The 111,716-nt window shown below is 72.5% G+C and carries 113 protein-coding genes and 5 pseudogenes; 54 read left to right on the forward strand and 64 right to left on the reverse strand.

What is annotated here, in order from left to right:
- Window positions 1-200 (forward strand): hypothetical protein (locus AB0367_RS15055; RefSeq protein ID WP_366226862.1); only part of this gene is annotated, 200 nt, incomplete at its 5' end.
- Here AB0367_RS15055 and AB0367_RS15060 read toward each other — a convergent pair.
- Window positions 197-871 (reverse strand): hypothetical protein, encoded by a 675-nt coding sequence (locus AB0367_RS15060; RefSeq protein WP_366226863.1) that lies wholly within the window; start codon window positions 869-871, stop codon window positions 197-199. The genes AB0367_RS15055 and AB0367_RS15060 overlap by 4 nt on opposite strands.
- Before the next feature lie 121 nt (window positions 872-992).
- Here AB0367_RS15060 and AB0367_RS15065 point away from each other — a divergent pair, with 121 nt between their 5' ends.
- Entirely contained in the window at window positions 993-2,276 is a 1,284-nt protein-coding gene (locus tag AB0367_RS15065) for an MFS transporter (protein WP_366226864.1), read from the forward strand.
- Here AB0367_RS15065 and AB0367_RS15070 read toward each other — a convergent pair.
- Window positions 2,262-4,319: a prolyl oligopeptidase family serine peptidase gene (locus AB0367_RS15070; RefSeq protein WP_366226865.1), complete on the reverse strand. Its 2,058-nt coding sequence runs from the start codon at window positions 4,317-4,319 to the stop codon at window positions 2,262-2,264. The two genes, AB0367_RS15065 and AB0367_RS15070, sit on opposite strands and share 15 nt — an antisense overlap.
- A 110-nt stretch (window positions 4,320-4,429) precedes the next feature.
- Between AB0367_RS15070 and AB0367_RS15075 the strand changes: the two genes are divergently transcribed.
- Window positions 4,430-5,020, forward strand: coding sequence for a TetR family transcriptional regulator (locus AB0367_RS15075; RefSeq protein WP_366226866.1), 591 nt, complete (start codon window positions 4,430-4,432; stop codon window positions 5,018-5,020).
- 45 nt (window positions 5,021-5,065) lie between these two features.
- Window positions 5,066-5,236 carry a hypothetical protein gene (locus tag AB0367_RS15080; RefSeq protein WP_366226867.1) on the forward strand — a complete coding sequence of 57 codons (171 nt, stop codon included), beginning with the start codon at window positions 5,066-5,068 and terminating at the stop codon, window positions 5,234-5,236.
- 63 nt (window positions 5,237-5,299) lie between these two features.
- On the opposite strand, the gene AB0367_RS15085 is transcribed toward AB0367_RS15080, so the two are convergent.
- Complete coding sequence (locus AB0367_RS15085) at window positions 5,300-5,599, reverse strand: winged helix-turn-helix domain-containing protein (protein WP_366226868.1); 300 nt, start codon at window positions 5,597-5,599, stop codon at window positions 5,300-5,302.
- On the opposite strand from AB0367_RS15085, the gene AB0367_RS15090 reads away from it, so the two are divergent.
- Together AB0367_RS15090 and AB0367_RS15095 are read left to right on the forward strand one after the other, a co-directional pair.
- Complete coding sequence (locus AB0367_RS15090) at window positions 5,598-6,518, forward strand: aldo/keto reductase (RefSeq protein WP_366226869.1); 921 nt, start codon at window positions 5,598-5,600, stop codon at window positions 6,516-6,518. The genes AB0367_RS15085 and AB0367_RS15090 overlap by 2 nt on opposite strands.
- A gap of 1,436 nt (window positions 6,519-7,954) precedes the next feature.
- Window positions 7,955-9,202 carry an MFS transporter gene (locus AB0367_RS15095; protein WP_366226870.1) on the forward strand — a complete coding sequence of 416 codons (1,248 nt, stop codon included), beginning with the start codon at window positions 7,955-7,957 and terminating at the stop codon, window positions 9,200-9,202.
- A gap of 173 nt (window positions 9,203-9,375) precedes the next feature.
- Here AB0367_RS15095 and AB0367_RS15100 read toward each other — a convergent pair whose 3' ends face one another.
- From AB0367_RS15100 to AB0367_RS15170, 15 genes are all read right to left on the reverse strand, one after another.
- The gene (locus tag AB0367_RS15100) at window positions 9,376-10,071 is read right to left on the reverse strand and encodes a hypothetical protein (protein ID WP_366226871.1); all 696 of its coding nucleotides are present in this window, start codon (window positions 10,069-10,071) and stop codon (window positions 9,376-9,378) included.
- Window positions 10,065-11,648 (reverse strand): hypothetical protein, encoded by a 1,584-nt coding sequence (locus tag AB0367_RS15105; RefSeq protein WP_366226872.1) that lies wholly within the window; start codon window positions 11,646-11,648, stop codon window positions 10,065-10,067. Before AB0367_RS15105 ends, AB0367_RS15100 begins: the two co-directional genes overlap by 7 nt.
- On the reverse strand, window positions 11,645-12,511 hold the full coding sequence (locus tag AB0367_RS15110) for an ABC transporter ATP-binding protein (protein WP_366226873.1): 867 nt from the start codon (window positions 12,509-12,511) through the stop codon (window positions 11,645-11,647). The genes AB0367_RS15105 and AB0367_RS15110 overlap by 4 nt, the downstream gene beginning before the upstream one ends.
- Before the next feature lie 38 nt (window positions 12,512-12,549).
- Window positions 12,550-13,416: a hypothetical protein gene (locus AB0367_RS15115; RefSeq protein WP_366226874.1), complete on the reverse strand. Its 867-nt coding sequence runs from the start codon at window positions 13,414-13,416 to the stop codon at window positions 12,550-12,552.
- A gap of 25 nt (window positions 13,417-13,441) precedes the next feature.
- The gene (locus AB0367_RS15120) at window positions 13,442-13,990 is read right to left on the reverse strand and encodes an RNA polymerase sigma factor (RefSeq protein ID WP_366226875.1); all 549 of its coding nucleotides are present in this window, start codon (window positions 13,988-13,990) and stop codon (window positions 13,442-13,444) included.
- Window positions 13,991-14,397: 407 nt separating this feature from the next.
- Window positions 14,398-15,222: a serine hydrolase domain-containing protein gene (locus AB0367_RS15125; protein ID WP_366226876.1), complete on the reverse strand. Its 825-nt coding sequence runs from the start codon at window positions 15,220-15,222 to the stop codon at window positions 14,398-14,400.
- Window positions 15,223-15,232: 10 nt separating this feature from the next.
- Window positions 15,233-16,843, reverse strand: a complete 1,611-nt coding sequence (locus AB0367_RS15130) for a glycosyl hydrolase family 18 protein (protein WP_366226877.1) — start codon at window positions 16,841-16,843, stop codon at window positions 15,233-15,235.
- A gap of 217 nt (window positions 16,844-17,060) precedes the next feature.
- Window positions 17,061-19,238: an MMPL family transporter gene (locus tag AB0367_RS15135; RefSeq protein ID WP_366226878.1), complete on the reverse strand. Its 2,178-nt coding sequence runs from the start codon at window positions 19,236-19,238 to the stop codon at window positions 17,061-17,063.
- Window positions 19,239-19,259: 21 nt separating this feature from the next.
- Window positions 19,260-19,808, reverse strand: a complete 549-nt coding sequence (locus AB0367_RS15140; protein ID WP_366226879.1) for a TetR/AcrR family transcriptional regulator — start codon at window positions 19,806-19,808, stop codon at window positions 19,260-19,262.
- 278 nt (window positions 19,809-20,086) lie between these two features.
- Window positions 20,087-21,067 (reverse strand): BadF/BadG/BcrA/BcrD ATPase family protein, encoded by a 981-nt coding sequence (locus tag AB0367_RS15145; RefSeq protein ID WP_366226880.1) that lies wholly within the window; start codon window positions 21,065-21,067, stop codon window positions 20,087-20,089.
- Window positions 21,064-22,305 (reverse strand): 6-phospho-beta-glucosidase, encoded by a 1,242-nt coding sequence (locus tag AB0367_RS15150; RefSeq protein WP_366226881.1) that lies wholly within the window; start codon window positions 22,303-22,305, stop codon window positions 21,064-21,066. Before AB0367_RS15150 ends, AB0367_RS15145 begins: the two co-directional genes overlap by 4 nt.
- Window positions 22,302-23,123 (reverse strand): carbohydrate ABC transporter permease, encoded by an 822-nt coding sequence (locus tag AB0367_RS15155; protein ID WP_366226882.1) that lies wholly within the window; start codon window positions 23,121-23,123, stop codon window positions 22,302-22,304. Before AB0367_RS15155 ends, AB0367_RS15150 begins: the two co-directional genes overlap by 4 nt.
- On the reverse strand, window positions 23,120-24,040 hold the full coding sequence (locus AB0367_RS15160; protein ID WP_366226884.1) for a sugar ABC transporter permease: 921 nt from the start codon (window positions 24,038-24,040) through the stop codon (window positions 23,120-23,122). Before AB0367_RS15160 ends, AB0367_RS15155 begins: the two co-directional genes overlap by 4 nt.
- Window positions 24,041-24,042: 2 nt before the next feature.
- Window positions 24,043-25,344 (reverse strand): ABC transporter substrate-binding protein, encoded by a 1,302-nt coding sequence (locus AB0367_RS15165; RefSeq protein WP_366226886.1) that lies wholly within the window; start codon window positions 25,342-25,344, stop codon window positions 24,043-24,045.
- 11 nt (window positions 25,345-25,355) lie between these two features.
- Complete coding sequence (locus AB0367_RS15170; protein WP_366226887.1) at window positions 25,356-26,492, reverse strand: ROK family transcriptional regulator; 1,137 nt, start codon at window positions 26,490-26,492, stop codon at window positions 25,356-25,358.
- 287 nt (window positions 26,493-26,779) lie between these two features.
- Here AB0367_RS15170 and AB0367_RS15175 point away from each other — a divergent pair, with 287 nt between their 5' ends.
- Entirely contained in the window at window positions 26,780-27,373 is a 594-nt protein-coding gene (locus AB0367_RS15175) for a DedA family protein (protein ID WP_366226888.1), read from the forward strand.
- A gap of 46 nt (window positions 27,374-27,419) precedes the next feature.
- Here the strand turns inward: AB0367_RS15175 and AB0367_RS15180 are convergent, their stop codons facing one another.
- The 3 genes from AB0367_RS15180 to AB0367_RS15190 all read right to left on the reverse strand — a co-directional run bounded on the left by AB0367_RS15180 (window position 27,420) and on the right by AB0367_RS15190 (window position 30,114).
- On the reverse strand, window positions 27,420-28,253 hold the full coding sequence (locus AB0367_RS15180; RefSeq protein WP_366226889.1) for a PhzF family phenazine biosynthesis isomerase: 834 nt from the start codon (window positions 28,251-28,253) through the stop codon (window positions 27,420-27,422).
- 229 nt (window positions 28,254-28,482) lie between these two features.
- Complete coding sequence (locus AB0367_RS15185) at window positions 28,483-28,917, reverse strand: hypothetical protein (RefSeq protein ID WP_366226890.1); 435 nt, start codon at window positions 28,915-28,917, stop codon at window positions 28,483-28,485.
- Window positions 28,918-29,244: 327 nt separating this feature from the next.
- Window positions 29,245-30,114, reverse strand: a complete 870-nt coding sequence (locus AB0367_RS15190; RefSeq protein ID WP_366226892.1) for a LysR family transcriptional regulator — start codon at window positions 30,112-30,114, stop codon at window positions 29,245-29,247.
- Between the two features lie 70 nt (window positions 30,115-30,184).
- On the opposite strand from AB0367_RS15190, the gene AB0367_RS15195 reads away from it, so the two are divergent.
- Window positions 30,185-31,036 (forward strand): dihydrodipicolinate synthase family protein, encoded by an 852-nt coding sequence (locus AB0367_RS15195; RefSeq protein WP_366226893.1) that lies wholly within the window; start codon window positions 30,185-30,187, stop codon window positions 31,034-31,036.
- Window positions 31,037-31,115: 79 nt separating this feature from the next.
- On the opposite strand, the gene AB0367_RS15200 is transcribed toward AB0367_RS15195, so the two are convergent.
- The 3 genes from AB0367_RS15200 to AB0367_RS15210 all read right to left on the reverse strand — a co-directional run bounded on the left by AB0367_RS15200 (window position 31,116) and on the right by AB0367_RS15210 (window position 32,552).
- Complete coding sequence (locus tag AB0367_RS15200) at window positions 31,116-31,541, reverse strand: hypothetical protein (RefSeq protein WP_366226895.1); 426 nt, start codon at window positions 31,539-31,541, stop codon at window positions 31,116-31,118.
- A 109-nt stretch (window positions 31,542-31,650) separates the two neighbouring features.
- Window positions 31,651-32,052: a PLD nuclease N-terminal domain-containing protein gene (locus tag AB0367_RS15205; protein WP_366227118.1), complete on the reverse strand. Its 402-nt coding sequence runs from the start codon at window positions 32,050-32,052 to the stop codon at window positions 31,651-31,653.
- Window positions 32,053-32,129: 77 nt separating this feature from the next.
- Window positions 32,130-32,552: a hypothetical protein gene (locus tag AB0367_RS15210; RefSeq protein ID WP_366226897.1), complete on the reverse strand. Its 423-nt coding sequence runs from the start codon at window positions 32,550-32,552 to the stop codon at window positions 32,130-32,132.
- A gap of 90 nt (window positions 32,553-32,642) precedes the next feature.
- Here AB0367_RS15210 and AB0367_RS15215 point away from each other — a divergent pair, with 90 nt between their 5' ends.
- The gene (locus AB0367_RS15215; RefSeq protein WP_366226898.1) at window positions 32,643-33,248 is read left to right on the forward strand and encodes an MBL fold metallo-hydrolase; all 606 of its coding nucleotides are present in this window, start codon (window positions 32,643-32,645) and stop codon (window positions 33,246-33,248) included.
- Between the two features lie 75 nt (window positions 33,249-33,323).
- Here AB0367_RS15215 and AB0367_RS15220 read toward each other — a convergent pair whose 3' ends face one another.
- The 3 genes from AB0367_RS15220 to AB0367_RS15230 form a co-directional block, all read right to left on the reverse strand.
- The gene (locus tag AB0367_RS15220) at window positions 33,324-34,550 is read right to left on the reverse strand and encodes a DUF6596 domain-containing protein (protein ID WP_366227119.1); all 1,227 of its coding nucleotides are present in this window, start codon (window positions 34,548-34,550) and stop codon (window positions 33,324-33,326) included.
- Between the two features lie 83 nt (window positions 34,551-34,633).
- Window positions 34,634-34,969, reverse strand: coding sequence for a YciI family protein (locus AB0367_RS15225; protein ID WP_366226899.1), 336 nt, complete (start codon window positions 34,967-34,969; stop codon window positions 34,634-34,636).
- A 148-nt stretch (window positions 34,970-35,117) separates the two neighbouring features.
- The gene (locus AB0367_RS15230) at window positions 35,118-36,296 is read right to left on the reverse strand and encodes a HEAT repeat domain-containing protein (protein ID WP_366226900.1); all 1,179 of its coding nucleotides are present in this window, start codon (window positions 36,294-36,296) and stop codon (window positions 35,118-35,120) included.
- Between the two features lie 376 nt (window positions 36,297-36,672).
- Between AB0367_RS15230 and AB0367_RS15235 the strand changes: the two genes are divergently transcribed.
- The 3 genes from AB0367_RS15235 to AB0367_RS15245 are packed head-to-tail and all read left to right on the forward strand — an operon-like array spanning window position 36,673 to window position 38,768.
- Window positions 36,673-37,053, forward strand: a complete 381-nt coding sequence (locus AB0367_RS15235; RefSeq protein WP_366226901.1) for a DUF4247 domain-containing protein — start codon at window positions 36,673-36,675, stop codon at window positions 37,051-37,053.
- Entirely contained in the window at window positions 37,053-37,898 is an 846-nt protein-coding gene (locus AB0367_RS15240) for a hypothetical protein (protein WP_366226902.1), read from the forward strand. The genes AB0367_RS15235 and AB0367_RS15240 overlap by 1 nt, the downstream gene beginning before the upstream one ends.
- Window positions 37,899-37,916: 18 nt before the next feature.
- On the forward strand, window positions 37,917-38,768 hold the full coding sequence (locus AB0367_RS15245) for a hypothetical protein (RefSeq protein WP_366226903.1): 852 nt from the start codon (window positions 37,917-37,919) through the stop codon (window positions 38,766-38,768).
- Here AB0367_RS15245 and AB0367_RS15250 read toward each other — a convergent pair.
- Window positions 38,765-39,130, reverse strand: coding sequence for a nuclear transport factor 2 family protein (locus AB0367_RS15250; protein WP_366226904.1), 366 nt, complete (start codon window positions 39,128-39,130; stop codon window positions 38,765-38,767). The two genes, AB0367_RS15245 and AB0367_RS15250, sit on opposite strands and share 4 nt — an antisense overlap.
- Before the next feature lie 28 nt (window positions 39,131-39,158).
- Between AB0367_RS15250 and AB0367_RS15255 the strand changes: the two genes are divergently transcribed.
- Complete coding sequence (locus AB0367_RS15255; protein ID WP_366226905.1) at window positions 39,159-39,776, forward strand: L-threonylcarbamoyladenylate synthase; 618 nt, start codon at window positions 39,159-39,161, stop codon at window positions 39,774-39,776.
- A gap of 23 nt (window positions 39,777-39,799) precedes the next feature.
- Here AB0367_RS15255 and AB0367_RS15260 read toward each other — a convergent pair whose 3' ends face one another.
- From AB0367_RS15260 to AB0367_RS15275, 4 genes are all read right to left on the reverse strand, one after another.
- A complete protein-coding gene (locus AB0367_RS15260; RefSeq protein ID WP_366226906.1) occupies window positions 39,800-41,683 on the reverse strand; it encodes a glycoside hydrolase family 2 protein in 1,884 nt (627 codons plus the stop codon).
- A complete protein-coding gene (locus AB0367_RS15265) occupies window positions 41,680-42,222 on the reverse strand; it encodes a hypothetical protein (protein WP_366226907.1) in 543 nt (180 codons plus the stop codon). The genes AB0367_RS15260 and AB0367_RS15265 overlap by 4 nt, the downstream gene beginning before the upstream one ends.
- Window positions 42,223-42,285: 63 nt before the next feature.
- The gene (locus tag AB0367_RS15270) at window positions 42,286-43,113 is read right to left on the reverse strand and encodes an ATP-grasp domain-containing protein (protein WP_366226908.1); all 828 of its coding nucleotides are present in this window, start codon (window positions 43,111-43,113) and stop codon (window positions 42,286-42,288) included.
- Window positions 43,114-43,356: 243 nt separating this feature from the next.
- Window positions 43,357-45,798: an FAD-dependent oxidoreductase gene (locus tag AB0367_RS15275; RefSeq protein WP_366226909.1), complete on the reverse strand. Its 2,442-nt coding sequence runs from the start codon at window positions 45,796-45,798 to the stop codon at window positions 43,357-43,359.
- A 344-nt stretch (window positions 45,799-46,142) separates the two neighbouring features.
- Between AB0367_RS15275 and AB0367_RS15280 the strand changes: the two genes are divergently transcribed.
- Complete coding sequence (locus AB0367_RS15280; RefSeq protein ID WP_366227120.1) at window positions 46,143-46,436, forward strand: DUF4193 domain-containing protein; 294 nt, start codon at window positions 46,143-46,145, stop codon at window positions 46,434-46,436.
- Here AB0367_RS15280 and AB0367_RS15285 read toward each other — a convergent pair.
- From AB0367_RS15285 to AB0367_RS15295, 3 genes are all read right to left on the reverse strand, one after another.
- Window positions 46,433-47,329, reverse strand: coding sequence for a ribonuclease Z (locus AB0367_RS15285; RefSeq protein WP_366226910.1), 897 nt, complete (start codon window positions 47,327-47,329; stop codon window positions 46,433-46,435). The two genes, AB0367_RS15280 and AB0367_RS15285, sit on opposite strands and share 4 nt — an antisense overlap.
- A 335-nt stretch (window positions 47,330-47,664) precedes the next feature.
- Complete coding sequence (gene serA / locus AB0367_RS15290; RefSeq protein WP_366226911.1) at window positions 47,665-48,891, reverse strand: phosphoglycerate dehydrogenase; 1,227 nt, start codon at window positions 48,889-48,891, stop codon at window positions 47,665-47,667.
- A 4-nt stretch (window positions 48,892-48,895) separates the two neighbouring features.
- Complete coding sequence (locus tag AB0367_RS15295; RefSeq protein ID WP_366226912.1) at window positions 48,896-49,102, reverse strand: hypothetical protein; 207 nt, start codon at window positions 49,100-49,102, stop codon at window positions 48,896-48,898.
- Between the two features lie 20 nt (window positions 49,103-49,122).
- On the opposite strand from AB0367_RS15295, the gene AB0367_RS15300 reads away from it, so the two are divergent.
- The 3 genes from AB0367_RS15300 to AB0367_RS15310 all read left to right on the forward strand — a co-directional run bounded on the left by AB0367_RS15300 (window position 49,123) and on the right by AB0367_RS15310 (window position 51,109).
- Window positions 49,123-49,761 carry a hypothetical protein gene (locus tag AB0367_RS15300; protein WP_366226913.1) on the forward strand — a complete coding sequence of 213 codons (639 nt, stop codon included), beginning with the start codon at window positions 49,123-49,125 and terminating at the stop codon, window positions 49,759-49,761.
- A gap of 133 nt (window positions 49,762-49,894) precedes the next feature.
- Entirely contained in the window at window positions 49,895-50,425 is a 531-nt protein-coding gene (locus AB0367_RS15305) for a hypothetical protein (RefSeq protein WP_366226914.1), read from the forward strand.
- Between the two features lie 9 nt (window positions 50,426-50,434).
- Window positions 50,435-51,109: a GNAT family N-acetyltransferase gene (locus tag AB0367_RS15310; RefSeq protein ID WP_366226915.1), complete on the forward strand. Its 675-nt coding sequence runs from the start codon at window positions 50,435-50,437 to the stop codon at window positions 51,107-51,109.
- A 54-nt stretch (window positions 51,110-51,163) separates the two neighbouring features.
- On the opposite strand, the gene AB0367_RS15315 is transcribed toward AB0367_RS15310, so the two are convergent.
- The 3 genes and pseudogenes from AB0367_RS15315 to AB0367_RS15325 form a co-directional block, all read right to left on the reverse strand.
- Entirely contained in the window at window positions 51,164-51,367 is a 204-nt protein-coding gene (locus tag AB0367_RS15315) for a hypothetical protein (RefSeq protein WP_366227131.1), read from the reverse strand.
- 7 nt (window positions 51,368-51,374) lie between these two features.
- A complete protein-coding gene (locus AB0367_RS15320) occupies window positions 51,375-51,806 on the reverse strand; it encodes a hypothetical protein (protein ID WP_366227132.1) in 432 nt (143 codons plus the stop codon).
- A 73-nt stretch (window positions 51,807-51,879) separates the two neighbouring features.
- A pseudogene (locus AB0367_RS15325) lies at window positions 51,880-52,356 on the reverse strand (MFS transporter); the annotation flags it as partial.
- A gap of 86 nt (window positions 52,357-52,442) precedes the next feature.
- Between AB0367_RS15325 and AB0367_RS15330 the strand changes: the two are divergent.
- Entirely contained in the window at window positions 52,443-53,384 is a 942-nt protein-coding gene (locus tag AB0367_RS15330; RefSeq protein ID WP_366226916.1) for a phosphatase PAP2 family protein, read from the forward strand.
- Window positions 53,385-53,402: 18 nt separating this feature from the next.
- On the opposite strand, the gene AB0367_RS15335 is transcribed toward AB0367_RS15330, so the two are convergent.
- A complete protein-coding gene (locus AB0367_RS15335) occupies window positions 53,403-54,011 on the reverse strand; it encodes a helix-turn-helix domain-containing protein (protein WP_366226917.1) in 609 nt (202 codons plus the stop codon).
- 65 nt (window positions 54,012-54,076) lie between these two features.
- On the opposite strand from AB0367_RS15335, the gene AB0367_RS15340 reads away from it, so the two are divergent.
- The gene (locus AB0367_RS15340) at window positions 54,077-55,030 is read left to right on the forward strand and encodes an NADP-dependent oxidoreductase (protein WP_366226918.1); all 954 of its coding nucleotides are present in this window, start codon (window positions 54,077-54,079) and stop codon (window positions 55,028-55,030) included.
- Between the two features lie 48 nt (window positions 55,031-55,078).
- On the opposite strand, the gene AB0367_RS15345 is transcribed toward AB0367_RS15340, so the two are convergent.
- Both AB0367_RS15345 and AB0367_RS15350 read right to left on the reverse strand, forming a co-directional pair.
- On the reverse strand, window positions 55,079-56,128 hold the full coding sequence (locus AB0367_RS15345) for a hypothetical protein (RefSeq protein ID WP_366226919.1): 1,050 nt from the start codon (window positions 56,126-56,128) through the stop codon (window positions 55,079-55,081).
- 123 nt (window positions 56,129-56,251) lie between these two features.
- Window positions 56,252-57,163: a septum formation family protein gene (locus AB0367_RS15350; RefSeq protein WP_366226920.1), complete on the reverse strand. Its 912-nt coding sequence runs from the start codon at window positions 57,161-57,163 to the stop codon at window positions 56,252-56,254.
- A 56-nt stretch (window positions 57,164-57,219) separates the two neighbouring features.
- On the opposite strand from AB0367_RS15350, the gene AB0367_RS15355 reads away from it, so the two are divergent.
- The 4 genes from AB0367_RS15355 to AB0367_RS15370 all read left to right on the forward strand — a co-directional run bounded on the left by AB0367_RS15355 (window position 57,220) and on the right by AB0367_RS15370 (window position 58,549).
- Window positions 57,220-57,387 carry a hypothetical protein gene (locus tag AB0367_RS15355; protein WP_366226921.1) on the forward strand — a complete coding sequence of 56 codons (168 nt, stop codon included), beginning with the start codon at window positions 57,220-57,222 and terminating at the stop codon, window positions 57,385-57,387.
- Complete coding sequence (locus AB0367_RS15360; RefSeq protein ID WP_366226922.1) at window positions 57,387-58,088, forward strand: HAD family hydrolase; 702 nt, start codon at window positions 57,387-57,389, stop codon at window positions 58,086-58,088. The genes AB0367_RS15355 and AB0367_RS15360 overlap by 1 nt, the downstream gene beginning before the upstream one ends.
- A gap of 36 nt (window positions 58,089-58,124) precedes the next feature.
- Window positions 58,125-58,301, forward strand: a complete 177-nt coding sequence (locus tag AB0367_RS15365; RefSeq protein ID WP_366226923.1) for a hypothetical protein — start codon at window positions 58,125-58,127, stop codon at window positions 58,299-58,301.
- Between the two features lie 86 nt (window positions 58,302-58,387).
- Window positions 58,388-58,549 carry a hypothetical protein gene (locus AB0367_RS15370; protein ID WP_366226924.1) on the forward strand — a complete coding sequence of 54 codons (162 nt, stop codon included), beginning with the start codon at window positions 58,388-58,390 and terminating at the stop codon, window positions 58,547-58,549.
- Between the two features lie 223 nt (window positions 58,550-58,772).
- On the opposite strand, the gene AB0367_RS15375 is transcribed toward AB0367_RS15370, so the two are convergent.
- Genes AB0367_RS15375 through AB0367_RS15385 form a run of 3 tightly spaced genes read right to left on the reverse strand, consistent with a single transcriptional unit; the run spans window position 58,773 to window position 62,385 of the window.
- Window positions 58,773-61,190: an ABC transporter permease gene (locus tag AB0367_RS15375; RefSeq protein ID WP_366226925.1), complete on the reverse strand. Its 2,418-nt coding sequence runs from the start codon at window positions 61,188-61,190 to the stop codon at window positions 58,773-58,775.
- On the reverse strand, window positions 61,187-61,864 hold the full coding sequence (locus tag AB0367_RS15380) for an ABC transporter ATP-binding protein (RefSeq protein WP_366226926.1): 678 nt from the start codon (window positions 61,862-61,864) through the stop codon (window positions 61,187-61,189). The genes AB0367_RS15375 and AB0367_RS15380 overlap by 4 nt, the downstream gene beginning before the upstream one ends.
- Entirely contained in the window at window positions 61,861-62,385 is a 525-nt protein-coding gene (locus AB0367_RS15385) for a PadR family transcriptional regulator (protein WP_366226927.1), read from the reverse strand. Before AB0367_RS15385 ends, AB0367_RS15380 begins: the two co-directional genes overlap by 4 nt.
- 343 nt (window positions 62,386-62,728) lie before the next feature.
- On the opposite strand from AB0367_RS15385, the gene AB0367_RS15390 reads away from it, so the two are divergent.
- A complete protein-coding gene (locus AB0367_RS15390; RefSeq protein ID WP_366226928.1) occupies window positions 62,729-64,576 on the forward strand; it encodes a glycoside hydrolase family 9 protein in 1,848 nt (615 codons plus the stop codon).
- Here the strand turns inward: AB0367_RS15390 and AB0367_RS15395 are convergent.
- The 3 genes and pseudogenes from AB0367_RS15395 to AB0367_RS15405 form a co-directional block, all read right to left on the reverse strand.
- Window positions 64,567-65,544, reverse strand: a complete 978-nt coding sequence (locus AB0367_RS15395) for a small ribosomal subunit Rsm22 family protein (protein WP_366226929.1) — start codon at window positions 65,542-65,544, stop codon at window positions 64,567-64,569. The two genes, AB0367_RS15390 and AB0367_RS15395, sit on opposite strands and share 10 nt — an antisense overlap.
- 50 nt (window positions 65,545-65,594) lie before the next feature.
- Entirely contained in the window at window positions 65,595-66,266 is a 672-nt protein-coding gene (locus AB0367_RS15400; protein WP_366226930.1) for a hypothetical protein, read from the reverse strand.
- A 227-nt stretch (window positions 66,267-66,493) separates the two neighbouring features.
- Window positions 66,494-67,126, reverse strand: a pseudogene (locus AB0367_RS15405) (GTP-binding protein); the annotation flags it as partial.
- A 181-nt stretch (window positions 67,127-67,307) separates the two neighbouring features.
- Between AB0367_RS15405 and AB0367_RS15410 the strand changes: the two are divergent.
- From AB0367_RS15410 to AB0367_RS15420, 3 genes are all read left to right on the forward strand, one after another.
- The gene (locus tag AB0367_RS15410) at window positions 67,308-68,729 is read left to right on the forward strand and encodes a WGR domain-containing protein (RefSeq protein WP_366226931.1); all 1,422 of its coding nucleotides are present in this window, start codon (window positions 67,308-67,310) and stop codon (window positions 68,727-68,729) included.
- Between the two features lie 71 nt (window positions 68,730-68,800).
- Complete coding sequence (locus AB0367_RS15415) at window positions 68,801-69,571, forward strand: NAD-dependent deacylase (protein WP_366226932.1); 771 nt, start codon at window positions 68,801-68,803, stop codon at window positions 69,569-69,571.
- 42 nt (window positions 69,572-69,613) lie between these two features.
- A complete protein-coding gene (locus tag AB0367_RS15420; RefSeq protein ID WP_366226933.1) occupies window positions 69,614-69,808 on the forward strand; it encodes a hypothetical protein in 195 nt (64 codons plus the stop codon).
- An 18-nt stretch (window positions 69,809-69,826) separates the two neighbouring features.
- On the opposite strand, the gene AB0367_RS15425 is transcribed toward AB0367_RS15420, so the two are convergent.
- Entirely contained in the window at window positions 69,827-71,014 is a 1,188-nt protein-coding gene (locus AB0367_RS15425; protein ID WP_366226934.1) for an aromatic ring-hydroxylating dioxygenase subunit alpha, read from the reverse strand.
- A 142-nt stretch (window positions 71,015-71,156) separates the two neighbouring features.
- Window positions 71,157-71,522, reverse strand: coding sequence for a DUF2203 domain-containing protein (locus AB0367_RS15430; protein ID WP_366226935.1), 366 nt, complete (start codon window positions 71,520-71,522; stop codon window positions 71,157-71,159).
- Window positions 71,523-71,591: 69 nt separating this feature from the next.
- On the opposite strand from AB0367_RS15430, the gene AB0367_RS15435 reads away from it, so the two are divergent.
- The 4 genes from AB0367_RS15435 to AB0367_RS15450 all read left to right on the forward strand — a co-directional run bounded on the left by AB0367_RS15435 (window position 71,592) and on the right by AB0367_RS15450 (window position 73,743).
- Window positions 71,592-71,807: a hypothetical protein gene (locus AB0367_RS15435; RefSeq protein WP_366226936.1), complete on the forward strand. Its 216-nt coding sequence runs from the start codon at window positions 71,592-71,594 to the stop codon at window positions 71,805-71,807.
- Complete coding sequence (locus tag AB0367_RS15440; RefSeq protein ID WP_366226937.1) at window positions 71,804-72,025, forward strand: STAS domain-containing protein; 222 nt, start codon at window positions 71,804-71,806, stop codon at window positions 72,023-72,025. The genes AB0367_RS15435 and AB0367_RS15440 overlap by 4 nt, the downstream gene beginning before the upstream one ends.
- Window positions 72,018-72,410, forward strand: coding sequence for an ATP-binding protein (locus AB0367_RS15445; protein ID WP_366226938.1), 393 nt, complete (start codon window positions 72,018-72,020; stop codon window positions 72,408-72,410). The genes AB0367_RS15440 and AB0367_RS15445 overlap by 8 nt, the downstream gene beginning before the upstream one ends.
- Before the next feature lie 286 nt (window positions 72,411-72,696).
- Window positions 72,697-73,743 carry a LacI family DNA-binding transcriptional regulator gene (locus AB0367_RS15450; RefSeq protein WP_366226939.1) on the forward strand — a complete coding sequence of 349 codons (1,047 nt, stop codon included), beginning with the start codon at window positions 72,697-72,699 and terminating at the stop codon, window positions 73,741-73,743.
- Window positions 73,744-73,906: 163 nt separating this feature from the next.
- Here the strand turns inward: AB0367_RS15450 and AB0367_RS15455 are convergent, their stop codons facing one another.
- Window positions 73,907-75,010, reverse strand: coding sequence for a YbdK family carboxylate-amine ligase (locus AB0367_RS15455; RefSeq protein ID WP_366226940.1), 1,104 nt, complete (start codon window positions 75,008-75,010; stop codon window positions 73,907-73,909).
- 348 nt (window positions 75,011-75,358) lie between these two features.
- On the opposite strand from AB0367_RS15455, the gene AB0367_RS15460 reads away from it, so the two are divergent.
- Window positions 75,359-76,195 (forward strand): class II glutamine amidotransferase, encoded by an 837-nt coding sequence (locus AB0367_RS15460; protein ID WP_366226941.1) that lies wholly within the window; start codon window positions 75,359-75,361, stop codon window positions 76,193-76,195.
- 84 nt (window positions 76,196-76,279) lie between these two features.
- Here AB0367_RS15460 and AB0367_RS15465 read toward each other — a convergent pair.
- Window positions 76,280-76,581, reverse strand: a pseudogene (locus AB0367_RS15465) (transposase); the annotation flags it as partial.
- Window positions 76,582-76,643: 62 nt separating this feature from the next.
- Here AB0367_RS15465 and AB0367_RS15470 point away from each other — a divergent pair.
- Window positions 76,644-76,856, forward strand: a complete 213-nt coding sequence (locus tag AB0367_RS15470) for a hypothetical protein (RefSeq protein WP_366226942.1) — start codon at window positions 76,644-76,646, stop codon at window positions 76,854-76,856.
- Here AB0367_RS15470 and AB0367_RS15475 read toward each other — a convergent pair.
- Entirely contained in the window at window positions 76,847-77,182 is a 336-nt protein-coding gene (locus tag AB0367_RS15475) for a hypothetical protein (RefSeq protein WP_366227121.1), read from the reverse strand. The genes AB0367_RS15470 and AB0367_RS15475 overlap by 10 nt on opposite strands.
- Window positions 77,183-77,270: 88 nt before the next feature.
- Between AB0367_RS15475 and AB0367_RS15480 the strand changes: the two genes are divergently transcribed.
- From AB0367_RS15480 to AB0367_RS15490, 3 genes are read left to right on the forward strand one after another with little or no spacing between them, the layout of a single operon-like run.
- On the forward strand, window positions 77,271-77,678 hold the full coding sequence (locus tag AB0367_RS15480; RefSeq protein ID WP_366226943.1) for a GntR family transcriptional regulator: 408 nt from the start codon (window positions 77,271-77,273) through the stop codon (window positions 77,676-77,678).
- A gap of 11 nt (window positions 77,679-77,689) precedes the next feature.
- Window positions 77,690-78,580, forward strand: coding sequence for an ABC transporter ATP-binding protein (locus AB0367_RS15485; protein WP_366227122.1), 891 nt, complete (start codon window positions 77,690-77,692; stop codon window positions 78,578-78,580).
- Window positions 78,577-79,518, forward strand: a complete 942-nt coding sequence (locus AB0367_RS15490) for a transporter (RefSeq protein ID WP_366226944.1) — start codon at window positions 78,577-78,579, stop codon at window positions 79,516-79,518. The genes AB0367_RS15485 and AB0367_RS15490 overlap by 4 nt, the downstream gene beginning before the upstream one ends.
- A 40-nt stretch (window positions 79,519-79,558) precedes the next feature.
- On the opposite strand, the pseudogene AB0367_RS15495 reads toward AB0367_RS15490, so the two are convergent.
- Window positions 79,559-79,869 (reverse strand): annotated as a pseudogene (locus AB0367_RS15495) (SAM-dependent methyltransferase); the annotation flags it as partial.
- A gap of 802 nt (window positions 79,870-80,671) precedes the next feature.
- Between AB0367_RS15495 and AB0367_RS15500 the strand changes: the two are divergent.
- Both AB0367_RS15500 and ligA read left to right on the forward strand, forming a co-directional pair.
- A pseudogene (locus AB0367_RS15500) lies at window positions 80,672-80,893 on the forward strand (group II intron maturase-specific domain-containing protein); the annotation flags it as partial.
- 364 nt (window positions 80,894-81,257) lie between these two features.
- On the forward strand, window positions 81,258-83,324 hold the full coding sequence (gene ligA, locus AB0367_RS15505; protein ID WP_366226945.1) for an NAD-dependent DNA ligase LigA: 2,067 nt from the start codon (window positions 81,258-81,260) through the stop codon (window positions 83,322-83,324).
- A gap of 229 nt (window positions 83,325-83,553) precedes the next feature.
- Here the strand turns inward: ligA and AB0367_RS15510 are convergent, their stop codons facing one another.
- A complete protein-coding gene (locus AB0367_RS15510) occupies window positions 83,554-85,482 on the reverse strand; it encodes a hypothetical protein (protein WP_366226946.1) in 1,929 nt (642 codons plus the stop codon).
- Between the two features lie 176 nt (window positions 85,483-85,658).
- Here AB0367_RS15510 and AB0367_RS15515 point away from each other — a divergent pair, with 176 nt between their 5' ends.
- Entirely contained in the window at window positions 85,659-86,318 is a 660-nt protein-coding gene (locus tag AB0367_RS15515) for a methyltransferase (RefSeq protein ID WP_366226947.1), read from the forward strand.
- Between the two features lie 199 nt (window positions 86,319-86,517).
- Window positions 86,518-88,287 (forward strand): hypothetical protein, encoded by a 1,770-nt coding sequence (locus AB0367_RS15520; RefSeq protein WP_366226948.1) that lies wholly within the window; start codon window positions 86,518-86,520, stop codon window positions 88,285-88,287.
- A gap of 54 nt (window positions 88,288-88,341) precedes the next feature.
- On the opposite strand, the gene AB0367_RS15525 is transcribed toward AB0367_RS15520, so the two are convergent.
- The gene (locus AB0367_RS15525; RefSeq protein WP_366226949.1) at window positions 88,342-89,571 is read right to left on the reverse strand and encodes an MFS transporter; all 1,230 of its coding nucleotides are present in this window, start codon (window positions 89,569-89,571) and stop codon (window positions 88,342-88,344) included.
- 189 nt (window positions 89,572-89,760) lie between these two features.
- Between AB0367_RS15525 and AB0367_RS15530 the strand changes: the two genes are divergently transcribed.
- Both AB0367_RS15530 and AB0367_RS15535 read left to right on the forward strand, forming a co-directional pair.
- Window positions 89,761-90,423 (forward strand): zinc ribbon domain-containing protein, encoded by a 663-nt coding sequence (locus AB0367_RS15530; RefSeq protein WP_366226950.1) that lies wholly within the window; start codon window positions 89,761-89,763, stop codon window positions 90,421-90,423.
- 1 nt (window position 90,424) lies between these two features.
- On the forward strand, window positions 90,425-91,861 hold the full coding sequence (locus AB0367_RS15535; RefSeq protein WP_366226951.1) for a hypothetical protein: 1,437 nt from the start codon (window positions 90,425-90,427) through the stop codon (window positions 91,859-91,861).
- A gap of 37 nt (window positions 91,862-91,898) precedes the next feature.
- Here the strand turns inward: AB0367_RS15535 and AB0367_RS15540 are convergent, their stop codons facing one another.
- Window positions 91,899-92,348 (reverse strand): hypothetical protein, encoded by a 450-nt coding sequence (locus AB0367_RS15540; RefSeq protein ID WP_366226952.1) that lies wholly within the window; start codon window positions 92,346-92,348, stop codon window positions 91,899-91,901.
- Window positions 92,349-92,418: 70 nt separating this feature from the next.
- On the opposite strand from AB0367_RS15540, the gene AB0367_RS15545 reads away from it, so the two are divergent.
- The 3 genes from AB0367_RS15545 to AB0367_RS15555 all read left to right on the forward strand — a co-directional run bounded on the left by AB0367_RS15545 (window position 92,419) and on the right by AB0367_RS15555 (window position 95,584).
- Window positions 92,419-92,646 carry a hypothetical protein gene (locus tag AB0367_RS15545; RefSeq protein ID WP_366226953.1) on the forward strand — a complete coding sequence of 76 codons (228 nt, stop codon included), beginning with the start codon at window positions 92,419-92,421 and terminating at the stop codon, window positions 92,644-92,646.
- Window positions 92,647-92,951: 305 nt separating this feature from the next.
- Window positions 92,952-94,388 (forward strand): hypothetical protein, encoded by a 1,437-nt coding sequence (locus AB0367_RS15550; RefSeq protein WP_366226954.1) that lies wholly within the window; start codon window positions 92,952-92,954, stop codon window positions 94,386-94,388.
- Window positions 94,385-95,584 carry a hypothetical protein gene (locus AB0367_RS15555; protein ID WP_366226955.1) on the forward strand — a complete coding sequence of 400 codons (1,200 nt, stop codon included), beginning with the start codon at window positions 94,385-94,387 and terminating at the stop codon, window positions 95,582-95,584. Before AB0367_RS15550 ends, AB0367_RS15555 begins: the two co-directional genes overlap by 4 nt.
- Window positions 95,585-95,630: 46 nt before the next feature.
- On the opposite strand, the gene AB0367_RS15560 is transcribed toward AB0367_RS15555, so the two are convergent.
- The 6 genes from AB0367_RS15560 to AB0367_RS15585 all read right to left on the reverse strand — a co-directional run bounded on the left by AB0367_RS15560 (window position 95,631) and on the right by AB0367_RS15585 (window position 99,686).
- Window positions 95,631-96,434: a hypothetical protein gene (locus AB0367_RS15560; RefSeq protein WP_366227123.1), complete on the reverse strand. Its 804-nt coding sequence runs from the start codon at window positions 96,432-96,434 to the stop codon at window positions 95,631-95,633.
- Between the two features lie 7 nt (window positions 96,435-96,441).
- Window positions 96,442-97,122 carry a DNA polymerase ligase N-terminal domain-containing protein gene (locus tag AB0367_RS15565; RefSeq protein ID WP_366226956.1) on the reverse strand — a complete coding sequence of 227 codons (681 nt, stop codon included), beginning with the start codon at window positions 97,120-97,122 and terminating at the stop codon, window positions 96,442-96,444.
- A gap of 456 nt (window positions 97,123-97,578) precedes the next feature.
- Window positions 97,579-98,391 (reverse strand): NUDIX domain-containing protein, encoded by an 813-nt coding sequence (locus AB0367_RS15570; RefSeq protein WP_366226957.1) that lies wholly within the window; start codon window positions 98,389-98,391, stop codon window positions 97,579-97,581.
- Between the two features lie 36 nt (window positions 98,392-98,427).
- Complete coding sequence (locus AB0367_RS15575) at window positions 98,428-98,730, reverse strand: hypothetical protein (protein ID WP_366226958.1); 303 nt, start codon at window positions 98,728-98,730, stop codon at window positions 98,428-98,430.
- 14 nt (window positions 98,731-98,744) lie between these two features.
- Window positions 98,745-98,957 carry a PspC domain-containing protein gene (locus AB0367_RS15580; RefSeq protein ID WP_366226959.1) on the reverse strand — a complete coding sequence of 71 codons (213 nt, stop codon included), beginning with the start codon at window positions 98,955-98,957 and terminating at the stop codon, window positions 98,745-98,747.
- A gap of 66 nt (window positions 98,958-99,023) precedes the next feature.
- The gene (locus AB0367_RS15585; RefSeq protein WP_366226960.1) at window positions 99,024-99,686 is read right to left on the reverse strand and encodes a methyltransferase domain-containing protein; all 663 of its coding nucleotides are present in this window, start codon (window positions 99,684-99,686) and stop codon (window positions 99,024-99,026) included.
- A gap of 200 nt (window positions 99,687-99,886) precedes the next feature.
- On the opposite strand from AB0367_RS15585, the gene AB0367_RS15590 reads away from it, so the two are divergent.
- The gene (locus tag AB0367_RS15590; RefSeq protein ID WP_366226961.1) at window positions 99,887-101,230 is read left to right on the forward strand and encodes a glutamate-cysteine ligase family protein; all 1,344 of its coding nucleotides are present in this window, start codon (window positions 99,887-99,889) and stop codon (window positions 101,228-101,230) included.
- A gap of 14 nt (window positions 101,231-101,244) precedes the next feature.
- Here the strand turns inward: AB0367_RS15590 and AB0367_RS15595 are convergent, their stop codons facing one another.
- Window positions 101,245-101,883 carry a hypothetical protein gene (locus tag AB0367_RS15595; RefSeq protein ID WP_366226962.1) on the reverse strand — a complete coding sequence of 213 codons (639 nt, stop codon included), beginning with the start codon at window positions 101,881-101,883 and terminating at the stop codon, window positions 101,245-101,247.
- A 67-nt stretch (window positions 101,884-101,950) separates the two neighbouring features.
- Here AB0367_RS15595 and AB0367_RS15600 point away from each other — a divergent pair, with 67 nt between their 5' ends.
- The 6 genes from AB0367_RS15600 (at window position 101,951) to AB0367_RS15625 (ending at window position 108,278) form a co-directional block, all read left to right on the forward strand.
- Entirely contained in the window at window positions 101,951-103,828 is a 1,878-nt protein-coding gene (locus AB0367_RS15600) for a SpoIIE family protein phosphatase (protein ID WP_366226963.1), read from the forward strand.
- Entirely contained in the window at window positions 103,825-104,733 is a 909-nt protein-coding gene (locus AB0367_RS15605; RefSeq protein WP_366226964.1) for an aminoglycoside phosphotransferase family protein, read from the forward strand. Before AB0367_RS15600 ends, AB0367_RS15605 begins: the two co-directional genes overlap by 4 nt.
- 98 nt (window positions 104,734-104,831) lie before the next feature.
- A complete protein-coding gene (locus AB0367_RS15610; protein ID WP_366226965.1) occupies window positions 104,832-105,185 on the forward strand; it encodes a helix-turn-helix domain-containing protein in 354 nt (117 codons plus the stop codon).
- On the forward strand, window positions 105,182-105,451 hold the full coding sequence (locus AB0367_RS15615) for a hypothetical protein (protein WP_366226966.1): 270 nt from the start codon (window positions 105,182-105,184) through the stop codon (window positions 105,449-105,451). The genes AB0367_RS15610 and AB0367_RS15615 overlap by 4 nt, the downstream gene beginning before the upstream one ends.
- 213 nt (window positions 105,452-105,664) lie before the next feature.
- Entirely contained in the window at window positions 105,665-107,887 is a 2,223-nt protein-coding gene (locus AB0367_RS15620) for an MMPL family transporter (protein ID WP_366226967.1), read from the forward strand.
- A gap of 220 nt (window positions 107,888-108,107) precedes the next feature.
- Window positions 108,108-108,278 carry a hypothetical protein gene (locus AB0367_RS15625; protein ID WP_366226968.1) on the forward strand — a complete coding sequence of 57 codons (171 nt, stop codon included), beginning with the start codon at window positions 108,108-108,110 and terminating at the stop codon, window positions 108,276-108,278.
- A gap of 99 nt (window positions 108,279-108,377) precedes the next feature.
- On the opposite strand, the gene AB0367_RS15630 is transcribed toward AB0367_RS15625, so the two are convergent.
- Window positions 108,378-109,217, reverse strand: coding sequence for an NADP-dependent oxidoreductase (locus AB0367_RS15630; RefSeq protein ID WP_366226969.1), 840 nt, complete (start codon window positions 109,215-109,217; stop codon window positions 108,378-108,380).
- 166 nt (window positions 109,218-109,383) lie between these two features.
- On the opposite strand from AB0367_RS15630, the gene AB0367_RS15635 reads away from it, so the two are divergent.
- Both AB0367_RS15635 and AB0367_RS15640 read left to right on the forward strand, forming a co-directional pair.
- Window positions 109,384-110,355: an AraC family transcriptional regulator gene (locus AB0367_RS15635; RefSeq protein ID WP_366226970.1), complete on the forward strand. Its 972-nt coding sequence runs from the start codon at window positions 109,384-109,386 to the stop codon at window positions 110,353-110,355.
- Window positions 110,356-110,401: 46 nt separating this feature from the next.
- Complete coding sequence (locus tag AB0367_RS15640; protein WP_366226972.1) at window positions 110,402-111,508, forward strand: DNA polymerase III subunit beta; 1,107 nt, start codon at window positions 110,402-110,404, stop codon at window positions 111,506-111,508.
- Window positions 111,509-111,716: the final 208 nt, after the last annotated feature.

Consider the following 111,716-nt stretch of genomic DNA (forward strand, 5'->3'; position numbering starts at 1 on the left):
ACCGCGCGTTGACCGCGCCGCACCGCGCGTTGACCGCGCCGCACCGCGCGTTGACCGCGCCGCACCGCGCGTTGACCGCGCCGCACCGCGCGTTGACCGCGCCGCACCGCGCGTTGATCTTGCACTTGTGGTGCCGACAAATACGGATATTTGCGGAGTGTCGCGGCACCACAACTGCAAGATCAGCGAAGGCCGGCTAGTCGCGGCGCAGCGACACCTGGAAGGCGCGCCGGGACGGCTCCGGCGCCTCAACTGCCGCCGGCGCCCAGAACGACGCGAACAGCGTGCACGACAACGGCGCGTCCGGCACGCTCACCCGGTGCGCGGTCACGTGCGGGGAGTCCCAGTGCACCCGCGGCAGGTCCTGGCTCGGCCCGAAACACGCGTCGAGCTCGGCCCGGGTCAGCGACGGCTCGGCGAAGCGGATCTCCACCGACGCGAGCCCGGCCCGCTCGTTCATGACCAGCCGCAGCCACGCCGTGCCGGGCGGGCTGGGCCGCACGAAGAGCCGGCCGCGGTCGTCCTGCGTCGGCGCGGGCAGGCCCAGCAGGGCCGCGACCTCGGCCGCGTGCTCCGTGGTCACGCCGCAGACGCGCCGCGCCCACGTCCGCAGCAGGTCGGTGGTCACCGGCCGTGCCACCAGGTCCAGCAGATGACTCGGTACCGGCGGGCGGCGCCACGACGCCGGCCAGTCGTCGAGGCCGGCGAGCTCCGCGCCATCGACGATGAGCGTGTACAGCGGCTCGGCCGGGAAGTCGCCGACCCGCACGGTGAGCGTCCGGCCGCCGACCTCGGCGTGGTAGGGGAACTCGCCGTCGCCGGAGTGCTCCCACGCGATCGGCGTGGCGGTCAGAGCGGTCAGCTCGGTCATGACGGTCCTCAAAAACGGCAAAGCAGACGTCGACAGCGTAGGAGGTGTCTGCAAACGCACAGTTGAGGGCCGTCACACTCGCCCCATCGCCAGGCTCCGGGCCGATAGCGTCAGTGTCGCTATGCGCCGCTACCTCATGTGGAGCGTCGGGCTCCTCGCGTACATCGTCGCCGTCTTCCACCGATCCTCCCTCGGCGTGGCCGGGGTCGCCGCCGCCGAACGCCTGGGCGCGGGCACCACGCTGCTGTCGATGCTCTCCGTGGCGCAGCTGGCCGTGTATGCCGGCATGCAGATCCCGGTGGGCGTCCTGCTCGACCGCTTCGGCTCGCGCCGGATGCTCGCGGCCGGCGGCGTGCTGATGCTCGCGGGCCAGCTGGTCTTCGCGTTCGCGGGCGACGTCGGCACGGCGATCGCCGCGCGCGTGCTCATCGGCGTCGGCGACGCGATGACGTTCATCAGCGTGCTGCGCATCGTGGCGCTGTGGTTCCCGCCGCGGCGCAACCCGCTGATGGTGCAGCTGACCGGCATGGCCGGGCAGCTGGGCGCGCTCTCCTCGGCGGTGCCGCTCGTGCTCCTGCTGCGCCACGCCGGCTGGACGGCCACGTTCCTGGCCGCGGCGGTCCTGGGCGCCGCTGCGGTGGTCCTGGTGGTGACGGCCCTGCGCGACCGCCCGGCCACCACCGCGGCGGGCACGCGGGCCGAGGCCGACGACGAGCGGGCCGATGGCGGGCGAGTCAAGCGCGACCTCGGGCTGCGCACCTCGTGGGCGCACCCCGGCACGCGGCTGGGGCTGTGGACGCACTTCGTGACCCAGTTCTCCGGCACGGTGTTCGCGCTGCTGTGGGGCTATCCGTTCCTGACCCAGGGCGAGGGCCTCGCCCCGGACACCGCGGCGCTGATGCTGTCACTGCTCACCGTCGGCGGCCTGCTGATGGGGCCGCTGATCGGACACTTCTGCGGACGCCTGCCCTATCACCGCTCCAACCTCGTCCTCGGCATCGTCGGCGCGTCGGCGCTGGCCTGGACCGCGGTGCTGCTGTGGCCCGGCCGCGCCCCGCTGTGGCTGCTCGTCGTGCTCGTGCTGGTGCTGACGTTCAACGGCCCCGGCTCGATGATCGGCTTCGACTACGCGCGGTCGTACAACCCGGCCGACCGCATCGGCGGCGCGACCGGGATCGTGAACGTGGGCGGGTTCGTGGCGTCGATCCTGGTCATCGTCGCCGTCGGGGTGCTGCTCGACCGGCAGACCGCGCCGGGCGCCGACCACCCGTCGCTCACCGCCTTCCGGTGGGCCTTCGCGGTGCAGTACCTGCTGTGGGGCTTCGGCGCGGTCCAGGTCTACCGCTACCGCCGCACCACCCGCCGCCGCGTCGCCGCCGAGGACCTCGCGTTAGCGGTCGCCTGACGCGGCGCCCAGTGTCCGCCACAGGAACTCGAACGCCAGCGCCCACTTGTAGGCCAGCTGGGCGTTGTCCGCGGCGCCGCCGTGGCCGCCCTCGATGTTCTCGTAGTAGGTGACATCCTTGCCGTGCTCGCGCAGCAGCGCGACCATCTTGCGGGCGTGGCCGGGGTGCACCCGGTCGTCGCGGGTCGAGGTGGTGACGAGCGTCGGCGGATACGGCACGCCGTCGCGCACGTTCTGATACGGCGAGAACAGCGACAAGTATGCCCAGTCGTCCGGGTTGTCGGGGTCGCCGTACTCGGCCATCCACGACGCGCCGGCCAGCAGCAGGTGGTAGCGCTTCATGTCCAGCAGCGGCACCGCGCAGACGATCGCGCCGAAGAGCTGCGGGTAACGGGTGAGCATGACGCCCATGAGCAGGCCGCCGTTGGAGCCGCCCTCGATGCCCAGCCGCTCGCGGGTGGTGATGCCGCGCTCGACGAGGTCCGCGGCGACGGCGGCGAAGTCCTCGTAGGCGCGCGGCCGGTTCTCCCGCAGCGCCGAGCGGTGCCACGCCGGGCCGTACTCACCGCCGCCGCGGATGTTGGCCACCACGTAGGTCCCGCCGCGGGCGAGCCAGCCGAGGCCGATGATCGAGTTGTACGCCGGGACGCGCGAGACCTCGAAGCCGCCATACCCGGACAGCAGCGTCGGGCCGGGGCCCGCGTCGGGGCGGCCCACGACGAAGTACGGCACCTGGGTGCCGTCCGCGGACGTGGCGAAGAACTGCCGGGTCTGGATGCCCTCGGCGGGGAAGTACGCGGGGCCCTGCTTGAGGATTGTCGGCGCGTCCGCGCCGAGCACGCCGTGGCGCAGCGTCGGCGGGAGCGTGAAGCCGCTGGACAGCAGCAGGTACTGATCGTCGGCGTCGGCGTTGGTGTCCCACACGTCGGTCTGGCCGAGTTCGCTACCCAGGACGGTCCTGTGCCACTCGCCGCCGGAGTACGACAGCAGTTCCAGGCGGGAGCGCACGTCGCACAGCAGCACCAGGATCAGGCCGGTGCGGGTCCAGTCGGCGTAGCTCAGCGACGTGTGCGGGTCGGGCGTGAACAGCACGGTGAGCTCGCGCGAGCCGGCCAGGTAGTCCGCCAGCCGGGCGATGAGCAGCGTGCCGGCCGGGTGGGTCGCGTCGCCGACGTGCCAGTCGGTGCGGACCCGGACGAGCAGCCACTCGCGGTGCACGTCCACGCCGGCGTCGTGCGGCACGTCGAGCTCGGTGAGCTCGCTCAGCGCCTCGCCGGTGAGCAGATACCGGCGGGCGTGGAAGAAGTCGGTCGACTGCCGCAGGACCGCGCGGCGGCCGTCGGCGGACGGGTCGGTCGAGGCCCGCACCGCCACGTCGTCGGCACTGCCTTCGAACACGACCGGCGCGTCGGCGAGCGCGGTCCCGCGCCGCCAGACCCGCACCTGCCTCGGGTAGCCCGACGAGGTCATCGATCCGGGACCGGTGTCGGTGCCGACGAAGATGCGATCGGCGTCGATCCAGCTCACGTCGCTCTTCGCCTCGGGCAGCCGGAAGCCGTCCGCGACGAACTCCAGCGCGTCGAGGTCGAACTCGCGCACCACGGCCGCGTCGGCGCCGCCGCGCGACAGCGACAGCAGGCAGCGGTGCTCGCCGCCGAGCGGGCCGGTGCGCAGGAAGGTCGCACCCTGCCACACCCAGTTCTCGTCCTCGGCGGCGGCCAGCGCGTCGAGATCGAGCACGGTCTGCCAGTCTGGCTCGTCGCGGCGGTAGTCCTCGAGGGTGGTGCGCCGCCACAGCCCGCGCGGGTGGCCGGCGTCCTTCCACAGGTTGTACACACGCTCGCCGTGCCACGCGACCATCGGGATGCGGTCGTCGGCGTCGAGGACGGCCCGGATGCCCTCATACATCCCGGTGAAGCGATCATTGCCGGTCAGCGCCGTGACCGACTCCGCGTTGCGCTCGCGGACCCAGGACAGCGCCCGCTCGCCCTCGACGTCTTCCAGCCACAGGTACGCATCGTCATGAATGATCGTTTCTGCCATCCGAACAGTCTGACCGAACGGCGGCCGGTTCGCCCACACTGCTTTTTTGCACGATTTTCTTGCGCGATCCGAAAGCTTACGGATTGCGCATGTTTTGCTACGCTGGGGGCATGGAAACGGGCCTGCGCGAGCGCAAGAAGCAGGCGACCCGGCGGGCGCTGGCCCTCGCGGCGCTGCGGCTGACGGTGGAGCGCGGCTTCGACGGCGTGCTCGTCGAGGACATCGCGGCCGAGGTGGGCGTGTCGCCGCGGACGTTCAACAATTACTTCTCGAGCAAGGCGGAGGCGATCTGCGCCCTGTCCGTCGATCGCGCCCAGCGGGCCGGCGCGGCGCTGCGGGCCCGGCCGCCGGGCGAGCCGCTGCGCGAGGCCATCACGGCCACGATGCTGGCGGAGATCTCCGGCGGCGTGGCGCCCGAGCACGTGCCGGACCGGGTGTGGTTCGACGGGCTGCGGATGGTCCTCGCGACGCCGGCGATGCAGGGGGAGTATCTGCGGGTCCGCGCGGCGATGCAGGACGCGCTGTCGGCGGCCATCGCCGATCGGCTCGGCGCCGGCCCGGACGACCTGCTGCCAGACGTGATCGGCGGCGCGGTGGCTGCGGCCTGTGACGTGGCGACACACCGCTGGCTGCGCGCGGACCCGCCGGTGCCGCTGGGCCCGCTGGTCGAGGAGGCCCTGCGCCGCCTGGCCGACTACTGACCAGCGCTCGCACGCTCCCGGTCCGGCCAGCGACATGTCCCCCGCGTGCTCGACGATCGCCGCGGTGAGCTGCTCGCGGGTCGCCCTCGGCGATCACGACGGACACGTCACGCCGAGTTCGCCGAGTTCGCCGACCGCCTGCGGGATGCGCTCATGGCCCCCACCGTCGGCATCTCCGCGTTCGCCGACACCACTGGCGCTGACCTCCTGACCTAGCCTCCTAGGAAGCATAAGACGCCGCAACGCGCGCCACGCCGCATGCCGTCGCGCTGGCCGGTTTCAGCCGAGGTCGGTCAGGCGGTCGCCCAGTTCGGTGCGGCGATAGTTGAGGCGACGGCCCGACCGCGCGGCGACGATCAGGCCGGCGTCGCGCAGCGCCGTGAGGTGGTGTGACGCCGTCGCCGGGGCCAGGCCCAGGCACTCGGCCACGTCGCCGGTGCTCAACGGCGTGGCCAGCAGGGTCAGGACGGCGGCCCGCGTCGCGCCCAGCAGGGCCGCCAGGGGCTCGGGCGGGGGCGGGGCCGCGGCGAACAGGGCGCGCGGCGGGTACCACAGCCCCCGGCCCGCCGGGCAATCCATGAACTTCGGATGGCAGCTCGGCGAGGCCGACAGCCACGCGATCCTCGACCGGGGGCTCGCCGAGGGCATCAATTTCGTCGACACCGCCGACATGTACGGGGCACGCGACTACGAGGGCACCAGCGAGACGTACATCGGCACGTGGTGCGCCCGGACCGGGCGGCGCGACGACGTGGTGCTCGCGACGAAGGTGTACCAGCCGATGGGCGACGGGCCGAACGAGCGGGGATTGTCGGCGCGGCACATCGTCGCGGCGTGCGAGGCGTCGCTGCGCCGGCTCGGCACCGACCGCATCGACCTATACCAGATGCACCACGTCGACCGGGCCACGCCGTGGGAGGAGATCTGGCAGGCGATGGACCTGCTCGTGGCGCAGGGCAAGGTGTTGTACGTCGGGAGCTCCAACTTCGCCGGCTGGCACCTGGTGGCCGCGAACGCCGCGGCCAGGCGCCGCCGTTCGCTCGGGCTGGTCTCGGAGCAGCTCAAGTACAGCCTGCTCACCCGGCACGTGGAGCTCGAGGTGGTGCCGGCGGCGCGGGCGCTCGGGATCGGGCTGCTGCCCTGGTCGCCGCTGGCGCAGGGAGTGCTCTCCGGGGCGCTGCGCAAGCACCGGGAGGGCGCCGCCGGGCGGACCACGTCCCACGCCGCCGAGAGGGTGGAGCGGCATCGGGAGGTCCTGGAGGTGTACGAGGGATTCTGCGCCGACCTGGGCCGGCACCCGGCCGCGGTGGCCCTCGCCTGGCTGCTGTCGCGGCCCGGGGCGACCGCGCCGATCGTCGGGCCGCGCACTCCGGGGCAGCTTGACCTGGCCCTCGAGGCACTGGAGGTGCCGCTCGACGACGCGGCCTCGGCCCGGCTGGACGAGATCTTCCTGCCGGTCGGCAACGGCGGGCCCGGGCCGGAGGCCTGGGCCTGGTGAGCGCGCCGGCCGCACGACAACGGCGGAGAAGTCCCGTCGGGCGTGTTCGTGCTTGGAGAGAAAGCATGCACAGCGGCGCCGCGCGGGCGTGCTCGGAAGATGGACGTAGGTGTCGCCGAGGGCTCCACGCCCGGTCCATCATTGTCCAGTGTGGATGCTCCGGGCGTGTCATCCCAATTTCGAAGCCATCCTCGTTGAGATCACCTCATGATGGACTGCCGTTCGGGGCGGTGGTTCCGGCCGCGTTCTGGGACAAATACATGTATGGGGCAGTTGCAATTGTTTTCAAGGGCGGAATTGGCTGCCATGCGTGACCGGACCAGGTCACGTCGTTATTCCCCGGCGAAGGAGCAGTTCCGCCGGGAGCATGCTCGGCATCGGGAATGGGGCCTGGCCAGACGTCACGCCGAGAAGCTCCGCCGCGCGCGGTGACACCCCGCCAGCGGTCAGCGACCAGCGCGGCGGATCGGTGGATGGGCCGGTGCCGCTCTCGCCGCCTCCGCCGGTCACGCCTCCCGAACAGGAACAACGTTCCGTGAGCAGCGCCGTGGCAAGCGACTGTGATCCCGCGCCGCGCCTGGTTGACGGCGGCGGGCGGCCCGGTGCTGTCCCGAAGCGTCGTCGCGCATCCACGCCACGGCTGCGCCGGCCCGCCGGTCGGGCAACGCATCGAATGATCGGCGGTAATGTACGGCCACCGGTGTATCGCGGCCGGCTTTCGGCAATGCCGCGTACGGCCGGGCGGCATGTCCGCCGTATGTTCCGCACGGCGGGAACAAGCAACCGCTGTCCCCATGGACCGCCGGTGCGGGTTCCCGAATGACGTGATCACAGCGAGCATGCCGTCGGGATGTGACCGCCACGGGCGTACCGTCCACGTCGGACAGTGCTGGAAGCTGGGCGAAGCCCTCGACAGATGAGGACTCCGTCCGTGGTCGCCTATCGAGCCGTCCTCTGCCGTGCCGAGAAACTGGTCCGCTACGTGTCGCCTGCTGGCCACCGAACGCCGCACCCGCCGCGGAACCCGGGCGCTGACCTGCTGCCACCAAGCGCTGCTGGTGCTGGCGTGGTTCCGCACAACGAGGACACGTCCCTGCCCGGGAGCCGGGCGGCTCCCGGGCCACCGCGTACCGGGCTGTCGCCGAGGGGATCGAAGCGCTGGCCGCGACACCCGACCGGCCCCGCACAACCGGGCCCGCGACGCGCTGCCGCACGCCGAACGCGCACCCGGCGAACGCGGCTTCGCGCTGCTCACCGGCCGTTGGCGCACCTACGCCACACCACCGCCAACCCGCGCACCATCGGCGACACCGTCCGCGCTGGCCTCTTCCTCACCCATTTCGAATACCGGAACCTACCGAATCCTTGCATTTGACGTACATCGATCATCGTGCTACAAGGATGAAGCCGCATCGAAACGGGGATTGAGGTATCACGTGTTCGACCGGGCTGTTCTCAGCAAGAAGGGCACAGTTCCACTCGTCGTCGCTCTCGCCGTGGACATGATCGGCAGCGGTCTCTTCATGCCCGTCTCCCTGTTGTATTTCACCGCCGTCAGCCGGATCCCGCTGACGAGCGTCGGCCTGCTGATGAGCGCCGCGACGATCGCGACTCTTCCCGTGCCGGTGCTGATCGGTTACCTCGCCGACCGGTGGAACCCCCGCGACCTCGTCCTGGTCGCGCAGGTGCTGCAGGCGGCTGGTTTCGCCGCGTACCGATGGGCGGACGGTCCGGTCCCGATCCTCGTCGTCGTGGTGGTCGTCGCGGTCGGGCAGCGGGTGTTCTGGTCGTCCTTCTTCACGCTGGTGGCCGGCCTGGCGCCGCCCGGGGAGGAGCGCCGGCTCAACGACCAGCGGTTCGCCCTGGTGGGCACGGTGCAGGCGGCCGCGACCGGACTGGGGGCGCTGGTGGGTGGCCTGGTGCTGGTGGATGCGTCCGTGTCCGCGTACCGGCTGGTCGCAAGCGCCAACGCGGTTTCGTTCGCCGTCTCCGCAGTGCTGCTCACGCTGGTGCCGCGGGGTGCGGGGCAGCAGCCGGAGGCCGCCCGGGCAGCGGCCACGGGCAGCTACCGAGTGCTGCTGCGCGACCGCCCGTATCTGCTGTTGATCGTCGCCAACACCGTATTCGCCCTGTGCAGCGTCATGGTCGGCATCGCGGTGCCGGTGTCCATCGTCGAGGGTGCGCCGTCGCTGAAGTGGCTGATCGGTCCGCTGCTCGCCGTCAACGCGCTGTTGCTGGCCACCGGGCAGGGTTTTGTCGTCCGGTGGGCGCGACCGCTGTCGCGGGTCCGGGCCATGGCGGTGGCGGGCGGTCTGTGGGTGCTCTGGTCGGTGGCGTTCGCCGCGGCGTTGCGGGTGCCGCCGGTCGTCCTGTTGCCGTATCTGCTCATCAGCATGCTCTTCTACGCGGGCGCGGACCTGCTGCACGCGCCCATTTCCAACGCGCTGGCCGCCGCCGCGGCCCCGGAACACGTGCGCGGGCGGTATCTCGCGGTATTCCAGTACTGTTTCACCATTGCGAATATCGCCGCACCGACGTTCTTCACCGCGCTGTACGCCCGCGGCGCGGCATTGCCGTGGATCGTGCTGGGCATACTCACCGCCGCGGCCACCGCCGCGATGTACCTGTTGGAAAAGCGGTTGCCTGCGGAAGAGGAAGAGCCGGTCAAGGCGATGTCCGTCTGACAGCCGCGCGAGAAGCTTAGCTGCCGGCGAACATCGCCCAGGAAAGCGCTGTGACAACCAGGGGCACGCCGAATGCGAGCGCCGTGTCGATCAGGGCGGCCATGGCCCGCCGTCCCCACGGCGCGGGTGGACCGGGCGGTGCGCCTCGGCGGAAACCGTCGACGAGGCGGGAGTCAATTCGTGATCCTCTCCTTCTCGGAAGATACGGACGGTGCCAGGGGGCGGGCGCGGGGCGTCGGTTCATGGCTCGTCCAGACGATCCCGGCCAGGCCGACGGCCAGCAGTACTCCCCACGCCTGGCGCGAGTCGCCCCAGCGCTCGGTGCCCGGTGGCGGGAAGACGGCCGTGGAATCGGGCAGGAGCGCCGCGGCGATCAAGAGGAGCACCACGGCCGGGGCGGCGAGCACCCCTCCCGGTGCGACGTCGTTCCCCCAGCGTGTCCCGGCCAGCCAGAAGGTCACGGCGAGCAGCGCGAAACCTTCCAGCAGCACGCCGCCCAACGGCAGCAGCGATCGCACCTCTGGGTCGAGGGCGAGTCGACAGCCCCACCAGGCGACCGACCAGACCGCCGTTGCCAGCACCGTGGCCGGCGCTAGCCGCAACACCACGAGGACGTACCGGGGAGTCGGCAACGTCGCGATGGTCGAGGCGGCCGGGTCGTCCAGGACGAACGCCAGGCCGATAACCATCCCGAACAGTGCGAAACGCAGCATCGTGGTCGCGTCGGCCAGTTCCAGCGCTATGCCAGCGGCGAACGGGATCCAGCCGAAGGCGAGCGCCACAACGACGCCGGTGGCGAGGGCCACCCGGTTGGTGGCTCGCAGCAGGTGCGGGGCCAGACTCAGGGCCAGCCGGGGTCCGATCAGCACCGCAGCCCGCTCGGTTCGCTCACTCCGGCTCCCACGCCGAGCAGCCGCGCCCCCTCGACGAGTCCGGTGGCGGGGTCGGCCAGCTGCTGCCAATGCTGTCGCACCTGCGTGCCGACCTCGTCCACCGGACGCCCCAGCAGGGCCTTGACGAGGTCCGCGGTCTCCCGCGGAAACGAGGGACCGGAACCCGACGTGAGTACGGGCATGACGATGCTTCCCCCGTACGAGTTCGCGATGCTCCGTCGGTATGCCTGCTCGGTCTCCGGGGTGGCCTGTGCACCCAGCCAGAGGATCAGCAGCCCGCGGGCACCGCAGATCGGGGCGTTGTCGTAGATCGCGGCGGTGGAGCCGGTGGCCGTACGGTTCGCGAATGCCGCGGAGAACTGGATCATCTGCACCTGGCTGTAGCCCTCGCGGTCGCCCCAGGTGGTGCTCACCGGCACGGATTCGGGCGTGCCGGCCGCGGCGTCGTCCGCCCGCCAGTCCGCGACCGGAACTGGGTCGCTCATCTCGCCAGGAGAGTCGAAGAAGATCCGCTGACGGACTGCGTACCGTGCGTTGGCGACCGGCTCGGGCGCCCACCGCAGAACGCCCCGGGTGACCGCCGCCCATTGTTCCGAACGCGCCTCGTACGGCGCGAAGGCACAGAACGTGACGCGGTCGACGTCCCGGCACACCTGCGCGCGCGCCGGGCGGGTGGCCGCCTCCGACCGTGCGGTGACGATGTCGTGCGGCACTGCGGCTGTCTGTGCCGCTCCGGCGACGGCCACGGCGACCGCCGCGACGACCGCTCCGGGCGCGGTCAACGACCAGCGTGCACCGCTGAGCGCAACGGTGACCAGGGCGAGTACCACAAGCAGCGCCGCCAGGTAGACCAGATGCCAGACAACTGGGCGGTACATCAGGTCCGGTGGGAGCGAGGCGACCGTCTCGTCCTCGAACGCGATGAGTCCGACCCAGCGGATCCACCGCGAGCCGACGGCGCCGGCCAGAGTCAGCATCGCGAGCCCGACGATGACCAGCGGCGCGGCCACCAGAGCGGTGGTGAGCCGCGCCAGGAACAATCCGAGCACGCCGGCCAGCAGGATGACGAGCGGGGCGGTGATCGCTTCCAGGATGCGGACACTCCCGATCGCGCCGGGCGCGGTGGCCAGCCAGACCAACCGGAGCGTCACGACGCCGCCTGCCAGACTCCCGAGACTCAGCAACGACAGCAGGTGCGCGACGGTACGCTGCGCGGTGGTCGTCAGCTGGACCGAGTAGAAGGCCACCATGTTGTGGCGTTGAACCCGCAGCGCGGCGAGGTTGGCGGCGAGCAACGCCCCGGCCGCGAACAGCAGCATCGGCACCTGTACGAAGCGGTCCTCGTCGTGCATCACCGGATATCGGCTGGCCAGCCCGCCGCTCAGCCATTCATAAACCCACGGCGCCACGGTGAGCAGCAGCGCCACCAGGATCACCGGGTGCTCGAGCAGCCGCCAGGACTCGGCGCGGGCCAACGTGAGGACGGCGGCCGTGGCGCTGCTTCGGATAGTCGGACCGCCGGTGGTGGGCGGTGGGGACACGGTCGTGGTCATGCCGTCTCCGCCAACGCCGGGTCGCCGTCGAGCAACAACAGGTAGCCGTCCTCCAGAGAGGGTTCCAGCAGGGCGGCCCCCGGCGGTGGGCTGCCGATGTTGTGGACCGTGCCCTGCCCGGTGCGCCAACCCGCTACGGCGCCTGGATCCTTCTGCGCGCTGTGCCAGACGCGCCCGGCCGCGAAGGCGCTCAGAGCAGCCGGCGTGCCGTCGAACCGGACGGTGCCGCCGGCCAGCACCACGACATGCTGGCAGAGCGCGCCGACGTCTTCGGTCTGGTGGGTGGACAGCAGCACGGCACGGCCCTCGCCGAGTTCCGCGATCAGCTCGCGGAAGCGCAGCCGCTGCTTCGGGTCGAGGCCGACAGTCGGCTCGTCCAGGATGAGCAACCGCGGGTCACCGACGATCGCCGCGGCGAGCGCGACCCGCTGGCGCATGCCTCCCGAAAGCGTCTTGATCTTCTTGCCGCGCACGTCCGACAGGCCGACCGCGTCCAGCACACGACGCGCCTCGTCGTGCCGCTGCGCCCGATCAGTGATCCGGCGGAGGATGCCGACGTAGTCGATGAACTCGAAGGCGGTGAAGCCCGGGTGGAAACCGGGATGTTGCGGGAGGTAACCGAGAACGCGCCGGGCCTCCAGCTTGCCTTTAGCGGTCAGCGGGTCGATCCCGAGCATGTCGATGGCACCCTGGTCCGGCGACAACGCGGTGGCCAGGATACGCAGCAGGGTGGTCTTGCCGGCGCCGTTGGGACCGAGCAGGCCGGTGACCCCCGTCGACAGGCTGAGCGAGACCCCGCCCAACGCGGTGTGCCGTCCGTAGCGCCGGACCAGGCCGGTGACGGAGACGGTGTTTGCGGGCATCCAGGAACTCCTTGACTCGTCAGGCTGGTGGGCGCTCCTCACGGTGCGGTCCGGGCCAGCGAGGGGAAATCGATGGGAGTGACCAGGTCGAAATATCGCCGCAGGCGGACCACGGCGACGCCGGCCACCACGACCAGGCCTGCCACAGTCAGCTGCCCCTTGACGGTGAGGAGCAGCGACGTGCCGTCCGAGTCGTTGGTGGCGATGACGCAGACAGCCCAGAGCGCGCCCGTGCAGGCCGCTGCGAGCCGGGGTGCCAACTTGACTGACAGCGCGATGGTGACGAGCGTCAGTGCGACGGAAGGCGCTAGCCAGGCGACTGCCGCGATGCCCTGCTGCGGCACGGCGAGGCTGCCAAGACCGGCAATGCCGATCAATGCGATCAACACCGAGAGGGTCCGGAGCAGGATGATCGGGAATCGGCCGAGTGGCGAGACGAGCGTCAGCTCGTACGTCGGGTCGAGGCTCGGCCCGAACGACAGGGCCGCGCCCAGGACCGGCAGCAACGGGAACGTCACCAGGAACGTCAGGCCGGCCACGTCCACCGGGAGGTAGCGCGTCATCAGCAGGGCGCCGACTACGATGAACGCGGCAGTGCCGAGCCAGGATGCGTGCAGCGTAGGCGAGGTCGCGGTGATCCTGGCCAGGTCGTCGCGGAGCCCGAGCAGCCGCAGCAGGCGCTCAAACCAACCCGGCCGCGGTTCGTCGAGCTCGCGGTCGAGACGAGCCCAGCCGAGGGCCTGATCGGTGGGGTCGGCCAGTTCGGCCAACGTGGCGATGCACTCGCGACATTCCGCGACGTGGCGGTCAACAGCCTCGAGTCGCGCACCCGTCAGCTCCGCCCAGGCGTACGCCCGAAGCCTCTCTCGGGAGGGATGGTCCACGGTCACCTGCGGTGTCGTCATTCCGTCCCCTTCTCGTCATGTCCGGTCAAGAGAGCTCGTCGCGCAGTAGCCGCCGGGCGCGCATGACGCGCGTCTTCACCGTCCCTATGGGGATGCCCAGACGGACCGAGATCTGCTCCATGGTCATGCCCCGCACCACGCTCGCGTCGATGACCTGGCGATGCTCCGGCGAGAGCCGGTCGAGCGCTGCGGCGAGGTCGGCGGAGGGTACGCCGGCCAGCGCGACATCCTCCGCCGACTGCTCGCAGCGGAACCGCACCAACTGCAGCACCCGCTGCAGCCGCTGCTGCGCCCGTTGCTTGCGCTGCAGGTCGACGAGCCGTCGCTGCCCGATCCGCCAGAGCCAACCCGGCACGTCCCGGATCTCCTCGCCGCGGGCCGCTCCGGTCCACACCGCGATGAACACGTCCTGCACTACGTCGTCGAGGAGTACGCCGTCGGCACATCGTTGCCGCAGCCGGGCCCGGAGCCAGGGAGAGTACCGGCGGTAAAGCTCCTCGCACGCCCGCCGGTCGCCATCCCGGACGGCGCGCACGAGGGCAGCGTCCGCCTCGATCCCCGGGTTATCGGCCATCACATCCCCTCGTCGGCCAGGGGCGGATCGATGGTTCCATGCCGGAGTGTGATGCGCATCACGATAGCAAGCCGGGGTCAACCTCTGCTGAACCGGGGCGCTGTCAGGCGTCGGCTGACGAGCGGACGCCCCCAGCCTCGGCATTGCCCGCGTCAGGGGCGAAAGAAAGATCGTGACAGGCGGCGCGTGTCGACATCGTCTCCGCGCTGAACGTCCGGCGGACCGTCGGACGGTAGGAAACCGGCGTGCGGCTCCCATCATTTTCCCGTGCCGATTCACGGGATTTCGTCCCGGCCGGTGGATCAGGGTCCCGCGGTTCGTTCTGTCAGATTCAGCCCAGATCAGAGGGCACTTTTCGCGTTCCCAGCCGCCACCGTCCGGTCGCCTTGGCGAAAGCGCGAGGTTCGTCAGCCCGCGTGCTCGGCCAGCACCGCGTCGGACAGGGCCGGCCACACCTCGGCCGCCCACTCGCCGAAGTCGCGGTCGGTCAGGCAGGCCAGTGCCAGGCCCGCGTCCGGGTCGACCCACAGGAACGTGCCGGTCTTGCCGAAGTGGCCGAACGTGCGGGGGCTGTTGCGGGAGCCGGTCCAGTGCGGGTGCTTGCCGTCGCGCAACTCGAAGCCCAGGCCCCAGTCGTTCGGGTCCTGACGGCCGAAGCCGGGCAGGACGCCGGAGACGCCCGGATACTGCACCGTGGTCGCGGCCGGCATGAGGTCGGGCGCCAGCGACGGGTCGAGCAGTTCCTGGCCCAGCAGCGCCAGGTCGGAGACGGGGCCGACGGCGCCGGCGGCGGGGGAGCCCTCCAGGCGGGTGCCGCCCATGCCGAGCGGGCGCAGCACCGATTCGGTCATCAGCTCGGCGAACGTGCCGCCGGTGCGGGTCAGGACGAAGTCGGCGAGCAGCTCGAAGCCGCGGTTGGAGTAGATGCGCTTGCGGCCGGGGGCGGCCAGGACGGAGTCCTCGTCGAACGCGACGCCGGAGGTGTGGGCCAGCAGGTGGCGCACCGTGGCGCCGGCCAAGCCCGCCGAGCCCTCTGCGTCCGCCGGTTCGTCCAGCAGTACGTCACCCCGGTCCACCGCGACGAGGACCGTCAGGGCCGTGAGCAGCTTCGTGACCGACGCCCACGGCAGGGCGGTGTCCGGGCCGTGGCGGTCGCGGACACCCTTGGCGTCCACGACCGCCACTGCTGCGGTCTGCACGGGCCAGCTACTCACCAAGTCAAGTGCGCTCACCCGTTGAAAGCTACGGCAACGCGTTGAGGAACGGCCGGTTGGCGTTCATGAATTCCCAGTTGTAGTACCGGTCCCAGTTGATCGACCAGGTCATGAGGCCGCGGAAGGCCGGCGAGGTGCCGCCGCGCAGCGTGTATCCGCCGCACCCGGAGCCGGAAGCCAGGCAGTTCACCGCGCTCTGGACGACCGCCGGGGCCACGTAGCCGTTGCCGGCGCTCACCGCGGCCGGCACGCCGATCGCGATCTGGTCGGGGCGCAGGCCCGGGAAGGTCTGGCCGGTGTTGGCGACCGGGAACCCGGCCTTGAGCATGTCGGTCATGGCGATGTGGAAGTCCGCGCCGCCCATGTTGTGGTACTGGTTGTCCAGGCCCCAGATCGGGCCCGAGTTGTAGTCCTGCACGTGCAGGATCGTCAGCGAGTCGCGCAGCGCGTGGATGACCGGCAGGTAGGAGCCGGCCCGGTTGTCGCCGGCGCTCGTGCCGCCGTAGAACTGGTAGCCCAGCTGCACGAAGAACGTCTCGGGCGCCATGGTGAGCACGAACTTGCTGCCGTACTTCGCCTTCAGCGACTTCAGCGCGGCGATGAGATTCACCACGACCGGAGTGGTGGGATTGCGGAAATCACTGTCGCCGGCGTTGAGGTACAGCGAGTGGCCCTCGAAGTCGATGTCGAGGCCGTCGAGGCCCCATCGGTCGATGATCGCGCTGACGGAGGAGACGAACTTGTCGCGGGCGGCGGTCGTGGTCAGCTGGACCTGCCCGTTCTGGCCGCCGATCGAGATCAGCACCTTCTTGCCCTGGGCCTGCTTGGCCTTGATCGCGGCGAGGAAGTCCGCGTCGGACTCGACGTTCGGGCACTCCGCCACCGAGCAGCGGTTGAACCGGATGTCGCCGGAGGTGACGCTGGTCGGCTCGCCGAACGCGAGGTCGATGACGTCCCAGGCGGCCGGCACGTCGGCCATGCGCACGTATCCGGATCCGTTGGCGAAGCTCGCGTGCAGGTACCCGATCAGGGCGTGCTTGGGCAGGCCCGTCACCGGCGGCTGGCTCGTGCTCGTGCTGGGGCTCGGCGACGTCGACGCGGACTTCGACGGGGAGGGTGACGTGTTCGGGGTGCTGCTCGCCGAGGTCGGCGGGGTGCTGCTCGGCGGCGTGCCCGGGCCGTCGAGGGCGATGTCGTCGGCGTTGTAGGCACCCTGTCCGTACCAGCCGTGCAGGAAGACCTGGACCGACGTCTGGCCGGCGGTGGTGGTGAACGGCACGGTCAGCTTCGTGTAGGTGCTCGCGGACGTCCAGGTGGACGCGCCGCCGGTGATCCCGAGGTAGACGTAGTTGCCCCGGACCCACCCGGAGAGGGTGTACGCGGTGTTCGGCTGGACGGTGACCGTCTGCGTACACTGCGCGGTGTCGGAGGCGGTGGCGTTGCCGTTGAGGGCGTAGGACCCGGAGTGCACGGGCGACGTGACCGCCCCCGAGCCGCTGCCGGTGCAGGACCAGCCCGACAGCGAGCCGCTTTCAAAGCCGGGATTGGACAGCAGGTTGGCCGCATACGCGTTGCTGGCCACGAACAAGCTCGTGACCAGCAAGGTAGCGGCGCCGAGGATGAGCGCGACGCGCTTCATGGGGCGACCTCCATCGACGGTGGTCGCCATTATTAGGTTTGTTAACTGTTCCTGTCCAGACCCGTTAAGTCTCCGATAAGCCCGGCCCCCGCGCGCCGGGCTCATCGTTCAACGTTCGCCGGTTTGCTGCGTATCGATCTTGCACTTGTGGTGCCCGGCAAACCCGGCATTCACGGAGTGTCTCGGCACCAGAACTGCAAGATCGGCAAGGGTGACCCTAGACGCGTGCGGGCTCGGCTGCCGGCTCCTGCGCCAGGTGCTCGCGCAGCCGTTCGCCCTCGATGTCGACGTTGGGCAGCAGCCGGTCGAGCCAGCGCGGCAGCCACCACGCGGCGCGGCCGAGCAGTGAGACCACCGCCGGCACGATCGTCATGCGCACGATGAAGGCGTCGATCGCCACGCCGATGGCCAGGGCGAAGCCCATCGACTTGATGATCGGGTCCTCGACCAGGATGAAGCCGGCGAACACCGCGGTCATGATGAACGCGGCCGCGGTCACCACCCGGGCCCCGTGGCCCATGCCGTTGATGGTGGCCTGCCGTGGCGTGTCGCCGTGCACGAAGTCCTCGCGCATCCGTGACACCAGGAACACCTCGTAGTCCATGGCCAGGCCGAACAGGATGCCGATGAGCAGGATCGGCAGGAAGCTCACCAGCGGGCCGGACTGATCGAGGCCGACCAGCGACTTGAGGTGCCCGTCCTGGAACACCAGCACCGTGAGGCCGAACGTCGCGCCGACCGTCAGCAGGAAGCCGGCGGCGGCCTTCAGCGGCACCAGGATCGAGCGGAAGACGAGCATCAGCAGCAGTACCGAAAGGCCGACGACCAGCAGCAGGTACTGCGGCATGGCATCGGACAGCTTCGCCGACACGTCGATGCCGACGGCGGTCTGGCCGGTCACGGCGAAGTCGGCCCCGCCGATCGTCGCCAGCTTGGCGCGGATCGCGTGGACCAGGTCCTCGGTGGCCGCGTCCGTCGGGCCGGTCTTCGGGATCAGCGGGACCAGCGCGGTCTTGCCGTCCCGGCTGAAGTTCGGCGGGGCGGCGGCCAGCAGGTTCTCGGTACCCTGCAACTGCTGTACGGCCTCGCCGGCCTTCGCGGTGGTCACGTCGGGCGAGTCGCTGGACACCACGAGCGCCAGCCGGCCGTTGAAGCCCGGGCCGAAGCCCTGGTCGATGAGGTCCGCGGCCTTGCGGGCCGGGGTGTCCGCCGGGCCGGCGCTGGCGCCCGGCAGCGCGATGCGCATGTGCGCGGCGGGGATCGCCAGCGCGGCCAGGCCGAGCACGCCGAGCAGGATCACCGGCACCCGCAGGCGGATCATCCACCGCGCCCAGCGGAACCCGAAGTTCTCCGCGTGGTCCGCCGTGCCGTCGCCGATCGCCCGGCGCTGCTTGCGTGACAGGATCCGCTGCCCGGCGAAGGCCAGCAGTGCCGGCTGCAGGGTGATCGCGACCAGTACCGCGACGGCGACCGTGCCGGCCGCGGCCAGGCCCATCACGGTCAGGAACGGGATGTTCACCACGGCGAGGCCGGCCAGCGCGATGACAACGGTGGCGCCGGCGAACACGACCGCCGACCCGGCCGTGCCGACGGCGCGGCCCGCGGCCTCCTCCGGTTCGAGGCCCTCCACCAGGTTCTGCCGGTGCCGGGACGAGATGAACAGCGAGTAGTCGATGCCGACGGCGAGGCCGAGCATCAGCGCCAGCACCGGCGCGGTGCTGGTCAGGTGGACGACGCCGGACAGCGCGAACAGGCCGGCCATCCCGGCGCCGACGCCCAGCAGCGCGTTGAGCATCGTCATGCCGGCCGCGACCAGCGAGCCGAACGTCACCAGCAGCACGACCAGCGCGATGGCCACGCCGACGCCCTCCTTGCCGCCGATCTCGGGCTCCTGGTTCATCACCTCGCCGCCGTGCTCGACCCGCAGCCCGGCCTGCTCGGCCGCGGCCCCCGTGCCCTCGTACGCGGTCCGCTGGTTCTTGGTGACCTTGTCCGCGCGGTCGGTGAACTGCACGTTGATCAGCGCGTATCGCATGTCCGGCGACAGCGCCCGCGTGGTGTAGGGGTCCAGCGCCCCGACGACGCCGGGCAGCTTGTTGGCCTCCCCGACCAGGCCCATCACCGCCGCCTTGTTCGCGTCGGAGGTCAGGTTGCCACCCTCCGGCGCGGCGATCACGATCGTGCCGGTGGCCCCGCTCGCCTCCGGGAACTGCCGCTTGAGCGCGTCGATCGCGCGCTGCGACTCCGTACCCGGCATGGTGAAGTCGCTGGATGTCGGGCCCTTGAACGCGGCGGCCGCGCCGCCGAGCGCGCCGAGCGCCACGATCCACAGGACCAGCACCAACCAGCGGTGCCGGAACGAGGCCCGGCCGAGCCGGTAGAGCACAGTAGCCATGACGTTTGTGTCCTAACGAGTTCAGGTGGGCGGTGCCAGTGCGCGCGTCGCCGCCTCGATCAGTGCGGCGCGCAGTTCTTCGTCGGAGTAGCAGTGCATGCCCTGGTCCACGGCGAACGCGATCGCCGGGATGCCGGCCAGCACGAGCTTGGCCGCGACGGCCGAAACCGGGGTGCCGGACGGCCCGGCGAGGATCTCGCAGAGGCGTTGGGTCAGCAGGTGTACCCGCGCGAAGGACGGCTGCTGCAGCAGTCCCGGCAGGTCGCCGTAGATGACCTGGATCTCCTTGCGATACCGCATCGACAGGTCGACGAACCCCTCGATCGCCGCGGTTCGCGCCGGCGCGGACTCCAGGCCTTCGAGCCGGTCGTGGAGCTGCTCGAGCTCGGCGATCGCCGGCGCGCACAGCTGCGTCAGGATCGCCTCTTTGCTGTCGAAGTGGTACAGCAGGGCCGCCTTCGAGCACCCGACGTCGACCGCGATGTCGTGCAGCGAGGTCCCCTTGTAGCCGGAGGCCGCGAACAGACGCGTCGCCGAGGTCAGAATCTCCTCGCGGGTGTTGCTGCGCACCACGATGCACCTCCGCCCGGTCGAGTCCGCCCGCCGACTGCCCTGTCCGATCGGTCAGGCCGGATGACAGCATGACTGACCGACCGGTCAGTTACTGACCGATCGGCCAGCTTTGAGACTCACCTCACAGCGCTCGCCGGCGTCGTTCGCCTCGTCGGCCGCGAGGCAGCGTCCTGACCAGCACCGACGCCGGGGGCTCGGGCACAGCGGCGCAGCCGAGCAGCGGCGGACTCGGCATCGGGCGCCCCGGCAATGACCGCCGAGGCGTCCGCGAGCGGTTACCAGGCGGCGCGGACGGCGGCCTCCACGTTCGGCGGGCAGGTGCCGCCGTGCAGGGTGTCGAGGGCGAGCAGCGCCGCGCCCGCCACCGGGGGCGTGGACAGCACCGTGACCGTCGCCCGGGGCGACAGGGCCGCGATGCGGCACAGGAGGCCCTCGTGCAGCTGGGGGTGCCGTGCGGTCAGGACGCCGCCGCCGAGGACCACCGTGTACGGGGCCGCCAGCAGGTCCAGCCTCGACGCCGACACGCGGATGAGGGCCTCGATCTCGTCGGTCAGGCGGCGAACGACGCGGCCTGCCACGGCGTCACCCGCGGCGGCCACCTCGAACAGCACCTCGCACAGCTCGTCCAGCCGGGACTGCGGCAGGTCGCCCAGGTGCAGGGCGATGCTCACGGCCTCGACGGTGGGCAGGGCGAAATGCTCGCGCACCGCCTCGGCGAGGGCGGTGGCCGGGCCGCGGCCGTCCTCGGCGCGGCAGGCGTGGTACAGGGCCAGGGCGGCCAGGAGGTGGCCGCCGCCCCAGTCGCCGGACAGCTGGCCAAGGGCCGGGAAGCGGGACGTGGCCCCGTCGCGGCGGCGGCCCACCGCGTTGATGCCGGCGCCGCACACCACGCCGACGGCGTCCGGGGCCGAGGTGCCGGCGCGCAGGAGGGCGAACAGGTCGTTGTCGACGGTGCAGGCGGTGGCGAGGGCGAGGTCGGCCACGGCGGCGTTGAGGCGTTCGACCTCGATCGGCAGGTCGGCGCCGGCCACGTAGACGGACAGCTGCGACAGTTCGATGGCCGGCGGTACGGCGGCCACGTCCCGGGCCTGGGCGATGAGGGTGGCCAGCTGAGCGACGGCGCCGGGCAGGCCGAGCACGTGCGGGGACGTCGTCGGGCCGGCGACCCGGGCCAGGATGCGGCCGTCGGAGTCGCCGAGCACGACGTCGGTCTTCGAGTTGCCACCATCCGCCGCGGCGTAGAGCCGTGCGGTCACGACAGCCAGGCCAGGTGGTCGCGGTTGGCCGCCAGCAGGTCGTCGGTCAGCCTGGTGGCCTTGTCGTGCTGGGCCACGAGGGGGTGGGCCAGCAGGGCGCGGTACACGCGGTCGCGGCCGCCGTGCAGGGCGGCGTCCACGGCGAGTTCCTCGTAGGCCGACACGCCGGCGACCAGGCCCGCGAACTCGGGGCGCAGCGCGGGCGCGGGCAGCGGGTGGGCGCCGTCGGCGCCGACGCGGCACGTGGCCTCGATGACGGCGTCGTCGGAGAGGAACGGCAGGAAGCCGCGGTTGCGCACGTTGACCGCGTGGATGCCGCCGTCGTCGTGGTGCAGCGAGGCGATCAGGCCGACCGCGGCCTCGGAGTAGAAGGCCCCGCCGCGCTCGCCGAGGAGCGCGGGCTTCTCGGTGAGCGCGGGGTCGGCGTACATGCGCAGGAGCTGCTCCTCGAGTTCGGCGACCCGCTCGCCGCGGGTGGGCCGGCCGCGCTCCTCGGCGACGACCTCGTCGTGGCAGTAGAAGTAGCGAAGGTAGTAGGAGGGCACGCAGGCGAGGGCGGTGATCACCTCGGCGGGGATCTGCACGCCGGCGGCGAGGTCGGCCAGGCCCTGCTCAAGCAGGTGCGGCAGGCGGTCGACGCCGTCGACGTAGGCCGCCCGCTCCCAGGTGAGGTGGTTGAGTCCGACGTGGTCGAGGGTGACGGCGGACGGCTCGACGCCCAGGGCCGCGGCCCACCGGCGCTGGAACCCGATCGCCACGTTGCACAGCCCGGCGGCGCGGTGGCCGTCGTCGAGCAGCGCACGGGTGACGATGCCGACCGGGTTGGTGAAGTTGACGATCCACGCGCCCGGGTCGGCGCGGCGGGCGATGTCGAGCACGACGGGAACGGTGCGCAGCGCCTTGGCGAAGCCGCCCGCGCCGGTCGTCTCCTGGCCGACGCAGCCGCAGGCCAGCGGGAACGTCTCGTCGCTGATCCGGGCCCGCTGCCCGCCGACGCGCAGCTGGATGACCACCGTGGACGCCCCGGCGAGCGCGTCGTCGACGTCGGACGTCCAGCGCAGCTTGGCCGGCGAGCCGTGGTGGGCCAGGATCCGCTGCGCGAACGAGCCCACCAGGGACAGCCGCTCGGCTGCGGGGTCCAGCAGCACGATCTCAGTCGCGAACGGCGCGAGCCGGGCGAACCCGTCGATGAGCTCCGGGGTGTAGGTGGACCCGCCCCCGACGACCGCGATTTTCAACCCTTGACTCCTGTCAGTGTCACGCCCTGCACGAAGGCGCGTTGTGCGAAGAAGAACAGTGCCACGACCGGCACCATCGTCAGCATGGTCGCCGCGCTCACCAGATTCCACTGCACGTGGTGCAGCGTGCGGAACGAGGCCAGGCCCAGCGAGAGCGTCCAGTTGTGCTCGTTCTCGCTGGTGTACAGCAGCGGCCCGTAGTAGTCGTTCCAGGCGTAGAAGAACTGGAACAGCGCCGCCGCGGCGATGCCGGGCCGGGCCATCGGCAGCACCACGCGCAGCAGTGTGCGCCACTCGCCGCAGCCGTCGACGCGGGCCGCGTCCAGGTACTCGCCCGGGATCGTGACGAGGAACTGGCGCAGCAGGAAGATGGAGAACGCGTCGCCGAACAGCATCGGCAGCATCAGCGGCCACAGGGTGCCGGTGAGGCCGTAGTTCGCCCACATGAGGTACAGCGGCACGGTCGTCACCTGCGGCGGGATCATCATCATGCAGACGACGACCACGAGGACGGCGCCGCGGCCGCGCCAGCGCAGCTTCGCGAGCGCGTAGGCGGCCGGCACGCTGGACAGCAGCATGAACACCGTGGCCAGCGCCGAGTAGACGACCGTGTTGAGCAGATATCGTGGCATCGGCGTGCGGGCGAACACGTGCGCGTAGTTCTCCGGGTGCCACGACGACGGCCAGTACGACGCGGTCAGCGCCTGCGAGTCGCTCATGAACGACGTCAGCAGCAGGAAACCGACCGGGGCCACGAACATGACGCACAGCGCGATCGCGAGGCTGTGCCGGGCCACCCAGACGAGTTTGGTGTTCACGAGGCGGTCTCCGGGTTGACGCTGCGCCGCAGCAGCAGCAACGACACCGCGAACGCGACCACGAACAGCAGCACGGCCAGGGCGTTGGCGTAGCCGAGCGCCCCGTAGCGGAACCCGACCACGTACAGCCACAGCGGGTACGTGAACGTCGAGCCCTCCGGGTAGCCGAACGTCGAGGAGATCCCGGCGCCGGTGGTGGCCTGGCCGCTGGCCGCCGACGCGGCGACGGCGGCCTGGGTGAAGTACTGCAGCGTCGTGATGACCCCGATGACGGCGGTGAACACCACGACCGGCCGGATGTGCGGCAGCGTGACGTGCCGGAAGCGCTGCCACGCGTTGGCGCCGTCCAGCGCCGCCGCCTCGTGCTGCGCGACGGGCGCGTCCAGCAGCGCGGCGAGGTAGAGCACCATCACGTCCCCGACGCCCCACAGCCCCAGCAGTACCAGGGAGGGCTTCGACCAGTCGGGGGAGTTGAACCACAGCGGCGCGTGCACGCCGATGGAGTCCAGGAACGTGTTGACCGGGCCGACGCCGGGCTTGAGCAGGTACACGAAGGCCAGCGTCGCGGCGACCGGCGGGGCGAGCGCGGGCAGGTAGAAGATCGTGCGGTACACGCTGCTGCCGCGCCGCAGCTTCGTCAGCAGCAGGGCGCTGCCGAGCCCGCCGAGCATCCGCGCGGGCACCATGACGACCACGAACCACAGGGTGTTCTTCACCGCCTTGGCCAGGAACGCGTCGTCGAACATGTGCCGGTAGTTGCGCAGGCCCACCCACTCCGGGACGCTGAGCAGGTCGAACCTCATGAACGAGAAGTAGGCCGCGGACAGCAGCGGATACAGGAAGAACACCACGATGCCGACCGCCGCCGGCGCCATGAACGAGGCGACGGTCAGCCCGTGGCGGAGCTTGTGGTGCACCCCTAGCCGCCCAGCTGCAGCAGCGAATTGATCTGCTTGTCGACCCCGGTCAGGCCGCCGGTCAGGTCGCCGGCCTTGCCGCTCTGCCAGCTGTCGCAGAAGGTCTGGAACGTCTCCTGGTATGCCGGGCCGGCCGAGGACGGCGGCGTGGTCGAGGTCTTCGGGTTGTTGAAGATGTCGACGAACGTCTTGAACTCGGCGTCGAGCTTCAGGTCCGGTGAGGCCAGGGCGTCCTTCGTGGACGGGATGTTCTTCAGGCTGTTGGCCAGCTTGACGATCGCCTTCGTGTCCGTGGTCAGATACCTGATCAGCTCCCACGCCGCCTCCGGGTTTTTGGCGGTCCTGGAGATGCCGATGACGTTGCCGGTCACGTAGCCGGCGCCGTAGCGCTCCGATGCGGATGTCGGCATCGGCGCCACCCCGAAGTCGAGGTCCGGTGCCTGGTCCTTGGCGAAGGCGATCCGGTACTCCCCGTCGATCGCCATCGCGATCTGGCCCTTCTGGAAGGCGTTGGCGTCGGAGTACTCGTCGCCGAGCCCCGAGCGGAACGCCTCGAGCTTGTCGTAGCCGAACCAGTCGACGAGGTCCTTCTGCCACTTGAGCAGCCGCGGCCAGCCCGGATCGCCGCCGATCGCCGATGAGCCGTCGGACTTGAGCCACTGCGCGCCGACCATCGGCCCGAAGTGCGAGGGGGCGTTCTCGTAGAAGCCGAACAGCGGCAGGAACCCGGCCGTGGTGATCGTGCCGTCCGCCGAGCGCTTCGTGAGCTTCTTCGCGTCCTCGGCGAACTCCTCCAGCGTCTTGGGCGGGCCGGCGATGCCCGCCTCGGCGAACATCTTCTTGTTGTAGTACAGGCCGTAGGCGTCGGCGAGCACGGGCATCGCGCAGCGCTTGCCCTTGAACTCGGTGTACTGCTTGACGGTCTGCGGGAAGGCGTCCATCGACACCTTGTCCCGGGCGATGTACGGCGCCAGGTCGAGCCACGCGCCGGAGGCGCAGAACTGCCCGACGATGTCGGTGGAGTAGGACAGGCCGACGTCCGGGCCCTGCCCGCCGCCGATCGCCTGGGTCATCTTCGAGTCGTCCTGGCCGGACTTGACCACGACCTTGATCTTCGGGTGGCTGGCCTGGAAGTCGTTGACGACCGCGTCGATCGCCTCCGCTTCGCGGTCGGTGAAGAAGTGCCAGAACTCCACGGTGCCGGACACGTCCGCGCCGGGGTCGGCGATCGGCTTGTCCTTCGGCGCCGGAGTGCACGCGGCCGTCAGCGCGACGGTCGCGGCGAGCACGACGAGACGACGCAAGGGGAACTCCTTCAGGGGGTGGGTTGGCGCAGCGCGGCGAGCAGGGTCTCGCGCACCGCGGTCACCGCCGCGTCGCCCGCGCCCAGCAGGGGCGCGTCGCCGTCGACGGTGCTGACCGCGATCGCCGTCTCCAGCGGCGCGGCGTGGGACATGGCCTTGACGACGGCGTCGCCGAGCGGCTCGCCGTAGGCCCGGGCGACCTCGCCGCCGATGACGACCAGCGGCGGGTCGAGGACCGCGACCACGGCCGCGAGGCCGAGCACGATCCGGCCGGCGAGCTCCTTGAGCAGTTCGTCCCGGGTGTCGTACCGCGCGGCGAGCGCCCGGACCGCGTCGGGACCGACGAGGTCGTGGAAGTCGCCGTCGCCGACGGGGATGTAGCCGATCTCGCCGGCGCCACCGCGGGCGCCACGCAGCAGCGACGCCGCCGCTCTGGCTTGACGGGGCTGCGCGCCGAACGAGCCGCCGAGGTCGATCGCGAGGCCGAGGCCGCTGTCGCCGATCCACAGCAGCGCGAACGCGTCGGCCTCCTGTGCCGCCCCGTGCGCCCGCTCGGCGAGCGCGGCCAGGTTGACGTCGTTGTCGACGCCGACCGTCACGCCCAGCCGCGCGCCGAGCTCGTCGACCAGCCCCGGGCGGCTCCAGCCGGGCACGTCGACGTGGTGGATCACCCGGTCCCGCGGGTCGAACGCGCCGGCCACGGCGAGCTGGACGTGCGCGACCGGCTCGCGGCTCACCCCGGCCGCCTCGCACAGCGCGGCCACCGTCTCGTCGACCGCGCTCACCGGGTCGGTCCGCGTGAAGTCCACGGGCACCTCGAGGTGGGCCCGTTGTGCGCCGCGCAGGTCGTGCAGGGCGGCGGTCAGCGCCGGCGCGTGGTCGCGCACCGACATCGCCACCGCGTACGCGGCGTCGGCACGCACCGCGTACACCTCGGCGTTCGGCCCCGGCCGCCCCGTCTCGTGGCCGACCCCGGCGACGAGCCCGACCTCGGTGAGCCGCCGGATGGCCTCCGAGACGGTGGGCTTGGACAGCCCGGTCAGGTCGCGCAGCTCGGCCCGGGTGAGCTCGCCGTGGTCGAGGAGGTGCCCGAGCGCGGCGGCCTCGTTGAGGGCTTTGAGCAGCTTGGAGGACCCACCGAGGACCACGGTTGCCTCCAACTAATAGGCAGACTGACTAACAGTTTGAGGAAAGGTAAGCGCCCCCACATCCCGCTGTCAATGCCCCCGGCATCAGTGCTCGCGCCGGGACTCGTGCCGGACGGTGCTACCGGGCACGGCGCCAGGCGGCGACGATCTCCTCGGGGTCCAGTGGTCGCAGGATCGTCGGCGGGCCCTCGATCAGGCCGCGCTTCGCCCGCTCGATGCGCGAGCCTCCCGAATCTGCCGGTCAACGTGCGATTCATACCAGCTGGCCATTGTTTTCCATGCTACCCGTGGCAGGATCCTGGCCGATGGAGCACTTCGAGCAGTACGGCTACCCGGCGCTGGCACTACTCGTGCTGCTGGAGGGCGTGGGCATCCCGACCCCCGCGGTCAGCGTGGTCGTCGCGGCCTCGGCGCTCGCCGCGCACGGCCGGCTCTGGCTGCCCGCGGTCGTCGCGATCACGTTCCTGGCCGCCGTCGCCGGGGACAATCTCGGGTATCTGCTCGGGCGGCGTGCGGGCCGCCCCGTCATCCTGCGCTACGGGCGGCGGGTCGGCCTCACCGAGCCGCGCCTCGCACGCGCCGAGCGCTTCGTCGCCACCCGCGGGATCAACATCATCGTGGTCGCCCGGTTCATCGACGGGCTGCGCCAGACCAACGGCCTGATCGCGGGCGCGACCGCGCTGCCGTGGCCGCGGTACGCGATCCGCGACGGCATCGGCGCCGTGCTCTGGACCACGCTGTGGGTCACGGTGGGCGCCGTCGCGGGAAACCACCTGGACGTCCTGCGGCGCTTCCGGTTCCCCGTGGCCGCCGCGGCGCTCGCCATCGCGCTGTTCTTCCTGATCCGGTACCTCCTGAGGCGCCGCGCCCGCAAATCGTGACGGCGTCTCACGCTCCTCGCTCTTGCGGCCCCGTCCGCCGCGTGTCCTATGCGGACTGCCCGATCTGGACGGCCCGGCCGGTGACGGTCACGCCGGCGGCCGGGTCGGCGTCCAGGCCGACCCGCAGCAGACTCGGGCGGCCCATGTCGTGTCCCTGGTGGACGGTCAGCGTGACCGGCGCGGCGACGAGCCCGAGCTCGCGCAGGTATCCGCCGAACGCCGCGGCGGCCGCGCCCGTGGCGGGGTCCTCGTACACGCCGCCCGGCGGGAACGGGTTGCGCGCGTGGAAGACGGTTTCGCGCTCACGCCAGACCAGGTTCACGGTGGTCCAGCCCTGCTCGGCCATCAACTCGCGCAGCGCTGTCTTGTCGTAGTCGAGCTCGGCCAGCCGCGCCCGGCTCGCGGCGGCGACGACGGGGTGCCACGCGCCCGCGTACGCCACCCGCAGCGGCAACGCCGGGTCGAGATCCTCCGGCTCGTACCGCAACGCGGCCAGCAGCCGCACCGCGACGTCCCCGCCGAGCGTCTTCGAGGCGGGCGCGACGCTGCGCAGCGTCGCGCTCCCACCGGCGCTCTCCACGGCGATGTCCCCGACCGGCGCCGCGAGGCTGATCGGCCCGTCGCCGAAACGCTCGGCGTACGCGACCGCGCTGGCGATCGTGGCGTGTCCGCAGAACGGTACCTCGGCCAGTGAGCTGAAGTAGCGCACCGTAGCGGCCCGCCCGCCCCGCGGCGTCAGGAACGCGGTCTCGGAGTAGCCGACGTCGGCGGCGATGCGCTGCATGTCCGACTCGGCGAGCCCGGTCGCGTCAAGCACGACACCGGCCGGGTTGCCGCCGGCGGGATCATCGGTGAACGCGCTGTAGCGCAGGATCTCCATGCCCGTCGACGGTAGGCTCACGGCGGCCCGGCGGCACAGTCCAATCGGCCAGCGGTGGCACGTGGCGCACCGCCGGCACGATCGTTCGCCGCGCTCGTGTTGGTCGCGTTGTCCTGGCGGCGCGCATGTCCGCCTCGGATGCTCGTCTCGGCCGGACGAGGTGTCCTCCTGGACGCGTCCTTGGACGCCGTGTCCTGCTCGGATGCCTGGCCTCAGCCAGTGGTGGATCTCAGTTGGAGGCGATGCCGAGCCCGCTGGCGCCGCCGGTGCCGCCGTGGAACTTCGTGCCCTCGGCGAAGGCGGAGTCGAAGCGCTGTTGCAGGGCGTTGAGCTCGGAGAAGTTCGCCTGGTGCGAGTTCTCGCTGCCCTCGGCGGCGAAGACGTGGTCGTCGACCTCGGCGTTGTGGCTGTAGTTGGTGAAGTCGGTCGACTCGTAGTGCACCCCGCCGGGCTGGTCGAACTGGACGTGGTGACCCGTCGAGAAGTTGGTCGACTCCGCCGCGTGGTGGTCCTGCTCGTAGACGCCGAACTGGCTGTTGTAGTCCGCCTCCGAGCCCTGGGCCTGGTGCAGCTGGTCCAGCGCGCCGTGCTCCTGACCGGCCTCGTAGTGGCCGTAGTCGACCTCGTGGCCGCCGTCGTAGCCGCCGGTGTCGATGTCGCTCATGAAGTATTCCCCTCGGTTCACTCACGGAGTGCTATGTAATCGACGTTACGGTCTGTGCGACTTCACGGAATCCTCCGAACGTGCTGTTACGAGCTCCGCCCGCCGACGCCGCGCCGGTTTCCGCAGGACCGGGCCGGTGTGATGATGCCGTGGCCGCGCGTGCGGCTCGGCGTGCGCTGACCACGTCGAGCGGGCAGGAGCCGGACGCGCTCGGGAACACGTCGGCGGTCGAGCCCATGCCGCGGCGACGACGGCCCGGTGGCCGGTGGCCGAGGCGCGTCGCCGGCCGCGGGCGGAGCGGTCACCCTGAGTGCTCGTCAGTGTTCGTCAGTGCTCGTCTAAGTCGATGCCGAGCGTGCGGGCGAAGGCCGCGACCGCGGGGTGGCGCGCCGCGCCCGCGCGGAACGCCAGCCGGGTGCGGCGGCGGGTCGGCAGCGGCGTGAGGACCACGCCGCCGGGCACGTCGGTCGCGGCGAGTTCCGGGACCAGCGCGACGCCCTGGCCGGCGGCGACGAACGTGAGGACGGTGACGAAGTCGTCGGCGTGGTGACGGACACGCGGAGAGAAGCCGGCGGCCTCGCACGCCCGGATCGTCATCGTGTGGCACAGCGTGCCCTGGCTGGCGAGGATCCACGGCTCGTCGCGGCACTGCGCCAGCCGCCGCGGGCCGGTCGCGGCGATGAAGATCGTCTCGTCGAGCAGGGGTGCGGTCCGCAGCGCCGGATCGGGCTCGATGGGCACCAGGTCGTAGTCGTGCACCAGGGCCACGTCCAGGGTGCCGTCGCGCAGCAGCCGCGGTACGACCGCCGGGTCCAGCTCCTGCACGGTCAGCTCGAGGGCCGGGTGCGCGTCGCCGAGCGCCACCAGGGCCGGCGGCAGCAGGGTGCGCATCGCGGTCGGGAACGCGCCGATGCGCAGCGGCCCGGACAGCCCGGCGCGACTGGCGGCGAGCGCGGCGCCGGCCCGTTCGAGCGCGGTGAGCACCTCCTCGGCGTGCGCCACGAGCGTGCGGCCGGCCGGGGTGAGCGCGACCCGCCGCCCGGTCCGTTCCAGCAGGGCCACGCCGGCCTCCCGCTCCAGCGCCGCGAGCTGCTGCGACACCGCCGAGGGCGTGTAGGTGTGCGCGGCCGCGACTGCGGCGATCGTGCCGTGCTGGGCGAGGTCGCGCAGCAGGCGTAGCCTCCGGACGTCGAGCATCAGCTAAGCTTACGCTCGACGGTGTGATTGTGAACTGGACCTGGTGCTCGGATGGACCCACGCTGGGGACGTGGACCTTTCCGGAGTTTTCGTACCGCTCGTGACCCCCTTCGACCCCTCCGGCGCCGTGGACACGGCGGCGCTCCGCGCGTTGGGGGAGTCCGTGCTGGCCGCGGGCGCGGCCGGTCTCGTGGCGCTCGGCACGACCGGCGAGCCCGCGACGCTGAGCGCGACCGAGCGCGCCGAGGTCGTGGCGGCGTGCCGGTCGCTGGGTGCGCCGCTGCTCGTCGGCGTGGGCGGCAGCTCGACCGCGGCGTGCGCCGCCGAGGTCGCCGCGCTGCCGCCGGGCGTCGCGGCGATGGTGGTGGTGCCGCCGTATACCCGCCCCGGCGAGGCCGGCGTGGTCGCCCACTTCCTGGCGGTCGCGGCGGCGTCACCGGTGCCGGTGGTGATCTATCACATCCCGTACCGCACGGGTCAGCTCCTCTCGCCGCCCGCCCTCCTGCGGATCGCGTCCATCCCCAACGTGGTGGGCATGAAGCTCGCCGACGGCCCGATCTCCGGCGACACGCTCGCGTTCCTGGCCGCGGCGCCGACGGGCTTCGCGGTGCTCGGCGGCGACGACGCGGTGATCTCCCCGCTGCTGGCCCTCGGCGCGAGCGGCGGCATCCTGGCCTCGGCGCACCTGGCGACGGCGTCGTACGTGTCGCTGTACGAGGCGTGGCGGGCCGGTGACGTGGCCGCGGCCCGCAAGCTCGGACCCGGCCTGGCCGCGCTGTCGGCGGCCCTGTTCGCCGAGCCCAACCCGGCGGTGGTGAAGGCGGTGCTGCACGCGCAGGGCCGCATCACCACGCCGTCGGTGCGGCTCCCGCTGCTCCCGGCGAGCGACGCGGCCCGTGACGCCGCGCTGGCGCTGCTGTAGCGCGGGGCGGGCATGGCGAAGGCCGGCCACCGCGCGGTGACCGGCCTTGTACCAGGGGCTGTGACTACGCCACGCCGTGTTAGTTGGAGGCGATGCCGAGTCCGCCGGTGCCGCCGTGGAACTGGGTGCCCTGGGTGAAGGCGGTGTCGAAGCGCTGCTGCAGGGCGTTGAGCTCGGAGAAGTTCGCCTGGTGGGAGTTCTCGCTGCCCTCGGCGGCGAAGACGTGGTCGTCGACCTCGGCGTTGTGGCTGTAGTTGGTGAAGTCGGTCGCCTCGTAGTGCACGCCGCCGGGCTGGTCGAACTGGACGTGGTGACCCGTGGAGAAGTCGGTGGACTCGGCCGCGTGGTGGTCCTGCTCGTAGACGCCGAACTGGTTGTTGTAGTCGGCTTCGGAGCCTTGGGCCTGGTGCAGTTGGTCCAGGGCGCCGTGCTCCTGGCCGGCCTCGTAGTGGCCGTAGTCGATGTCCTGGCCGCCGTCGTAGCCGCCGGTGTCGATGTCGCTCATGTCGTTTCCCCCTGGTCCTGGAAGGCGGTGTCGCCGTTGACAAGAACGTTAGGCGGCCCGGCGGGCGGTTGAATCCCGGAAACGTGCCAGGGCCCGCGCTCGCCGAGGCCTACTCGTGCTTCTCCTCGCGACGGCGCAGTTCCTCCTCGCGGCGGCGCAGGTCGGCCTCCCACTTGGAGAACATCTCCTCGTCGGCGCGGCGGTCGCGGGCCAGCTCGCGCAGGAATTCGGGGTCGTCGTCCGGAGCCAACTGCCGGCGGCTCGGCCGCTGGTCCTCCGGGAAACCGTTGCCGGGGCGCCATTGCGCGCCGGCGCCGGCGCGGGCCTGCTGAGGCCGGCCGGCCACGAACCAGGCGATCCAGCCCACCGGCGAGAACAGCAGGATGATGAAGACCCAGGCGACCTTCGGCAGGTTGCGCACCTGGTCCTCATCCGTCGACAGACAGTCGATCAGCGCGACAAGAAGGATGGCAAGGTCGATCAGGAACAGCAATCCGTAGAGGCGAATCACGCCGGACATCATGCCGGAACCGGCGCCCGTTGTCCGCCCCGCGACCGTTCGGCACCAGCACCGGGCGGGGGCCGCCCTCAGGAGGTGAGGCGGATCCGCAGGTATCCGAGGTCGAGCTCGCCGCGGCGCAGGCGGTCCAGGTCGCTGCGGTGGGCGTCGACCGGGATCAGCAGCGCGTGCCGGGTCGACTCCGGGCGGACCTCGGGCCGGCGCTTCGGCGGTGGCCCGGACGGCGTCCGCGCGCCGTGCGGCTCCGGCCGGCCCGAGCCGAGGCGCTGCCGTACGTCCGACCAGCGCGCGGCCGGGAAGCGCAGCGACTCGTCGGCGAGGACCAGGTCATACGGGATGCCCTTCTCGTCGCGCAGCGGGAACGCGACCAGGGTGCGGTCGCCGACGAGCTCGGCCAGGGCGAGCATGCGCAGTCCGTCGCGGCGGGTGACGACGAGCTCCTGCGCCCGGGTGAGCATCGCGCCGCGCAGCGGGCGCACCGGGCGCAACACGCGGTAGGCATACGCGCCGACCTGCACGTCGTCGCGGCGCGTCGGGCGTCGGCGGGCCTGACCGCGCGTTACCGAATAGGCTTTGGACCCATGGTGCGCATCGAGCGGTTGGTCACGTCGGGCACGTTCTCGCTCGACGGTGAGACCTTTGACGTCGACAACAACGTCTGGATCGTCGGGAACGACGCGGAGGTGCTCGTCATCGACGCCGCGCACGACGCCGACGCGATCGTGGAAGCGCTCGGCGGCCGCCGCGCCGTGGCCATCGTGTGCACCCATGGTCACGACGACCACATCGACGCCGCGCCCGAGCTGGCGCTGCGCACCGGCGCGCCGATCATGCTCCATCCGGACGATCTGCCACTGTGGCACATGAGGCACCCCGATCTTGAACCGAACACGCACCTTACCGATGGCCAGGCGATCGGGGTAGCCGGTGCCGAGCTGCGCGTGCTGCACACGCCGGGGCACAGCCCGGGCGCGGTGTGCCTGCACGCGCCGGAGCTGGGCGTGGTCTTCTCCGGCGACACGCTGTTCCAGGGCGGCCCGGGCGCGACCGGCCGATCGTTCTCGGACCGGCCGACGATCCTGCGCTCGATCCGCGAGCGGCTGCTGACCCTGCCGCCGGAGACGGTCGTGCACACCGGCCACGGCCCGGACACCACGATCGGCGCCGAGGCCGCCTCGATCGAGTAGGGCCGCCGGCACCCCGCGCGCCGGCTCGTGCCGCTCCCGCGCCGCCCCTGACCTGTGGCGACCTGCTGGGACGGGTCAGGGCGCGTGCTCGGTGGCCCGCTCCAGCAGGGCGTCGCGCTCGGCCGGGCTGTGCGCCAGGTCGGCGGCGCGGCGGAACAGGCCGGCGGCGCGCTCCCGGGCGCCGGCCCGCGCGGTCAGGTCGGCCTCGGCGGCGAGCGCCAGCGGGTAGTCGTCGAGCGCGCCACCGGCCCGGGCCTCGGCGAGCAGGGCGAGGCCGGCGCGCGGGCCGTGGGCGTAGCCGTGCGCCACCGCGCGGTTGAGCGCGATCACCGGCGTCGGCTGCCGCAGCCACAACTCGTCGTAGCAGCGCGCGATGCGCGTCCAGTCGGTCGCGGCGACGGAATCGGCGGTGGCGTGGCAGGCGGCGATGCGGGCCTGCAGCGCGTACGGGCCGTCGCGGTGGGCCGGCTCCGCGTCCAGGGCGGCGAGGATCGCGACGCCCTCCGCGATCGCCGCGCGGTCCCAGCGCGAGCGGTCCTGCCGCTCCAGGGTGCGCAGCCGCCCGTCGTCGTCGCGCCGCGCGTCGCGGCGGGAGTGCTGGAGGAGCAACAGCGCGAGCAGGCCCGAGATCTCCGAGGAGTCGGGCCGCGGCCGCAGGGTGGGTAGCAGGTCGGCCAGCAGGCGGGCCAGGCGGATCGCCTCGTCGGCGAAGGCGGGCGAACCGTCGGCGTTGTAGCCCGTCGTGAACAGCACGTACAGCACGCCGAGCACGCCCGGCAGGCGTTCGGGCAGGGCGGTGCCCTCGGGGACGCGATACGGGATGCTGGCCTGGGTGATCTTCGTCTTCGCACGGGTCAGGCGCTTGGTCATGGTGGCCTCGCCGACCAGGAACGCCCGGGCGATGTCGGCCGTACGCACGCCGCAGATGGTGCGCAGGGTCAGCGCGACGCGCGCCTCCAGCGGCAGGGCCGGGTGGCAGCAGGTGAAGATGAGGCGCAGCCGGTCGTCGGGGAAGCCGCCGAGCTCGGGCGGGGCCGGGTCGCCCCGCTCCAGCACGGCCAACTCGCGCAGCTTGGTGCGCTCGACCGTGGCGCGGCGCAGGACGTCGATCGCGCGGTTGCGGGCCGCGGTCATCAGCCACGCCGCCGGGTTGTCGGGGACGCCCGCCGACGGCCACCGCCGCAGCGCCGTGGCCAGGGCCTCCTGGGCGCAGTCCTCGGCCAGGTCCCAGTCCCCGGTGATGCGGATTAGGGCGCCGACGATGCGCGGATACGCCTCGGCCGCCGCGGCGCAGACGGCCACGGCGGTGGCCGAGGCCGCCCCGGCCCCGGGCGCGGCCGCCGCCACGTCCAGGGCCGGGGAGCTTACGCCGTGCGTGTGGGAGGTCACTGCTCGAAGTCGGCGAACGGGCGGATCTCGAGGCGGCCGGTGCGGGCCATCGGATGGGCGCGGGCGACCGCGATCGCCTCGTCGAGGTCGGCGCACTCGAGCAGGTCGAAGCCGACGATGACCTCCTTGGTCTCGGCGAACGGGCCGTCGGTGAGGAGCAGTTCGCCGCTGCGGACGCGGACCGTCGTGGCCGCCGAGGGCGGGGCCAGCACCGCGCCGCGCACCCGGCGGCCCGCGGCGTCGTTCTCCGCGACCCAGACCTCGATGTCCGGCTCGTCGGTCTTGTCGGTGTCGGGCTCCGGGTCGCTGCAGACGAACATCAGGTACTTCATCGCGCACTCCTTCGTGGTGAACTCAACCCTGGTGACGAACGGGTCCACCGGATTCGGACAGCGTCTGGCCCTGGTGCATGTACAGCACGACGTCGTTCTCCAGCGCCTGGGTGTGCCTCTCCAGCAGCGGGTTGTCGTAGGGCAGGCCTCACCGTCCGGTGAGCAGGTGGCGGCGGACCTTGCCGCTGGGGTCGGCGCGAAGTTGGTCGGCACGTGCGGTGCAGGCGTCCGGGTCGAGGGTGGCGAGGGCGCGCCACGCCTCGCCGCGGATTCGCACGTTCGGATGGTCGAGGAAGGCGACGAGCCGGGTGGCATCGTCGCGGGTGCCCATGTCGGCCAGGCCAGCGAGTGCACCGATGATCGCGTCTCGGGTGGCATCGGCGTTGGTGAGTGTCGTGCGGTAGAGCGCGGCGGAGCCGGTGTGGCCGAGGGCGCGCAGGCTGGCGCGGGCCAGGTAGCGCACCCGTGCGTCGGGGTCGAGCAGGGCGCGGCGCAGGTGCGGTTCGTTGTCGGGGTGGTGGGTGCGGGCCCGCAGCGCCTTCCACCGGATACGGGGGTTGGGGTCGGATTCGAGCAGCGGCAGCAGCCGGCGTTGGGTGGCCGGGTCAAGGCCGCGTGCGGTGGCCACCCCGGTGGCCCAGTGCCGCAGGGCCGGGTCGCCGGTGGCGACGGCCTGCTCGACGGAGGCGGCCGGCTCGATGGTGGCGAGCATGCGCAGGCAGCTCGCGGCGACCGCGGTGTCATCGCCGCGGGCGCCGGCCCACAGGGCGGCTCGGCCGGCCGGGTCACCGTCGATGAGCAACTCGCCGATGGTGCGCACGATCGGGCCGGCGCGGCGGCGCGCGCCGAGGCCCTCGATCAGCGGGAGGAGTTGCACGAGCAGGGCGCCGTGGCCAACCGTGAGCCGGGCGTGCACCGCGGCGGTGGCCTGCTGGCGGACGGGGTCGACCGGGTCGTTGAGGCGCAGCAGGAGGAACGGCAGGGTGAACAGCTCGTCGCTGGTGGCCAGCCACCGGACACCGGCCTCACGCAGGTATCCGGACCGGTCGAAGGTCAGCAGCGCCGCGACCGCGGCGGCATGCCGGCCGTAGTTCTCGCTCAGCGCGCCGACGTCGGTTGCGAGCATCGCAGCGAGCGAGCGGCGACGGCCGCGGTACGCGCCCTCCAGGACGACGACGGCGCGCGGGGTGGCCAGGCGCAGCAGGCCGCTGAGTCTTTCGGCTGTCCGTGCTGGGTCCTGGTCCCACCAGCGCAGGACCTCATCGACGCCGACGATCAGGCGCTCGGCGTTCCAGCGCTGCGCCCATTCGTCGTGTTTGCACCGCATCGTTCTATCCGTCCCGCAGCCGGATGGCGATGCGGCTGCCATGCTTGCGCAGGATAGCCAGGGACACCAAGGCGCCGCCTCGGATATTGCCGGCCCGTCAGGCGTGGCGAGCGCCCGGTCGCCGAAGCGAAGCGCGGCTTCGGATCGGTGGTGGCTCGCGACATGGTCCGTCGCGATCGTGCTGGACCAGCTTGATCGGGTGCCGTGGGCGGAACTGGGGCACGCCTCCGGCCCGGCCGCAGACGTGCCCGAAGAGGATCGTCCATTGTCCGACGCAATAGGGCCGGTGCACCCGGGGGCTTGTTACGTTTCCCCCCGCCCAGAAGGCCCCGCGGACCGGCAAGCTGGTCCTGACCGAGACGACGGTGACGCTTCCATGAGACGCATCTGCTACCTCGTGGCCGGCTGCCTGGCCGCGGTGGGCCTCGTCATCGGCGGGATCACGGTGTTCTACGGCGACTTCTCGCCCCGCTCCTACGTGGCCAACCACTATCAGCGCGCGGCGTCGCGCGATATCGGCACCGAGGCGCGCGCCTACCTCAGCACCAAGCCCCCGTCCTTCGTCGCGGACGAGATCTCCCAGGCCTGGTCGCCCGCCGGCCGTCATGTCGACGGATCCGGTGTCTACCTGCGGTACTCCAACGACTCCGTCGTGCTCAAGCCCAACGACACCGGCACGCTGATCCTGGTCGAGGCGCTGCGGACCGCGTACCCCCGCTACTCCGGCACGCTCGGCGGCAACGGCTGGGCCGGCTGATGCCGGGCAGCAGCCCGCGGGTCAAGGCGCCCGCGGTATCGCAGCGGAACAGGAAGCGGCTGATCGACGCGATCTGGGTCGGCGTCGTCATCGTGGTGATGCTGCTCGTGTTCGCCTACTGCTCGCAGGACTCCGGCGACGGCGTGGCCGTCGACCAGGCCGACGCGCAGGCCGTCGCCGCCGACCTCGCCCGCGCCTCGGCCGTGCACGGCATCTGCTACGGCTGGCAGCTGCTGGACTCGACCACGCCGGTGAGCTCTGGCTCCAATCTCGGCGTCGGCGTGCGGGTGACCGACAGCCCAGAGCAGTGTCCCAGGTTCTTCGAGGTCCGCGGGGAGTACCACTACTACCCGGACAGCAGCGACTCGGAGGACTACGCGCAGTACACCATCGTCAGCAACACCGGGCGCCGCTCGACCCGGATCGATCCGGCGGGCCTGGAGCGGCTCGGCGTCGGCGCGAATCGGCTGCTGGGCGACCCGGCGGCGGTGATCCTCGACGCCGCCGAGGCCCTGCCGCTGCTGGCGCAGGAGGCCGGCGCGGCCGAGGGCCCGGTGCCGGAGCCGAGCGTGACCGGCACCCCACTGCCCGTCGAGGAGGGTGGCAGCGACTTCCTGCGGGACCGCTGGGTGCTGCTGGTGATCAGCGGCTCGTTCCTGCTGGCCGCGGCCGGCACCGTGGTCCTCGGACTGGTCGTCTCGCGCATGCTGGACAAGCTGGACAAGCCCGAAAAGCCGGAGCAACGCAAGAAGCCGGGCAAGACAGGTCAGTGTGATGCATCCGATCCGAACAGCCGGGTGGATCGGCCGTTGCGGCGCAGGCGGCGGCGCGGTCGCGGGGACTAGACTAACGATCTTGTGTCGATGCCTTGTGTGACGTGTGGTGCTCCCGGACACGACACCGGCGGGACTTTCCTCTGCATCCGGCACGGCGGGGTGCCGTCCGCGGCGTTCGTGGCCGCGCTTGTCGGCGGACCGCGGCGGGGGCCGGACCGGATGCCGGCGGAGCCGGGCGTGCCCGACGCCGGCGGTCCGTGGCTGCCGGACCTGCCCGATGTGGCCCTGCCGCGGTGGCCGGACGCGCGGGTCGGCGAGGCACCCGGCGCCACCGGCCGCGAGACGATCGGCCCGAGCGGCGCGGAGGAGATCGAGGAGATCGAGGACCGGCCGCCGGCCAGACTGCGGGTGTACACCTGGCTGTTCGTCGTCGTCACCGCCCTGCACGCGGTGCTGCTCGTCGGCAACGTGCTGGTGCTGCGACGGGAGGACGAGGTCCTGCGACGGTACGCCGCCGAGCCCTCCTCCATCGACCGGCCCTCGGCCGGGGCGGTGTTCGAGTTCGTCGACCGGCTGGCCGGGGCGGTGACGGTCGCGCTGTGGGTGACGCTGCTGATGTTCGCCGTCTGGTTCGGCGTCATCGGGCGGGTCGCCGACCGGCAGGGACGCGACCGGCGGGCGTTGCTGCGGCACTGGACCTACCCCGGGTGGCGGCTCGCGCTCGTGCCACTGGTCGTGTATCTGTTCGTGGAGGCGGCGCGGGATGAGGCCGGGCCCGCCGACCGCACGGCGTTCGTGGCCGAGGCGCTGGCGGCCAACCATGCCGCCGTCATATTCACCTTACTGCGCATCGTGATGCTGGCGTTGCTCACCGCGTTCGTCGTGGTCGTCTGGCGTCGGCTCAATCCGCGCGAATCGGGCGCGCGGCCGCGATATTAGCCGCTGTCGCCGGTCTGCCGCATCCACCACTCGGTGAACTCGCGGCACTGGCCCACCGTGTCGAGGCGGATCAGCCAGAGGTTGCTGTAGACGACCGACGGATACGTCGTCGTGCCCTGCAGGATGCTCAGGTCCGGGCCGACCGTGATCGGGAACCAGGTGAACGCCGCCTCGCCGGAGGCGTCCACGCGGCCCAGCCACTGCCTGACGATCGTGTCGCGGCCGCGCCACGGCTCGCGGTAGGGCGCGGGGTAGTAGGCCGCGTCCTCGGCGAACAGCTCGCCGATGTCGTCCGGGTCGTTGGTGTGCCACGCGCGGACGTAACCCTCCACCCAGCGGGTCACCGCCTCCAGATCCGTCATGGGCTATCCCTACACGTAGGCTTTGTCTGTGGCGAGGTACTTCGACGTGCACCCGGACAATCCGCAGCCCCGGCTGCTCCAGCAGATCGTGGCGCTGCTGCGCGGGGACGGCCTGGTCGCCTACCCGACCGACTCCTGCTACGCGCTCGGCTGCCAGCTGGGCAGCCGCCCCGGGCTGGAGCGCATCCGGGAGGTCCGCCGCCTGGACGATCGGCACCACTTCACGCTCGTGTGCCGCGACTTCGCGCAGCTCGGGCAGTTCGTGCAGATCTCCAACGCGGTGTTCCGGCTGGTCAAGGCGGCGACGCCGGGCAGCTACACGTTCATCCTACCGGCCAGCCCGCAGGTGCCACGGCGGCTGCTGCACCCGAAGAAGCGCACCGTCGGCGTGCGCATCCCGCAGCACACGGTGACGCAGGCGCTGCTGGCCGAGCTGGGGGAGCCGCTGCTGTCCAGCACGCTGCTGCTGCCCGGGCAGGACGAGCCGATGACGCAGGGCTGGGAGATCAAGGAGGCGCTCGACCACCAGCTCGACGCGGTCATCGACGGCGAGTGCGGCACCGAGCCGACCACCGTGGTCGACCTGTCCGACGACGAGCCGCAGATCCTCCGCGTCGGCGCGGGAGACCCCAGCCGCTTCGAGTGAGCGCGGGGCTTCGCCGGCGGCCCCTATCGGATGACGAGGTCGTTCGCGCTGCGTAGCACCGGGGCCGACGACCACGCGGCCGGGTCGGCTTCGGTGGCGCCTCGCACGCGCAGCGTCACCGACTCGCCTGGCAGCAGGGTCACCAGCAGATCGTCCACGGTCGCAGCCGGGTCCAGGCGGTCCGGGAACACCGCCAGGTCGCGCACCAGTGTCCGGGCCGTGACCTCCAGCTCGACGCCGCCGTGGAGGTCACGGACCGGCCGCGCGACCACGTCGGTGACCGGGCGCGGGTAGGCCAGGTCGGCGTCCTCGGCGAAGAACCACACCGCGCGCCCGCCGTCTGCGTCTGCCACGATCAGCTCGGCCGTGGCGTTGTCCGGTGTCGCGACGTCAGGCGGTAGCGGCACCGTCACCGCGGACAGCGCCGGCACCCGCACGGTCAGCGTCACCTCGGCCCGCGCGCTGCCGTCGAACGACACCCGCCGCACCCGCAGCTCGGCCCGCCACGGCCCGGGGGTGTCGTTGACGGCGACGAGCGCGGGCGCGCCGTCGCGGGGCTGGATGGTGACGAGCCGTTCGGCGTAGGCGCGGCGCAGCGCGTACCACAGCGGCTTGCGCCGGCCGTCACCGTCGACCGCGGACCACGAGGTGACCGGCCAGTTGTCGTTGAGCTGCCACATGATGGTGCCCATGCACAGCGGCTTGAGCGAGCGGAAGTGCTCGATGCCGTAGGCGATCGCGCGGGCCTGGTTGAGCTGCGTGGCCCAGTGCCAGTCGTCGAAGGTGGCCGGGGCGGGGAAGTGCCCCCGCAGGCCGCGGATGAGCTTGTCGTTGCCGCCGGTGGCCTTCTGGTGGTGCAGCACGCCGGGGGAGTCAGGGGTGAGTGGATCGTCGGCGACGGCGCGGCGAAGCGTGGCGTATGCCGGGGGCGCCTGGAAGCCGAACTCCGCGACGAACCGGGGCCGGTACGTGCCGTAGTGGCGGTAGTCGTGGGTGTTCCACACGTCCCAGATGTGCGTCGTGCCGTGCGCCGGGTCGTTCGGGTGCAGGGCTCGGCCAGAGAAATCGACACCGCCGGAGTACGGGCTGCCGGGCCAGTACGGCCGGGTCGGGTCCAGCTCGCCGACGATCCGGGGCAGCACGTCCAGGTAGTAGCCCTCGCCCCAGGTGCGCCCGGCCAGCTCCTCCCGCCAGCCCCAGTCGTGGTAGCCCCAGATGTTCTCGTTGTTGCCGACCCACATGACCAGGCTGGGGTGCGGCATGAGCCGGGCGACCTGCTCGCGAGCCTCGGCGGCGACCTCGGTGGCGAGGGGCTCCTCCTCGGGGTAGGCGGCGCAGGCGAAGGGGAAGTCCTGGCCGACGAGCACGCCGAGCTCGTCGGCCAGGTCGTAGAGGTCGTCGCTCTCGTATCTCCCGCCGCCCCAGACGCGCAGGTAGTTGACGCCGGCGGCGACGGCCTGGCCGATGCGGTCGGCGTAGCGGTCACGACCGACGCGGGTGATGAACGCGTCGTCGGGGATCCAGTTGACCCCGCGCACGAACACCGCGGTGCCGTTGACCTTGAGCACGAACCGGCTGCCGTCCTCGTCGCGCCCGGTGTCCAGCTCCACGCTGCGGAACCCGATCATCCGCCGCCACGTGTCCAGCGCCGTCCCGTCGGCGGCGCGCAGGGTGGCCTCGATCTCGTAGCGGTGCGGGTCGCCGTATCCGCGCGGCCACCACCGCCGCACCCCGGGCACCTCGATCACCACGGTGGCCCGGGTCGCGCCCGCCGGCACGCCGACGGTCGCCTCGCGGCCGCCGACGACGGCGGTGAACGTCACCGGTGCGTCGGTGGCGCGCTCGAGCACGATCCGCAGCTCGACCCGGCCGGTTTCCCCGGCGGTGTCGTCCCCGGAGACGGTCACGACGGGCCGGACCTCGGCCAGTCGCGCCCGCGACCAGGCGTGCAGCCCGATCGGCCGCCAGATTCCCGCCGTGACGACGGTCGGTCGAAGTTGGCCGCCATCTTCCGGATGTACTGAAACGGTTCGTCGTACGCGTTCGGCCGCGCCCCGAGCTCGTCCCGGACGCGCTGCGCGTACCCGTACGCCGAGTCGAACCGCACGGCGAGCTCGTTTCCGGCCGGGCGCAGCAGCGCCGTCACGTCGAAGCGATAGCCCCGGTGCATGTTCGCCGTCCGCCCGACCTCGACGCCGTTGAGCACGACGGTCGCGACCGTGTCGAGCCCGTCGGCGACGAGGTCGACCCGGTCACCGCCGAGCCCGTCCGCGTCGAACGTCGTCTCGTATCGCCACGCGGTGCGCCCGATCCAGTGCAGCCGCGTCTCGTTGTCGTCGAGGAACGGGTCCGGGATGGCCCCGGCGGCGAGCAGGTCGGTGTGCACGCATCCCGGCACGGTGGCGGGGAACTCCCGCCCGGCGACGGCCTCAGCGGCAGGCTCCATGGCACGGACTGTCCAGCCGCTGTGCAGGGGACGCAGAACATGCATGCGTCACGTGTACCACGCTCAGGCGCCGAGTGCCGGGGCCGGCTGCCAGCGCCAGCGCGGGTCGCAGTCGGGGTCGTTGGCCGCGAGCACGGCGTGCAGCACGCCGTCGGGGTCGCAGCTGTACAGCCCGGAGCTCCACACGTTGTTGACTTCGAGGACCGCGAACTGCCCCGAGTCGGTGCGCCCCACGTCGATCACGGCCGTCGGGGGCACGTCCTCGGCGGGCAGGTCGGCGAGCATCAGCGCGACGAAGGCCGCCGCCTCGTCGTGCCACGACGCGCGGTGCATGCGCAGCGAGGGGCTCCACTCCTCGCCCTCCACCACATACGGCGACCACGCCATCGGCTGGCGGCCCATGGTGAACACGCGATACTCCGAGGCGAGGTCGAGCCAGTGATCCATGATGATCAGCGTGCTGTCCGCGGGCAGCCTGGCGGTGCGCAGCCGGTTGCGCAGGTCGTCGGCGTTTCGCACCCAGGCGGCGGAGAACGCGGGATGCTTCTCCTCGGCGAGCTTGGCCACCGCCGGGCGCGGCCCGACGACGTCCGGCGCCTCGCCGACGCTGACGAGCTGGATGTCGCGGCCGGTGACGTCCTTGGGCAGGGCGGCGAACCACGACGGGGACGCGCCGAAGAGGCGGATGTCGGCGCCGCCCGCGATCAGCGTGGTGAGGTATCCGCCGGCGGCCCGCCAGGCCACGCGGTCGGCGGAGTGCAGCCCGGTCACCTCGGCCGGGTCGCCCGGCAGTTGCACCACCGGCAGGCCGATGCGGTGGGCGGCGTGCGTCAGCGCCGCGCTCGCCTGGGGGGAGCGCACGCGCATTGCCAGGGTTCGGAACTGACGCACCCTCATATCCTGCCAGCGAGCTTCCTCAGTGTCGTTGGCGGAGCCCGTAGACGGCACATCGCCCTGGGTCAGCGTTCACCGAGGGTAATCGGGAGGACACCTTAGAGGGCATTAACGTCCACCAAAAGTCACAAATCGTGCACGGTGTGTCCTTGGCCACCGATGTTTCCGCAGACTGATGGCAAGTCTGACGAATCCGGCGCAACGGATGAATGCCGCGCACGGGCACGCGACCCGCCGCGGTCAAAGCCGCACGCGCTCGCCGGACGGGTCGTACAGGGGGCGCAGGGAGGCGCGCGCCGGGTACGTCGCGCCGGCGATCTCCACGGTCAGCTCGCCGGCGTCCAGCCAAGCCTGGTCGAGCGGGTCGTCGCCGGCGTCGAGCATGGCCAGGCCGACCGCGCCGCCGAGCGTGTGCCCGTAGGAGGCGGCCCGGACGTATCCCACGTCCCGGCCGTCGCGGCGCACGACCTCGCCGTGGAACATCAGCGCCTTCGGGTCGGTGACCAGCACCTGGACCAGCCGCCGGGTGAGCGGGCCGCGGGCGCGGCGGGCCAGCACCGCCTCGCGGCCGATGAAGTGCTCTTTGTCCAGCGCGACGGCGAAGCCCAGCCCGGCCTCGAGGACGTCGTCGGTGTTGTCGATGTCGTGGCCGTAGTCGCGGTACCCCTTCTCCATGCGCAGGCTGGCGAGCGCCTTGAGCCCGGCGTGGCGCAGCCCGTGCTCCAGGGTCCGTGCGCCGGCGGTGATGAGGCGGTCGTACACGTGCACGGCCTGGTCGGCGGGGACGTAGAGCTCGTAGCCCAGCTCGCCGACGTAGGTGATGCGCAGGCACAGCGCCCGGGCGTAGCCGATCTCGATCTCCGCGGCGCCGCGGAACGGCAGCGTGATCTCGGCCCCGGCCGCGGCCGACAGCACCGCCCGCGACCGTGGGCCCTGAAGGTTGATCTGCGCCCAGCCGGAGGTGGCGTCGGTGACGAAGGCGTGGCGCCGGGGAGTGCGGCCGAGGTGCCGGCGCAGCCGGGTCAGCACGTGCCGGTGCGCGGTGTCGGAGGCGACGACCCAGAACCGGTCCTCGTCGAGCTGGGTGACGGTCAGGTCGGCCTCGATCGTGCCGCCCTCGTTGAGCCACTGCGTGTAGGTGACCCGCCGCGGGGTGCACACGCGGTTGGCGGACAGCTCCTCCAGCACCGCCCCGGCCTCGCGCCCCTGTACCAGGAACTTGGCCATGAACGACATGTCCATGAGGATCGCGTCCTCGCGGGCCGCCCGGTGCTCCGCCGCCCAGGTGCCGAACCAGTCCGGCTTTCCCCACGAGGGAGTGAAACGACCGGAGAAGTCGTAGAAATCGGGCATCTCCCAGCCCGACACGTCCCGCCGGTACGGCCGCAGCGGCTCCAGGCGATCGTGCAGCGGTGAGCGGCGCGCGTCTCGGGCTGAGGTGAGGGCCTTGCCCGGGTAGTGCGCGGCGTAGACCTGCCCGAGCGCCTCGACCGTCCGCGCGGCGCGGTAGTCCCGGTTGCGCTGGTACGGCTGCAGCCGGTCGATGTGCATCCCGGTCACGTCGACGTCGGGCCGCCCCTCGGCGATCCACGCGGCGAGGGCCCGGCCGATCCCGCCCCCGGTCAGGATGCCGATCGAGTTCATGCCCGCCGCCACGAAGTAGTTGCGCAGTTCCGGCGACTCCCCGAAGATCGGCGCCAGGTCGGGGGTGAAGCTCTCCGGCCCGCAGAAGAAGGTGCGCACGCCCGCGGTCGCGGTCACCGGGATGCGGGCCATCGCCGCCTCCAGGTAGGGCGCCATGCGGTCCCAGTCGGGCGGGAGCGTGCCGAAGGAGAAGCTCTCGGGCACCCGGTCGACGCTCCACGGCGCCGCCGCGCCCTCGAACAGCCCGACCATGAGGCCGCCGGTCTCCTCGCGGAAGTACCCGTAGGCGCCGGGGTCCTCCAGCACCGGCAGGTCGGCGCTCACCCCGTCGATCGGCTCGGTGATGAGGTAGTAGTGCTCGGCGGCCTGCAGCGGGATGCTGACCCCGGCCTCCTCGCCCAGCTGGCGGGCCCACATGCCGGCGCAGTTGACGACGACCTCCGCCTCGACGTCGCCGAACGGTGTGCGCACGCCGGTGACCGTGTCCCCGCGACGCAGGGTGCCGGTCACCGGTACCCCCTCAAGGATCTTGGCGCCCCGCAGCCGGGCTCCCTTGGCGAGGGACATCGTCACGTCCACGGGGTTGGCCCGCCCGTCCTCGGCGACGTAGAAGCCGGCCAGCACGTCGTCGGTGCGGGCCAGGGGGAAGAGGTCGCGCACCTCGGCCGGGGAGATCTCGTGCACGTCGACGCCGAGGTGCCGGTTGAACGCGGCCACCCGGCGGTACTCCTCCAGGCGCCCCTCGTCGGTGGCCAGCTCGATGAAGCCGCACTGCCGCAGGCCGGTGGACAGGCCGGTCTCGGCCTCAAGGCCCGCGTACAGGTCGCGGGTGTACTGGCGCAGCCGGGTCGAGGTCTCCGACAGCGAGCCGAACGTGACGATCAGCCCGGCCGCGTGCCACGTGGTCCCGGCCGTGAGCCGGTCCCGCTCCAGCAGCAGTACGTCGCGGACGCCCATCTTCGCCAGGTGGTACGCGACGGAGGTGCCGATGACACCGCCGCCAACCACCACGACGTGGGCCCGTTCGGGGAGGTTCATGCGCAGCACTGTAGTGCGCCGGGCGCCTGCCGGCTGCCACCGCGGCGTTCGGCCGATCGGCCACCTGGCCGTGCCGGGCAGTGGCTGACCTGCCGCGCCGGTAGGGTGATCCGGGAACATGTCCGCCGAGAATGGCAAAAGTCCGCGCATGGGCGACCCGGCGAGGTAGCCTCGTTGGCGCTGCCGCTGTTGATATGTCCACAGTGGACCGAATCGGGCCGGATCCGCGTGATCCGGCGTGAGCCGGGACACACCCGCATTCATTCATGTCGGTCGGGAACACATCCGAGGCCGGCGGCGTTCGTTACACAACCAAGTCACCAAGAGAGGTGAACGCCATGGCCATCAGCACCGACTACGACGCGCCACGCCACCCGGTCAGCAGCGATCTCGCAGAGGACAGCCTCGAAGAGCTCACCGCACGCCGGGCCGCGGGCCAGTCGTCATCGGTCGACGTCGACGACAGCGAGGCGGGCTTCGAGCTACCGGGCGCTGAGCTGCCCGACGAAGAACTGACCGTCCCCGTCGTCCCCATGCGCGGCGATGAGTTCCGCTGCTCCAGCTGCTTCCTCGTGCACCACCGCAGCCAGCTGGCCAGGGAGCGCAACGGCGCGCCGATCTGCACCGAATGTGACTAGCCGCGGATCTTGACCCTGGTCAGGTCCTCGGCCACGACAACCTCGCCGTCGAAGACCGCTTCCGCCTCCCGCCGGAAGCGCGACGGGTCGTCGTAGCGCTGCGAGAAGTGGGTGAGCACGAGTGTGCCCACACCGCATTCCGCGGCCACCCGCGCCGCCTGCCCGGCGGTCAGGTGCCCATGCGCGACGGCCGGTCCCTCGTCCTCGGCCAGGTAGGTGGACTCGATCACCAGCACGTCCGCTCCGTCGGCCAGCCGCCCGACGCCGTCGCAGAGCCGCGTGTCCATCACGAATGCGAATCTCCGTCCCCTGCGGGGCTCGCTCACGTCCTCCAGCCGCACCCCCTTCAGCTCCCCGGCACGCTGCAGTGTGGCGATGTCGGGGCCGGCGATGCCGCGCTCACGCAGCCGGTCGGGCAGCATGCGCCGGCTGTCGTGCTCGACGAGCCGATAGCCGTACGTCTGCATGCCGTGATCGAGCCGGTGCGCCTCGATCCGGAACTTCGGGGTCTGCGCGATGGTGCCATCCGCTTCGACCGGGTTCTTGGTGATGATCGCGCGGTCATGGAAGGGTGCGGCGTTGCGGAGGCGGTCGAAGTACTCCTCGCCACCCGCCGGGAAGTAGGCCTGCACGTCGTGCGGCGAGTTGTCCAGGGAGATCCGCTGGATCACGCCCGGCAGGCCCAGGCAGTGGTCGCCGTGGAAGTGCGTGATGCAGATCCGGGTGATGTCACTGGCCGCGACCCCGGCGTGGACCATCTGCCGCTGCGTGCCCTCGCCCGGGTCGAACAGGATGCCCTCGCCGTCCCACGACAGGAAGTAGCCGTTGTGGTTTCGCGACCGGGTCGGCACCTGGCTGGCGGTGCCCAGCACGACGAGCTCTCGAAGCGACACCCCGGCGACTGTACCGGCGGGCTCCTGGTCGCGCGCGTCGATATCGGCGCCACCGGGGCGGCGCCGATATCGACGAAGATCAGCAGGCGTTGAGCATGCTCTGCAGCCGAATTGACCTGGTGTTGCTGAAGCCGGATGAACTGGCGATGACCACCGTGTCGCGGCCATGGCAGCGCACGCCGGTCGGCCGTACCGTTCGGCTTCGGACAAACAAAAAGCTGGACCAAACACGGCCGGACGAAGAAAGCGGCCGGCGGCCTGCCCGTGCGGTCGGGCGAGGCCGCCGGCCGGGAGCCGGGACCGTTCGGCGGCCGCGCGGGGCGCGGCCGGGGGCGTCAGGAGAGCACGCGCAGGTGGACGGTGGTGGCCATGTCGGCCAGCTGGGTCAGGATCTCCTGCGGGTAGTTGACCGCGATGTCGGTCAGCAGGTAGCCGAACTCGCCGCGGGTGGCCAGGATCTGGCCCTCCACGTTGACCTTGTGGCTGGCGAGGACGCTGTTGACGTCGGCGAGCACGCCCGGCACGTTGTGGTGCAGCAGCGCGATGCGGTGGGTGTCCGGGGCCTGCTGCAGGTTGAGCGAGGGCAGGTTGACGCTGAGCGTCGTGGAGCCCTCCGAGATGTACTTGTGCAGCTTCTCGGCGACGAACGAGCCGATGTCGGACTGCGCCTCCTCGGTCGACCCGCCGATGTGCGGGGTGAGGATCACGTTGGGCAGGCCGCGCAGGGCCGACACGAACTCGTCGCCCTTCGCCTTCGGCTCCTTCGGGAACACGTCCACGGCGGCGCCGGCGAGGTGCCCGTTGTCGAGGTGGCGGCGCAGCGCGTCGTGATCGATCACGAAGCCGCGGCTGAGGTTGAGGAAGATGCTGCGCGGGCGCATCCTGGCGAACTGCTCCTCGCCGAAGAACCCGCTGTTGCCCGGGCGCCCGTCCACGTGCAGCGTGACGATGTCAGCGACCTCGAGCAGCTCGTCGAGGGAGTTGCAGCGCACGGCGTTGCCCAGCGCCAGCTTCTCGGAGGTGTCGTAGAAATACACCCGCAGGCCGAGATTCTCGGCGAGGACCGACAGCTGCGTGCCGATGTTGCCGTAACCGACGATGCCGATCGACCGGCCGCGGATCTCGTGGGAGCCCTCGGCGTCCTTGTTCCACACGCCGTTGTGCATGTCGGCGTTCTTCTCGGTCAGCCGCCGGGTGAGTGCGATGATCTCGGCGATCGCGAGCTCCACCACGCTGCGGGTGTTGGAGAACGGCGCGTTGAACACGGCGATGCCGGTCTCCGCCGCGACGCGCAGGTCGATCTGGTCGGTGCCGATGCAGAACGCGCCGATGGCACGCAGCTGCGGCGCGGAGGCCAGCACGTTGGCGGTGACCTGGGTCTTGGACCGGATGCCCAGCAGGTGAACCCCGTTGAGCCTCGCGACCAGCTCGTCCTCGTCGAGCGCACGACCGACGGTATCCACCTCGTATCCCTCGGAGCGCAGCCGCTCGACCGCGATCGGGTGGATGTTTTCGAGGAAGAGGACCCGAACCGGGTCGGCCTGGGAAGTCTGTGGCTGCACATCCCTACCCTATGTGACCTCCGGTGTCACTGGTACGTGAGCCACGACTCGTCCCGTCCTGTGCGATCGCGTGCCGCTGGCGCAGCCGGTCGCGGATCTCCTCGGGCGTGTATGCCCGCCGCCGCCGCTCCGCCCGCGCGACCAGCACGCCTGTGGCCGCCACGCCGACGACACCGGCCAGCCCCACGACCTTCCACCACTTGATTCGCATGAGGCCCTAGGGTAGTACCGGTGATGGTCGATCTCGACGAGGCCGTGCGGATGACGCGCACCGGTGACCTGTGGGTGTTTCGCGGCCGAACGACCGCCGACCGCGCCATCCAGACGCTGACCAACAGCCCGGTCAACCACGTCGGCATGGCCGTCGTCCTCGACGACATGCCGCCGCTCATGTGGCACGCCGAGCTCGGGCGGTCGCTGCCGGACATGTGGACGGGCACCCACCAGCGCGGCGTCCAGCTGCACGACCTGCGCGACGCGGTGCTGGTCTGGGGCCGCCGCTACGGCCAGCGCGCCTGGCTGCGCCAGCTGTTCCCGGAGGCCGGCGCGGCGATGCAGGACGCGGTCCTGCGCACGATCGCCCGCCTGGACGGCACCCCGTTCCCGTCGACCGCCCGGCTGGCCGGCCGCTGGTTCAGCGGCCGGGTTCGAGGCCGCCTGCCACGGCTGCGCGAGCCGGCCTCCGGCACCCTGGAGACGGCCTACTGCGCCGAGGTGGTCGCCGTGACGTACGAGGACATGGGCCTGCTCGCCAGGGGTAAGCGGGCGAACTGGTACGACCCGGGGAAGTTCTGGAGCGGCGACGACCTGCGGCTGCTCGGCGGGGCCACCATCGGCGAGGAGATCGCCGTCGCACTGCCCGCCGCATGAGGCCGCCCGGGCCGGCTCGCCAGGGCCGGGAGGCCGCCGCCGCGTGGCAGTGCGCTGATCCCCATAAGTCGTTGCGCAACTCTGGCCGTTCGGAGGTGCGCAGTCTGCGAACGGACCGGGGTAATTTTCTCGCGTGACCGAGCAGTCCCACCAACCCCTCGACCACCTGGATCGGCCGGCGCCCGACCCCGAAGCCACGCAGCCCTTACCGCCCCCGCCGCCTCGGCTCCACCCGGTCCACCGCCCGCCCGTGGCCCTCATCGCGGGCCTCGCGGCCGGGGTCGTCATCGCCGGGGCCGTGCTCGCGGTCCTCCTCGGGCGGATCGGCCCGGACCCCGACCCCGCCAAGCCGCCGCGGTGGTTCTCCTCGCCGCAGGCGCTGGTGGACTACCTCGACCGGCGCGGCCTGTCCTGCGACGGCTACGAAGCCGTCGACGACACGCAAAACGCCGTCGGCCGAGGCCACTGCGTCGCCGCCGGGCAACCGGTCGACGTCGGGGTGTACGCCGGGCACAGCGACGTCGAGGCCCAGTGGGCCGCCCAGGCCGGCAGCCGTGAACCGCTGTTCATGGCTCTGGGCGAGAACTGGGCCGTGGACGGCCCGGCCGACTGGACCAGGCGCGTCGCCGAGGTCATGAACGCTCAGTACCGAGCGCGACCCTAGGATGCACGAGTGCTCGATCGATTCCTTCGTGCCTGGCTCGGAAGCTGGCCGTCCCCGGGAGGTCTCGTTGTCGTCGGCAGCCCGCTGCGGGAGAGGCCACGGTGGGACGGCGGGGAGCAGCGAGCGCTCGGTGTGACCGACGCGGCCGGCAACGGCGTGCTGTCCGTGCCGCCCGCCGCCCGCGACGCCGTCGCGCGGCTCGTCGCCGGGGCCGCCCCGGGCGAGCTGGAGGCGGCGCTCGGCGCGGCGCTGCCCGCCCTCGTCGGCCGGCCCGGGCAGCACTGCTTCACCGGCGTGTTCCGCTGGAGCGAGGCGCCGGCGGACCTGCCGGACTCGGGGGAGTGGGAGCCGTCGGAGGGGTCCGGCCTGCCCGACTGGCTGCGGCCGTTCCCCGGCGAGGTGCTCGTCGCGCGGGAGCCGGGCACGGGGGAGTATCTGGCCGGCGTCGGACTCAAGCCGCACGACGCGACCGGGATCGAGATCTCCGTCGGTACCCAGGAGCGCGCCCGGGGGCGGGGGCTGGCCCGGCGACTGGTGGCCCGGGCGGCACGGCGGATCGCGGACGCCGGTGCGGTACCGATATATCTGCACGACCCGGCGAACACCGCGAGCGCCCGCGTGGCCGCCGCGTCCGGCTTCCCCGATCTCGGCTGGAAGGTCCACGCCCTCGCGGAGAACGCGTGACGGCAGCGGGCCCGGCCCGCCAGCCTGCCACCGCGCGACCGGCGGGGTGGCGGATCAGCGTGCCCGCAGCTCTCGCCGGCTGACCGCCAGGTATACGCGGTGATCGCGGTGGTCGATGCGCTCGACCGTGTTCACGTCCACCTTGAGCAGCGCGCCGTCGTCGCCGGCGACCAGCACCTGCCGGCCGTCGTACGTCCTGCGGTCGATCGCGCCGACCTCGCCGTCGGTCGCCTCGACGGTGTAGCCGACGAGCACCATGAGCCTCCTAAGCCACATCTGGGTCTGGTTCCTCCCGTATCTTCCCGGTCGGCTGGAGAATCATGCCAGATGCCGCGATCAGCCCGAGCAGCATCATGGCGATCGCGCTCAGCAGCAGCGTGTGCCCGGCGCCGAAGGCGGTCACGAGCGGCCCGCCGATCGCCGCACCGAGCGGCACCGCGATCACCGTGACGGAGCCGAACGCGGCCAGCACCTGTGGCAGCCGATCCGGCGGGGTGGTGCGCTGGAACAGCGCCATCACCGTGGACAGGTACGGCGCCCAGCACAGGCCCGCGACCGCGAACGCCGGCAGCGACACGATGGCCGGAGCGCCCAGCCCGAGCGGGAGCATCGCGGCGCCGAACGCGACCACGATGCCGGTCATCGCCGGCCACAGGGGCAGGCGGCGCAGCAACGCGCTGCCCAGGCCGCCGGCCACGGCGCCGCTCCAGCGCGATCACCACCGCCGCGTTCGTCCAGCCGATGAGCAGCCCGGCCAGCGGCGGCCCGGCGATCGTGGCGAACTCGCCGATCGCGGTGAGCACCCCGTTGGCGGCCAGGTGGTGCTCGCGCGGCAGCAGCTCGGCGACCAGCGTGTAACGCCCCGCCGATCCCCACGCCGCCAGCAGCGAGGACACCGCCAGCAGTGCGACGTAGAGCCACGCGTGCAGCGCCCCGGCCGCGTACACGACCGCGATCGCGCCCAGCGCCGCCGCCCGCAGGGTCGCGTTCCAGCCGGCCAGCTGCGCCCCGCCGCGGCCGCGCAGGTATCGGCCGAGCAGCACGCCGCCGAGCGCCGATGGCAGCGAATACGCGGCAACCGCGGCCGCCACCCATGCGCCGCGCGCGCCGTCCGGCGCCAGCTGCAGCGCCAGCCACGAGACCGCGACGATGGACATGCCGTCGCCGAGCGCGCTGACCGCCAGCCCCGGCAGGATGCGACGCAACACCGGGTGACGCAGGACCGGTCGATACGGTGTGGAGAGCATAGCCACCACTCGATCTCATGCGGTACCGTGAAGACAAGAAGCATCGCGGTGAGCGCAATTCGCGGCGGTGAGCTATGTTGCCTGCCATGCGTGGGTGGCCCATCGGGCTGGCATTGTGGCTTCTCTTCGTGACCGCCCTGGAGGCGGCCGGTGCCGTCGCGGTCTGGCGGTTCTTCGTCGGCACCGAGCACGGCCAGCGGCTGGACTATGTCGCGATCACCGGCAACAGCATCGGCCGGGCCCACGTCGAGACCCTGGTCCATGACACCCTCAACGGCATCTCCGCGGTGTCGCTGACCGCCGCGACGATCGTGATCGGCTTCATCGCGCTGGCCCGCCGCCGGGTCGCGCTGGCCGCCGGCGCGGTCCTGCTCATCGGCGGCGCGAACGTGACCACCCAGGTGCTCAAAGCCCTCATCCACCGCCCCGAGCTGGGCATCGACGCGCAGCGCGCCGCGGCCGGCAACAGCCTGCCGAGCGGCCACGCCACCGTCGCCGCCTCGGTGGCCGTGGCCCTGGTCCTGGTGCTGCCCGCGAAGGCCCGCGGCCCGGCCGCCCTTCTCGGCGCCGTCTTCGCGGCCCTGGCCGGCGTGGCCACCCTCTCCGCGGGCTGGCACCGCCCCAGCGACGCCGTGGCCGCCCTGCTCGTCGTCGGCGCCTGGGCCGCGGCCGCGAGCCTCTTCATCGTGATCGCCCAGCGCCGCCACGGCGGCGTGAGCTACGGTTCGCCGAACACCTACACCACCGTCTTCCTGACCGTGGTCGCGCTGGGCCTGCTGGCCGGCGCCGCCCTCTGCATGCGCCTCACCGACGACGTCATCACGCGGTCCGTCCACGACCTGAGCCGCGGCCACCTCTTCGTCGCCTACGCGGGTGGCGCCCTCGGCATCGCCGGCATCGCCGCCGCGGTGGTGGCCGCGGTCCTGCTGACGGTCCACCGCGTCGTCCCTCGCCTGGTCCCGCCCGGCGACGCCGATGCCGATGCGAACGACGACGAGCCGACCACGCAGGTGATCCTCCCGGTCTGAGCACCTACGTCTGATTCGTCAGACGTTCGTCTCCGGGAGCAGGTCCGGCGCCGGATGCGGGAGCGGGTGGGCGCCCTGTGGCCGCAGGCCGTCGAAGATGATCGCCAGATAGCGGCGCCACAGGTCGGGCGGGGCACCCGGCGCGTAGCCGGCGACGTAGTTCGGTGCGCACATGAGCAGGAAGAGGTCCGTGCCCGTGATGTCGTCGCGGACGGCGCCGTGGTCGCGGGCGCGATCGACCAGCGCGTCGATGGTCGCCCGCAGCCGGTCCTGCACCTGCGACACCTGCGTGTTGGCGGAGCTCGCGCCGTGCAGGAACGACAGGTCACGCTCCTGCCGCTGCTCCGCGGCCACTTCGAGGAACTTCAGCAGCGCCTCGCCCGGGTCGCCGGCCCCCAGCAGGTGATCGCCGGTCTCGATCAACACCTCGACGCGATCGAGCACGATCGCCGCGATCAGGTCCTCCTTCGTCGCGAAGTGGCGGAACACGGTGCCCTTGCCGATGCCCGCGCGCCGGGCGATGTCGGCGATCGATGCCTCGAGACCGCGCTCGGCGAACTCGTCGGCGGCGGCCGCCAGCAGCAGGCGACGATTGCGCGCGGCGTCGGCGCGCAGCGGTCGGGTCACGCGCGCCAGCCTACCAAGTTGACCGCCCGGTCCGCTTTCGCTAACGTGACCGCATGGTCCGCTTCATGCGAGCAGTAGTAGCCCATCGATACGGCCCGCCGGAGGAATACGAGATAGCCGAGGTTGCGGTGCCCGAGCCCGGACCCGGGCAGATCCAGGTGCGCGTCGCCGCAGTGTCGATCAACCCGGTCGACGTCCGGCTGCCCGCCGGGGACTTCCGCGAGAGCGTCGACCTGCCGTTTCCGCATGTGCCGGGCAACGACTTCGCGGGCACGGTGAGCGCGGTCGGCGAGGGCGTCACCGGATACGCGGTGGGGGAGGAGATATTCGGCTTCGCCGCGCCCCGCGCGATCCGCCACATGGGCAGCTCGTCGGTGAGCACCGGCGCACTCGCGGAATACGCGGTGTTCGAGGCCGGCACGCCGTTCCTCGCGCGAAGGCCGGCCGCGCTCGACGTCGAGCAGGCGGCGGCCCTGCCCACCGTGGGGCTCGCGGTCCGGTCCATCCTGGCCTCCGCCGAGGTCAAGCCAGAGACCAGGGTCCTGGTCGTCGGCGCCACAGGAGGAGTCGGTACCGCGTTGCTGCCCGTCCTCGCCACGGCCGGCGCCCACGTCGTGGCGACCGCGCGCGAGGCCGACGCCGATCTGGTGCGCTCGTTGGGCGCCTCCGAGGTCGTCGGATACGACGACTATCCCGACGGCATCGACCTGGCGCTCAATCTGGTGCTGCCCGGCGACCGGCTCGAGCGGCTGGTCGCGGCGGTGCGGCCGGGAGGACGCCTGCTGACGATCACGTTCCCGCCACCGGCGCCCCGCGACGAGGTCGACGTGCGACTGGTGCTCGACATGCAGGGGCGGTTCGGCGGCATGGCCGAGGTCGCGGCGGACGCGGTCGCGGGGAAGCTGCGGGCACGGATCGCCGCGCGATACGAGTTCGACGACGCCGTGCGGGCGCTGTCCGACTTCGCCACGCGGCACAAGACCGGGAAGCTGGTGGTGCGGGTGCGCTCCCGGCCGTGACCACCGTCGCCGACGCCCTCGTCGGCCTGGTTGTCCGCGACGGTGGCTTTAACGAAGGTCGACTGATTTCCACGCCGTGGGGTTGGCGGGGCGGTCGGCCCACCAGACGACGCCGGCTCGGGCGGTGATCACGCCGATGTCGGTGCCGAGCCGGCGGATGGCGCCGGCGTCGATGTCGTAGGCGACCAGGTGGACCGTCGCGCCCTGAGCCTCGGTGAAGATCTCATAGCGCCCGGCGAGCGCGTTGTCGATGGTGACGGCGGTCAGCGCACCGGGGACGCGTCGGCGTGCGGTGCCGTCGGGACGCATGACGTCGTAGATGTGCCGGTCGCCGGGCTGGACCATGGAGCGGCACCACGCCGGGGTGCAGACGACGGACTCGGCGGCGGCGCGGGTGATGATGCGCTGCTCGCCGGTCTGCGGGTTCGCGAGCACGAGCGGCGCCTGGTCGTCGACGCTGAGCAACCACGGCCAGGCGGTGTGCCGGAACCGGCCCTCGAACGAGGCGGTGGTAACCCGGCCGCCGGTGAGTGCGACGCTGCGCAGCTCGGTGCGGGCCCCGTCGTCAGGCGGGGCGGCGACCCAGTGCAGGCGGCCGTCGGCGACGACGAGGTCGTATTCGGAGTCGAAGAACACCACGGCCCCGGTGTCGGCGGTGAGGGACGCCGGTGCGGCGGAGCCGTCCAGCGGCACGCGCCACACACGCGTCTCGTAGGTGCCGTCGGGATTGGCGGCCGACTCGGCCCAGTAGAGCACGCCGTCCGTCGCGGTGAAGCCGAGGAACTGGGCGAACCGGTCCCTGGGGACGCGGCGCAATTCGCGGTCGCCGCCGCGGTCGCGCAGGATGAGCCGGTCCGCCGAGCCGTCCGGCGTGGGAGCGGCGCCGACGGAGACGGCCGCGGCGGCGTAGAACAGCGGCGTGTATTCGGCGCCGTCGGGCAGCCGCGCGGAGAACACCGCGGGCGCGGGCGGGGAGGCGGTGGCGGCGGCCGGTGTCGCCGACGGCGGGGTGTCGGGCGCCGACTCGACCGCGGCCAGCAGCCAACCGCCGGCGGCGAGCGCGACGGCTAGGGCGATCAGCGGCCGGGCCTTCTTCACCGGGGCAACCTAGCCGGAGTTGAACACCATTTCCAACTCTGCCGTGCCGCACCGGATCGCTGCGGGCGGCGCCACTGCGGCCGACCCCGCCTGCGGCAGGCGATCATCGCGTACGCCTGACGCTCAGACCGGCAGCGGCCCGGTGCCGATCCCCTTCAGCGACCCGCGGACCGGGTGGGTGCTCGCCACGACGGCGTAGCAGATGCTGACGTGCTCGCCGGCCAGCCACTCGGTCTCGTCGTCCAGGTGGGTGAACTCCACCTTCACGTCGCCGCGGCGGCGCAGCGCCGGCTCGGACAGGCCGAACAGCCCGGCGACGGCCTCCACACAGCGGGGGAGGACGTAGTCCTGCTGGGCCGCCCAGCTCGGGTACGGGCCGGGCGGCAGCCCGATGGCGCCGGCGAACTCGGCGTCGTGCGGGGCGGCGCAGTCGATGCGCCGCTGGGCGCCGGCGCGCTTGTAGAAACCTTGTGCGTCCGTCTCGACGCCGGTGCGTTTCGCGCACCGCCGGACGACGGGCGAGGTGCCGGCCGCCAGTGCGCCCTTCAGGCTGCCGGTGCGCTCCACGGCCGGGGTGTACGCATTGGTCGATTCGCCCTCGACGAGCCCGCACACGTATGTCCGGGCGCCGCCCGCCCATGCCGCGGTGGAGGGCCGGCCGATGTGGACGAACAGCCAGCCGGTGTGCCAGTCCGCGCCGGTGTACTCGCTGGCGGCCTTCCCGCAGTCGGCGTACGCGGACTGCATCGCCTTGCTGCCCCACCCGGGCGGCGAGATGTCGTCCGGGAACCGGCCGGTCTTGACCACCTCGAGTTTGTGCGGCGTGGCGCAGTCCACCTCGGTCGTCACCGGGTCGCCCTCGTCGCCGTACACCACTTTGCCGCTCGCGGTGAGGCACGACCCGGCCGCTGGCACCGGCTCGGACGGTGCCGGCTGGGCTGCCCAGCCGTTGGTGAGATCACCATCGGTACCGCTGGGTGTCGAACATCCAGCGAGCAGCGCCGCGATGGCGGCGAGAAAAGCGATGTGACGCACGAGCGCACTGTAGATCAACATCCGGCGTCGCGCCGTCCCTGGATACGCTGCCTGGCATGCTGACCCTGCAGTGGCACCGCCCGCACTGTGAGTGCGAGCCCGCGACGATCCTGGCCGCCCTGGAGCGCGTCGACGAGCGCTTCGGCGGCGCCGGGCCATATCCGCGCGCGCACGACCTGACCGACGCCCAGCTGCACGCCCTGCGCACCCGGCCGCGCGCCTGATGCGGGCGGTCGTCTTCGACTTCTTCGGCACGCTGACCGATCCGGGCGTCGAGGCGGGCCGCCGGGGCGCGGTGGCCGTCACCGCCGCCGCGCTCGGCGTGCCCGCGGACCCGTTCTGGCGGACGATGCGCGAGACGTTCACCGAGCGCATAACCGGCGTGTACGGCGATACGCGCGGCATGCTGCGCGCGATGGCCGGGCGCTGCGGGACCGAGCCGACCGCCGCGCAGCTCGACGCGGCCGTCGAGGCCCATCACGCCGGCGCGGTAGCGCTGTGGCGCCCGCGCCCCGGTGTCCTGGACGTCCTCGCCGGGCTGCGCGTCCGGGGCCTGCGCCTCGGGGTGCTCAGCGACTGCGGCGCCGAGCTGTGCCAGGGCTGGCCCGGCACCGTCTACGCCCCCTACATCGACGCCACGGTCTTCTCCTGGCAGGAGGGCGCCCGCAAGCCGGACCAGCGCCTGTACGCCACCGCGGCGCGGCGCCTGGGCGTCGACGCGGCCGAGTGCTGGTACGTCGGCGACGGCGGCAGCCGCGAGCACCAGGGCGCCCTCGCCGCGGGCATGCGACCCGTCCTCGTCACGAACGCCGGCTACCCGGGCGCCGCCCGCCACCGCGACGACCCCGACCCGTTCATCCCGCCCGCCACGATCGAGGACCTCCCCGAGTTGTACGCCATGACGGCCCAGGGCGCCGCAACGTGAGCGTTCGCCGGGTCGGCGCGGGCGGCGGCCGGTGTCGTGGATTCGCCCGGCGGCGAGCCCGGCTTCTGGTCGCCGGCCGAGGCCGGGCTGATCCGCGCCGAGGGACTGCGGGTCGTCGCGGCGATCGAGGCCGGCCGGTTTCCGTTCGACGGCACCTGGTGGGGCTTACGGCCGGATCCGGCTTGGCCGCGGCTGCCCGCGGATCCGCTGTAGCCGTTTCGGCCTCGGCCACGGCCCAGCGGAGTTAGGTTAGTGGTAGATACACCAATTTCTTCCACGACGCAAGGTCAACAAGGTCAATGACGCTGAAAAAGACAATGACGTGGGCCGCCGGCGTCTTCATCGTGTGGTTCGTGGCGTTCCGCCCGGAATCCGCGGCGAAGGTCGTCCAGGGTATCGGCACGATGATCGGCCAGGTCGGCACCGGGTTCGGCGATTTCTTCACCCGCGTGATCGGCTAGACATTTCGTTTTCTCACGGTGGCGGTTCCGGCGGATCCGGGCGCGATGTGCCCGGATCCACCGGCGCGTTCGTGCGTACCGGCGACGGGACGCACGCCGAGTCGGCCCGCCGCATCGCGGACTGGGCCAGGAGCCGGATCCGTTGCGGATGCGGGCCAGGCGCCCGCGTGCCCGGCCCGCCGCGGAGACGGTGGGCCGAGCAAGCGACCTGACGGCGCCGGGCCTACTCGAAGCGCAACCCGTCCGGGCGCATCAGCCGGAACAGCGGCGGCAGGCTGGCCGCGGTCACCAGCAGCACCACGCCGGCGGCGATGGCGCTGACCACGCCCACGCCCGGCCAGTCGAGGAGGAGATCGGCCGCGACGACGCGCAGCAGCACGGCGCCGAGGGTCAGGCCCAGCGCGGCCGCCACGACCAGGCCCAGCACGACCGGCACGGCGGTCTGCCACAGGATCGACAGCGCGATCGTGCGCCGTCGGGTGCCGAACGCCACCAGCGACGCGAGGGTCCGGCGCCGCTCCCGCAGCTGCTCCAGGGTGCCGACCAGCAGGCTCAGGCCGACCAGGAGGAGGACCACCGTCGCGCCGGCGAACAGGCCGCGGCGGATGCTCGCGAACGTGTCGTCGACGATGCGCCACCGCAGGATGCTCACGGAGGTGGTGAGCCCGAGGCCCATGGCGGCGTTGCGCAGGTGATCCGCGGCGTCCGGGTTCGCCTGGTCGAGGCCGATGTAGCTGTAGATGCGCTGGTCGGCCCTGACCGGCGGGGCCGCGCCGGGGGTGAGCAGCAGGCCTTGGTGGTCCATCCCGTACGCGTCGCGGCGCTCGCGGGCGGTTTGCAGATGCTGCGGCACGGTCCAGCGCTGGCCGTCGCGCTCGGGGTCGAAGCCGCCGAGGATCACCGTGCGCCCCGCGGTGCCGGTTGCGTCCTGGTTGCCGGGCCGCGTGAACGAGGCCGGGTCGACCGCGAACGCGTCGCCTTCGACGCAGCCGGGCAGGTCGGCGAGCCGGCGCAGGGTCTCGCAGTCGGCGACGACGATCTCGAACGAATTGGTGTCGGGCGCGTCCTCGACCCTTGCCCTGTCCTGCCGATACGAATACAGGCCGGTCACGCCGGGGGTCGTGCGCAGCACGGTGCCGACGTCGGCGGTGCCGCGCGCCGCGGCCTGCGGCGAGATGGTCACGGCCGTCACCGCCTGGACCTGGTTGACGTCCTGCTCGCTGTCCCTCGTGCTGCTGGCCTCGGCCGTGGCGAAGAGCATCTGCAGGGCGATCGTGCCGGCCGCGGCGACCGCGATGGCGTTCACGGCCCGCAGCGCGCTGTCGGAGGACAGCTGCAGCCTGCGCACCGCGAGCTGCCACGACACCGCGCCGCCGGCCCCGAGGCGGGCGACGAGCCGATCGAACAGCCACGGCAGCAGGGCGGCGACGCCGAGCAGCAGCAGGACGACACCGCCCGCGGCCTGCCAGACGTTGAGGCGCTGCACCCGTTCGCCGATGAGCGGGACCAGCAGGCCCAGGCCGGCCAGCGGCAGCAGGATCCGCCACCAGATCCGCCGCCGGGTGCGCGAGACGGCCCTGCGCACCACGCCGAGCGGCTCGACGACGACCCGGCGCAGGGCCAGCAGCGTCATGGCCAGCGCGGCCAGCGGCACGGCGACGACGATCAGCGCGGCCAGGGCGGCCGAGGGGCGGATGTCCGAGGCGAACACGCTGGTCCTGGACAGGCTGAGCCGCTCGGCGAACTGCCGGCCGACGAGGAAGAACCCGACGCCGAGCAGCACCCCGAGCGCGGCGCTGACGACCGCCTCGCCGGCGGCGACGCGGCGGGTCATCCACGTGTCGGCGCCGACGAGCCGGACCGCGGCGAGCCGCCGGTCGCGCTGCTCGCCGCCGAAGCGGGTGGCCGCCGCGACGAACATGGCTACCGGCATCAGCAGCGCCACGAAGATGACCACGACGAGCAGCAGCAGAACAGGGTGGAGCGGATCGCTCGTGCGGTGCGAGCCATACGAGGCCACCCGCATCACGCTGTGCTGGCCGTCGGCGAGGTCGCCGCGGGTGCCGTAGAAATACAGCTCGCTGGGCCCCGAGAGGCCCTCCTTGGCGATGGTGCCGGCGATCGGCTGCGGGAATCGCTGGTGCAGCAGGGCACCCTCTGGCGCGGCGAGCAGGTCGCGCAGCGCCGGGGAGACCAGGATCGTGCCGTCCGGCGGCAGCGCGGAGACCCCCGGCGGCAGCACCGGGTGCGAGCCCTCGGCGCGCAGGAACCGGCCGCTGACCAGGCGGTCGCGATACTCGCTGGTGATCGGCAGCGACAGGACGGTCGCGTCGCTCTTCGGCGGCGAATCCGCGAAGTGCACGCTGCGGGCGTCGGTGCGGGTGTGCTGGCCGTCGAGGATGCCGGGGACGGACACCGCGAGGAGCAGGACCGCCACGCCGAGCCCGACGCCGAGCGCGGTCAGCCCGGTGCGCAGCAGTCCCTCCCGGCCGCCGCTGAGCGCCAGCCGGGCGCCGAGCCCGATCTCGGCGAGCCAGCGCCGCAGGGCGCCGGGGCGCCCGTGCGATCGCGGTGGCTCGGCTGAGGGCCGGGCTGGGGGGCCGGTGTCCCGCGTCGCGGAGCCGGCCGGGAGCGCGGTCATCGGGCGCGCTCCAGGTCCAGCGCGCGGCCGTCGCGGACCACGACCTCGCGGTCGGAGTAGGCGGCGACCCGCGGCTCGTGCGTGACCAGGACGACGGCGGCGCCGCTGTCGCGGGCCGCGGTGGTGAACAGCCGCATGACGCGCTCGCCGTTGAGTGAGTCGAGCGCCCCCGTCGGCTCGTCGGCGAACACCACCCGCGCCCCGGTCACCAGCGCCCGGGCGACCGCGACCCGCTGGCCCTGGCCGCCGGAGACCTCGCCGGGCCGCTTGCCCGCCACGTCGTCGATCTCCAGCCGGGCCAGCCACTCGGCGGCGCGCCGCTCGGCGTCGCGGCGGCGCACGCCGTCCAGCCGCAGCGGCAGCGCGACATTCTCCAGGCAGGTCAGCTCGGGCACCAGCTGCCCGAACTGGAACACGAACCCGAACTCGCCGCGGCGCAGCGCGCTGCGCCGCACGTCGGAGAGGGCGGACAGCTCCTGGCCGCGATACACCACCCGGCCCGAGTCCGGCGTGATGATCCCGGCCAGGCAGTGCAGCAGCGTGGACTTGCCCGAGCCCGAGGGCCCCATCACGGCCACGATCTCGCCGGCCGCGACCGACATCGACGCGCCGGCCAGCGCCGGTGTCGCCCCGAACGACTTGTGCAGATCCTCGGCGAACAACAGCGCGGTCATCGGCGCACCAGCCCGGCGAGCTCGTCGAGGCGGGCCGCGGTGAGCTCCAGCCAGCGCAGGTCGGCCTCCAGGTGGAACAGCGCGTGGTCGCAGATGAGCTGGTCGGACAGGTCGCCGCTGACCTTGCGCCGGGTCAGCTCGCGCATCATGCGCAGGTGCTCGGCGCGCTGGACGTCCAGCACCTCGGCGGCCGGGCGGCCGGTGGACAGGGCGAGCACGACCTTCATGTAGAGGGTGCTCTGCAGGTAGGGCTCGGGCTTCTCCGGCTGTGCGAGCCAGCGCTCGACGTCGGCGACTCCCGCGTCGGTGATCGCATAGCGCTTGCGGTCGGGCCCCTCGCCCGGCTCGACGCTGTCGACGGTGACCAGGCCGTGCTTGAGCAGGCGGGACAGGGTCGCGTAGACCTGCCCGTAGGCGAGCGGGCGATCGGCGCCGAAGCGCTCGTCATAGGCCCGCTTCAGGTCGTAGCCGTGGCGCGGTCGGGCTTCGAGCAGCCCCAGGAACGCTTGAGCGATGGACATGCCGGCCACTCTACTCGACAGGTATACATGCTGTGTATACCTGTCGCGTATACGGCTTGGACGGTGGCCCTCCGCGGCTCGGGCCTCCTCGGTGGTCTCGGCCTGATGCATGCCTTATGCAGGCATATGCGCGTCCCGCAGTACCAAATGAACTCCTGCAGTTGTAGGAGTTTTTGTGCCAAACAGTGGCGTCTTGTGTGGGACAGGTCACATTGGCGGCTTTTGGCCCTTTTCCGGCGGCTTGTCGACCGCTAGGTTCCTCGGGACGCGCCGCAATCACCCGGTAATCACCCGATTTCTGTGTATGGGCGCGTGTCCCTGACCCCGACCGACGAGGAGAGCTGTGCGCCTGCCCGCGTTTTTGCTTTCACGCAAGGCCCGCCTTGCCGCCGTCGCCGCGATCGTGGCTGTTCCCGCGGTGACCCTGCCCATCGTGTTCTCCGGACACGATGGCGCCCTGCCCGTTGCCGGCGGTGCCGACAGCGCGTATGCGTTCCCGGCCACCCCCGACCACATTCCGGACACCCCCGTGCGGGTCAACCAGGTCGGCTACCTGCCGGACGGCCCGAAGCGGGCCACCGTGATCTCGGACTCGACCACGCCCCTGCCGTGGCAGCTCAAGGACAAGGCCGGCAAGGTCGTCGCGTCCGGAGAGTCGCAGCCGAGGGGCATGGACCCCAGCTCGGGCCAGAACACGCACGTGGTCGACTTCAGCGAGTACCACGGGACCGGGCACACCTACACCCTGGAGGTCGACGGCAAGGCCAGCCTGCCCTTCGACCTGGACCCGAAGGCGTACAAACAGCTGAGCGTCGACTCGCTCTCCTTCTTCTACCCGCAGCGCAGCGGCATCGCGATCTCCGACAAGATCGCCCCGGGCTACGGCCGCGCGGCCGGCCACACCGCTGACACCCACAACGGCGGCGACACCAAGGTCCCGTGCCAGCCGGGCGTGTGCGACTACACCCTCGACGTGACCGGCGGCTGGTACGACGCCGGCGACCACGGCAAGTACGTCGTCAACGGCGGCATCTCCGTCGCCCAGCTCATGAGCCTCTACGAGCGCTCGCCGAAGGCCTCGAAGGCCCGCGCCCTGCGCCTGCCCGAGACCGGCGGCAAGACCCCCGACGTGCTCGCGGAAGCGCGCTGGGAGCTCGACTTCCTGACCAAGATGCAGGTCCCGGCCGGGCAGCCGCTGGCCGGCATGGCCCATCACAAGATCCACGACGCGGCCTGGACCGGGCTGCCGACCGACCCGGCGGCTGACACCCAGCAGCGGGAGCTGCACGCCCCGTCGACCGCGGCCACGCTCAACCTGGCCGCCGCGGCCGCGCAGGGCGCCCGGGTGTTCGAGCCGTACGACAGTGCCTACGCCGAGAAGCTGCTCAAGGTGGCGAAGACCGCGTACGCGGCGGCGCTGGAGCACCCGACGATGTACGCGCCGGACTCGGACTCCACCGGCGGTGGCGCCTACGGCGACAGCGACGTCAGCGACGAGTTCTACTGGGCGGCGGCCGAGCTGTACATCACCACCGGCGACAAGCGCTACGCCACCGACGTGACGGCCTCGCCGCTGCACAAGGCCGACGTGTTCTCCCGGGCCTTCGACTGGCAGAACACCGCGGCGCTCGGCCGGCTCGACCTCGCGACCGTGGACAACAAGCTGCCCGACCGCGACCGGGTGCGTCAGTCCGTCGTCGAGGGCGCCGACCGCTTCCTGAAGACCATGGACGGTCAGGCCTACGGCCAGCCGTACGCGCCCGAGGGCGGGTACGACTGGGCCTCCAACAGCCAGATCCTCAACAATCTGGCCGTCGTCGCCACCGCGTTCGAGATCACCGGCAAGGACCGGTACCGCGACGGCGTGGTGTCCGGCATGGACTACATCCTCGGCCGCAACGCGCTGAACCAGTCCTACGTCACCGGCTACGGCGAGAAGGCGTCGAAGAACCAGCACAGCCGCTGGTACGCCCACCAGCTCGACCCGAAGCTGCCGAACCCGCCGCGCGGCACCCTCGCCGGCGGCCCGAACTCGCAGCTGCAGGACGAGGTCGCGAGTGCGGCGCTGAAGGGCTGCAAGCCGCAGCTGTGCTACATGGACGACATCCAGTCGTGGTCGACGAACGAGCTGACCATCAACTGGAACGCCTCACTGGCGTGGGTCTCGTCGTTCGTGGCGGATCAGCACTGATCCGAGAGCAGGTCTGAGGACAGGGAATGGGGCGGCCACCGGTCGCCCCATTCCGCGTCCCGGGCCGCCTTGTACAGCGGACCCTCCCGCTTGGACACCAGTGCCGGGCCGACGGCGGTGTCGCCTCCGCACACCTGCAGGGTGACCAGCCCCTTACGGAACGCTGGGTGCCGCACGATCCGGCCCCCGGCGCCGGGCGCGCGGTCCGCCGCCGTGAACTCCCGGGTGGCCGCGACGAACGCGAACTTCTCGTCCTCGTAGCCCAGGCTCGCGTCCTTGAGCCGGCGGTGCAGCGCGGAGCGGTTGACCCGGGCGGCGAAGTGGCACCAGTCCCTGCCCCGCATGCCGCAGCCGACCTGGTGCGGGCAGGGCGCGGCGATGTGCCAGCCATCGGCCAGCAGCACCTCGCGGGCCGCCAGGATCCGGCGGTACCCCGGCGGCGTCCCGGGCTCGACGAGCACCACGGCGACGGCGGCGGCCGAGCTCGCCCGCGCGACGAGGTCGCGCTGGCGCTCCTCGTCCAGCTCGGTGAGCACGTAGGACGCGGTGACGAGGTCGGCCGCGGGCACGTCCTCGCCGAGCTGCCACGGCTGCCAGGCGATGTCCTGGTCCTTCGCGATCCGCGCGCCGAGCTTCAGCGCCTCCGGCACCTGGTCCAGCACCGTGGCCGCGATCGGGCCGTAGACGTCGCGGGCCGCCCACACCGCCGCGCCGGTGCCGCCGCCGAGGTCGACGACGCTGCGCGGGGCGATCCCCGGCAGCTGACGCAGGGCCGCCGTGACCGCGGCGTGCGTGGCCGGCATGCGATAGGCGGCGTACGCGGTGGCGTCGACCATGTCGCGCAGCAGCGGCTCGCCCGCAGGCAGGCCGCTGCGGTAGTCGGTGATGAGCCGGCGCACCGAGTCGGCCAGGCGGGCCGGTGCGACGTCCTGCAGTACCGCGTCCAGGGCTTCCCGCAGCTCAGGCACGGTGCCGCCGGTCGGGCGGGCGGATGACGCTCAGATGCAGCACCCGCACATCATCGCGGAGCCGCTGGCGCGGGCACCGGGCGGTAGCCGTCGAATGTGACCTCGAGCGTCGCCTCGCCGTGCGTGAGGCCGGGCAGGGCGCGTTCCAGCGCCGTCGTCCGCGCCGCCGGGACCAGGCCACCGACCGTGAACCGGGGCCCCTCGACCGCCGGTGGATCCGGGATCGCGGCAAACCTGGGCAGCGCCCCGAGTGTTGCGGCGAGGGCGTCGGCCGGACCCTCGATCGCGAAGCGGTGCACCGGCTCGCACACCACCGTCCCGGCCTCGCGCAGCGCCCGTGCGAGCAGTTCCGGCACGAGCCGCTTGAAGTCGCCGGCGGTGCTGCTCGGCGCGGAGTACCCGCATCGGGTCACGGTCACCCGCGCGTCGCCGACGTCCCAGCCGCGCCGGCCGCCGCGGGTGAACGCGTCGCGGACGTAGCGCGTGACGGCGTCCTGGAAGGCGGCGACGGTCTTGTAGACGTACATCGGGATGTGCTCCACGGGCACGGCGAACGCGACCTCCAGCCCCTCACCGGGCTCGACGAGCAGTTCGAGGGTGGCCTGGTGCGGGTTGCCGTCACGGCCGATGACCGCGCCCGCGCGGCCCGTGCCCGCCGGGCGCTCCCGGTGGATGGTGACGGTCTCGCCGGGCGGATCGGCGACACGATCGGCGCGGAACACGAGACGACCGCTAGGCCTCGCACGCCGTGCAGGCGGCCGATCTCGCCCGCGCGGACGCGGTCCCGGCGGCCGTCGTCGATGGCCGTCACCTTCTCATCGTCGATGCGGTCGCGGACCCGCACGGTGCCGCTGAACATCCGGACATGTGCCGCGTGATCGCGGTCGATCTTGAAGACGGTGCCGTGCAGCGGCCCGCCGGGGTCCCCGGCCGCCCTCGGCAGGTGTGCGGCGATGCCCGCGGTCAGCTCGGCGATGCCCGCGCCGGTGATCGCCGATCCCCGGTACGCGGGTCGTATCCGCGCCCGCGCCGTGAGCCGGCCGAGGACGCCGGCCGGGACGGGTTCGCCGGCGAGGTAGGCGGCGAGGGCCTCGTCGTCGTGCTCGGCGAGCGCCTCGTCATGGTCGCGCCACAGGGGCACCGCGGCCGGGATCGGGGCGATCGCCCGGTCCGGGTCGGCGCCGGTGCGGTCGGTCTTGTTGACGAACAGCAGCGTCGGCACGCGTAGCCGGTCGAGGGTGCGCAGCAGGACGCGGGTCTGCGCCTGGACGCCCTCGACGGCCGAGATCACCAGGACCGCACCGTCGAGCACGCGCAGGGCACGCTCGACCTCGGCGATGAAGTCCGGGTGACCGGGCGTGTCGATGAGGTTGACGGTCAGCGCGCCGATGCCGAACGTGGCGACGGCGGTCTTGATGGTGATGCCGCGGCGTCGCTCCAGCTCCAGCGTGTCGGTCTGGGTGCTGCCGGCGTCGACACTGCCGAGGCGGTCGATGACACCGGCGTCGAACAGGAGACGCTCGGTCAGGCTGGTCTTACCGGCGTCGACGTGCGCGACGATGCCGAGATTGAGGATGCTCAACGCGTGTCAGGTCCTTCGCGGGCGAGGTGGACTGCGGCCGGGACGTGACACCTGCGCGCATGGTTCCCTCTCGTTCGCGATGACCTGGTGCTTCGAATGTACCCGGGCGGGCATCCGATTTTTTTGTCGTACCCCGTCACTAGGCTGTCGCCGACCCCCTCAACGGAGAAAGGCTCGGCCGATGCCGCAGACGACATACCTGGAGCTGTCCGAGGACACCGGGAGCGCGCACAAGTTCTACGAGGTCACCGTTGACGGCAATCAGATGTCGATCCGTTACGGGCGCATCGGCGACACGGGCCAGACGAAGACGACGAGCTATGCCGACGAGGCGAAGGCGCTGGCCGACGCCGCGAAGAAGATCGGCGAGAAGGTGCGCAAGGGTTACGCGCCGGCCGTTGCGGGGCAGCGCGCGCCCCGCTCGGGGACCCGGCGCCAGATCGTCAGCCAGCGCTCGACGGCGAAGACGGCGCCGGTGCTGTGGAAATACCGTTCGGGAGCCCCCGCGTTCGGCATCTTCATCGACGACGACGTGTGCATGGTCGGCAACGAGAGCGGCACGATCACGGTCCTGCGCCACGACGCCACGGTCGAGCGGCAGTTCCAGCTGCCCGACGGCGTCAAGTGCATCGTCGCCGACGACGCCTGGATCTACGCCGGCTGCGACGACGGCAACGTCTACGACCTGTCCGGCAAGGTGCCGCGGCTGGCCTACGCGATCGCGCCCGACATCGACATCTACTGGCTGGACATCCACGACGGCGTCCTGGGCGTCTCCGACGCCAAGGGCGGCGTGTGCAGCATCGACCACGAGGACGAGTTCCTGTGGCGGCGGCAGGGCCGTGGCGCCTCCGGCTGGATGGTGCGCTGCGACGCCACCGCCGTCTATCACGGCCACAGCAGGGGCGTGACCAGCTACGACTGGCGCACTGGCGAGGAGCGCTGGCACCAGAGCACCACCGGGGCGGTGCTGTTCGGCTGGCAGGAGCGCGACAAGGTCTACGCGGGCATGTCGTCCAACTCGGTGCTGGAGTTCACCAAGGACGGCCGCCCCGGGGTCACCTACCGCTGCGACGACACGGTCTTCTCCAACGCCACCGCCCCCGACGGCCGCTACGTCTTCGCCGGCGACCACCGCTCGTCGGTCTACTGCTTCGCCGCCGACGGCCAGCGCCTGTGGAAGCTCGGCACGGGCTGCGGCAGTGCCTATTCGATGCAGTATCACGACGAGAAGCTCTACATCGTCACCACCGACGGCTCGCTGGCCTGCATCGACGCGAGCGAGGAGGCGGTGCGCGCCGCCGAGCAGGGCGTCGTGCCGCAGTACGTGGACGTGAAGGCCCCGCCGCGCATGGACCGCGTGGCCCCGTCGACCACGGTCGAGATCGCCACTGATCCGTCGGAGGGCATCGTCGTCGAGTGCGTGGAGGAGGGCGGCCGGCTTCGGATCCGGGTGGTGAGCGCCGGCTACCACCGCGATTGGCAGGTCCAGTTCCCGAAGGGCATCCGCGAGCCCAACGCCCGCTACGTGGTCACCGAAGTCCGCGAGGCCACCCGCGGCGGCTTCTACCGGGCCCTGGGCGACATCCGCCGCCTGGTCTGACGATGACGCGGCCCTGAGCCGTGTTCGCAACGACCGCTGACTGAGGGAGCTGACCGCTGAGGATGGGCACTGTGGAGACGAGGCAAGCAGCCGGGGTGCTCAGCGAGGCACGGCGGGTCGTCGTGTTCACCGGGGCCGGCATGTCCGCTGAGAGCGGCGTGCCCACGTTCCGGGACGCTCTGACCGGCCTGTGGGCGCGCTTCGACGCCGAGCGGCTCGCCACCCCGGAGGCGTTCCACGCCGACCCGGACCTGGTGTGGGGGTGGTATGAGTGGCGGCGCGCGCGGGTGAGGCGGGCCGAGCCCAACCCGGGCCATCTGGCCGTCGCCGCCATCGAGGCGCGGGTCCCCGCCATCACCGTCGTCACCCAGAACGTCGACGACTTGCACGAGCGGGCCGGCAGCCAGGCGCCGATCCACCTCCACGGCAGCCTGTTCGCGCCCCGCTGCGCCGGGACGGGTGCCCACCCGGCGACGTTCCCGGACGTCGAGGCCGCGATGGCGGCGGAGGGCGGCCGGATCCCGCCGCCGCGCTGCGCGTCCTGCGGGGCGCTCGTGCGACCGGGCGTGGTGTGGTTCGGCGAGACGCTGCCCGAGGCCGGCCTGACCGCGGCCGTCGAGGCCGCCGCCTCGTGCGACGTGCTGCTGACGGTCGGCACCTCCGGCGTCGTCCACCCCGCCGCCGAGATCCCCCGGATCGCCGCCGGCGCGGGCGCCACCGTGATCCAGATCAACCCGGAGCCGACCCCTCTCGACCGCGTCGCCACCCTCAACCTGCGCGGGCCGGCGGCGAAGGTGCTCCCTGCGGTGGTCGCGGCGGCGTGGCCCGGCGTGTCAGCGTGACCGTGCGGCCGCACGGTTGCCAGCGGGTGGTGTACTGGACGGATGACGTGGGCGCGGCCGGTGGGCATCGGGTTTCTCGTGTTGGCGGTGATCGCCGGGAGCGCCGTGCGGGTGGAGATCGGGCACGAGACGACCTCCTGGCTGCTCATCACCGTCTATGTGGTGCTCGGGCTGGTCGCCACGCTCATCGGGGCCGGGTTGATAGTCATCGCGGGGCGGCTCGACAGGCAGCGGTGACCACGGGCGGCCCTGCGGTCACGGCGACGGCTCGACCACCCCGGCGGCCGGTTCGGTAGGCGCGGTGCGGTCGGCCAGCGCGCCGGCCGGGTCGAGGTAGGTGGCGGCGATCAGGGCGATCCACCGGTATACGGCGTCCTCGTTGTCCGCGAGGGGGCCCGGCACGTAGTGCGGCGAGCTCAGGCCGCGCTGCACCGACTCGCACGCCGCCCAGTCCTGGCGGTTGGTGAGGTCCCAGAACTCGACCGCGTAGGTCGGGTCGACGGCCGGGTGGGGGAAGTACCAGCTGCATTCGACGTCGGTCAGGCCCGGCGCGACGGGCGTGAGCCGGTGCGTCATGACGTAGTCCGGGTGGGCGGAGATCAGCAGGTTGGGCAAGAGCGCGACGTACAGGATGGTGCGGCGCGGCGCCCCGTTGATGAACGTGCCGGCGCTGCGGCCGTCGAACGACATCGTCTCGGCGTGCTCGCGCAGGTCCATCGTGCCGCCGACCCACGCGCCAGGCAGCGACCAGTTGTCGCCCGAGGTGGGCGGGGAGACGCGACACAGCTCGGGGTGGATGAGCGGGCAGTGGTAGCACTCCTGGTAGTTCTCGACGATCGCCTTCCAGTTCGCCTCGACGCGGTAGGCGTGCCGCGCGCCGAGGTGGAGGGAGTCCGTCCGGTACGGGCGGAGCAGCCCGTCCAGCGCGCCGGCGTAGGCGTCGAAGGCCGGCGCGGGGGAGCCCGCGTTGACCAGCAGCCAGCCCTGCCACGTCACGGCCGGCAGTTCGACGAGGCCGAGCGCGTCCGGGTCGAAGCCGGTCACGCCGGTCATGTGCGGGGCGGTGGTCAGCTTCCCGTCGAGCCGGTACGCCCAGCCGTGGTAGGGGCAGACGGCGGCCGGGCGCTGCGCCGACTCGCCGTCGGCGAGCAACTCGTGGCCGCGGTGCCGGCAGACGTTGGCGAAGGCGCGCGCCCGGCCGCCGGCGAACGTCAGCAGGACACCGACGTCGCCGGCGGTGACCGCCCGCTGGGTGCAGCCCTCGGACAGCTCGTCGAGGCGGCCGAGGCACGTCCAGGCCCCGGCGAACAGGTGGCGCCGCTCCCAGGCGAGCACCGCGGCGTCGGTGTAGGCCGCCGCTGGCAGCGTCCGGGACGAACCGAACGGTCGCAGCGCTGGCTCGATACCGGCCGGATCCAGCGGTGCCGCCTGAAAGTCCGTCATGCCTTCCCAGGATGCCCGCACGCCTGACGCGGCGCCACCGTCGCGTGCGGCCGGCGCAGCGGGGATCACCGGTTGGTGCGGTCAGGACGCCAGGTGGCCGTCCTGGAAGATCCAGGCGGGCCGGCCGGCGGGCGCCGCGCGGTCAGGACGGCAGGGGACGGCGGCCGGCGAAGCCGAGGTCGGCCCGGTGGTACCAGGCCAGCTCGTCATCGCCCTCCAGCCAGCACAGCAACACCTCGTCGCCGTGCAGCTCGGCCGGGAAGTCCAGCAGCAGCGGGGCGAGGCCCTTGAGGTGGGCGCCGGTGTCGCGGATCACGGTGACGAGCTCGTCCAGCAGCGCCTCGGCGGCCTTGAGCTCCGGCATCGCGCCCAGCGCGGTCGGCGGCCCGCCCGGACTCAGCGCCGCGGCCAGCTCGGCGGCGTCGGCGCGCACGGCGACGAGCCGGTCGAGGGCCGGGCGGAGCCGGGCCAGCTCCGCGCGGGCTTGGGGGACGGTGAACAGCACCATGCCGATCAGCGTGCCACCAAGGCGCGCCTGGCCGAGCGCGGGGGATGAATCCGGCGCCGGGGCAGCCCAATGACGTTCGCGGATGCCATGATGTGTCTCGATGGTCGGCAACCGGGGGAGGAAGGGACCGCTGCACCCATGGCGCGGTTCGAGGCGGCGATGTCGGTCGACGGGCAGCGGGCGGACGTCGTGCTGTGCGGCGACTGCGACCTCGCGGCGCGCGACGAATGCACGACGGCGCTCATGACCGTGGTGGCGACTGCGACCTCGCGGCGGCGTTCATGACCGCGGTGCGGGCCGCGCCGACCGTGGTCGTCGACCTCGCCCGACTGACGTTCCTGGACTCAAGCGGCGTGCACGCGCTGGTCACCGCCCATCGCACGGCCCCGCAGCGCGCCGGCCGGCTCAACGTCGGCGACGCCGGCGGGATGGTCGCGCAGGTGCTGAAGGTTTCCGGCGTCGGCGAACGGCAGCAGCCACGCAACGGCGGGTGCGATGACTGAGCGAGCGCCCGGTCGCGTCGAGTCGATCGTCTACACGCTGGTGTCCGACCTGGCGGCGGTGCGCGCGTTCGTGAGCGCGCGGGCGATCGCGCTCGGGCTGCCCCCGGCCCGGGCCGATCTGCTGACGCTCGCGGTGAACGAGCTCGCGACCAACACGCTGCAGCACACGCAGGAGGGCGGTCAGGTCCACCTGTGGGCCGAGTCCGGCCAGATCGTCTGCGACGTCGTGGACCAGGGACCGATGCGATCGTTCGGCCGCGAGATGCCCGCCGCCGAGTCGCCGCACGGTCGCGGCCTGGCCATCGTCGAGCTGGTGTGCGACCACGTCGTGGCCTTCGCCAGTGCCCACGGCACCGTCGTGCGATTGCGCCTCGGCCTTGCCTAAAGCAGTGGACCGTCGACCACGGACGGGTAGAGCCGGCTGAGCACCCTGCCAAACGCGTTCGGTGCCGTGGTCGCGGACGTCCGTGCCGGCGTCGCTGGTGGGGGGCCTCCAGGCGGGAGTCGGTGATCCGCCCGCAGGCGTCGCGGACCGGGCGTAGCCGGCTGCAGCCCGCCGGCGCGACGCGTAGCCAGCCGCAGCTCGCCGGCACGACCGAAAAGGATCTCCCGCACGACCGCCGTGATCGCGTCGGCGCCGTCTGCCCTGCTCGGCAGTCTATTGTGCCCTCGTGAAACCCAGTTCCCGAGTCACCATCCGTGACGTAGCCGCAACGGCCGGTGTCTCGGTCGCGACGGTGTCCAAGGTCCTCAACGCCCGCTACGGCGTCTCCGCGGCCACGAGCGCACACGTCCAGGCGGTGATCCGTGAGCTTGGCTATGAGGCGAGCCTGGTCGCGCAGAGCCTACGCAACCACAAGACCAACGTGATCGGCATCCTGGTCGCCGACCTGGAGCCGTTCTCGACGGAACTGCTCAAGGGCGCGGCCAAGGCGATCAAGGGCACCGGGTACGAGCTGGTCGTCTACTCGGCCGGCGGTCGCACCGTCGATCACGCGGGATGGGAGCAGCGGTACCTCTCGCGCCTGTCCGGCACCCTCGTGGACGGCGCGGTGCTGGTCACGCCCACCGCCGTCGAGCTGGACTTCGGCTCGGCGGTGGTCGCCGTCGACCCGCACAACGGGCCGACCGGGCTGCCCACGGTGGACTCCGACAACCTGCTCGGCGCGCGCACCGCCGTGCGGCACCTGATCGAGCTGGGGCACCGGCGCATCGCCCTCATCGGGGGGCGTCCGGACCTGGAGTCGGCCAGGCTGCGTGAGCAGGGCTACCGCGAGGAGTTGCGCGAGGCCGGGATCCCGGTCGACCCGGGCCACATCCAGGCCGGTAACTACGAACCCGACGAATCCGCCGCGGCGGCGCGGCGGCTGCTGGAGTCGCCGGACCGGCCAACGGCGCTGTTCGCCGCGAACGACATCTCGGCGATCGCGGCGGTCGAGGGCGCGGTCGCGATGGGGCTGCGGGTGCCGCAGGACCTGTCGGTCGTGGGCTTCGACAACGTGCCGGAGGCCGCCCTGGCCAGCCCGTCGCTGACCACCGTGGAGCAGCCGATCCACGAGATGGGGCACCGCGCGATCGACCTGCTCATCCAGCTGATGCACGGCGAACAGGTGGACAGCACCCACATCCGGCTCGCGACGCGGCTCGTGGTGCGGCAGTCGACCGCGCGGTGTGACGACCCGTCGCCGGCCCGGGTTCCGACGCCCCGACCTCGGTGACTATGCGACTCGCGCGTTTCGTGAACAGAGCGAACCAGCGTGACCGTCCACGCCGTGCCGCCGCTCGGCGCCGTGCCGCCGCTCGGCGCCGTGCCGCCGCTCGGCGCCGGGGCTGGCGCACGGGTCGGCGTTTACTGGATTGCGGATAATCGGTAATCAAGCATCAGTAATGCCGGCTCGGGTGTGGCGTGGTGTGGCCGGCGAGGGCGGCCACGAAGGCGTCCGGCCGCGGATCGTGGCGCAGCAGCGAGCGCTGCCGCTCCGCGCCGGTGCCGTGGCGGCCCAGCCATCCGAGCCGGCGGTGCACGGCGACCGCGTCGCCGGACTCCTCGAGGGCCGGCGTCACCTTGCGCAGCAGCACGCGCAGCTGGTCGGCGATCGCGACCGGGGGCCGGCCGGGCAGCCGCGGCCCACGCCCCACCAGTCCGTGCCGCGCCGCGGCGGCCAGGTCATGTTCGACCTCGACCGCCGACGGCGTCGTCTCGGCGATCCGGCCTCGCCGGATGTCGTCGATGAGGGTGGCGACGAGTGCCCGCACGATGCCGGCGAACAGTACGGTGTCGTGCACGCTCAGGCAGGTGTCGGCGATGCGGACCTCGATCGTGGGGTATCGCCCGGACAGGCGCGCCAGCAGGTGCACGCCGCCGATGTCGAGCGCGGTGCCGCCGGAGATGAGCGCCTCGATCGCTCGATCGTAGTCCCGGGCGTCGGCCCAGACCTCCGGGGCGCGAAACGTCGGCCAGTGGCGGCGCGCCTCGTAGCGGAAGCTGCCGTACCCGCTGTCGGCGCCGTCCGCGCACGGTGAGTTCGCGGTGAGCGCGAGGAGGGGCGCCAGCCAGGGTCGAAGGCGGCCCAGGACACCGACCGCCAGGTCACGGTCGGCTACGCCGACGTGGACGTGGCAGCCGCAGGTCCCGGCGGCTGCCGCGGTCGCGCCGGGAAACCGGTCGGCGAGCCGCCGGTACCGTGGATCGTCGGTCAACGTCTCCAGCGGCCCGCGCCGGAAGGGCGGCGCCCCGGCCGCGACGAGTCGTGCCCCGGCCAGCTCGGCGGCGCGCGCGGCAGTCCGCCGGAGCTCGTCGAGCTCGTCGTGGAGGTGGTCGAGGCGGGTGTGCACGCCGCTGACGGTCTCGAGCTGATAAGCCGTGTACTCGTGCCTGACCCGGTCGTCGCCGTCGGTGACGCCGAGCACGCCGGCCGACACCGGCGCCACGGCGCCGTCAGGCTCCAGGAGCAGGAACTCCTCTTCGACTCCTACGGTGAGCATCGCCGCCTCCCTCCACGGAAATTTGCCTGGACGGGTGAAGCGTCACCCCGCGTCGCGTCGCCGCACGTCATCCCGGACGGGTGACCGCCCGCACGCACGGTGCGCCGGCAACCGCACCGGGTCACTGCCCCGCTCCGCCGACCGATCGCCGCCGACGAGGGCGCCTGCCTCCTCGAGGTCGCTGGCCGGTCACCGTGCGTCTGGCTGGGCCGGTCATCGTGCGTCTGGCTGGCCCGGTCGCCGTGCACTGGGACGTGTCGCAGGTCATTCCCGGCCTGGGCGACGTCATCCCTCGCGGGTGAGTGGCCACCGTTCACCGGCACCGACCATCGGGTGAGGAGGTGCGACATGTGCCGATGGCTCGCGTATTCCGGGTCGCCGATTCTGCTTGAGGAACTGCTCTACAAGCCCGAGCACTCGCTGATCGACCAGAGCATGCACTCGAAGCTCGGGGTGGGCACGACGAACGGTGACGGGTTCGGCGTCGGGTGGTACACGCCGGACGGGCCGGTCGAGCCGACGCTGTTTCGCGGCACGGGTCCGGCGTGGGGGGACGAGAACCTGCGCGAGATCGCCCACTCGGTGCGGTCCGGGCTGTTCCTCGCCCACATCCGGGCGAGCACTGGCACGCCGGTGCAGCAGACGAACTGCCATCCGTTCCGCTACGGCCGCTGGCTGTGGCTGCACAACGGACGGATCCGCGGATTCTCCCAGCTCAAGCGCGCGCTCACGCTCGCCGTCGATCCGGAGCTCTTCAACTGCATCGGCGGGTCCACCGACTCCGAGCTGATGTTCTATCTCGCGCTCACCTACGGCCTGGAGAAGGACGCCGTCGCCGCCGTGGAGCGCATGGTCGGCTTCGTCGAGCAGGTGGGCCGGCGGCACGGGATCGACAATCCGATGCAGATGACGGTGGCCGTCTCCGACGGCGAGCGGCTCTGGTCGTTCCGCTACTCCAGCGAGGGCCAGAGCCGATCCCTGTACTGCAGCACGGCCGTCGACACGCTGCGCACCATGTACCCGGACAACCCGGTGCTGCAGCACGTGTCGGAGGAGACGCGCATCGTGGTCTCCGAACCGCTCGGTGGGCTGGTCGGGGCCTGGCAGCCGGTCGCCGAGTCGAGCTACGAACTGGTGAAGCCCGGCGTCGACGTGGCCGGCCCGTTCCAGCCCGAACCGCGCTGACGAGCGGGTATCGCGACGGCCGTTGTGTCACAGGCGGATCGTCCCGGCGGTTGTCGAGCAGCGTGACGAGGGCGGAAGAGGCACAATGAACACGACGGGATAGACGGGGTCGAGGGCCGGCTCTGCCACTCCGCCATGCCGTCCGTCACCTTGTCGGTGATCGTGGAGATCGTCTGCTTGGACACCTTGGTGCCGTACACCTCGGCCAGGTGCGCGGCGATCTCACCATGGGTGAGGCCCTTGGCCGACAACGACGGCACCAGATCGTCCACCCCGGACAGCCGCCGCTGGCGCTTGCGCACGATCTGCGGTTCGAACGTGCCGGCCACGTCCCACGGCACCCGGACCTCGACCGGCCCGACATCGGTCAGCACAGTCTTGGCCCGCGTTCGCCGTCTACAACCCCGGCTCGAAGAGCCGCACCTGGCAGGTCGAGGCGGCCAAGGAGGTGCTGCTGCGGCACCGGGCCGCGGACACCCCGGCGGTGCTCGGCCGCGACGTCGGCGGCGCGGGGGAGCGGGTCAGGGTCGTGCGCCTCGCCGACCTCGACCCCGCCGAGGTCGACATGCGGACGCTGCTCATCGTCGGCTCCTCGCAGACCCGTGCCGTGGACCGCGGCGACGGCGTCCCGGTCGTCTACACGCCGTGCCGCTACCCCTGACCGGCTGGCGCCTTCGTCAGGTACAGCGACAGGATCTCCGGCAGCGGCGCGACCCCGGGCCCGCCGGCCTCGACCCATGCGGTCAGGTCGCCGATGACGGCGTCGTCGAGCAGGTAGCCGAGCCAGACGGGCCGGGCGCCGGCCCGTCTGGCGGCGGGCGTGGGGTGCACGACGACGATGTTGGACCGCTCGCACGCGTCGAGGCACCCGCTGACCCGCACCCCCGCCTGCCCGAGCGCCGCCCGTAGCCGGGCCACCTGCCCGGCGTGGTCCACGTCCGGGTGCTTGCGGGGCGAGCCGCAGCAGCAGTCCCGGCACACGGTCACCAGCGGTTGATCCATTTCCCGAGCCTATGCCAGCGCCCCCGTTGTCCTATAGTATTACTGTCGTAGGACAACAGAGAGGCAGGCCGGCGTGATCGAGTTTGTGCTAGACGGCCGGTCGAAGGTCAACACCTACGTGCAGCTCGTCCAGCAGGTCAAACAGGCCCTGCGGGTCGGGCTGCTGGTGCCCGGCGACCGGCTGCCGAAGGTCCGCGACGTCGCGCAGTCCCTGGCCATCAACCCGAACACGGTCCTGAAGGCCTACCGGGAGCTGGAGCTCGAAGGGCTCGCCGAGGGGCGGCCGGGGGTCGGCACGTTCGTCACCGGCACCCTCGCCGGCGACTCCCTCGCCAACCAGGCCGACCTGCGCGCCGAGCTGCTCGAGTGGCTGCGCCGGGCTCAGGCGGCGGGCCTGAGCGACGAGGACGTCACCGCGCTCGTCGACACCACGATCCGCGCCGCGCGGCAGGCCGACGCCCTGCTGGAGGAGCTGGCATGAGAGGACACGAGATGGAGCACGTGCTGGAGGCCGACGGGCTCGGCAAGCGGTACGGGGCACGCTGGGCGCTGCGGGACTGCACCCTGCGGCTGCCGGCCGGCCGGGTTGCCGCGCTGGTCGGGCCCAACGGATCCGGCAAGTCCACGCTGCTACACCTGGCCGTCGGCCTGCTGCGCCCCGACGCCGGCGCGGTGCGGGTCTTCGGCAACACGCCGTATGAGAACACCGCCGCCCTCGCCGACATCGGCTTCGTTGCCCAGGACACCCCGCTCTACCGCGACTTCACCGCCAACGACCTCGTCACCATGGCCGGCAAGGTCAACCGGCGGTGGGACGCCACGCTCGCCCGGACCCGGCTCGCCCAGGCCGGCATCCCGCCCCGGATCCCGGTCGGCAAGCTCTCCGGCGGCCAGCGCGCCCAGGTCGCCCTCGCCCTGGCCCTCGCCAAGCGGCCCCGGCTGCTGCTGCTCGACGAGCCCGTCGCCAGCCTCGACCCCGTCGCGCGGCGCGAGTTCCTGCGGACGCTGATGGGCGGCGTCGCCGAGTCCGGCACGACCGTGCTGCTCTCCTCGCACATCCTCGCCGACCTCGAGCACTCCTGCGACCACCTCGTCGTGCTCAGCTCCGGCGCCGTGCAGCTGTCCGGCGCCGTCGACGACATCGTCGGCGAGCACCGGCGGCTGGTCGGCCCGCGGCACCACGGCGAGCCGATCGGCGGTGTGGCCGCCGTCGTCCGGGCCCGCCACACCGACCGGCAGTCGACGCTGCTGGTGCGCGCCACCGGCCGGGTCACCGACCCGTCGTGGACGGTGCACGAGCTGACCCTGGAAGACCTGATCCTGGCCTACCTGTCCGACGGCGTCACGGAGGCCACCCACGAGGCATGGGGAGTCGCGGCATGATCTGGCTGACCTGGCGGCAGCACCGCACACAGGGCCTCTACACACTGCTCGGGCTGGCGGCCCTCGCCGCGTTCATCGTGCCGACCGGCCTGGCGATGCGCCGCGACCTCGACCGGCTCGTCGGGCAGCGCTGCGCGACCGGCGGCGAGCTGTGCGACCGCGGCATGAACGAGTTCATCGACACCTACAGCCCGCTGCTCCACGTCGCGATCCTGCTCCTGGCCGTGCCGCTGCTCTTCGGCCTGTTCTGGGGCGCGCCGCTCGTCGCCCGCGAGATCGAGCAGGGCACCCACCGCATGATCTGGACCCAGGGCATCAGCCGCCGGCACTGGGCCTGGACCAAGGCCGGCCTCCTCGGCGGCGCGGTCGCCGTCCTCGCCGCCGGCTACGGCTGGGGCATCTCGTGGTGGTACGAGCCCCTGCAGATCCGCGAGAGCCGCTTCACCGAGGTCTTCTTCGACGTCCAGGGCGTCGTCCCGGTCGGCTACACGCTGTTCGCGGTCGCCCTCGGCCTGTACGCCGGCACCGTGCTGCCGAAGGTCATGTCCGCGATGGCGGTCACCCTGCCGGCCTACATCGCCGCGCGGCTGGCCGTCGGCATGTACGCCCGGCCGCGCTTCATGGCGCCGCTCAACCGCAGCCTCGCGATCGACGACCACATCGAAGGGATGACCGGCGCCTGGCTGATGTCGACGGAGGTGCGCCAGGCGGACGGCACCCGCGTCACCGGCGGCATGATGGTCTGCCGGCCGGAGGGCGACGGTGGTCTGTGCGCCGCGGCCCGGGAGATGGGCCTGCGCCCGGGGGCCTACAACTACCAGGTGTATCAGCCCGAGGGCCGGTTCTGGACCTTCCAGTGGATCGAGACCGGCATCTTCGTCGCGGCCGCCGCGCTGCTCGTCTGGCTCGCGATCCGCCGCGTGCGCCGCGTCGCCTGACCCCGCCGGTGTGCGCGGACGCCCGCGCACACCGGCGGGGTCAGGAGCGGGCCAGGATCTCGCCGTGCAGGATGGACAGCCAGCCGTCGGGGGAGGCCGCCCAGGCGCGCCACCCCGTCGGACAGCCGCTGCAGGTGCTCCTCAGTCACGCCGCTCGCCCTGGCCTGGGTCGCCATCGCCGAGGCGCGGACCCGGTCCGCCCACATGCCGCCCCCACCAGGCGCGGTCCTCGTCGTCGGCGAAGTACCACGTGCTGGCCGTCGCGGTGACGTCGGTGAAGCCCGCGGCGCGCGCCCACGACAGCAGCCGCCGGCCGGCGTCGGGCTCGCCGCCGTTGGCGCGGGCCATCCGCGGTACAGGTCCAGCCACTCGTCGAGCTCCGGCAGCTGCGAGGAACCAGGTGAACGCCGCATAGGAGCCGGGCGCCGGCATGACCGACCACACCACGCCCGTCGGCACTCACGATGATCTTTGGGCGCGTTCGGGTAGCCACTCGGTAAGTGCCTTCCGTGGCAGGTGATCAGGGCCTTCGACAAGCCAGATCATCCCAGACGGGAGGCACTTCCTCATTTCTGATCATGAACTGCGGACGGCCTTAACGAAGGGCCGAGGTTAGTGACGCCGCCTGAGATCTCCAGCAGTTGCCCCTTGAATGCCTCGCGGCCAAGTCCGCCCCCTCGTTCTGGTTCAGTCCGAGGAGGCTTGACCGCCCCGAGCCCTGAACTGTCACGCCTCCTTCGCCGTCAAAATCGACCGGCAGCGTGCGCCTCTGCCGCGAGCGCTGGTCGGCGGGAGGACCATCGTCATCACAGTGAGTGACAGCCCCAAGTGGTGCCGAGGCTTCCTGTCCTGCCGAGAAGTGCGCATCCGGACTTCGACTGTGTCACCTTTCGCCGGTGACGATCTCCCCTGACGCCTCCCCGGACGTCCTGGAATCCGCGGCGGCCGACGCCACTTCCGCCGCTTGGCGGCTCATCTGGGAAGAGTCGTGTCACCAGGGAACGTGCTATCCGGCAAGCGGACTTCTGCTGCTCTGGCTCGCGCGAACCTGCGCCGCATTCTCACCGCAGGAGCGAGGAGGCCGTGGCGCTGGCAGGTTTCATCGCGGTAGACGCGGCGGACACCGACCGCGCCGCGAGCATGGGTCAACCCCAAGGTGCGAGGCTGGATGCAGTACTACGGCGCCTTCTACCGCTCAGCGCTGTATCCCCTCCTGACGCGTATCAACGCCTACGTGATGCGCTGGCTCCGCAAGAAGCACAAACGGCTGCGCGAACGAAAGAGAGCACAGGAAGCCTGGACCCGAGCCGTCACCACACGGCCCCGGTTCTTCGCTCACTGGGCTCCGGTAAACACCGTTCCCGCGGTCTGGTGACCAGGGCAACAAGAGCCGTATACCGAGAGATCGTTACGTACGGTTCTATGAGAGCCGGCCGGGTTGAAATGCCCCCGGCTACTCGACCCCATGCGTGTAATTATCCCAGAACCCGACCGAGGCCACCGCCCCAGAACGGCAGTCCATAACGTCAAATGGTGCACGCGCATGCCGGGAACCGCGCCGTGGCACCGGTAGGCCGCCGGCCCGCATCCGCCGTGCCGCCAGTGGCCGGACCCGGCACCGCCGGGCCATCGACGGGGACGGGCGCAGGAGCGGCAGTGGTCCGCGCCTGCCCGGCGCGAATCCGACATTTCGCCGGGCGACCCGGTTCTTGTCATACCCCATGACTAGGCTCCCGGGCATGGCCGAGCCGTTTGACACAGTAGCCGAGTACCGCACCGCGATCTCGCAGATCAGGGATGCCGCCGCCGCGTATTACAGCGGCCCCGATCTCGCGATGGATGACGCGGACTACGACGCGCTCATGGCGCGGGTGGCGGTGACGGAGGACGGGCACCCGGACTGGAAGGCCGAGGACTCGCCGACCGAGGTCGTCGCGGCCGGCGGCGGGGTCGTCGGCGACGTCGTGCACAGCGAGCCGATGCTGAGCCTCGACAACGTGTTCAACGAGGATACGCTGCGCAAGTGGGCGGCGCGGCTGGAGCGGCTGCTCGGGCGGCCCGCCGCCGCATACACCGTCGAGCCGAAGATCGACGGGCTGGCGATCGCGGCGCGATACGAGGACGGCAAGCTCGTGCAGGTCGCGACCCGCGGCGACGGCCGGGCCGGCGAGGACGTGACCGGGCAGGCCCGGCGGGCCGCGGGCTTGCCGGAGCAGCTCACCGAGCCCGTCACGATCGAGGTGCGGGGCGAAGTCTTCATGACCGACGCCGACTTCGACGTGGCCAACGGCATGCGCACCGCCACCGGTGAGCCGCCGTTCGCGCACCCGCGCAGCGCCGCGGCCGGCACGCTGCGGGCGCAGGACCGGACCTATGACGCGCCGCTGTCGTTCCTGGCGTATGGGGTGCGCGGCCTCGGCGACGGGCCGCACTCGGCCGCCATGGCGCAGCTCGCCAGCCTCGGCGTCTCCTCCACCGCCGGCATGCCGGTGTGCGCGAGCGCCGACGACGTCCTCGCGGCCGTCCACGCGCTCAACGCGGGCCGGGGCGCGCTCGGCTACGGCATCGACGGTGCCGTCATCAAGGCCGACCAGCCCGCCGACCGCGAGATCGCCGGCTCGTCCAGCCGGGCGCCGCGGTGGGGGATCGCGTACAAGTTCCCGGCGGACACCCGCACCACGCGGCTCAAGGCGATCGAGGTGCAGGTCGGGCGCACCGGCGTCATCACGCCCGTCGCCGTCCTCGAGCCGGTCCAGATCAGCGGCGTCATCGTCACCTCCGCGACCCTGCACAACTTCGACGACCTCGTCCGGCGCAACGTCCGCCCGGGCGACACCGTGTTCGTCCGCCGCGCCGGCGACGTCATCCCCGAGATCACCGGCGCGAAGCTCGACGAGCGCCCATCCGGCTCGGAGCCGTTCGAGCCGCCGGTCCGCTGCCCGCGCTGCGACGGCGAGATCGACCGCACCCAGAAGCGCTGGCGCTGCACGCGCGGCCGTGCCTGCGGGGCGCGCGAGGCCTTGGCGTACTACGCCGCTCGCGACTCCATGGACATCGAGGGCCTCGGCGGGAAGCTCATCGACATGGTCATCGCCGCCGGCCTCGTCACCGACCCGGCCGACCTCTATGACCTGCAGGTGCCGACCCTCGCCGCGTTCGACCGCATGGGCGAGGTGTCCGCGACGAAGCTCGTCACCGCCATCCAGGCCTCCAAGACTCAGCCGCTGTCGCGCGTGCTGACCGGCCTGGGCGTCCGGATGACGGGCCGCTCGATGTCGCGGCGCCTGGCCGCCCACTTCGGCACGATGGACGCGCTGCTGTCCGCCTCGGTCGCCGACCTGCAACTGGTCGAGGGCATCGGCCCGGAGCGCGCGGTGACGATCGCCGCCGAGCTGGTCGACCTGCGGCCAGTCATCGCCCGCCTGACGTCCCGCGGTGTGAACATGACCGAACCGAACTTCCGCCCTCGACCCGCCGTCGCAACCTCGGCCTCCGTCGAGGGCCCGAGCGACGTCTCGGACGCCGACGCGGACGGCGAATCCTTGGCGTCGCTCCCGCTGCGGAAGGAGGACGGCACCCCGATGACGGTCGTCGTGACGGGCTCGGTGCCAGGCCTGACCCGCAACGAGGGCAACGAGGCGGTGGAGCGCCTGGGTGGCCGCTCATCCGGCTCGGTGTCGAAGAAGACAGACCTGGTCGTCGTGGGAGACGGCGCCGGCTCGAAGGCCGCGAAGGCCGAGGAGCTGGGCATCCGCATCATGCCGGCCGAGGAGTTCGCCGAACTGCTCCGCACGACCGGCGCCTGAACCGTCCGTACCCCGCCCGCGCCGGGCGGCCCGTACCCCGCCCGCGCCGGGCGGCCCGTACCCCGCCCGCGCCGGGCGGTCCGTACCCGGGGCGGGGCGGGCGGGTGTCCGGTCGATGCCGGGCCGTGCTGCGGCGTCGCGATCAGCGATGCCGTTGACGGTGCGGGAGTGGGGCGCGGGGCGCGCGCGGGCCTTGCGGGTGCGCGAGCCGGGGATGTGTAACGGGAGGTCAGACCTTCCAGATCCAGACGTCGGAGACGTGGCGGCCGGGGCCGAAGAGCAGCTCGGCGGTCTGGCGGATCACCTCGCTGTTGCCGTGCTGGTCCGGCAGGACCAGGAAGTCGGCGTTCCAGAACGCGAGGTCGGCCTTCGCCTGGGCCTGCTGGTCGGGGGTGATCTGCGGTATCGAGCCGTCGCCGCCCGAGGCGTTGATGATCTCCATCGTCGGGCGGGTCGCGGTGCCGAACATCGCCGTCTTCTCCGGGTCGTTCGGGTCGGGGGCCAGGAAGTAGCCGCCGGCGATGCGGAACTCGAGGTTCGCCTGCGTCGCCCAGCGCATCGCGTCCAGGCTCTCCCACCAACCCAGCGGGAGCGGCACGATCGTCGAGTTCTCGGGGATCGTCTCGCGCCAGGCGCCGCTGCTGAAGAACGCGGGGATCGGGGAGCGCTCGGACGCCGGCTGCGGGGTCGGGATGAGCGGGAACAGGGCGGCCACTAGCGCCACGGCCCACAGCCAGCGGGCCGCCGGCGTGGTCTCTTCCAGGGCCGGCCTGACCTCCGTCTTGACCCCCACCGCTCCTTCTGATCTTTCCAGCGTGCCGGACTCACCCGGCACGCTGGAAATGCCGCGGTCACCGACGGCCGAGGCGGCGGTGGAGGCCATTGAGGAGACCGGCGAGGTCGTGGCGGAGGTCGTCGGGGTCGGGGCGGGGGAGGCGGCGTCGGGTTCCGGGGCGGGCCTGATGCCGACCACGTACCGGTCGACCAGCATCGCCAGCAGCACGCCGACGAGCGGCGCGATGACCAGGCCCAGGCGGGTCGGCACGACGGAGTCGAAGAGCGGCTGCTGGTGCACCCACTCCCACGGTCCATGCCAGCCGGTCGGCTCGGCCTTGTACTTGATCTCCGTGCCCAGGGACAGCAGCGCGAAGACCAGCGCCGTGATGAACACCGCGCGGGCCGCGCGCTGGCGCCACAGGGCCACCGCAGCGGTGAGCAGCAGGCCCAGCAATGGCCAGCCGAAGAATGTGTTCTCCTCGGTCGGGCCGCCCATTTTGTCGATGGTGGCGACGTCTGGGGCGAGGATCGAGCGGCGACTGAATTCCTTGAACGAGGCCAGGTCGCTGCTGAAGCCGTGCACGAATTCGGGCAGCCCGTGATATGCCTGCGGGCCGAAGAACTGGTGGTAGAGCGGATATGCGAGGAATACGCCCGCGAACAGGGCGCCGACGCCGATGGCGGGCAGGGCCGAGCGGGCGACCCGGAGGTATTCCCGGGGGTGCAGGTACGCCAGGAGGAAGACCAGCAGGGCCACCGCCGTGAGGAAGAGGATCTCCTCGTTGATGAAGCACTGGTACAGCACCACCGCGCCCAGCACCAGGCCGCGCCGCAGCGTGGGGCCTGGTTGTCGCAGCCGCAGCACGTTCCAGACGACGAAGGGGATCAGGAACTGGCCGGCGATGTTCGGGTGCCCGGTGCTCTGCGAGATCATCGACGGCGCGAATCCGCAGAACAATCCTCCGACGTATGCGGCCGCCCGAGACGTGACGACGTGCCGGGAAAGAATGAAATACCACGCGGCCGCGGTTCCGGCGAGAGCGATGGTGTCGATGAGTGCGAACGTGGCGCCGACGCCGAACAGCAATGTGATCGGTGCCAATGGCAGCGCGAGTCCGAGAACGGACGTGTTCGCCATGAGATTGACGCCGAGGGGCGCATTCAGTTGATCGGTGAAAAACGGGTTGTCGCCGTGAGTGAACACCCGCGCCGCATGCGTCAGCACCCACTCGAAGAAGATCTGGTCCTGGCCGTTGTCGGTGAGCATCCGGCCCCGTGGATCGGCCCACAGGTGCTGCAGGACCGTGACGGCGAACACGGCGTAGCTGAGCAGCGCGCCCGCCGCGGCACGGACCTCGTGTGTCCTCTCCCCGAATTTCACGGTGACACGATAGTTGGCGGCCGAGGTGTGCCACAGGGGTGGTGAGGGAGTATCAACGCCGATACACTACGCCAGTTCTGACAGGAAATTCATGTAGGGGTGCTAGAGTGCCGAATCCGGACGCGGCAATCCTAGGCGATCAGGCCGTCCAATCGGAAGTCCTCGAAGGCCTGGCCATGGCCAAGAACCATCGCAAGTGGTTCGTGGCGTTCGCGACGCCCTACCTCGGCGAGCATCCCATCGAGGTGAGCGCCGGCCTCGGGGACTACGCCGCGGAGTGGCTCGAGCACACCTCGACCATGACGCTGACCGAGGCGGACTCGGGCCGCATCGTCGCGCTCAAGGAGCGCTTCGCCGACCACCCCGGCGTGACGGTCCGTGAGCTGCTGCTGCCCAGCGACGTCAGCGCCGAGCACAGCGCCGCGATCTCGTACAATGTGCTCGAGCACATCGACGACGACATCGGCGGCCTGCGCACCATGCGTTCGCTCGTGCGGCCCGGCGGGCACGTCGTCATCGTCGTCCCGGCGTTCCCGTTCGCGATGGGCCCGGCCGACATCGCCACCGGCCATGTGCGCCGCTACACGAAGAAGACGATGCGCGCGGCGCTCGGCGCGGCCGACCTCGAGATCGTCAAGCTGCACTACGCCAACTCGCTGGGCCTGATCGGGTACTATGTCTCGACCTGCCTGCTCAAGCAGATGCCCGGTCCCGGCCCGATGGTGAAGTTCTACGACACGGCCGTGGCCCCGCTGACCCGCCTCATCGAGCGCGGCGTCCGGCCGCCCTTCGGCCAGTCGGTCGTCGCGATCGCCCGCCGCCCGCTTTCGAGCTGACCGGCCGCGGCGGCGTACCGGGCGACGCGTTCGGTGCGCCGACGCGGCCGGTCAGCGGCGGCGCACCGGGCGAGCGCCACGCCACGCGCGCCAGTGGCACTCACGAGGCGCCCGGGTGACCCCGGCCCACCACGGCGGCCGCAGCGGCTGCCGAGGGCCGGCGCGGACTAGGCGGCCTCGGCGGGGGTACCTCCGTGGCGTGATGAGTGCAGACGGCAGGCCGGGCGAGGACCCCCGGCACCGCGTGACCGTCGCCGCGCAGGCCCGGCCGGACCGGTGCTGGTTCGGCTTCGGCGAGCCGACGGAGCCCGTCGGGCCCGACGGCGGGTGCCGCGAGGGCGGGACACCGCAGACGACGCAGCAGTACATCTGGGCGCTCACCGCCGACGACCGGCAGCGCAGCGTCTGGTGGGGTACCGTCGCCAACACCACCGCCGCCGGGATCGCCACCGTGACGCCGGACTTCGTCGCGGCCGGGATGGCGCCGCTCAACCGGCCGTTCCACGACCCGCACAACGTCACCGTCGAGTTCGAGGGCTCCTACAACGCCGTGCACGAGGTCCCGCCGAACCGGGGCATCGTCGGCGACGCGGTGCCGGCGCAGGTGTGGCAGCACGACATCGAGACCGGAGAGACCGTCGAGCGCACCCCGACGCGGGAGCAGTTCCCGGGCATCGACGACGTCGTCGGGCTGCGGGCGGCCGGGTCGCTCGGCGACGTGGTGTTCATCGGCGGCATCGAGACCGCGCTCGACCAGGGCGCGCAGGCCGGCGGGACCGTGGTGCTGCTGGCCTACCGGGCCGGCGACGCGCGCTTCCTGGGCTGGAAGCGGTTCCCGGAGTGGGACAATATCAAGAACTTCGTCGTGGCCGAGGGCCGGCTGTACTTCGGCGTCGGCTTGGCCGGTCCGGCTGGCTCGGCCCGCGCGGGCACCGGCTCCGGGCCCAACCCCCCGACCGGCGCCGTGCAGCGCTGGATCGGCGACGCGCGGCGCCCGTTCCGGTTCGAGGAGGTCGGGCGGCTGGGCAACCAGCCCGCCTACTTCACGGTCCACGATGGACGGATCGTCACCGGCACCTGGGCCGGCACCGGCAGCCAGGAGCACGCCGGGGTGTACGTGAGCCCGCCGCTGGACCGGCTGTCCACGTCGGACAGTGCGAAGTGGACGCCGGTGTTCACCGCCGCGCAGTTCTTTCCCGACCCCATCACCGCGCGCAGCGTGGTGTCCTTCGCGGTCACGTCGTTCGACGGCTGGGTGTACGCGACGTTCGGCATCCCGAGCGTCGAGCCCTCGATGACGCGCCATCTCGCCGAGTACCCGCAGATTCCCCGGCACACGGTCCCGCACCTGGCGCTGGCGTACCTCAAGAGCTCGCCCGCCGGCGTGGTGTACCGCATCAAGGACCCCGGCCGCCCCAACCAGCAGGTCGAGCTGCTCTACGGCGAGCGCAAGTACTGGGTGTACGACCCGGACGCGGGCGAGGAGGGTTCGTGGACCCGCCAGGACAACCTGCTGCACCAGGACCCGAAGTTCGGCGGCGGCGGGTTCGACGACCGGTGGAACGAGTACGTCGGCTGGGGCGCGAACGTGTTCCGCGGCAAGCTGTACATGGGTACGTTCCACACCGAGAAGGTGCTGCGCGACCTCACCCTCAACCCGCGCACCGGCCTGCTGGCCAAGGTCCTCGGTCACCCGGTGCGCCCCCTCGAACTGTGGCTGCTGCGCGGCATCGGGCTGCGCGACAAGCGCGCCGCCGGCCAGGTGTGGGTCTTCGACGACGCCGGCAGCCCGGCCCGCCCGCTGACGACCACCGGCTTCAACAACGCCGACAACTGGGGCGTGCGCGGCATCCTGCCGATCGGCGACGAGTGCCTGTTCTTCGGTACCAACCAGGGCTGGCAGTACCCGACCGAGCCCCGCGACGACCCGCCGCGCCGCGCCGGCTGGCAGCTGCTCAGGATGGGCTGACCGCGTCGGCCCGCCTCGCCCGCGCGGCCATGCGTGACTGGGCGTGCGGGCTGGTCACACTCGCAGGTCGCGCAGGCGCGGGCTGAGCAGGGCGACCAGGCCGACGCCCAGCAGGCTCGCCGCGGCGCCGGTGACCATCGCGAAGCCGCCCGAGGTAGTGGCGGCGACCAGGCCCGCGCGCAGGTTGCCCAGGTGCGGGCCGGCCGTGCCGGCGATGTGCTCCAGCGCCGCGACCCGGCCACGGTGCGACTCCGGGGTGGTGGCCTGCACCGCGGTACCGCGGGAGATCACCGCCCACGTGTCCGCCGCGCCGGCGACGGCCAGCGCGGCCAGGGTGAGTGGCAGGCGGGTGCTCAGGCCGGCGACGCCGAGCGCGGCGCCCCACGCGGCACCGCAGCCGAGCAGGACCAGGCCGGGGCGGCCCCGGCGGGTGGCGAGGCCGGACAGGGCCGAGGCGAGCACGCCGCCGACGGCGACGGCGCTGGCGAACAGGCCGAGCACCCGCGGTGAGCCGCCGAAGCGCTCGGCGTTGAGCAGCGGGAACAGGGCGAACGGCATGGCCAGGAAGGTGGCGCACAGGTCGGCGATCAGGGCGCCGCGCACGACCGGGCTGCGCGCGGTGAAGCGGAGGCCGTCGACGATCGCGGCAAGGCCGCGCGGGCCGGCGGCGGCGACCGGGGCGGTGCGGGGCAGGGCCGCGATGCCGGCCAGGGCGGCGACGAAGGTCACCGCGTCGATGGCCAGGCACCAGGCCGTACCGAATGCGGCGGTGACGACACCGGCCAGCGCCGGGCCGACCAGCATGGCCAGCTGGAACGACAGGTGGTTGAGCGCGAGGCCGGCGGCGAGGCGGGCCGGCGGGAGCAGGCCGGGGATGAGGCTGCGCAGCACCGGCGTGCCGAGCGCGGACAGGGCCGAGGCGGTCGCGGTCAGGCCGAGCATCGCCCACACGCCGTTGCCGGGCAGGGCGGCGACGAGCACCATGAGCAGGCCGGTGACGAGCTGGCCGGCGGTGGTGAGCAGGGCGAGTCGGCGCCGGTCGGCCTGGTCGATGAACGCGCTGCCGGCCAGGGCGACCACGACGATCGGGGCGGCGACGGCCAACCCGACGAGCCCGACCATGGCCGGGCTGCGGGTGCGGTCCCAGACGTAGTAGGTGACCGCGAACGCGCCGAACTGGCCACCGACCCCGGACGCGGTCGAGCCGAGCCACAGCCGCCGGAAGGGCGGGTGCTCGCGCAGCGGGCGGACGTCGACGAGGGCACCGAGCGGCGTCAGGGGCACCGTGCCGACGTTAGTGCGGATGGACGTCGACGTCACTCGATTTTACAGGGTATCGGGCGGCCGGAGGCGGTGACCCCGTTCGGGCGCCGATCGGTCGATGTCAAATGGCCGACTTGCCGATCATGAAATCGATGCGCAGCGGGTACAAAGGCTGGAACGCCGTTTGCTGCGAAGAGGAGTCTGCTGCCCATGGCTGGCATGGTGCCGTTCACCAACAACTACTCGGACCACTCCACACGCGAGGGGTACCAGTTCGAGTTCAACTGCATGCGCTGCGGAAACGGTTACTCCTCCAGCTTCCAGCACTCGGTCACCGGCTTCGGCGGGCGCCTGCTGCGCATGGGCGGCGACCTGCTCGGCGGCGAGGTCGGCGCGAAGGCCTCCCAGATCGGCTGGGACGCCCAGTGGATGCGCGACGGCGTGCGCGGCTCGACCCGCGACAAGGCCCTTGCCAAGGCCGCCGCGGAGATGCAGTCGCACTTCACCCAGTGCCACCGCTGCGGCCAGTGGGTCTGCCAGCAGGTGTGCTGGAACCACGAGCGCGGCCTGTGTACCAGCTGCGCGCCGCGCCTCGACCAGGAGATCGCCGGCATGCAGGCGGCCGCCCAGGTCAACCAGCTGCACGAGAAGATCCAGGAGGTCGACTGGACGCGGAACGTCAACTACCGCGACCAGGGCGTGGGCCGGTGCCCCTCGTGCATGGGCGAGACCGGCGGCGGCAAGTTCTGCCAGCACTGCGGGACCCCGCTCGCGGCCGCCCCGGCGCAGCAGAAACGGTTCTGCGGCAACTGCGGCACGCCGTCCGCGCCCGGCGCGATGTTCTGCGCCGAGTGCGGCACGTCGTCGGCCTGACGTGCGCTTCCGCCTCATCGCAGACGGCGGTGCCCTGCTCGACGAGGGCGACGGCACCGCCGAGATGGCCGGCGGCGCGCTGGTCGTGACGCCCACGTCGGGCGCGGTCCTGCGCGTCGCCCCCGCGGACATCGTCGAGATCAGCGAGCCGCAGCCGTACGCGGTGGGGCTCGCCCTGTCCGACGGCGCCCGGCTGGAGCTCAGCCAGCTCGGCGCCATGCGCACCCAGCTGCTCGCCGAGCTGGCCGAGGCGCGCGTCGCCGACACCGAGCGGGTGCTGCTGCTCGACGGCGTCGGCACCCCCGAGGCGTTCCCGGGCGCGGCGGACGGCTCCCCGGCGGAGCTGCGGCTCTACGACGACGCCCTGGTCATCGTGCCGGCCGGCGGGCTCGCCGACAAGATCCCGTATGCGTTCGTCCGGGGCGTGACGAGCGACGCCTCCGGGTACACCCTCGGCCTCGACGTCGCCGGGCGCCCGCCGGTCGCGATCGGGCGCCTGGCCCGGCGTACCGGCGAATTCTCGGAACTGCTGCGGACCCGGGTCGGCGCCGCGTCGGGCCGCACCGCCCACTTCCTGGCCGCGCTCCTGCCGGGCCTCGGCCCGGTCGCGTTGCGGTCGGTCGCGGCGCTGCTGCGCGACGGCCTCGCCGCCGCCCGCACCGACCTGGAGGCGGTCGAGCCGACCGTCTTCCCGGCCCTGCTGGAGGCCGCCGGCCGGCCGGGCGCCGCCGCTGGCGCGCACCACCTCCTCACGCTCGGCACGACGTGGCTGGGCTTCAAACAGACCGATTCGGTACAGCGGGAGGGCTCCGGCGCGAGCCCGTGGCGCGACTCCGCCCGCCCGCCGGTGCTCGACCACGACGGCCGCGCGGGCTCCTTCGCCACCGGCCTGCCGGGCATGCTCGCCGCCGGCATGATGTCCGCCGGGCCGACGCTGGGCCACGGCTTCGACGGCCCGTTCCACGCCTACGGCCCGACCCTCGCCTACGGCATGCTGGGCACGATGGGCGGCCTGCAGAGCACACAGGCGGCCGGCCCGCACCTGCCGCGCGCGGTCTTCCCGCACGAGCGCGTGACGCCGGCCTCCACCGACTACGACGCGCTCGCCGACGCCGAGACCCCCGCGGTGCTGGCGTTCCTGCTGTGCCTGACCCCGGGCGGGCACCTGGTGTACGAGGTGCTCAACGCCCCCGGCCACGACACCTACGTGTTCACCTGCCGCGACACCGACCAGGCCGCACAGCTCAACCGCGCGCTGGACCTGTTGAGCTTCCGCGTCGAGGGCATCTCCTCCGACGCGTCCTCAGCCGGTTCGCGCTACCGCAAGGCCGCCCAGCGCCTGCCCGCCCTGCGCATCCTGCGCGAACGCTTCGCGGGTCAGGTCGTGCACACCGACGGCTGGGCCGAGCGGCTCGGCACCCTGACCACCGGGATCTGACTCGCTCTGACCCGCCCCGACCGGCAGGGCCGCGGCGTCAGCGCAGCTCGTTGGACAGGACGCGGCGCAGCGCGTCGACGACCTGCTCGGGGGCGAACCGTCGCAGGGCGGCCGTCTCCGCCTGGCGCAGCGTCGCACCGAGCCGCGCGTGCGGCGACTCGCGCACGACGGCGACGAGCCAGGCCTCCAGCAGCGTCGGGTCGTCCGGCAGCTCGAGGTCGGCCTCGCGGGGCGCGGGCGGCGGCGCCTCGCCGGTCGGCAGCGGCGCACCGGCCGACGCGTACGCCGCCGGTGGCACGCCGACCCGATACGGATGCACGCACGTCGGGGTGCCGGTGGCGGCGCTGACGCGGTAGCCGCGGGCGGAGTCGTAGGGGTGCTCGACGCCGGGCCGCTCGGCGACGTCGAAGGCGCCGAGCGCCAGTGCCTGCGCCGGGCAGGCGACGCATGTCGCGTCCCTGATGTCCGCGGCGCTCGGCAGGCCCACGCTCGGCAGCGTACCGCTCACCGGCTCCCCGTCACGGGGGCGGGCAGGGCGTTTCCGGCATACTTCAACCGTGGTGTTGTCGCGGAGCTGGTCGGTCTTCCTTGTGACGGTGGGCGTGTGGAGCTGGGTCATCTGGCCCAGATTCCTGCTCGCCATCTGGCGCGACGACCGGGCCTGGAGCGCCTCCGGCGCGCCCACCGGGTTCTTCTGGATTCACGCGGTGCTGATCGCCGTGTCGCTCGCCATCGGCACCGCCGTCGCCGTCCTCGGCATCCGCGGGTGGCGCGCCCGTCGGTAGGCCTCTTCGCCCCGGCGCGCCGTTCGCGGCCTTCCCTGCGGGGACGGTGCTCGACCGCCCCTTCGCCGTCGGCCGGGACCGCGCCGGGCGGACCCTGAGCGGCACCGGCCTCGCTGCCGTCGCGGCGGTCGCCGTGACCGCCGCCGAAATCGCGGCGCGGCGGCCGGCCAGGCGGCGGTACGCTGACCCGGCCGGTCGCGGGACTGTCCGCGCGACTTCCGGAACCCGCCTTTGCAGCGAAGCTTCGCAGCTCGCGCGTCCGAATTCCCCGACCGGCGCCAAGAATCCGCCGAGGGGAGGTCGTGGTGCTGGCCGAGTTGTCCAAGCCGGACGAGCTGGCCGAGCTGGCCGAGCTGACGGCGTGCGAGGACGTCGTCATGTTCGTCAACGCCGCCGTCACCGCCACCGCGCAGCGCGAGTTCCACGCCGGCGCGACCGAGCAGCGCCTGTCGCTGGCCTTCCTGCACGAGTACGTGCTGACCAACTACCGCGAGATCTACGCCGCGGCGCTCGCGCTGGACATCAACGACCTCAACGCGGCGACCATCGTGCTCAACCTGCTGCGCACGGCGCAGGCGGTGCCGCTGCCGCAGCGGCGGCTGGAGGGGCGCCTCATCGCCGCGAGGCTCCGCGCGCTCCCGCCGCAGCGGGTGTACCGCGTGCTGCGCGCCCTGCGGGCCGAGGGCATCAACAACCGGCGCACCCGCGCGATCGTGCGGGACTGGGTCGCGGCCCGGCCCGACGTGGCGTTCGACGCCGTCAAGTACCGCCGCGGTCTCACCGTCGCGGCCGGGCACGCGCACCTGCGGCTGCCCGGCGAGGTCGGCACGATGCTGTTCGACTGGCGGCGGCCGAAGCGCTACGACACGCCGATCCTGGAGTCGTGGCGGCGCGCGCACTACGAGAAGGACGCGCTGTTCGACCTGCCGTACACCGTCGCGGAGGGCCTCGCGTCCACCCGCCGGCGCGACATCGGCCGCGCCGAGTTCCTGCGCGCCATCGCGCCGCGGCTGACGGAGCTGGAGCGGCTGCGGCTGCAGCGCGCCGGGCACGGCCACGTCGAGGCGGCCCTGGACCGCCAGCCGCTGACCCGGCTCGCCCTGTACGCGTTGTCGCTGCCCCGGCCCGAGCGGGCCCGCCGCCGCGAGGAGCTCACCGCCGCGCTGCGCGCCGCCGCCCGCCGGGCCGCGGGGCGCCGCGCCGGCACGTGGGGCGACGTCGTCGCGGTGCTCGACGACAGCTACTCGTCGTCGGGCTCGGCCGTGAAGCGCCGCCGGCCGCTCGCCGTCGCGCTCGCCGCGCACTACCTGCTGGAGGCGCTCGCCCAGCGGTACCGCCCGATCTGGCTCAACCACGCGGGCGATCCGCTGCTGGTCCACCCGCTCGGCGCGACGCCGCTGGGGGAGCGCCTGCTCGACGCGCTCGCGCTGCGCCCGCAGCGGCTCGTCGTGGTCTCCGACGGGTGGGACAACGCCCCGCCCGGCCAGGCCGCCGAGGTGCTGCGGGTGTGGCGGCAGCGGCTCGACCCGGACGGCCGGACGTCGATCGTGCACCTCAACCCGGTGTACGACGGCGACGCCTTCGACGTGCGCCGGCTCTCGCCGGACGTGCCGAGCGTCGGCGTGCGCGACGCCGAGGACGCGGCGGCACTGGTCGAGCTGGCCCGGTTCGCCACCGGCACGGCCACCTTCGCCGAGCTGCGCGCCCACCTGGACGAACGAGTGGAAGGGTTCCTGCGGTGACCGAGGAGCTGCCCGGCCTGCCCGGACTGCGCACCGGTCCCGCCCAGACGTGGGGCGCGGCCCGGCTCGTGCCGCTGCTGCGCGACGAGCCGATCGCGGACCTGCGGCTGCACGCGCGACTGCTCGACGAGCACGAACTGTCGATCGTCGAGCTCACGCCGCGCGAGGCGTACGTCGCCTACGTGCCGCACGCGTTCGTCGCGACGTGGACGGCCGACGGCTCGCCCGCGGCCGCCTACGGCACGCAGCTGCTCGACCCGCGCGAGCCCGGGGAGCCCGGGGAGCTGGGGGAGCGCGGCCTGCCCCGCGTGGCCGGGCTGCGCTTCCACCGCCGCATGGCCCGCCGCGAGGATCGCCGCCGGCTGCGGTTCCTGCCGCTGCACCTGGCCCTGGAGGGCTTCCTCGGCCTGCAGTTCGACGGGCCGCCGATCGCCTGGCAGGAGTGGACCCGCGACGCGGTCACGCGGGGGCTGTCGCCGCGCGTCGAGGAGGCCTACCGCGGGGCCGACGTGCGCGGTCTCGACGACGCGCTGCGGGTCTTCGAGATCCACCCGGGTCAGTGCGGCCTCGTGCTGTACCTGGCCGACGCCCTCGCGAGCGTGTTCGTCGTGCCGCACCCCGAGGACTACCGCGCCCTGCACCCGACGCTGCTGCGCGACTTCTACGGCGAGCTGCTGTATCACTACACGCAGCTCTATCCGGCCGTGCCCGGCTTCGACCAGCCCCTCGACGCCTCCCGCGTGCACTCGATCGAGGACCTGCGCGGCGAGCTCGCCAGGGTGCGGGCCGAGTGGGCGTCGTTCCACAACGACGTCATGTTCACCGTGCGATCGATGCGGAGCCGTCCGGTGTACCGCATGGGCCGCTTCACCCTCGCCCGCTTCCTGCCGCCGTTCGACCCCGCCGCCGACAACCACGTCGGCGAGAGCATCACCGACGAGGCGGGCAACGTGGCGTACCTCAAGACGTTGCGGCTCTCGGCGGCCCAGACCAGGCGCGGGCACCTGCTGTCGCGACTGGCCGAGCACGATTGGAACCTCGACGCGACGGCGGCGGCGCTCGGCACCGACCGGCAGGGGCTCGTGCTGCGGCTGGACCGGGCCGGCTTCGGCCACCTCCTGCGCCCGGACGTCATCGACGCCTGCCGCGCCGCGGCCCGCCCCTCGCAGCGCGCCGATCGGCGTCCCCGGCGCTGACCGCCGCCGCGCCGCGGCCGTGGCGGTCTCAAGACGGTGTCCGGCGTCAGCGCAACGGCGGCAGCCGCTGGGGATGGTGCAGTACCTCGCCGAACAGGTCGCCGCGCGCGGCCAGCCGGGCACCGATCGTCCGGATCGTGAACCCGTCCGGCCGCAGGTCCGGATCGTCGAGCTCGTCCCAGTCGATCGGCGCCGACACGGGCGCGCCCGGCGCGGCCCGCGGGCTGTACGGCGCGACGAGCGTCCGGTTCACCGCGTTCTGCGTGAAGTCCAGCCGCGCCAGGCCGCCGCGCCCGGCCCGCTCCCACGCCCAGCTCACCAGGTCGGGCACGACCGAGCCGACGGAGCGCGACAGCGCCTCGACCCACGCGCGCGTCTCGGCGAACCCCGGCCCGGCCGCGACCGGCACCCAGATCTGGATCCCGCGCCGCCCGGTGACCTTCGCCCGGGCGACGATCCCGAGGTGCTCGAACGCGGTCCGGTGCAGCCGCGCGAGCACGAGCAGGTCCTCCCAGCGCGTGTCCGGCCCCGGGTCGAGGTCGACGAGCGCGTACGTCGGCCGGTCGGGCCGGTCCGTCGGCGAGGTCCACGGGTGCCACTCCAGGCCGCCGTAGTTCACCGCCCAGACCAGCGCCGCGGCCTCGGAGGCGACCAGGTACTCGGTGCCCGACCCCGGCTCCCGCCAGCGCGACAGCCACTGCGGCGCGTGCCCCGGCAGCGCCTTCTGCCAGAATCCCTTCGAGCCCGGGCCGCCCGGGAAGCGGTGGAGGTTGAGCGCGCGCCCCGCCAGATAGGGCAGCACGGTCGGCGCGATCCGCGCGGCGTACCGCAGGATCTCCCGCTTCGTCACCGCGGCGTCACCGTCGCGCCCCGCGAACAGGACCTTGTGCAGGTTCGTGACGCGCAGGTCCCGCCCGAAGACGTGCCACGTCCCCGACTCCCCGAGCGCCTCCAGCCGCGCGAGCTCGTCGTCGGTCGGCCCCCTCGCCTTGAGCCGCACCGCCGCCCGGACCGCCGGCAGGTCCGAGCGCCACATCAGCTCCGGGTCGGCCCGCACCTCGTCGCTGGACCGTCCACTGAGGACCGACAAGGGCAGCGCGGCCGCGTCCCACCCGGCCCACGGCGTGCTCGTCGCGCTTGTGCATCAGCAGCCACTCGTCGGCGCGGGTGCGCACGATGACGAACCGGCCGCGCAACTTCCGCCCGTGCAACTCGAAGTGCAACTCCCCGGCGGCGACCGCGGCCGCCGGGTCGGGGTCCTTGTACGGCACCCAGGTCCCCGCGTCCCACACGATCACGTCGCCGCCGCCGTAGGTCCCGGCCGGGATGATTCCCTCGAAGTCGACGTACTCCACGGGGTGGTCCTCGACGTGGAAGGCCGCCCGGCGCACCTTGGGGTCGAGCGAGGGCCCCTTCGGCACCGCCCAGCTGACGAGCACGCCGTCCAGCTCGAGCCGGAAGTCGTAGTGCGCACGCCGGGCCCGGTGCAGCTGCACGACGAACCGCCGCGCGGGCTCTTGCGGGCGCGAGTCGGGCACGCTTCAAGTGTCGCCTCTTCGAGCTCGTCGCGCCGCCCTGGACGCGTACCGTGCGGATAGTTCGCACGTATCGGACCTCGGGCCGGTGACACCTTTTGGGCCGGCCCGACGGTGGCCGTCGTCGGTGCCACGTCCGCGCGAATCGCCCTCCGGGTGGTTTCACGGGTCGGCCGGGGCGTCTTGGTGCTCCCGCCGGCCTTCCGCACAGCCCCGGTTGCGTCGCGGTCGGGCGGGGTCGCGGGTCCGGTCGAACCGGGCTGCGGTCGGGCGGGGTCGCGGCGGTGGTGGGGCGGGGTCGTGGACGTGGTCGAACCGGGCTGCAGTCGGGCGGGGTCGCGGCGGGTGGTGGGGGTGGGGTCGTGGGCGCGGTCGAACCTGGCTGCGGTGGGGCCGGGTCGCGCGCGTGGTGGAGCCGGGTCGCGGCTGCAGGCGGGCCGGGTTGCGGCCGTGGTCGGGTCAGGCCGGGGTGGTGCGGCGGGCGGCCGTCTCGGCGCGGACAGGGCTCGCACGGCTGCTGCGGATCAGGGTCCGCAGCGCCACGGCCGCGGTCGGGGAGAGGTCGGTGGCGGCGAGGTCATCGGCCAGGACGCCCGAGTCGTCCAGGTCGTATCGGCCTGCCAGGATCGAGATCTCGACGTGCGGCGCCGCGCCCGTCACGTCGGGGATCGTGCCGTGCCAGTGTGGGTGCAGGCGACCCGTGAACTCCACCGCGGCCTCCTCCGCCAGGGCGCGGCGTGCGGTCTCCTCCACCCCGGCGCCGGGATGGACCCGGGCGGTCGGCAGGGCCCACTGGCCGGGCTCGAACCGGGCCGTGGCGCTGCGGCGGCGCAGCAGGACCGCGCCGGCCGGGTCGACCAGCAGGGCCAGGGCCAGGCGTGCCGGGGACGCGGCCGGGTCGGGCGACGGGAGGCGGCCCAGGCCGGTCAGGACGCGATGGCGCAGCAGGGCGTGCTGGCCGCGGCAGCGGGCCGGTGGGCCGTCGGGGGGCGTGACCGGCTCTCCGCCCATGACCAGCTCGCCGGGGCGGAACTGGTCGCGGGTCAGGTCGAGCTCGGTGCCGTCGGGCAGACGGTTCCAACAGTGGTGTCCCGCGGGCTCCCCGCCTGCGGTGACCCGGCCGCGGATCAGGTCGCCGCCCATGATCTCCCGCACGACCAGCGCGGTGGGGCCGCACTGGCCCCGGGACGGGTTGCCGGGGTGCCAGTCGGCGACGTCGGCCGGGTCGCACGTGTCGGGACCCCAGGAGCGCAGCAGGAGGGGGAGCAACATGGGCGCATCATGCCGCATGGGTACGACAAAAATGGATCAGCCCTGGTCGTGCCAGTGGCGGAACAATGCGAGTTTCTGCCGTGCCCGGGCATCGACGGCGGAGCCCAGGCCGTTGGTCTCGGTGAAGAACGCGATCGCGGCGGTGAGGTCGCCGCACTCCTCGACGAGACGTTGGCGCAGGTCGGAGCGGTCGTAGTAAAGGTCTCGGCCGGAGACGCCGACGATCTTGCCCAGGACCTGGATCAGCTCGCCGGCCTCCTCGGCCAGCTTCGCCAGGCCGGGCCAGACATCGGAACCGATCTCGTAGGGGCCGGCCGGGTGCGACTGCTGATCTTCCACCCGCGCAAGGTTAATCAAAGCTCGGACGGCATGAGGACCCACAGGATCGGGTACACCAGGATCTGGCTGCCGGGGATGAGCAGCAGCGTGAGCACGAACAGCAGCCGCGCCACCCACGGGTCGAGGCCGAAGCGCTGCCCCAGCCCGGCGCACACGCCGCCGAGGACCCGCCCGTGCACCGGCCGGACCAGACCCTGCCGGCGCATCGAGCCGTGCACGGTGTCCATCGTTCGCTCCTTCGGTCGAGGGAAGTGGTTCCTCTCAAGCATCGGCGGAACGGGACCCCAGCCGCATCAGGGGACGGCCCTGGCCCGCCCCTGAGACGGGGCCCTGGCCGCGAACCGCTCGACGATGCCGAGGTTGAAACGCTCGTGGCGCAGCGGCGAGAACCCCAGCTCCAGCGCCCACAGGTAGGGCCGGCGCCGGAAGTGCTCGCCCTGCAGCGGCACCGTGATCGCGTCGGCCAGCGCCTGCAGGACGCGCACCGGCAGTACCGTCGAGGCCACATGGTCGGCGAGCAGCAGCAGGCCGCCGGGGCGCACGACCCTGGCCATCTCGGCGAACGCCGCCCGCCCGTCGGGGATCGCGCACAGCCCGAACGTGCACAGCACCGTGTCGAACGACGCGTCGGGCAGGTCCAGGGCCTGCGCGTCGCCGACCCGCAGGTCGGCGTCGAGGCCCAGCCCGGCGGCCCGGCTGCGGGCAACGTCCAGCATGGCCGGGCTCCACTCCACACCGGTGAGCCGCACGCCGGGCGGGTAGTGCGGCAGGTTGAGGCCGGTGCCCAGGGCGACCTCGAGCGTGTCCCCGGTGGCCTGCGAGACCAGCCACGGGCGGGTGTCGCGGAAGTACCGCTGCTCGATGAAGCCCATTCGCCGGTCGTAGTCGCTCGCGTGGCGGTCCCAGAACCGGCGCAGGCGCGACTGCCGCCGGTCCGGGGACTGGTTGCCGGACATCGAACCAGGATATTGCCTCGGGCCCGCAGAGCTGGCGCATTCCGATTGCGACCGGTAGCCCGGCCCACGCCGTCACCACCGACGCCGATCCCTGACAGAAACCCGGCACCGGCGACGATTACGCTCCGGCGATCACTCGGCTACCATGGGCGTCTTCCGGCGACGGGCGGGGCGGGCCGCCACTGTCGAGGGAGGCCCTGGTGGGTGAGACTGCAACGCTGCGGCGCGCGGATCTGCGCCGCGTCTTCGACGCGCCGCCCGGGCGCCCGGAGGCCGTCGGGATCGAGGTCGAGGTCGGCCTGGTCTGCCGCGAGGACCGGCGCAACGCGTCGTATCCGCAGGCGCTGGCGCTGCTGGACGGGCTCGTCCGTGGCCGTGGGGCGAGCCCCCTGCTCGACGGCGCCTACACCATCGGCGCCGCCATGCCCGGCGGCGGCACGTTCACGCTGGAGACCGGGGGAGCGCTGGAGTACTCCTCCGCGGCGTTCCCCACCGTCGCCGAGGCGGACGCCGACGTGCGCGACAACCTGGTCGCGGCGGCCGGCATCGGCGCCGGGCACTGCCTCGCGCTGATCACCGGCGGGATCGTGCCGTTCGCGGCGGCCGACGCCATCGCGTGGAACCCGAAGCCGCGGGTGCGCGTGATGCGCGAGTACTTCCGCGAGCTCGGCCCGGACGGCGACCACGCCGACGAGGTCATGGGCTTGATCCTCTCGGCGCAGACGTCGCTGGACTACGTCTCGCACGAGGACCTCATGGACAAGCTGCGGCTGCTGGTGCGGGCCGCGCCGGTCGTCGCCGCCCTGTTCGTCGACTCGCCGGTGGCGGGCGGCACCGAGACGGGCGCGCTATCGCGGCGGATGCAGTACTGGCGCCGCTTCGACCCGCGCCGCTGCGGCGTGCTCGGCGTGGCGCTCGAGGCCGGGGCGGGCGTCGACGAGCTCGTCGAGTGGGCCCTTCGCCTGCCGATGATCTACCGGCTGGTGGACGGCTCGCACGTGGCCGCGCCCGGCATCCCGTTCCGGCAGGCGATGCGGGACGGCTTCGGCGACGGCACCTACCCGACCGAGGCTGACTGGGAGCTGCACCTGAGCCAGGTCTGGCCACACGTGCGGGTCCGCCGCACCCTGGAGACGCGCCTGTCCAACGCGCCGCCGTGGCCGTGGTTCGGCGCCGGCACCGCCCTGTGGACCGGCCTGGCCTACGACCCGCGCGCCCGGGCGGCCGCCGGCGCGCTGCTGCGTGACCTGAGCGCCGACGAGCTCGACCGGGCCGCGGTCGACGTGGCGGTCAAGGGGCTCAACGCCTCCGTCGGGCCGTATCTGGCTCAGGACCTGGCCCGGGAGCTGCTGCGGCTGGCGCGGCGCGGGCTGTCCGCCCGGGTCGCCGCCGGGCTGGAGCGGCCCGAGGCACTGCCGCTGCTGGAGCCGCTCGAGGAGGTCTGCGAGACGATGCGCACGTTCGCCGACCGGACGCTGCAGGTCTGGCAGCGCGGGCCGGACGAGTTCCTGCGCGCCTTCAGCGTCCCCGGCGATCCAGCCTGAATCACCAGCCTGAGTCAGCTGCCCAGCACCCGCAGCGTCACCGCCGCCAGGCCGGCCAGGATCTCGGTGAAGTGGTTGGAGTGCAGGCCGGCCGAGCGGACCGCGACGTCGTGGGTGCGGCCGCCGGCGGTCAGCGCGCCGCCGTCGTGGTACGACTCGTAGGGCGCGTTGCGCACCTGCACGATCGCGAACGCGAACAGGTTCTCGTGCCGCTCCTGCGCGCCCGCGCGGGTGTGCTCCCAGCGGTACCGATCCCGCATCGCCTCGAACGCGGTCCCCTCGCCGCCGTGCGCCTGCGGATGCACCGATGCGTAGGTCTCGTTGGCGAAGCGGACGGTCCAGCCGGAGGCCTGGTGCTCGGCCGCCTTCGCCGCGATCATCGCCTGGATCTGCCGGATCTGCTCCTCCGGCATGCCCTGGGCCCGCATCCGCGCGATCCGGGCCGCGTTCTGCCCGGCGACGATCTCGCCGGGCTCCAGGTCGGGTGCGCCGACGCCGCCGTCGCGCAGCCGCTTGCGGACGGCGTTGCCGATGAACCCGGTCGCCTCCGGGCCGAGCAGGTCGAGGGGGTGCCCCACGGGCACCGGCGGCATCGCGAGCAGGTCGGGTGGCCCGCCGGGGTCGGCGGGCTGTTGCCGGAAGCGTCCGAACATAAGCCCATGATGGCGCCCAGCCCGGGCCGTGCACCTCGACTGACGTACGCCTGACAGGATGAGCCCCATGGACGCCGACCCACTCCGCTCAGCCATCGAGCAGGCGCCCTACATCCTGATCGCCTGCGAGGGCCCCGACCTGCGCATCATCGGCCTCAACGGGGCGTCGCGGGCGCTGTTCCCGGGCCGGGACCTGCTCGGGCTGCCGCTGCGCGAAGCGATGGCCGACCTGGCCGGACAGCAATGGATCGGCCTGTACGAGCAGGTGTACCGCACCGGCGAGCCCGTCGTCGGCCAGCAGTGGCGCGCCCACCTCGCGCTGCCCGACGGCTCGGTCCGGGAGCTCTTCGCCGACTTCAGCATCACGCCCTGGCATCACCCGGACGGGCGGATTCGCGGCGTCATCGGCGGCGGCACTGACGTCACCGAGATCGTCCAGGCCCGGCTGTCCGCCGAGCGGCACGCCGCTGACCTGCAGCGGCAGTACCGGCAGGCCCGCGACGTCGTCGACGCGCTGCAACAGGCGCTGCTGCCGCGCGGCCTGCCGCTGCTGCCGGGCGTCCGGGTCGCCGCCAGCTACCTGCTCGCCGGCGCCGGCGCGGCCGCGGGTGGTGACTGGTTCGACGCGGTACCGCGACCCGGCGGCGGCGTCGCGCTCGTCGTCGGCGACGTGGTGGGCCATGGCGTCACCGCCTCCGGCGTCATGGGACAGCTGCGCGCCGTGCTGCAGGACCGCCTCGACGGCGGCGACCCGCCGAGTGTCGCCCTGGCCGCCGCCGACCGCTTCGCCCGGCGGGTGTCCGCTGCCCGCGCCGCCACCGTCTGCGTCGCCGTGCTCGACCCCGCCTCCGGTGTCCTGGAGTACTGCACGGCCGGCCACCCGGTGCCGCTGGTCGTCTCCGCCGCCGGCGCCGCCCGCTTCCTGCCCGCCTCGGGCGCCGCGCCGCTCGGCACCGGCGGCGACTTCCCCATCGTCACCGCCCGGCTCGACCCCGGCGACCTGCTGCTGCTCTACAGCGACGGCATCATCGAGCGCCCGGGTCGCGGCGCGGCCGAGGCGGCCGAGGAACTCGCCCGCGTCGTCGCCGACGTCGTCGCCGGCCGGGCCCTGCACGCCCCCGAGGTCTCCGCGGCCGAGCGGGCCTGCACCCAGACCGTCGAGCTGCTCGTGCGGGCGACCGGCCACCGCGACGACATCACGTTGCTCGCCGCACAGCTGGTCGGCGCGCCGGAGCCGCTGCACGCCGAGGTACCGGCCGACCTGACCCGCCTCGGCGTGCTGCGCAAGACGCTCGCCGCGTGGCTGGAGGCGCTCGGCGTCACCGGCGGGGACACGTTCGCGCTGCAGCACGCGATCGGCGAGCTCGTCACCAACGCCGTGGAGCACGCCCCCGGCGGCGAGCCGGCCGACGTGCGGGCGCGGCTCACCGACGCCGGCGCGGTCGAGGTCGTCGTCACCGGCCGGGGCCCCTGGCGGGAGCCGCCGCGGGTCTCCGAGCGCGGCCGCGGCCTCGCCCTGTCCACCCAACTCGTCGACGAGCTCACGCTGGAGCGTTCCGCCGCCGGTACCGTGGCCACCCTGCGCCTGCGCGTCACCCGTCCCGCCGCGCTGCTCAACGGCGCGGCCCCCGTCCCGCCGCCGCAACCGGTCGCCGAGCTGTCCATCGTGGACACCTCCTGCGGCACGGCCGTCCTCATCGCCGGCCCCGTCGACGCCGGCAGCGCCGAGCGGCTGCAGTACGACCTGCTCTACCGCTCCCGGGGCGGCACCGTCGCGCTCACCGTCGACCTCGCCGGCGTCACCCACCTGGCCAGCGCCGGCGTCGCCGCCCTGCACGCGGTCGCCGCCCGGCACCGCGCGCACGGCACCGCGCTGACCCTGCTCGCCCCGCCCGGCAGCCCCGCCCGGCACGTGCTGGCGCTCGTCGCCCTGCCGTACGAATGATCACTCCCACCCTGCGCCGCAACGTCACCGCCGTCTGGGCCGAGGCCGGCGAGCGCTGGCTCGCCACGCTGCCGGCCACCCTTGCGGCGATCGCCGCCGACTGGTCCCTCACCGTCGGCGACCCCTTCGATCTCTCGTACCACTACGTCACCGCCGTCACCCTCGCCGACGGCGGACAGGCCGTCCTCAAGCTCGGTGTGCCGGGCGGCGGCTCGCTCGCCGAGGAGGCCCCCGCCCTGGCGGCCTTCGACGGGCGCGGCGCGGTGCGGCTCCAGCGCGCCGACCTGGACCGCGGCGCGCTGCTGCTTGAGCGCGCCCTGCCCGGCCACCGGGTCCGCGACCTGCCCGACGCCGAGGCCACGTCGGCCGCCGTCGCCGTGATGCGTCAGCTGCACGCCCCTGCCGCAGCCGTGCTGCCCGACGTGCTGACCCAGGTCCGGGCCTTCGACGGATACCTGGCCCGGTTCCCCGACGGCGGCCCGCTGCCCCGCTCGCACGTGACGACGGCGGCGGGCCTGATGCGGGAGCTGTGTGCCTCGGCCACGTCCCGCGTCCTGCTGCACGGCGACCTGCACCACGACAACGTCCTGAGCGCCACGCGGGCGCCGTGGCTGGCGATCGACCCGCACGGCCTGACCGGCGACCCGTCGTACGAGGCCGGCTCCTGGCTGTTCAATCCCGACCCCGACGACCGGGATCCGGCCCTGACCGCGCTGGTTCCCGGGCGGCTCGAGCAACTGGCCGACGAGCTCGGACACCCCCTCGACCGGCTCGTGGCGTGGGGATTCGTCAAGGCGGTGATGTCGGACGTGTGGACGGCCGAGAACTGGACCCCGGGCGCGACATGGTCCCCGGCGAGCCGCGCCCTGGACGTGGCTGATCTCCTTCGCCCCGCGCTGTCCTGACCGGTCCATCTTGAGCGTGCGGGATGTGCGCCGGTCTGTGCAGTAGCAAGCCGCGATCTGCACGTGCTAACTTCTGTTGGCATGTGCTGGGTTCGGTTATGAACGATGCTGCTCCGACCGGGGACGAGCTGGTGCAGGTGTTGGCCACGTTGGCCAACCCGCACCGGCTGCGGGTCGTCGCGGCGCTGGTGGGCGAGCGCAACTACGTGAGCCGGCTGGCGCGCGAGTTGGGCATCAGCCGGGCGCTGCTGCAGGTCCATCTGCGGAAGTTGGAGACGGCTGGGCTGGTGTCGGCACACCTGGAGCTGTCCGAGGACGGGAAGGCGATGAAGTTCTACGAGGTCAATCGGTTCGTGTTCACGCTGACGCCGGAGGCGATCGCTGCCGCGGCGCAGACGCTGACCATCCCGGATGCGGTGCAACGAGACGGTGAGGAGGGTTCGCGTTCGTGAGCGGACAGGATTGGACGGAAGTCGTCGGCGCCATCGGCCTGTTTGCCCTGGTCATCACGGTGATCTCGGTGACGATCGTGCAGTTGGCCGCGACCTGGCGGGCGAAGGCGACCTTGGCCCGCGAGGCGGAGTACCGCAAGCTCGCCGAGACTGCGGTGCAGACCCAGGAGGCCACCGAGCGTCAACTTGCCGACCTCGGCGAGCGCTTCGGGCAGATGCAGACCCGGCTGGCCTCGATCGAGCGGATCCTCAAGCAGGTCGAATAGCCGGGTAGGTCCTGGGCCGTCGAGCGGCAACTCGACGGCCCAGGTGAGGAAGAAGCACTACCTCGCCCGCAGGCGAGTTCTGACCGTCATGCTCCTTCGTGGAAAGGACAGCACTTCATGCCGCGTACAGGCAAATCGTCCGGTGGTCACCGAGGTGGCGTCACCCGGCCGCCGGGGTCACCACCTCACCGCGGCCGTCAGGCCGGGCGAACGGTGATCGAGCGGGTCGCCGGCTGGTCGGTACGGCACCGGGCATCGGCAATCGCCGGCTGGTTCACGCTGGTGGCGGTAGCCGTACTCTCCAGTGCGCTGCTGCCCGGCGAGCGGGCACGATCCACCGATCCGGGCGAGTCCGGTCGCGCACAGCAGGTGTTGCGGCAACAGGACGGCTACGTGCCGGTCCTGGAGAGCGTGTTGATCCAGCCCCGTGAGCCACGGGGCCAGCGGGTGAACGACGATCCGCGGCTGCGTGCGGCGGTGGAGGACCTCGTCGTTTCGCTGCGGCGCACCGGCGCGGTCACCGACGTCCGCTCCCCCCTGGAGTCCGGCGGGCAGCCGCTGATCTCCGAGAACGGCCAGTCCGGCCTCGTCACATTCCAGATCGCCGGCGTCCTCGACGAGGTGAGACCCAACTATGACGCCGCCGTCCGGGCGGTCGAGGCGATGACGCACCGCCATCCGCAGGCGCGGGTGGCGCAGGCAGGCGATCGGAGCCTGGCGGTCGCGGTGGACCAGGGCATCCAGGACGACTTCAAACGCTCCGAGTTCATCTCGCTGCCGCTGACCGTGGTGATTCTCCTGGTGGTGTTCGGATCCCTGGTCGCCGCCGGTATCCCGCTGCTGCTCGCGCTCACCACCGTGGCGGGCACGTTCGGGCTGCTCCAGGTCGTTGCCCACTGGGTGCCGATCAACAGCGCCACCTCGTCCATGGTGCTGCTCATCGGCGTGGCGGTGGGCATCGACTATTCCCTGTTCTACCTGCGCCGGGCCCGGGAGGAGCGCGCAGCGGGACGCGACATCGTCCAGGCGCTACGGATCACGGCCCGCACCTCCGGGCACGCCGTGGTGGTCTCCGGCCTGACCGTGATGCTGTGTCTGGCCGGTCTGCTGTTCACCGGGCTGGACAACTTCCGGGGACTGACCGTTGGTGCCGTGTTGGTGGTCGGTCTGGCGATGACCGGGTCGGTGACCGTGCTACCGGCGCTGCTGGCCCTGCTCGACCGCAGGGTTGACAGCGGCCGCATCCTGTGGCTGAGCCGGCACCGCATCGCAGCAGTTGAGTCCCGCCTGTGGTCCGCCGTCGCGCACGCCGTCGTCCGGCATCCGCTGCTGTGGGGTGGGACGGCAGCGATGACCCTGGTCATCGTGGCGCTGCCCGCATTCGGCATGCGGCTGCAGGACGCCGCCGTCACCGACAGCCTCCCGCGCAGTGTCGCCACCGTTGACGCGGCGATCCGGATGCAGCAGGCGTTCCCGGGCGCGGCCAGCCCGGCGCGGGTCGTGGTCTGGAACACCAGCGGCGGCGACGTTGACAACCCCACGGTGCGAACCGCGATCGACGACTTGCGCCGGCAGCTCACCGGCAGCGGCGGCGTGCTGGCCGAACCCCTCGCGGTGGTCAACGTCGACCGGGTACTCGTGGTCCGGGTGCCATTGGCAGGGTCAGGCACCGACGCCACCTCCAACCGGGCCTTGCGGACGCTGCGAGACGGCGTCCTGCCCGCTACCCTCGGCAAGGTCGATGGGATCGACTACGCCGTCACCGGCCGAACGGCTTTCGCTTACGACTTCGCCACCGTCGTGAACAGCCGGACCCCGTTCGTGTTCGCCTTCGTGCTCATCCTGGCATTCGTCCTGCTCATGATCGCCTTCCGGTCCCTGGCCGTCCCGGTCGTGTCCATCGGGCTGAACCTGCTGTCGATCGGCGCCGCGTACGGCGTACTGACCTGGGTGTTCCAGGATGGACACGTCGCCTCCGTGCTCGGTTTCACCTCCTACGGCGGGGTGGTCGGCTGGCTGCCGTTATTCATGTTCGTCATGCTGTTCGGCCTGAGCATGGACTACCACATCTTCATCCTCAGCCGGATCCGCGAACGCTGGACCGCCACAGCCAACCCGCGCGACGCGATCATCGGCGGTATCGCCAGCAGCGCCGGCGTCGTCACCAGCGCCGCGGTCATCATGACCGCTGTCTTCACCGTCTTCGTCACACTCAGCGCCATCGAGTACAAGATGCTCGGCGTCGGCATGGCCGTCGCCGTCATCATCGACGCCACCATCGTGCGCGGGATTCTCCTCCCCGCCGCCATGACGCTGCTGGGAGCCCGCACCTGGACACTGCCGCGCTGGCTGCAGTGGCTCCCAAGTACGTCGCAGCAGACAGAACCTGATCACGAACGCGTTCCCCAGCCGACTGCGCTGGAACCCACACACTGAGCCAAACGTTTCATCGACGGGCGCGCTGGTCAGCGAACCAGCGCACCCCGTCGATGCTCTCGGGCGCCCGTCCCGACACATCAAGCGGACCCGATCAATCGGCGATCCGGAGGAGCTGAGCCGGCTGCGCACCCCTTCGCGCTCAGTGCCTGCACACCTCCACTGATCCGGGAAACCCTCCGCAACGGGGACCTGTGCCCGTGCCTCTGTGCGGCCCTCGATGGCACACAAACCGACGCGCGAGCAACACGGCATCGACGCCGCGGTGCTGACGCGGCTCGTGACCGATCCGGGCCTGGTCGTGGCGGCGGCCGATGCGCGCGAGGAGATGGCGGCGTCGCCCGCGCCAGAGACGCCCGTGCCGTGGCTGGAGTCGCGCCCGCCCCTCTGACCAGCGGCGGCATCTTTGTCGTATCCGCCGCTACGTTGCACCCATGACTCGCTTCACGGGACCAGGATCGTCTTGCCGCGCAGGCGGCCGGCCTCGGCGTCAGCGGTGCACGGCGGGCAGTTCGGCCAGCGGTCGCTCGGCCGCGATGTCGAGCCGGATCGCACCGTCGTCGACGAGGCGCACGAGGGCGGCGAGGTCCCCGGGGTCGTTGCGCACCACGAACCGCACCGCTCTGATCGAGCGGCCCGGCGGCGGCTCGATCGGCGCGGTGACGGACACGATCGTGCCGGACGGGCGGACCAGCGGTACCAGATCCGCGGGCTCGTCGGCCGGCACCAGGTTGATCACGACGTCGAACGCTCCGCCCGGCGCGCCGCGCGTGTAGTCGTGCACGGTGTGCGCGCCGAGCGCACGCACCGTAGCGGCGCTGCGGGCGCTGGCGGTGGCGGTCACCCGGCCCCCGGCGTACCGGGCCAGTTGCACCGCGTAACCACCGATACCACCGCCACCCCCGTTGACGAACACCTCCGCCCCGCTCGCGATCCGTGCGTGCTCGAACACGGCCTGCCACGCGGTGACCCCGGCGACGGGCAGCGCGGCGGCGTGCGCGAGCGGCACGTCACGCGGCGCGAGCACGAGCAGCGCCGGGTCGACGGCCACGAACTCCGCCGCCGCGCCCCCGTCCACACGCCCCACGACCCGATCGCCGGCCGCGAACGGCCCGCCCGGCGTGACAACGGTTCCCGCGAGATCCCATCCCAGGGTGTACGGCAGGTCGAGCTCGAACATCCCGCGCAGCCATCCGTTGCGCAGCCCGATCTCTGATGGGTTGAACGACGTCCCGGCCACGCGCACGAGCACCTGCCCGTCACCGGGGATAGGGACCGGCACGTCGTCTTCGCGGACCACCGAGGCGTCACCGTACGTGTGTATGCGCATCGCTTTCACGCTTCCGAAGCTATGCGGCGCAACGGACCCGGCCCATGCCCGCGCGTCCCGCGTTCATATGCGAACGTCTTCGGCCGGAATCATCGTGTCGCGGGCGCGCGTTGGCGACAGTTGGTGACACTGTCGCGGTCGGGAGTCTGGAGGCGTGGGTGTGGGCGTGGACGTGCTCAGTGACGCGGTCGCGGTGATGCGCACCGGCCGTCCGGTGTCGGCCCGTCTGGCCTGGCGGGCGCCGTGGGGCCAGCGGTTCGCGACGGTGCCGGGCGCGGCCGGCGTCCAGGTGGTCCTGCGTGGCTCCTGCTGGCTGGTGCCGGACGACCGGGCCCCGATCGCCCTGTCCGCCGGCGACGTGTTGCTGATGGCGCACGGCCAGGGGTACGCGCTGGCGGACTCGCCCGCGACACCGCTGCGACCGTGCACCGCCGGGTCGCCCGAGCCGGCCCGCTCGGGGCCGGGCGCGGAGGCGGGCGTGGTGCTGTGCGGGGCGTACGAGCTGGAGCCGAACCGCGCGCATCCGCTCCTGGACGAGCTGCCGGAGCTGGTACACCTTCGCGCCCACACCGGCCAGAGCCCCCAGCTGCGTGCCGTGGTCGAGCTGCTCGGGGCCGAGCTCGAGCGGCCCGGCGCCGGTGCCGGGGTGGGCGTGACGGCCCTGCTCGACCTGCTGTTCCTGCACGCGTTGCGGGGCTGGTTCGACGGGGCCGCGGCGCTTGGCGGCGACCGGACGGCGGGTACCGACGAAGGCCGGGCACACGGGTGGGCGGGCGCCCTTCGCGACCCGGCGGTGGCCGCGGCGCTCGCGGCCATCCACCGCGACCCGGGCCGGGCCTGGACGGTCGCGGACCTCGCGGCGGTCGGCGGGCTCTCGCGGGCGCCGTTCGCGCGCCGGTTCGCGGCGCTCGCAGGGAGGGCTCCGCTGGCGTACCTCACATGGTGGCGCATGACGATCGCGGCGCGCATGCTCCGCGACTGCGACGCGCCGCTGCGGGTGGTCGCGCAGCGCGTCGGGTACACCAGCGAGTTCGCCTTCGCGGCGGCGTTCAAGCGGCGGTTCGGCACCGCACCGGGGCGCTACCGCCGCGACCGCGCAGCGGCGATGCCCGCGCCCGAGACGCTCGGGCCCCGCTGACCAGCGGCGGCATCTTTTTGTCGTACCCCGCCGCTATGTTCCACCCATGACCCGCCTCCTCGACGTCACCGCGCCCGTCCGCCTCCTGGCCGAGGCCGCCGCCCTCGCCGTCCGGCTGCTCACCGGCCGGTCCCCGCATCCGGTCCACGCGGCCGCGCTGTTGCGTGCCGACGGGGACGGCCTGGCCGTGTCCGCCACCGACGGCGCCCTCACCGTTCGGCTGAGGGTCCCGGCCACCGTCCACGAGCCCGGCGAGGTGCTGGTCTCGCGCCGCGGCCTGGCCGACACCATCGCCGGTCTCGACGCGCCCGAGGCTCGACTGGTCGCCGAGGGCAGTCGCATGGCCGTCCGCGTGCCCGGGGCGCGGTTCGCGCTGCCGGTGCTCGCCGACGTGTGGCCACCGGCCGCCGTCCTGCCGCCGCAGACGGGCCGGGCTCCCGGCCCCGAGCTGCGCACCGCCGCTGCTGCGGTCGCCGGTGCCGCCTCCCGCGAGCACGCCCTGCCCATCTTCACCGGCGTGCGCGTGCGAGCCGTGGCGGGTGGGATGTCGCTGCTGGCCACCGACCGTTATCGGCTCGCCGTGGCCACCGTCCCCGTCGAGGCACCGGCCCCGTTCGACGCCCTCGTTCCCGCGGGCCTGCTGGCTCGCGTCGCCCCGGTCCTGGGCCGCGCCGAGACCGTGGGCCTGCACGCCGCCGGCGAGCTGTTCGGCCTGTCCTGGCCCGGCGGTAGCGTGACGACCCCGACGCTCGGGGACACCTATCCGGACCTCCAGTTCGACCGCCTCCTGGACGTCACCCCGGAGTGCGTGGTCGAGGTCGATGCCGACGCGCTGGCCCACGCCGTCGACCGCGCCGCGGCGTATGCCGGCCAACAGGGCCGTGTGACCCTGCAGTCGATCGAGGGTGCCCTCCTCGTGCAGGCCCGCGACCCGCTGCGCGGCGAGTCGGAGGAGACCGTGAAGGCCACGGTCCGCTCGGGCCAGGCGACCCGGTGCTACCAGGCGCGCCTGCTTGCCGACGCGCTGGGCGCCTTCCCGGGCGAGATCGTGCAACTGCGCGTCCAGCCCGCACTGCGAGCCACGGAGGTGACCACCGCCACCGCCGACCTGCGCTACCTGATCGTCCCGATGCGCCAGCCCGACCCTGCCTGAGCGACACCGAGGGCACGGACGACCCTCCCATCCATCTCACCGCGCGCCGACAACCCCGCGGTCAACCGCAGCGCGCGCGGGGACGGCGGCGTGGTCGACCCGACCGCCCGCGGCGGGCGACGGCGCCGTCATCGACCTCAGCCAGCGGGCGGCGAGGGCGTCGCCGGCCTGGCCGGCGGCGGAGGCGGCGGAGCGCGCGAGGCTGGGA

Origin of the sequence: Dactylosporangium sp. NPDC051484, assembly GCF_040689395.1 — a bacterium.
Taxonomy (GTDB): Bacteria; Actinomycetota; Actinomycetes; order Mycobacteriales; family Micromonosporaceae; genus Dactylosporangium.

Excerpts from the sequence above, each read along its gene's own strand:
- AB0367_RS15060 (WP_366226863.1), bottom strand. The coding sequence starts at position 871 with ATGACCGAGCTGACCGCTCTGACCGCCACGCCGATCGCGTGGGAGCAC.
- AB0367_RS15065 (WP_366226864.1), top strand. The coding sequence starts at position 993 with ATGCGCCGCTACCTCATGTGGAGCGTCGGGCTCCTCGCGTACATCGTC.
- AB0367_RS15070 (WP_366226865.1), bottom strand. The coding sequence starts at position 4,319 with ATGGCAGAAACGATCATTCATGACGATGCGTACCTGTGGCTGGAAGAC.
- AB0367_RS15075 (WP_366226866.1), top strand. The coding sequence starts at position 4,430 with ATGGAAACGGGCCTGCGCGAGCGCAAGAAGCAGGCGACCCGGCGGGCG.
- AB0367_RS15090 (WP_366226869.1), top strand. The coding sequence starts at position 5,598 with ATGAACTTCGGATGGCAGCTCGGCGAGGCCGACAGCCACGCGATCCTC.
- AB0367_RS15085 (WP_366226868.1), bottom strand. The coding sequence starts at position 5,599 with ATGGATTGCCCGGCGGGCCGGGGGCTGTGGTACCCGCCGCGCGCCCTG.
- AB0367_RS15105 (WP_366226872.1), bottom strand. The coding sequence starts at position 11,648 with ATGACCACGACCGTGTCCCCACCGCCCACCACCGGCGGTCCGACTATC.
- AB0367_RS15110 (WP_366226873.1), bottom strand. The coding sequence starts at position 12,511 with ATGCCCGCAAACACCGTCTCCGTCACCGGCCTGGTCCGGCGCTACGGA.
- AB0367_RS15115 (WP_366226874.1), bottom strand. The coding sequence starts at position 13,416 with ATGACGACACCGCAGGTGACCGTGGACCATCCCTCCCGAGAGAGGCTT.
- AB0367_RS15120 (WP_366226875.1), bottom strand. The coding sequence starts at position 13,990 with ATGGCCGATAACCCGGGGATCGAGGCGGACGCTGCCCTCGTGCGCGCC.
- AB0367_RS15130 (WP_366226877.1), bottom strand. The coding sequence starts at position 16,843 with ATGAAGCGCGTCGCGCTCATCCTCGGCGCCGCTACCTTGCTGGTCACG.
- AB0367_RS15135 (WP_366226878.1), bottom strand. The coding sequence starts at position 19,238 with ATGGCTACTGTGCTCTACCGGCTCGGCCGGGCCTCGTTCCGGCACCGC.
- AB0367_RS15180 (WP_366226889.1), bottom strand. The coding sequence starts at position 28,253 with ATGGAGATCCTGCGCTACAGCGCGTTCACCGATGATCCCGCCGGCGGC.
- AB0367_RS15185 (WP_366226890.1), bottom strand. The coding sequence starts at position 28,917 with ATGAGCGACATCGACACCGGCGGCTACGACGGCGGCCACGAGGTCGAC.
- AB0367_RS15190 (WP_366226892.1), bottom strand. The coding sequence starts at position 30,114 with ATGCTCGACGTCCGGAGGCTACGCCTGCTGCGCGACCTCGCCCAGCAC.
- AB0367_RS15200 (WP_366226895.1), bottom strand. The coding sequence starts at position 31,541 with ATGAGCGACATCGACACCGGCGGCTACGACGGCGGCCAGGACATCGAC.
- AB0367_RS15215 (WP_366226898.1), top strand. The coding sequence starts at position 32,643 with ATGGTGCGCATCGAGCGGTTGGTCACGTCGGGCACGTTCTCGCTCGAC.
- AB0367_RS15225 (WP_366226899.1), bottom strand. The coding sequence starts at position 34,969 with ATGAAGTACCTGATGTTCGTCTGCAGCGACCCGGAGCCCGACACCGAC.
- AB0367_RS15230 (WP_366226900.1), bottom strand. The coding sequence starts at position 36,296 with ATGCGGTGCAAACACGACGAATGGGCGCAGCGCTGGAACGCCGAGCGC.
- AB0367_RS15235 (WP_366226901.1), top strand. The coding sequence starts at position 36,673 with ATGAGACGCATCTGCTACCTCGTGGCCGGCTGCCTGGCCGCGGTGGGC.
- AB0367_RS15240 (WP_366226902.1), top strand. The coding sequence starts at position 37,053 with ATGCCGGGCAGCAGCCCGCGGGTCAAGGCGCCCGCGGTATCGCAGCGG.
- AB0367_RS15245 (WP_366226903.1), top strand. The coding sequence starts at position 37,917 with ATGCCTTGTGTGACGTGTGGTGCTCCCGGACACGACACCGGCGGGACT.
- AB0367_RS15250 (WP_366226904.1), bottom strand. The coding sequence starts at position 39,130 with ATGACGGATCTGGAGGCGGTGACCCGCTGGGTGGAGGGTTACGTCCGC.
- AB0367_RS15265 (WP_366226907.1), bottom strand. The coding sequence starts at position 42,222 with ATGGAGCCTGCCGCTGAGGCCGTCGCCGGGCGGGAGTTCCCCGCCACC.
- AB0367_RS15275 (WP_366226909.1), bottom strand. The coding sequence starts at position 45,798 with ATGAACCTCCCCGAACGGGCCCACGTCGTGGTGGTTGGCGGCGGTGTC.
- AB0367_RS15295 (WP_366226912.1), bottom strand. The coding sequence starts at position 49,102 with ATGCGAATCAAGTGGTGGAAGGTCGTGGGGCTGGCCGGTGTCGTCGGC.
- AB0367_RS15315 (WP_366227131.1), bottom strand. The coding sequence starts at position 51,367 with ATGGTGCTCGTCGGCTACACCGTCGAGGCGACCGACGGCGAGGTCGGC.
- AB0367_RS15330 (WP_366226916.1), top strand. The coding sequence starts at position 52,443 with ATGCGTGGGTGGCCCATCGGGCTGGCATTGTGGCTTCTCTTCGTGACC.
- AB0367_RS15340 (WP_366226918.1), top strand. The coding sequence starts at position 54,077 with ATGCGAGCAGTAGTAGCCCATCGATACGGCCCGCCGGAGGAATACGAG.
- AB0367_RS15355 (WP_366226921.1), top strand. The coding sequence starts at position 57,220 with ATGCTGACCCTGCAGTGGCACCGCCCGCACTGTGAGTGCGAGCCCGCG.
- AB0367_RS15360 (WP_366226922.1), top strand. The coding sequence starts at position 57,387 with ATGCGGGCGGTCGTCTTCGACTTCTTCGGCACGCTGACCGATCCGGGC.
- AB0367_RS15370 (WP_366226924.1), top strand. The coding sequence starts at position 58,388 with ATGACGCTGAAAAAGACAATGACGTGGGCCGCCGGCGTCTTCATCGTG.
- AB0367_RS15375 (WP_366226925.1), bottom strand. The coding sequence starts at position 61,190 with ATGACCGCGCTCCCGGCCGGCTCCGCGACGCGGGACACCGGCCCCCCA.
- AB0367_RS15380 (WP_366226926.1), bottom strand. The coding sequence starts at position 61,864 with ATGACCGCGCTGTTGTTCGCCGAGGATCTGCACAAGTCGTTCGGGGCG.
- AB0367_RS15385 (WP_366226927.1), bottom strand. The coding sequence starts at position 62,385 with ATGTCCATCGCTCAAGCGTTCCTGGGGCTGCTCGAAGCCCGACCGCGC.
- AB0367_RS15410 (WP_366226931.1), top strand. The coding sequence starts at position 67,308 with ATGCCGCAGACGACATACCTGGAGCTGTCCGAGGACACCGGGAGCGCG.
- AB0367_RS15420 (WP_366226933.1), top strand. The coding sequence starts at position 69,614 with ATGACGTGGGCGCGGCCGGTGGGCATCGGGTTTCTCGTGTTGGCGGTG.
- AB0367_RS15425 (WP_366226934.1), bottom strand. The coding sequence starts at position 71,014 with ATGACGGACTTTCAGGCGGCACCGCTGGATCCGGCCGGTATCGAGCCA.
- AB0367_RS15430 (WP_366226935.1), bottom strand. The coding sequence starts at position 71,522 with ATGGTGCTGTTCACCGTCCCCCAAGCCCGCGCGGAGCTGGCCCGGCTC.
- AB0367_RS15435 (WP_366226936.1), top strand. The coding sequence starts at position 71,592 with ATGACGTTCGCGGATGCCATGATGTGTCTCGATGGTCGGCAACCGGGG.
- AB0367_RS15440 (WP_366226937.1), top strand. The coding sequence starts at position 71,804 with ATGACCGCGGTGCGGGCCGCGCCGACCGTGGTCGTCGACCTCGCCCGA.
- AB0367_RS15445 (WP_366226938.1), top strand. The coding sequence starts at position 72,018 with ATGACTGAGCGAGCGCCCGGTCGCGTCGAGTCGATCGTCTACACGCTG.
- AB0367_RS15455 (WP_366226940.1), bottom strand. The coding sequence starts at position 75,010 with ATGCTCACCGTAGGAGTCGAAGAGGAGTTCCTGCTCCTGGAGCCTGAC.
- AB0367_RS15460 (WP_366226941.1), top strand. The coding sequence starts at position 75,359 with ATGTGCCGATGGCTCGCGTATTCCGGGTCGCCGATTCTGCTTGAGGAA.
- AB0367_RS15485 (WP_366227122.1), top strand. The coding sequence starts at position 77,690 with ATGGAGCACGTGCTGGAGGCCGACGGGCTCGGCAAGCGGTACGGGGCA.
- AB0367_RS15490 (WP_366226944.1), top strand. The coding sequence starts at position 78,577 with ATGATCTGGCTGACCTGGCGGCAGCACCGCACACAGGGCCTCTACACA.
- ligA (WP_366226945.1), top strand. The coding sequence starts at position 81,258 with ATGGCCGAGCCGTTTGACACAGTAGCCGAGTACCGCACCGCGATCTCG.
- AB0367_RS15515 (WP_366226947.1), top strand. The coding sequence starts at position 85,659 with ATGGCCAAGAACCATCGCAAGTGGTTCGTGGCGTTCGCGACGCCCTAC.
- AB0367_RS15530 (WP_366226950.1), top strand. The coding sequence starts at position 89,761 with ATGGCTGGCATGGTGCCGTTCACCAACAACTACTCGGACCACTCCACA.
- AB0367_RS15570 (WP_366226957.1), bottom strand. The coding sequence starts at position 98,391 with ATGTTGCTCCCCCTCCTGCTGCGCTCCTGGGGTCCCGACACGTGCGAC.
- AB0367_RS15580 (WP_366226959.1), bottom strand. The coding sequence starts at position 98,957 with ATGGACACCGTGCACGGCTCGATGCGCCGGCAGGGTCTGGTCCGGCCG.
- AB0367_RS15585 (WP_366226960.1), bottom strand. The coding sequence starts at position 99,686 with ATGTCCGGCAACCAGTCCCCGGACCGGCGGCAGTCGCGCCTGCGCCGG.
- AB0367_RS15595 (WP_366226962.1), bottom strand. The coding sequence starts at position 101,883 with ATGTTCGGACGCTTCCGGCAACAGCCCGCCGACCCCGGCGGGCCACCC.
- AB0367_RS15600 (WP_366226963.1), top strand. The coding sequence starts at position 101,951 with ATGGACGCCGACCCACTCCGCTCAGCCATCGAGCAGGCGCCCTACATC.
- AB0367_RS15605 (WP_366226964.1), top strand. The coding sequence starts at position 103,825 with ATGATCACTCCCACCCTGCGCCGCAACGTCACCGCCGTCTGGGCCGAG.
- AB0367_RS15610 (WP_366226965.1), top strand. The coding sequence starts at position 104,832 with ATGAACGATGCTGCTCCGACCGGGGACGAGCTGGTGCAGGTGTTGGCC.
- AB0367_RS15625 (WP_366226968.1), top strand. The coding sequence starts at position 108,108 with ATGGCACACAAACCGACGCGCGAGCAACACGGCATCGACGCCGCGGTG.
- AB0367_RS15630 (WP_366226969.1), bottom strand. The coding sequence starts at position 109,217 with ATGCGCATACACACGTACGGTGACGCCTCGGTGGTCCGCGAAGACGAC.
- AB0367_RS15640 (WP_366226972.1), top strand. The coding sequence starts at position 110,402 with ATGACCCGCCTCCTCGACGTCACCGCGCCCGTCCGCCTCCTGGCCGAG.